Here is a 100,558-nt window from a genome sequence, read left to right as displayed (position 1 = left end):
CGACGGGAAAGCCTGTAAAGCTTGTCCTGTAAAGGTAAAACCCGATTGCAAAACTCTTTTGCCGTCATTTAGATTTCAAGACGATTAGGTTTGGATTCTGTTACAAAGAAACTTTATTTCTCTGGCTCAGAGAAAAACTCTGCGGTTCTCTGCGGTTTAACCTTTTTTTTACCGCAGAGTTCCGCAAAGAAGGCGCAAAGAACCGCAGAGTAACTATTTTTCCTGGAACATACAAAACCCTATGGGGACAGCCAAAGCGCCTAATTCACAATCAGCTTTTTTTTGTATTGCAGATCACCTGCAGATACATTCAACAAATAAACGCCGGGCTTAAGCAGATGATCACCAATCTGATAAATTTCGCCTGATTGCAGATTGATCTGAAAATCTGAAAAAACCAATTTCCCCCTGATATCGTACAGGCTGACTTTTGTGTTGTCAATAGTTTCGTCTGAAGTAAGATAAAACGCACCGGCTGAAGGGTTTGGGAACGCAGTTATGGATCCCGAAACAACTTCATTAATACCTACTGTAGTTATTACAACCAATTCAGTATGAACATCACTACCACAATTTACATTACTTGCAGTGAGACTTACCTGGTATTGGCCGTTTTCGATGTAAGTGTGTGAAGGATTAGTAGCTGTACTTGTATTGCCATCACCAAAATCCCATAAGTAAGATGATGCATTTAGAGAGGAATTGGTAAACTGAACATCGGGGCTGTTTACCTGAAAAGAAAAATTAGCCTCAGGCGCCGGATGAATCAGGATATAGCCATCTTTGGTAACAGTGGTTCCTCCATTAATTGTTAAGGAAACTGTTTTTAATCCTGAATTTGAATAAGTAACCGTATGAGGACCTTGTGTATTCGCAGTTGGAGGCACGCTCCCAGCTCCAAAATTCCACGACCACGATGTTGCTCCGGTGGAATTATCGGTAAAAACAATTTCCTGTTGTGGACAAGCCTGGGTTATATTGGCACTGAAGTCTGCAGTAACAGTGATCTCCGGTGTATAAGTCAGTTGCATGTTGATGATGTACTGCTGGTTAGGAGGTGTAATTGAAACAGGTTCCGTACCTTTATTGAAGGTTACTGCATACCAGGGTCCCTGGGCATGTTTGTCGGTGAACTCAATAATCACAGTGTAATTTCCATCAGGCATAACATTTCCACTGAGGTCAGTACAATTCCATTGCACGGTATGGGTTTGATGCTGGGGTAATGTAGCACCGGTAATGGCGTCAGTAACATTGTAATTGCTCGATGCAGCCCATTTGTACAAATACTGCTTTCGCTGGTTGGCCATCGCTTTGCGGGTTTTCACGAAAACACCGTCTTTTTCTACCCAAATGGCCAGTACATGCTTTGGTGCATAATTACCGCCTGCTGGCAAAGTGGTAGCAGTAAAAACTACAGTTCCGGGAGTGTTGTTGGTAGCTTTCACATCAGTGCCGCTATTAAATGAAGTTAGCATTAAAATAGTGATGAAAGCGGCTATTGGTATTAGCAAGAAAACAAGTTTTTTAGATTTCATTTTATTGAGTTTTAAAAATTTTGAAGGTGCAAATATATAGAATTAATTATTCTGGAAATATTTTACCTGAATAAACATGATTTTAGTTTGGACCATGCTTTTATGGTTGTATCAGGTTTTATTTCAGCTGCTGAAATCGGCTAAAACTTTCGGAATTCAGTAAATTTCCAAAAACAAACTCTATATTTGCCAGGTTCCACTGAGAAATAACCGGTAAATTTTTAAAGAAAATCCATATTGAAACAACCTGTCCTTAATAACGGTGAAGTGGACTGCATGAGGAAACCAAAAGAATCTGATGCTGTTACAAAACTTACCGCTTTGTGGGGGTTGAGTGAATCAGCTTTAGGGGGTGTGCTACATGCATTTAAACTTCCATTTCGGGGGATGTTCATTTCGGGTATTGCCATTATTCTCATTAGTCTGATCGCAAAGTTTTCTGACTGGAAAGGGCGGATAACAAGATCAATGTTGATTGTAGTTATGATCAAAGCGCTCATCAGTCCTCACACACCGTTGCAGGCCTACTTTTCAGTAGTTGCCCAGGGAATTTTGGGAGAACTGCTTTTCATCTCTAAAAAAATCAGACTGTTGTCCTCGCTGTTGTTTGGCATCATCGTATCACTGCTGAACGGGTTTCAAAAAATCATTGTTTTAACCCTGATTTATGGCCAACACTTATGGAGAACAATTGACGATTTTTACAATTTCATCAGCCAGGAATGGTTTCCCGCTGTATTACAGCAACATGTTGCATTCAGCCATTGGCTGATTGGCGGTTATATTCTGTTTCACTTAATTGTCGGTGTGGCTGCAGGAATACTTGCCTACATTGTTCCGCTTAAAGTAGAAGCAAAAATGCATGAGTCACCAGAAATCCCAATTTTAAGCAGGGAGTTAATACCAGTATACCCAACGAAACCAGCGTCTAAAAAAGGGCTAAAGCCGACAGGGCTGGCCATCGTTGCTCTGTCGGTTGTAATGATTTTACTCAGTTACCTCTACCCCGAAACAAGCGGATTTGATATTACCGGCATCCTGATCATGCTTGGACGCTCTTTCCTTATTCTCGTTTTATGGTTTTATTTATTGGCCCCTTTGATTAAAACCTACCTGGTTAAAGTTTTTAGGGATAATAGCGAAAGTAACTATGCTGTCGAAGTGGATTCGGTGATCGATGCTCTCCCTTCCATGAAGTTAACCATTGCAGAATCCTGGAGTTCATCAAGCCAATACAAAGGAATAAACAGGTTGTTCCAGTTTCTTATCGGCTCCCTTGCGACTACGCTGAAAGAAACAAAGCAATACGAATAGAGTGGAAACGAAAAATCAGATTTATCTCCGGCACTCCCTTTTAATGGGATGAATCAATGATACTTGAGTAAATTCCTCAAGGGTTCCCGTTTTGCAAACCTTAGCAACAAAGTAGGATTTATCGTAATTCAGAAAAATCGAAATTGCCGCAACAATTTGTAAAATGATCAATACAATTCAAAATGACATTCACTGCAAAGTGTTTCCCGCCAGGCATCTTTGATATCAATCGGGTGATTAAAGTCAAGTGCCTCAAACTGACTTGAATATTCAATGTTGCCGGGATTTCCTTGTGCGATAATGTTATGGCAAAGGTCACAATCACGTGAAATCACTTCACCTGAGGTGGTGGCATGGCGATCGTTATGACAGCGATAACAACCGTTAGTTTCCATGTGACCAAGGTGCGTAGGGTATTCACTCCATGTTACTTTCATGTAGGGAAAAATATTCTGGCTGTAACCCAGTTGAATGGCCTCTACTGCATCTCCAATTTCTTTTTCGTGGGTTTCGAGCATATAATCATAATCAGATGTATAATACTCCCAAACTCTGGACTCGATCGCAGTAAAAGCACTGTCCCTGGTCGGATATTCCTTATTAAGGATTTCCATGGCAAGGTATTTAATATCGGGCAACTCCCCCGAAATCTTTCCTGCAGTAATCAAATCATCAACGAAATTTTGCGGGACCTTATAGTTGTGTGAAGGGCGGTTATGACAATCAATACAGTCCATGGTTTTGACCATCTTAGTGTTAGAAGCAAAATCCTCCCCGGCATAATCCGGATCCTTAAAAATCTTTGTTTCACCGGTTTTTCGGTTAGTATATTTTACCCATGGAATTACTCCTTTATTCTCCGGATCATCAAAGTACTCAATTTGAACATCAGGATTAATGTGCCAGTGGATGCCCTCCTGCAACCCAAGTGCGCTATAGGTAGCACTGGTTTTCATCATCAGGTGGATGTCCCATTCAGTATTGTCGTAATCTGACAGATAAGATTTTTTCACCCTCATCATCGGGTCATAAAACTTTTCGGGCCAGTGGCATTGTTCACAGGTTTCTCGCGCAGGACGCAGATTGTGAATTGGTGTAGGAATAGGTTGTGGGTACTTTTTAAAGGCAACTGAATAGATCTGGTAAAGTCCGGAAAGTTTACTTTTTACATACCAATCTGCTCCTGAACCTACATGGCAATCAACGCATTTCACCCGCTCATGAGATGATTGGTGATAGGCAACATACTCAGGTTCCATCACCTGGTGGCACAGCGTACCGCAAAACTCAACCGATTCAGTGTAATGAAAGGCTTCATAACTCCCAATGCCGGTAAGGGAAAAAAACACGACTGAACCCCCGATAAATATTAGTAATGCATTTCGGGTAGCAATGCGGTTTAAATCCACAACAGGCCATTTGGTTTCACTTTCTTCTGCTTCCTGGATTATCTCCTTTTTATGGGTAAAGTACATTCCGATTGGAATCAGTACAAGTCCAATTACCAGAAAAATTGGAAGAATAATGAAAATGAAAAGCCCCAGGTAAGAACTTCCTGCATCGAAAACCATGGATAGGATAAACAGGAAGAGGATAATGAACAGCGTAGTAACTGCCATGGCAGCGCCAAGCATAGATGTCCAGTTTCGTGCTGAATTTGGAAGTTTCATTGTGTATTCGTTTTTATGATTGATAACGGAGAACCGGTTAAAAACATTTAGCCCTAAATGGGTTAACACTTAGGGCTAAATAGTATGTTATAGTCTTTTATTTAAAGAACTTAGATCATGAGAGCGCATCGAAATTTAGTTGAGTGCTTCCAGCGAATTAACTAAAAGTGCTTTAGTGTAAAGATAATTATGTGCACCATAACTGTGATCGCCATAAACAAACTTATAGTTAATAATTGCACCGGCCTCATTGGGAGAGACAGTGATAGGCTGGGGAACGAGTTCAGAAGCATTTAGAAGCCCTTTTTCCTGAAGTTTCGCAAGTAACTGTGCTTTTAAGTCTTCAATTTCTGCGCGTTTCTCGGCTCTGTTTTCAGCAAGTTCGGTAGCACTTGTATGACATGAGGTGCAACCCGAGTAATTAAATGCTGTTGCACCCGAAGATGTCGTGTAGGACACATTCATCTGGTGACCACCGGAATGCAGATTGGAAGCGGGTGCCAGGTGGCATGTAACGCAACCATCAGTTACAAGAGAGGTATGGGCTGAATTTTCGTAAGGAAGACTTCCGGGAATTTCGAAAGGTCCTTTGCCGGCAATCATGTTGGATTGGGGGCCATAGTGAGGTCCATAACGAGCATTGGTTATGGTAACATCATCGCCACCTGCTATAGGATAAGGTGAAATTGACCTTGCTTGGTGACAATTGGCGCAAAGGTTGGAATTGCCATAATCGTAGGCAAAGTCTCCAACAATTAAATTCACCGGAGCATTGGTTCTTACAGCATAATCATCAGTACTGTAGGACTCATGAATCGGGTGGCAGGTACGACAGTTGATCGGCGTTGGATCTGGCATTAAAACAGATACACCATCAACAAGATAACTTCTGAATCCCTGGCTTGTATGGCATTGTGAACAGCCTACCCCATTCCGGTCAACATTGTTGCCACTTGCATGTGTAGAATAACTGTACTGGGTGAACTTGGTGACAATCGTTTCTGAAAAATCGTGACAAGTCATACAAGTTTCAGTGGCATCTTGTCCGTCAAGTCCCGGAGGGCCCTGAGGGCCTTCTTTAGTACAACTGGTGATCATCAAACTCAATGTGATAAGCATGATAAACATCACCGGGGTCAAAAAAGTAAATTTGTTCGTCATAAAATTTTGATTTGGTTATTAATATTAAAAACTAATTCTTTGTTTCTGTTGGTTCGTGATAATCGTCGTGATCTTCGTGATAACCTGTGAGGATAGTTTTGAATCCAATCGTTGGATTGGGTCCTATTGTTATCACATAAAGATGAATAACAAGAAAAATAGAGATAAAAAATCCTGCAATTGCATGCACCAGGCTGGTAAGCATGATCCCGCTATAGCCCCACACATTCAATACAATAGTTTCAGGATAAATCAGTGCCCATCCTGTAATAAAGGTAACAGGTGTTATTGCATGCATAATAATGTTGTAGGATATCAGCTGAATGGGGTTGAATTTCTGATCCTGACTAACTTTAAAGGGACTTTTTTCACCCCTGAATACTCCGAACAAATAATACCGCATCTGGCGGTAGAAAGAGGTTAAGAACCCTTCAGTTTTAACCACGTAATATCTGCCAATTGCCGTAAATAGAACGCCGAAAAGAAACACAAAATATGATGCTGTTAGTAAGATTCCCGCCATATTATGAAAATTTACTGCGATATCAAACCTGATCAATGGATAGTCCGGACTGGAATATTGCATGCTGATCCCGGTCAATATCAATACGATCATCAGCACAGCATTTACATGATGCCAAACCCGTAACCAAAGAGGATATAGGTACAGTCTTTTCTTTGTCATGATCTTCTCCTTCTGTAATGAATGTATCTGAGTGAAGCATGAATAGCAATTCCGACAAGCACTAGTCCGAAGATTACAATGCTTGCAATATTAAAAAAGTAATTTCGGTTCCCACCGATCAGATAGGCTTCGCTGGTAATAGCGGCATTGAAAAAGCCAAATTTGTTGCGCCTTTCAATGATCTGGTGCTTGTATAAGGAGGCAAAAAGTATGGAATTGGTCGAATGACAATCTACACAATTCTTTACCGCTTCATTGGCCGGAAGTACGTGATGTGCAACAAGAATACTGTCGTTGGTTGCAGCATGGCAATCAATGCACCTGACTTTACGGAAATGCAGGCTTTGGTTGGGAAGCCATTCGTGTTTCGAAAGCATATTGGTTAGCTGCCCCTCAATTAAAACAGCATAATGACTGATGTCGCCATGACAACCCAGACACATCGAATTGTTGTAAGCAACAACGTCGGTGATCGTTCCACCCTTTCGGGCTGTATTGACATACGTATGCGGATTGTGGCAACTCCAGCAACTAAAATTTTCGATTAGATGATTTCCATGCACACTCATCTGAAACTCATCGTGAATGGTTTCAAAATGAAAATCAGCAAAAACATCATTGTTACCATGGCAATCAAAGCATTGGTAAAGAGGCTCAAACTTCACCTCAATGGGATGAGGATGGACTGCATAGTCAGGCGAATGACAATCAGTGCAGGAGAAACCACCATGTGTGGCATTCGTGTAGCGGACGGTATCAATCCTGATTTCTTCATACATTTTCATTGAGACAACATCACCTGTCGATGGATCAGTAAAGCTATATCTCATCGAACCATGGCATTCGAGGCAGACGCGGGAGTCATCACTTAATGGGTGCTTTGGCTCCTGCGTTAAGCCTGCAAGCGATAATGCTAAAAATACCAGAAAAATCCCTCCTTTAAGAGTACAAAAGCCGATTCTGGAGAATTTAGTCATAAGATGGTTTTATCAATTGGATATCAGGTCGGGAATTCAGGGTTGTGTAACCGTCAATTCCCGACCTGATGAAGATTATTTTTTAAAAGTACGGATGTAGTTTATTACTGCCCAACGTTCTTCGAGATCGGTAATCTTACTTTCGAAATTTGGCATTTCGTCACGCCCTATAATTGACATGTAATAAAGTTCGCCATCGTTGTGTTTCTGGAATTCGGCATCACCAAAATCGCCGGGGTGAGTTTTGAGGCTTTTTGCCATCGGGCCGTCGCCAAGACCTGTATTACCATGGCACGACCTGCAATGTTTATTGTAGGTGGCTTTACCGAGTTTGTCCAGCGAAGCGTCTCCCTTGTGAGGGTTTTGCATTTTTTTATACTCAGCCGGGATTTCCCAGGGGGCGCCCTTTTTTTGCTCCTGTGGGACAACAAATGCCAATAGTGCGAAACAGCCTACAGCAATCATGATCATTGAAATTACATTCTTCTTCATCTTAAAATTGTTTTTATGTTAAACTTAATTGATTAGGTACTTAGAAACTCCATAGTCTTATGATCGAAAATCCAAACATCAAATCCCCGTCAGTCCAGTCGTTCTGATTGTAAAGCGCATTGTGCTGAGGGATCATTCCATCAGCGGAACCCATGTAGATATGGAATGCGTGGGTACTGGTTCTGATCTCCCAACCAAATCCCAGGTTTGGTTTGGCCGGATTTAAAAATTCATTGTGTTCGGTTATCCCTTTTACTTTTAACGGAATATCATATTGCAGCAGAATGGATGATTGTGCCGTAATGTTAACTCTTCCGTTAAATCCTACTGATATCTTATCATGATCCTGTTCAGGTTCCACCATGTTATAATGTGTAAAACTTACATTTGCCTGCACCGAAACAGCATCATTGAATCGTCTGCCAACAATCAGTTGGGAGAAATAGGAGAACCGGTTGGTGAACTGGTAGTTGTCACCGAAACTTTCATCCGGCCGGCCATCAATGGCCATATTGGCAAATACACCAACTGCAACCGGAACAGTATTTTGACGGGTTTGCTCGAGGATGGTGTACTTGGCTGAAAAATCGCTATACATGTTCACCCGGCTCAGGCCGTAACCCACCTGGAGATTTTTCATAGGGACATAGTTCAAGGCCATGCGTATGTTTGCTCCAGGTGCGTAAAGGCCAAACAGATCGGAAAAACCGTTTCCGATATCTCCGAATTTATGTTGAATCTGAAATTCAAGCGTCTTTACTGATGGTATCACGGTGGTTTGGTTATCAATAATAATACCGCATGCAAATGGCGCCCTTACAGGACGGTCTTTTTGTACTTCCTGGACTTCTGCCTCCTGGGCAAAGAGTTGAAAACCAAATAACAACGCAATGCTTATAATGAGAAAATTTCTTTTCATATCTGATTTGTTTGTTGATTAATTATTCTTTGCTCCTTGTTTAATCCATTCCAAAACTAAAGATGCCTGGCCTGGTGTGTATTTCACAGAATGATTGCCTGATGGACCTGGCGTTACATAAATGGTACTAAGTTCCGGGTTTGAGAGGTTAACCAGGTCTGGGTTGATCGAATTGTAAGCATTAGCCGCGGTAAGATCAGGTGAAGTTCCTCCTGTTTTGTGGCAGTTAATACAATTGTTCTCCGAAAAAATGGGGACAATATCCGTTGAAAATTTCACCTCAACGGTTGGATCGGGTGGCGCCACCTCAATGAACTCGTACTCGCAGGATATCAATCCCACTGTGATGAAAATCAATACTGTCAAAATCCTTAAGTTGCTCATTGTGTAAATTTTTATTTCTGTTAAGTAGAAAAAATTTCGCTTTACAAAAAAACATATAAAAGTACTGCAAGGTGACAATTATTCACTGATTGTTAATTGAATTCAGATTGATTGATTTTGTTATTTGCATTGATCTAAATCAATGAAAAATTATTTCTTTGTCATTTTATACTTAATTTTGCGGCGTATTTAGAAAATCATAAAATATAGTTTTAAAAATGGGTGAGATCATCAATGGAAACTGCCTGGTATGTAGTCGGCGCGCTGATGTGTTCAGGGCTTTGAATGAGAACGAAATCGCTCAGATTGATTGCCACCGTGTAACCATTCGTTTCAAACCAGGGGAGATCCTTTTTAAGCAAGGGACTCCCTGTCATAATTTGGTTTGTGTTACATCTGGATTGGTCAAACTTTTTGTAGAACATAATAACAGTAGTAATCTGATCATAGGCCTTGCGAAGCCGGTTGAATACATTTTTGTTCCGGGCATTTATATCGATCAACGCCATCATTTCACTGCTGAAGCTTGTGAAGAAACCACTGCTTGTATCATTGATCTGCCTGTTATGAATGAATTGATGAGAACAAATCCTGATTTTTCTTTGGAAGTGATTAAAAAAATCAGTCAGCAGTCCATAAATTTGTATGACAGACTCTCGGGACAAACGCACAAGCATGTTTACGGCAGAGTAGCTGAAACGCTACTCTATCTCTCCAATTCCATTTATAAACAAAATCCTTTCAAACTGACACTTTCAAGGCAAGACCTTGCCGATATGACCGGGATGACCAAAGAGAGTTTTATCCGTGTGCTAAAGAAGTTCAAGGAAGATGAAATTGTCACATCCGAAGGTAATCACCTTGAAATTATCAATTTCCCGATGCTTGAAAAGATTAGTGTGAATGGTTAATTTACTTTTAGAAATTAGAATTTGATATACATTTTGGCTGTCTGGTAATAGCGGGTGGAATCATTTAATAGTACATGAGCGAAGCGATATTTACACTCAGCAGTATTATCCATCGGTATTTACCAATAGAGGTTTATTACTTCCAAAATTCAAAGAAACAAAAAGCCCCCAACTTTTTATGGAAGGGGGCTTACTCGCACAATATTGCGAAGTCTATTTTTTAATCAGTTTGATCTTATTCAATGAATCACCGGTTTGGAGAATGGCAAAATATACGCCGCTGTTTACATTGCTTAAATCGAGTAAGATGCTGTTTTGACCCTCAGATGCAACGTCATTCATTTCATAAACCACTTCACCCAGAAGATTGATCACCTTTAATGATATGATTGTTCCTTCAAATGAATTAAAAATCAAATTGGTGTGGTTATTAAATGGATTAGGGTAGGCTGTTGATTCAAGGATGTCAATAAACTCATTTTCCATGACCAATGTTTTTATCATACTTTCATTACCTGGCATAGCTCCTGCAGCTAATGTCGTAAAGGATTCAGGCCAGCCAAATTCTGTCCATATCCCATTGCAGAAAACACTCAGCTCCCAGGTATAATCCGTTTCCGGAAGTAGGCAAGTGAGAGTAACGGTATTGTTAAGGAAAGCTCCTTTAATCTTATACTCTGTTGTTCCGCTTGGATAAAAGCGAACTTTTGCAGGAACTGTAAGACTTTCCCAACTTAAGGTAGCACCTGTGGATGTAATTTCAGTGGCAACCTGGTTAGTGGGCTCACACACCTGCGTGCTTACGAGGGTTGTAAAAGTTTGTGGCCAGCCATACGCTGTCCACGCTCCGTTGCAGAAAGTACTGATTTCCCAGGTGTATTCAGTCTCTGCAGCAAGAAAACCAAGAGTTACAGTATTATTAAGGTGTGCGCCTCTGAATTTATAATTTGTTGTTCCTGTCGGGTAGTAACGTACCTTGGTGTAGCCGGTGAGGCCTTCCCAGCTCAGAACGGCGGTGTGTGCAGTAATTTCAGTCGCCTGTTGATTGATGGGCTCACACACTACAGTATCTTCAAGGGTTGTAAAAGTTTGTGGCCAGCCATACGCTGTCCACGCTCCGTTGCAGAAAGTACTGATTTCCCAGGTGTAATCGGTATCAGCCAAAAGGAACCCAAGGGTTACAGTATTATTAAGTTGTGCGCCTCTGATTTTGTAATCTGTGGTCCCTGAAGGATAGTAACGTACTTTGGTGTAGCCGGTGAGGCCTTCCCAATTCAGAACAGCGGTATGTGCAGTAATTTCAGTGGCCTGTTGATTGATGGGCTCGCACACTACATTGTCTTCAAGGGTTGTAAATGTTTGTGGCCAGCCATACTCCGTCCATACACCATCACAGAAGGTACTGATTTCCCAGGTGTAATCGGTATCTGCTAAAAGGAACCCAAGAGTTACAGTATTATTAAGGTGAGCACCTCTGATTTTGTAATCTGCAGTCCCTGAAGGATAGTAACGTACTTTGGTATAGCCGGTGAGGCCTTCCCAGCTAAGAACGGCGGTGTGCGCAGTAATTTCAGTGGCTTGTTGATTGACTGGTTCACAAGGAATTTGAGCTTTAACTGAAATACTCAATGAGAGAAACATGATCAAACATGTTGCAGCGAAGAGTCTTTGTAAGTTTTTCATAGTTAAAAATTTTTGGTGAATAATAAAAGTGAATTTAAAATTATTTCAGGTAGCAAAAGTAGCTGGAGTTAACTCCTCCACTGTTATGAAATTTGATAAATTTTGTATAAGATTTTATCTCTATTTTTGTCCCCCGTCAAATTATCATGAATAAAAGGACTCGTCAACGGTTGATTATAAAAAACATGTCTTGCCAATGTTGTTTGAAATTGGTAAGCAGAATTTTCAGGGATGCCGGAGTTGAAGTAAATCATATTGAGCTGGGAGAGGCTGATGTAAGCTTTGATCCTGAGCAGGTAAGCCTGGAGCAAATTACAACATTGTTGGCGGAAGATGGATTTGAATTGCTGCATGATAAGGAGGATCAACTGGTTGAGCAAATAAAAAATGCAGTGATCAACCTGGTGCAATACAGTACATATAATGCCATGGTGCGTAATTCAGATTATCTTGTCGAGCGGTTTGATCTTTCTTACCAATACATTTCCTCAATTTTCTCTAAGCATGAACACCTTACGCTGGAGAAATTTATCATCCAGCAAAAGATCGACAAAGTGAAGGAATTGATTCATCAGGGAGAGTTGAGCCTTAGTGAAATAGCCTATATGATGGGGTACAGCAGCGTTCAGTATCTTTCCACACAATTTAAATCGGTTACGGGAATAACAGTAAGTGACTTTAAAAGAGTTTCAGGTTAATCTGCTTTTTGGATGGCCGACAGTGGAATTTCTACTCAAACTACGAAAGACTGGCTGCGTTTTCTGCTCACTGATAACTTTTTCCAAATAAAAACCAGGAAACTTGATATTATTAAAATTGCTATAAACCAAAGGACCAGCATAATCCCATGCTGAGTCCGATAAATTGCTGTGGCCAGGTTGCCAATGATGAGCCATTGAAAAACATAAAAGACTGTCACATTTTCTCCTACCCAGGCCAGATAACTGAAAAAAGGCCACTGACTGCGATTAACTGTCCAGTATTTAAAAAGCATGACCCAAAAAAGTAAAAACAGCAGGACCCAAGCAACCAGAAATGGTTTTTGGTAATATCTACCGGTTAAGGAGTAGGGAACATCAAAAGCCATCGGTAATGAAATCCAAAGGATTATCAATAATGAAAAAATGAAATAAACAAGTCCCTTTGAAGATACTTGCTCCAATTGGTAGTTTTCGAGAACGATTCTGAAAATAAATCCAACTGTGGGATAAATAATCCAGGGAAGAAAAGGGAAATAGGACCATGCAAATTCTCCCCAGAAAAAAGACTGAAAGTAGGTTATCCAGGTTATTTCTCCTTGATGAACAGGCAAAAAATGATGAATAAAAGCTGCTATGGCTGAAAGTAAGATAAAGGGTAGCAGCTTTTTCCCAAAAAGGTATTTCATGGATGTAAGTAAAATGATGCTGAGCCCTGCAAGAAAAAGAATATCCACACCAAATAAGTAATGCCATGGATTCAGGTCGAGGGCGCCTGTAAAAATTTTAGTCAGTACATGGATGTTCATCCCGATGTTGAGCAAAAAACCAAGCCCGATCAGTTTGAAACCCCTTTGCAGGTCTTGTGTAGGTTTCTTATTTGATGTAGCAATAAAAAAACCCATAACAGCCATAAAAACCGGTGCTGCCGGTGGGCCGCCAAAAAACAGTGTAAGCTTCCCGGCAAAACTTTCAAGTACTTCAGTAGTTGCAAACAGTTTCATGATGTGAACCTGGATCATAAAAATCACTGCAACCCCTTTAAGTATATCCGGAAGTAAAATTCGTTGCTTTGCCATTCCTTTACTATCTTATCAAATTCAATTGAAAAAAACCGTCGCAAACATAACCGGTTTTTATTACAATTGATTTCTATCTTAAAATCTTGTACAAATCAATTTGAATTTCATAACTGCCAGTCAGGTTGTGTACGGTAGTTTTGCATCCGAATTAAAAGCTATTATTTCCCTGAAAAAAGCCAAAATATGAACCTGAGCAAATTATATTACATCCCGCCATTATTTTTTATAGCACTGTTGTTCATTGCTTTTACAAGACCAACAACAGTGAAAACAGCAGGGGGCATTGGTGATGAATTGATTTCACGCATCAACCGGAATACAGACTTGCCTCAGGGCTATAATGATTTGTTCGCAGGATCGGGAACCTGTGCATTGTGTCACAATTCAATGGTCAACCTGCAGGGAAAATCAGTGGCCATTGCCAACGACTGGCGCTCGACGATGATGGCCAACTCGGCAAAAGACCCGCTCTGGCAGGCAAAAGTAAGTCATGAAGGCCTGGTGAATCCAGCTCACAAAGAAACCCTGGAGAATGTGTGCACTACCTGCCATGCACCCGTTGGCAATGTCAATGCACATCATTCAGGACAGGCTTTATATTCTCTTGCTGAAATGAAAAATGACCCGCTGGCAATGGATGGTGTCCAATGCACGGTGTGCCATCAAATTACGCCGGGTTCGTTGGGGTACTTTTCTGGAACTTTCATTACTGGCACAAACAAGATCATCTGGGGGCCATTTGCCAGTCCATTTGCCAATCCCATGTTTTTCAATACCGGTTATACTCCGGTACATAGCAATCATGTGAACGATTCGCGACTGTGTGCTTCATGCCACACGCTATTGACAAACTCAGTTGATCTGAATGGTCTTCCGACAGGTGAAAAGTTTGTTGAGCAGGCCATTTATCATGAGTGGAACAATTCAGTGTTTTCTCAAACCAATATAACATGTCAAAGTTGTCACGTTCCGCGTATTGATGATCCTGTTAAAATGAGTTCTGCTCCTCCCTGGCTGCAACCCCGGTCCCCTTTTGCCATGCATCAGCATGCCGGAGCCAATGTTTTTATGGGACGTTTACTAAAAGAAAATGGAGAAAATATTGGCGTTACAGCCACTGCAGTCCAATTTGATTCAACCATCAATCGTTCAACCAGGATGTTGCAACAGCAAACTCTTGACCTTGTATTAGCAGAAACTGACCGGACAAATGACACCTTGTTCTTAGCACTTACATTGAAAAACAAAGCCGGTCACAAATTCCCATCGGGTTTTCCAAGCAGGAGAGCATGGGTTGAAGTGGTTGCTTTAACTGAATCAGGTGATACTTTGTTTCACAGTGGGAGAGCAGATGAAAACTTCAACTTAATTCATGAGAATAGTACCTACGAACCTCATCACAATCTAATTATCAGCGAGGATCAGGTGCAGATTTACGAAATGGTGATGGGTGATGTAAATTCAAATGTGACGACAGTACTTGAGCGGGCATATCAGCATCTGAAAGACAACCGGTTACCGCCGGTGGGTTTCAACTCTTCACATTATAGTTACGATACAACCAGGATTGCAGGACTTGCGACCATAGACCCGGATTTTAACAAACAAGACGGGATCGAAGGGTCCGGCAGCGACCAGTTGCATTACCATATTCCTCTCAATCAATACTTCGGGCATGTTGAAATTTCCGCCAGGGTTTATTACCAGACGATTAATGATAAATGGCTTGCTGAAATGTTCAGCCATTCTTCCGGTGAAATTAATACCTTCAGATCGATGTATGAAAATGCTGACAGAACCCCAGTACTGGTTGCCCAAAAAACGCTATCAGCACCAGCGGGCTTTAACATTGAGTTAAACCAGGGGTGGAACAGTCTTTCATGTTTTATCACCCCAACAAATGATGATATTGATACAGTGTTGAATCAAATCATCAATTCACTGGTGATTATTGCCGGTGATGAGGGGATGATTTACCCTGCCGGTGGTATTCACACACTCACTAATTTTAATCCTTATAATGGTTACCGGATTAAACTTACCAACGCTGAATTGCTTCGCATCCGCGGTAATACACTGATGAATAAACAGAAATCATTAATCACCGGATGGAACCTGCTGCCGGTACTATCGGGCTGCGATGTTGAAATCGTTAACCTGGAGCCAAAATTTTTAAACCAAATGGCCATCATTGTTGAATTAGCCGGATGGAGGGTTTATTGGCCTGATCAACAGGTTTTTTCATTAACCAGTCTGTCTCCCGGAAGAGCCTACCTGATCAAAATGTACAACACTTCCACAATCACTTTCCCTAATTGCTACTAATACTACTTTTGCCGAAATTTTAAATCTTAATCAATATGAAACACGTAACATTTGTAATTGCATTCGTTATCAGCCTGAATTTTGCTTTTGGGCAAATCACATTTGAAGAAATGTACGACCAATCGGGTACCTATACTTCTCTTGCCAATTCAGGCGACAAATTTTATATCATGCATGTGGCTGCCGAGCAATGCCGGATTTATAACATTGATCATACACCCTGGAAAACAATTCCACTTGTTGTTCCAAACGGTCAATGGCTATATGATATTCGCTTTGTTTCGGAAAATCTTTTTACTACTGATAATAGTCTGTGCCTTGCTTACATCTATTATCTGTACGATGAGCCAGGTCAATATTATACATTTACTGCGAAAGTGGTTAAGGAGGATGGAACTGTTTTACTGACTATCCCGGGCTGCCAGTATATTTATGTCCATACGCTGAGTGACGGAAGTACAAAAATGACTGCCTACAGCTATGACTACTCAATTACTCCCTATACCGTCCAAACGTATGTTTATCATTTGCCCGGACAACAAACTTCTTTTGATGTGGAGGAAAACGCAGTCAAATATAATGCTCTCAATGCATTTCCGAATCCCGCCTTTTCCTTTACGACCATCCCTTATGAGTTGCCTGAGAATGAGCAAACAGGCAATATTTTGCTTTTAAATGGAGAAGGGAAAACCATTCGCACGATTCCGGTTGATCATCACGCAAGGGAGGTTAAAATCGAAACCACCCAGTATCCGAGAGGAATTTATTTTTACCATTTACAGGCAGGTAACTGGCAATCACAGGCTCGGAAGTTGATTATCAATTAAATGAACAATCAGGATTTTATCCAAATAAATCATCCCATGAAAATTAAAAAAAATGTTGCTGTCAGCGCTTCAGGGCTTATTTTTAATCCTGACACCGGGGAGTCTTTTACAGTGAATCCTATGGGCGCATCCATTATCAACGATTTGAAAGAGGGTAAAGCCCAGCTGGAAATAGTGCAAGCTACCATCGGAAAGTATTTTGTTGAGAAAACCACTTTCGAGAAAGACTTTGAGGATTTCCTGGGGTTATTGAAGAACTATTCATTGGTGGAAAATGGCGAATAAAAGACAACTCACAATCGCAGTTTCCGGCTTGAACGCTATTGACAGTCCGGGACCAGGCGTTGCTGTTATCAGGGGTTTGAAAGAAGCCAAATCCTTTGATTGCCGCATTATTGGATTAAGTTATGAATCGCTGGAGCCGGGTATTTTCATGCACGACCTGGTGGATAAAACCTACCTCATTCCCTATCCTTCATCTGGAGCAGAGGTGATCATGGAGCGCCTTGAATACATTCATTCACAGGAAAAACTGGATATCATTATCCCCAATTTTGATGCTGAACTTTACCCATTCATCAAACTTGAAAAACAACTGAAAGAGATGGGAATCCATACTTTTCTGCCAACTCTTGAGCAATTTGAGGAGCGCCACAAAGTGAACCTCGACGAGTTTGGAAGAAAGTATGGAATTAAAGTTCCAAAGGGAAAGGTATATTATGATCTGGGTTCTGCGCAAAAACTTTCGAAGGATTTTGAATTTCCGGTATTGGTTAAGGGAAAATACTACGAAGCCTATGTGGCTTACAATGAAGACCAGGTGAAAACCTACTACAATAAAATCACTGCCAAATGGGGAGCGCCCATCATCATTCAGGAGTTTGTGCATGGCAGCGAGTTTAATGTAACCGGATTAGGCGACGGGCTTGGCAACACGATAGCCGCTGTGCCCATGCGAAAGCAGTATATTACCGATAAGGGCAAAGCATGGGGCGGGGTTTCGATTTCTGATTACCGGATGCTCGAGATGACTAACCAATTTATCAGCCAGACCAAATGGCGCGGGGGGTTTGAGCTGGAGTTGATGAAAGACAAACAGAACGACTTTTTTCTACTCGAAATCAACCCGCGTATGCCGGCATGGATTTACCTCGCAGTGGGCGCAGGACAAAACATCCCTGAGGCGCTTGTTCAACTTGCTCTTGGCGAGGAAGTACCCCCTTTTACCGATTACAAAGTCGGAAAAATGTTTGTCCGCTACGCCTGGGATATGATCGTGGATATAGAGGAGTTTCAGCAAATTTCAACCAATGGAGAACTTTAGTTTTAATCATCAGTCATTAAGCAGTAAATAAAATGGAAAAATTAAGATATGAACGACCGGTAATCAAGCGATTGGAAACTGACATGCCCAACAAATTTGGGGCTCGTGTTGACCGGACACCAAAAACAAATATTGACGGAGTTTCAGTGAAATCGTTGATTGAAGAGTATGGCTCCCCGCTGTTTGTGCTTTCGGAAAAAGCGATCCGGAGTACCTTTCAGAAAGCAAAAAAGGCTTTTACAATGCGGTATCCTAAAGTGCAGTTTGCCTGGTCGTTCAAGACCAATTACCTGGACGCTGTATGCAATATTTACCACCAGGAGGGCGCATGGGCTGAAGTCGTTTCAGGTTTTGAATACGACAAAGCGGTTAAAAACGGTGTTGATCCGCGGAAAATCATTTTTAACGGTCCCGATAAAACAGTCAGCGACCTTACAAAAGCCATCGTCAACGACTCCCTCATTCACATTGATCACCTCGATGAACTTTATACGATCATCGAGCTGACAACCAAGCTAAATAAAAGGCCCCGCGTGGCTATTCGGGTGAACATGGACACCGGTATTTATCCGATCTGGGATCGTTTCGGATTCAATTATGAAAATGGCCAGGCATGGGATGCGCTCAATAAAATCATGGCTTCCGGGAAAATGGACCTGGTGGGATTGCACTGCCACATCGGAACATTTATTATGAGCACAAAAGCTTATGGAGTCGCAGCACTCAAGCTGACCGACCTTGCCCTCGGGCTTAAACGTAAGTATGATCATCATGTGAAATATATTGACCTGGGTGGTGGGTTTTCATCCAGAAATACGTTGAAAGGTGCTTATCTCCCGGGTATGGACACCAGCCCATCATTTGATGATTATGCCGAAGAAATTTCTTCAGCACTCCTCAATGCTGAGTATCCGCCTGATGATCTGCCTTTACTGATTCTTGAAACCGGCCGGGCATTGATTGATGAAGCTGGCTTCCTGCTGGGAACTGTTATTTCCAACAAGCGATCCTCAACCGGCAAACGCACAACCATAGTGGATATAGGGATTAATTTGTTGTTTACCTCCTTCTGGTACGATCACAAAATCACACCGGCCCAGGAGTTTTCGCAATATACCGAGGAAACCACCATGTATGGCCCGCTGTGCATGAACATTGACGTAATCCGCGAAAATGCCGTGCTGCCGCTGCTCAACAAAGGCGACCATTTTGTGATCCATTACGTTGGCGCCTATAACATGACCCAGTGGATGCAGTTTATTAACCTTCGTCCCAATATTGTGCTGATTGACCTGGAAGGGAAAGTGCATATCATCAGGCACAAAGAAACAATGGATGTGTTTGACCAGATCGAAAACACACCGGAGCATCTGAAAAAGTTTGAGCTATAATCCGCGGGATTTCAAGATTGTTTTACTTTCGTGCCGATGAACAAAAAAATCGAAGAAGCAACGGTTTTGTTTTTCCTTGAAGGGATATTTCTGAGCTACTCGCAGGTTTTTTTTTCCAAGCAAAAAATCTTTGCGTTTATCCTTATCCTTGTTTCTTTTTTCGATTGGAATGCAGGATTCAGCGGGCTGATTGCAGTAACCACAGCCAACCTGGCTGCCATCCTGATCGGGTTTAACAAAAACCACGTATCCCAGGGATACTATGGCTTCAACAGCCTGATGGTCGGACTGGGAATGGGGTTGTTTTACCAGCCGGGCATCGAATTCTTCCTTGTGGTCATTTTTGCCTCGTTGTTTACCTTTTTCCTTACCATCTGGTTCCAGGGTATTTTCTGGAAATACGGTCTGCCATACATGAGTTTGCCGTTTCTATTCGGCATCTGGATGGTGAGTCTTGCTTCGAAGGAATTCACTGTTCTTACTTCAAGTGACCGTGGCCTGTTTATACTGACGGAGATTTACAGGTATGGCGGAATGCAAATGGTCAACCTCTATTACTGGGTCAACGATCTGCCGGTACACAGCGCAATTCTTGTTTATTTCAAGTCGCTGGCCGCCATTTTTTTTCAGTATAACCTGCTGGCCGGAATGCTTATAGCCATCGGTTTGCTGATTTATTCGAGGATTGCATTCCTTTTGTCGCTCACAGGTTTTTTTGCTGCCTGGTTTTTTTATATGGCACTGGGCGCTGATCTTACCGATTTAAGTTACAGTTACATCGGTTTCAATTTCATTTTTACGGCCATCGGCCTTGGCGGTTTTTACATCGTGCCCTCGCGATGGGCTTTTTTGTGGGTGATATTACTCACTCCAATTACCGCTATCATCATAAGCTCTTCAGGTGTTTTTTTCGATTTGATTGAATTGCCCATTTATTCGCTGGGTTTCAATGTGGTGGTGCTGGTGTTTTTGTATGCCTTAAAATTAAGGGAGCGTCAATTCTTCAAACCTGAACTGGTGATTGTTCAGCGTTTTTCACCTGAGCGGAATCTTTATTCTCAGCACAACTACAAATCGAGGTTCGATACCAAAGCGATCATTCACATCATTCTCCCCTTCCTCGACGAATGGACAGTGACCCAGGGGCATAACGGCGAACATACACACAAGGAGGAGTGGCGCCATGCGTGGGATTTTGAAATTACAGGTGAAGATGGAAAAGTGTATTCGGATTATGGTTCAACGGTTAATGATTATTACTGTTACGGAAAACCTGTGCTGGCGCCCGCCGATGGGCTGGTGCAGGAAATCCGTGATGGCGTTCCGGATAATACTGTTGGTGAAATGAACCTTGGGAACAATTGGGGGAATACCATTGTGATCAAACATACCGAAACTATCTATTCAAAGGTGAGCCACCTGAAACCGGGCAGCATCAAGACCTTTAAAGGGGCCTATGTAAAGCGGGGCGAAGTAATTGCTTACAGTGGAAATTCAGGCCGTTCGCCTGCGCCTCACCTTCATTTTCAAATCCAGTCCGACCCCTTTATCGGTGCAAAAACCATTGATTTTCCGATAGCCAATTATCTCTTGAAAACCAAAAACGGGTATGAGCTAAAAACCTACGAGCGACCGGCAAAAAATCAGGTAGTGACCAATGTAGTGAAAAATGACTCCCTCGCCAAAGCATTTGCTTTTATTCCCGGGCAGGCCATTACTTTTGAAATGAGCGAAAATGGGGGCAAAATAAAACTGGTCAATTGGGACGTGAAGGCTGATATGTACAACTACACATACCTTGAATGCAGGGAAACCGGATCAAAAGCCTATTTTTACAACGAAGGAAACCTGTTCTACTTTACCCATTTCGAGGGAAGGAAGGACTGTTTCCTCTATTATTTCTACCTGGGCGCCTATAAAATCGTGCTGGGTTTTTACAAAAATCTCGAAGTGAAAGATGTCTACCCGCTGAATGCATTCAAAAACGGGGTGATGCTGTTCCTTCAGGATTTTATTGCACCATTCCGCATCTTTATGCAGGCAGATTTTGAGTTGAAATATTTGAAGCTGGAAGATAACTTCGTTTCGTCGAGCATCAGCATTTCCTCATCCACGAGCCTGAAAGCGATGAAAAAGCAGTTGGAAAGGATTGATTTCTCTATGGTTATTGGCAATGGCCGGATTGAGCGTTTCACAGCGAAAGGGAAAAATGTATCCATCAGTGCAAATGAAATTAAATCGTAATGGCCATCAATAAATCAAGATATAAGTTATTTATTCTGCGATTGCTGTTTTACACCATCTGGACTGGCGTGATGTTGATGTGCTCTCCGGCAAAAACCTTTGGCCAGGAAAAAAGCGGGTTTCAGTATGCAGACAGCCTGACTTACAACCTTTACCTGAACTCAGAATGGAAAGCGCTGACCAAAGCAGGCAATGAAGCCCTGGATCAGGGGCTGGATTACTACTATTTGCGGATGAGAATCGGGATTGCATTTTTCAACCTCGAAAATTACCGGATTGCTGCGGTTCATTTTGAAAAAACGCTCGAATTCAATAAAGGGGATGCTGTTGCTCTTGATTACCTGCAAAAATGCCTGGAGTGGGGTGGGATGGAGGTTGAAGCGGCATGGCTTTCAAAAGAATATCCAACGGTAGTTGCCGGAAAAGTGGTTAACAGTGCTTCTTTGTTTTATGGCCATGCCTTTTCGGGAAACGAAGAAGCACTTGACAAGCTGGATATTGACGGCGAAGCAAATATTTATGGCGAAGTGATCGGAACCGGGAATATCTCATACATCCATGCGGGTTTGAACTTCTCGCCGGCGAACTACCTGCGCTGGTATGCCGGTTACACCAACATGCAGGTGAGCAAGCACCAGAGAGTTGTCATGGATGGAGTTGATACACTCGAAAATAAATACACTCTTAATCAACATCATGTTGTCGGAAGATTTCCCGTTCGTCTTGCCAAAGGATGGAACCTGGTTCCTGCAGTTGACCTGATCAATGTGAACGATCGCCCGGTAATTGTTTCTTACGACAACGATTTGAATGCCTATAATTTTGCCGATGAAGAAATTACCTACACGGATTATATTGTTGGGTTGAAGATTTTCAGGGAATTGCCGCGCTGGAGCCTTGGCGCTGCTATCAGCCGGTCGGACCTGAACCGGGAGAATCAATGGCAAAGCTCTTTCATTGCAGGGGTTTATCCGGCAGGAAACCTTAATTTGTATGCTTTTTCCACTTTTTCGGTATTCATGGAAAATGAGGAAACGAATTTCCATTTCAAGCAAACCATCGGCGGCAAAGTTCATTCCCGTCTCTGGTTGCAGGGCAGCACACATTTCGGCCATTTGAAGAATGCGCACGACGAAACCAGCCTGGTGGTTTTTAATTCGGTCGGAAATATTGTTTCAAGGTCAACCGCGTCAGCAATCATTTTCATTAGCGAAAAAGTAATTTTGCAATTGGATTACAGTTTCATTCAAAACGAAGACAGTTACCTCGGATTTATGGATTATGAGTCTTACAGGTTTCAAACATACAGTTATGATAATCATCATATTATGGGAGGAATAAAATGGAAATTTTAAAAACAGCAATCATCGTACTTTTTATGATGATCACCATTTCATGGTCATCATCTGCTCAAAATGAAAAGAAACTCCAGGATGCGTTTGCAACCAGCTACAAACTGGAGACGGAGGGGAGTTACAGCAAAGCCATTGATGTGTTGAAAAGCGGGTACGACGAAATGTCCTATCCGATTAACATCCGATTGGGCTGGCTTTCGTACCTCAACGGCTCATTTACTGAGTCCGCAGCTTATTACAACAAATCCATCCAGTTGATGCCAATGAGCATCGAAGCCAGGCTGGGTTTTGCATTGCCGGCATCGGCTATGGGCAACTGGGATCATGTGGTGACCCGATACAATGAAATCCTGAAAATTGACCCCAACCATTCCCTGACCAACTACAGAATGGGGCTGATCTATTACTACCGCGAGGATTACGCCACCGCTTTCAAATATTTTGAACGCATTGCCAATATGTACCCGTTCGACTACGACGCCATTCACATGTTTGCCTGGGTTCATCTGCGCCAGGGAAAGAAAAAGGAGGCGCATGCCCTATTTCACAAAGCATTGCTCATTCGACCAAACGATGCATCGGCCCTCGAAGGGCTGAACCTTTCGAACTAATATTTCCACTTGTTGGCAAGTGCCACCAGCGAAAGCATCACAGGCACTTCTACCAGCACGCCCACCACAGTAACCAGCGCTGCCGGCGATTGAAGCCCGAACAATGCGATGGCAACGGCCACAGCCAACTCAAAAAAGTTGCTTGCGCCAATCATGGCTGCCGGAGCACAGATACTATACTTCAGCTTCATCCATCTGCCGCCAAACCAGGCAAGGAAAAATATAAAATAGGTTTGAATGACCAAAGGAATGGCAATAAGCAAGATGATAAACGGATTGTTGAGAATGTTTTGCCCCTGGAAAGCAAACAACAAAACCAACGTGATCAGCAGCGCCAAAATACTTACGGGCTTCAGTTTAGGAAGAAATTCCTGCTTAAACCACTGCTCTCCTTTCGATTTTAGTAAAATGCGCTGGGTAATTACCCCCGCCACCAAAGGCACTACAACAAAGATCACCACGCTGGCCACCAGTGTACCATAAGGGATCACTACATTGGTTATCCCAAGCAACAATCCTACGATTGGGATAAAAGCAACCAGAATGATCAGGTCATTCACCGAAACCTGTACCAGCGTGTAATTGGGGTCGCCGTCAGATAGGTACGACCACACAAATACCATTGCAGTGCAGGGCGCGGCACCAAGCAGAATGGCGCCGGCAATGTATTCCCCAGCCAACGAAGGATCAATGTAGGCCTGATACAGTTTTGAGAAAAACAGCCAGGCAAAAAAGGCCATCGTAAACGGCTTGATCAGCCAGTTAATAATCACCGTCCAAATGACGCCAAGCGGCTTTTTGCCGACTTGCTTAATGCTGGTAAAATCAATCTGAAGCATCATCGGATAGATCATCAGCCAGATCAGGATAGCTACCGGAATATTCACTTTCGAGATTTCCAGATTACTGATCACTTTGATGCTATCGCCGGCAAGACTGCCAATCAATATTCCCCCACCAATGCAAAGGGCAACCCATAATGTAAGATATTTTTCAAAAAAGCCGATGGATTTTTTAGTAGCTGTCATTTCGATCAATTTTGGGTTGATTCCTTCAATTTGTGCGCACTAACCGTAATTGAAAATAACCCGGTGTTATCTTTCATCTCAGCCAGCGTTTCGCCTTCCGAAAGATAGTTCTTCAGGATTTCATCAGGGATTTCAATTTTCTTTTGCTTATGAATTTGGGTATTTTCAAATCCGGCATCCCTGATGATCTGCAGATAGTCGTCCATATTCAAGGCTCCGGCCACACACCCTGCATACATTTCGGCATCATTTTTCACGCTTTGGGGCAACTCACCTTTGGTTACAACATCTGATACACAAAAATGCCCGCCTGGCCTAAGTACCCGCATCATTTCAGCGAAAGCCGTTGATTTATCCGGAACCAGGTTGAGTACGCAGTTGGATAAAATGACATCAAACCGGCTATTGGTGAAAGGCATTTCCTCAATATCCCCCTGGACAAAAACCACATTTTCAAAGCCAAGTTTTGCAACGTTTTTCAAGGCTTTTGTGATCATTTCTTCTGAGAAATCAAGCCCTGTAACTCTGCCGCCTGCTCCAACTATTGCACGGGCAACAAAGCAATCATTTCCGGCGCCGCTGCCCAGGTCAAGCACATGATCCCCCGCTTTCAAACCGGCAAATTCAGTCGGAATGCCACATCCCAATCCCAGGTTGGCATCGGCGTGATAGCCTTCCTGTGTTTCATAGCTTTCGCTGAAAACGGTGTAATCCATCGCTGATCCGCAACATGATGAACCGCCACAGCAGCCCCCGCTTCCTGAGTCGTCCGACATTGCTGCAATCCGGCCGTATTTTTCTTTTACGATTTCTTTAATATTTTCCATTAGAGTTGATTTAAAATTTCTTCTTTAAAAAACTTTTCGAACGTTTCCCCGATTTCATCCCTCACTCTGCGATAAACCGGTAAAATCTCCTCATCCGTGCCGGTGGCGTCGGCCGGGTCATCAAAACCGATGTGCAGCCTGTGTTTAACCTGCCCGACGAACACAGGGCATTTTTCGTTGGCATCATCGCAAACGGTAATTACATAGTCAAAGGGCTGATCAATGTATTTGTCAACGTGATCCGATGTTTGGGTTGAAATGTCAATTCCTATCTCATTCATTACTTTCACAGCGTAAGGATTGACTTGGCCGGCAGGTACAGTTCCGGCGGAGTAAACTTCGAGACGCGGATCGAAAGATTTAAAAAAGCCTTCAGCCATCTGGCTGCGGCAGGAGTTACCGGTACATAATATGAGTATTTTCATTGGGTTGTGATTTTATTTGGTGTTGATACAATTCAGTTGTTTTGTTTGTGAAATCTCTCCGAAAAAAGCAGTAAATCCTTCAATCATCTGTTTAACAGCTTCCCTGTCAATGCAGTAATTCACTTTTACCCCATCAATTTCTCCCCTTATCAGTCCGACTTTCTTCAGTTCGGTAAGATGCTGGGTTACCGTGGTTCGGCTGAGAGGGATCTCCTGGGAAATATCCCCCGAAATACAGGTTTCGCAACTGGCTAGAAATTTCAAAATCGCCAGGCGGGCAGGATGGGAAAGCACACTGGCATATTTCGCCAGTTGCTGAAGTTCATCATCAAATCTGTTTGCTTTGGAATAGGTCATGCTGGTAAAAATTATGACGCAAACATACGACATATATTTCTAATCAAGGATTAATTTAATTTTAAGCTTGCGAGAATTCCTGGTTAACATTGCCTAACATGCTGATGATTAGCCATAAATTCCATTTCAATGGATGTGGCAAAAGATTTAACTTTCGGCGTTCTGAGTAAAAACTCCGCGGTTAAACCTTTTTTAACGCAGAGATACGCAAAGTAGGCGCAAAGAACCGCAGAGGAATGATCGTCAGGTAGCCAAGCGGATAGTCATATTTGTTTGATTGATTAATTTTCACTGCTGTCCGGAAAATTGTTCAAGACTTTGCCTGGTGAAACCTCTACGAGGTAGGAAGCCAATTGGGGTCATTTTTTTACTACAACACTTCATCGTCTACGACGAATTCCACGTAGTGGATAAAGTATTATAGAACAATGCTAATGATAAGTATGTTTTCCGCGTAGCGGATTAACAAACTATTGTGGGATAGTGGTGCTAAATTTTAATGTTTTACTTGTATTAGATGCATTAAAACGAGCGGTTGACAAGTTGAAACTTTGCGGCTCTCCGCGTATAAACTCTGCGAATCTCTGCGGTTAAAAATCATTTTTATCGCAGCGTAATGCAAAGTAGGCGCAAAGAACCGCAGAGGAATTTTCATTGGGTAAGCAAGCGGGTATTGACAGGAAAGATTTAAGAGAAAATTGGTGTAAGGTTTAAATAAAAACCTATTTTTGCGCAAAATGCTAACATTATGGTAATCAATCTTGGAAAAGGGAATTCACTGCTTAGCCAGTTTATCGCCGAGCTTAGGGATGTTGAGTTACAGAAGGATGCGATGCGGTTCAGGAAAAACCTTGAGCGCATTGGCGAAATTTTTGCCTATGAAATCAGCAAAAAGCTTGAATACGAAACCAAAGAGGTTGTGACTCCGCTTGGCACAGCCGAAATGAGTGTATTGAAACAATATCCCGTGCTTGCTGCCATCATCAGGGCGGGTCTGCCTTTTCATCATGGCATGCTTAGTTTTTTCGACAAATCGGAAAATGCTTTCATCTCTTCCTATCGCAAATATTACAAAGACGGTACCTTTGAAGTGCATGTGCAATATGTTTCAAAACCCTCGCTCGAAGATCGAGACCTCATCCTCGTTGACCCGATGCTGGCCACAGGCATGTCGATGGCACTTACCTACAGGGAACTTATTGAAGATGAAAAACCCCGACACACCCACCTTATCGCCATTATTGCCAGTGTTGAGGGGGTGAATTATATCAAACGAAACTTCTCAAGCAGCGAAATAACGCTTTGGGTTGGCGCTATTGATGACGAATTGACCGCCCAGGCTTACATTGTGCCGGGACTCGGCGACGCAGGCGACCTCGCTTTTGGAAATAAACTGTAGTTGGTTTCAGGTAATGAAAACTGGTGGTTTCTATATTGTTTACGCCTTTATCTGGCTCCTTACCCTGCTGCCGCTTCGGATATTGTACATATTTTCCGACTTTGCATTTTTAGTCGTCTATTATCTCATAGGTTACCGTAAAAAGGTGGTTCAGGATAACCTCCGTTATGCATTTCCTGATCAACCGGAGGACGAAATCAAAGCCATTTCCAAACGTTTTTTCCATCATTTTTGCGATTTTCTAATCGAATCGGTCAAATTAATCCATCTTAGCCAGAAGGAGATTGACAAGCGGTTTCGATACATCAATGCAGACCTTTTTGACAAGTATTATGAAGCAGGTAAAAGTGTGGTTTTAGTCCTTGGGCATTACGGTAACTGGGAGTGGGTGGCAAATTGCACATCAAAAATCCGGCACGAACCTTATGCTATTTACAAACCTTTGAGAAATGAGAAGTTTGACCAGTTATTGCTTTCCATTCGCACAAAGTGGCAAATGGCTGCTTTACCGATGAATGATGTGATCAGGCTGGTTATTCAAAAAGAGAAGGAAAAAGTCCGGATCATTACCTCATTTTTAGTTGACCAAACGCCACCGCGTAGTTACCATTTCTGGATCCGGTTTATGAACCGCGAGACTCCTTTTTATACCGGACCCGCCAAGATTGCCAGAAAATTTGGCCACCCTGTTATTTACATGAAAGTACAAAAAGTTAAACGCGGATACTATACCGTCGGGTTTTTCCCTTTGTTCGATGAGCCGGCCAAAGCAACCGAAAACGATATTATCACCAGAGTTGTTGAGGTGCTTGAAGAAACCATACGTGAGAAACCTGAATACTGGCTGTGGTCGCACAGACGATGGAAGCACAATAAAGAAAATCTTCCGCAAACCAACAATTGAAAATAAGTTGCGTTAATCACTTTAAACGCGCTAAATAATAGATGAGCAAAATCTGATCCAATGAGAAACCAGGTTCTTCTTGAAAATGTCAAAATCTCTGTCGAAGCCATCCGCAGCCACATCCTGCGTTCCATACTTACAATACTCATTATAGCATTCGGGATCATGGCGCTGGTAGGTATTTCAACTGCTATAGATGCGTTGGAAAAAAGCTTTGCCGAAAACCTGATGATGATGGGATCAAACACTTTTTCGATCAGAAACCGCTCGATGCGCGTGCAAATGGGGCATAATACCCAGAAGGCAAAATACTATGAGCCGATTAAATTCAAACAGGCTATGGACTTCAAAGAGAGTTTTGAGTATCCGGCTTTTGTTTCGGTTTACACCTATGCCACATGGGCAGCCACTGTGCGTTATGAATCTGAAACCACCAATCCCAATATTTCGGTATTAGGCTCCGATGATAACTACCTGATCACTGCCGGTTTGGAACTCGAGAAAGGGAGGTCGTTTGGCTGGCAGGAAATCCTTTTAGGATCAAATGTAGCCATTATCGGTGCAGAAATTGCCAAAAATCTTTTCAAAAATAAGGAAGAACCCCTAGATAAATTCATTACTGTTGGGTCTGGTAAATACCGGGTTATCGGGGTGATTAAAGAAAAAGGTTCAGGGATGGGTTTTACTCCAGACCGGCAGCTGATTATACCTATCACCAACGCCAGGCACTATTTTTCACGTCCCAATATGTCCTACAGCATCAATGTGATGCCCGAAAACCTTCGGGATATTGATGCGGCGATTGGTGAAGCCTCAGGTCTTTTCAGGGTGATCCGGCAAAATAAACTCTACGAGGAAGATGATTTCGATGTCACCAAAAGTGACCAGTTGCTACAGATGCTTTACGAGAACACCAAAAAGATCAAAATGGCAGCACTCATCATTGGATTTATTACTTTATTTGGCGCTGCTATTGGTTTGATGAACATCATGCTCGTGTCGGTTACTGAGCGCACACGTGAAATTGGCATCCGGAAATCACTGGGAGCCACAAGTATCGCCATCCGAAACCAATTTTTGGTAGAGTCTGTAATTATCGGCCAGCTTGGTGGTATAGTTGGTATTGTACTGGGAATTCTCGCCGGCAATGTGGTTTCCATTTTTACAAGTACCAGTTTCATCATTCCATGGATTTGGATAGGAATCGGAGTGGCATTATGTTTTGGTGTTGCGCTGTTATCTGGAATACTCCCGGCACTAAAAGCCGCCAAATTAGATCCGATAGAATCATTAAGGTACGAGTAGCGTTGTTTACTTCACGCTATCTTTCCGGTAAACCAGCCAACTTCCTACTCAAACATCAACGACAAGGCAACTACGCCAGGTCCCGTATTCACCCCAAGGACAGGTGACGCATCATTGATGAACCGTGGACTCATCCCTGTTCGCTGCAACATCTCTTTAGTGAACCACTCGGCTGTATCCGGGTTGTTGGCGTGCGAAATGGCATAGCCCCAGAGTTTGTTTTTACTCAATTTTGTATCCACCATTTTCATCGCCATTTTCATGCTCGACTTTTCAGTAAAAGGTTTCCCGAAAAGTTCAGATTTACCCTCGTTGTTGACAGTTATAATCGGTTTAACGTTTAAAAACTTACCGACAAACCCTTTCATGGCATTTACCCTGCCGCTTTTTACAAGATATTTCATGGTTTTGGTTGTGACGAGGATGTCTGTTTTTTCAGACCAAAGTTCAACATTTTTAACCAGCTCTTCATGTGTCATTTTTTCCTGGAGCCCTTCCACTGCGCGTAACACGATTAAGCCCAATCCACATGACAACCTTTTGGAGTTTAAGACTGTAATTGGTTTTTTGGTGAAGCTGCTGATGGTTTTTGCAGCCTTACGACTGTTGGAGCAGGTACCGCTCATGGCTTCGCTGATGTGAATCCCGATTACCGAATCATAATGAGTGCTCAGGTAATTATAGGTATTGCTGAAATCCTTGAACGATGGCTGGGCAGTGCTTGGATACTGAGGTGAGGTATTGATCAGATCATAGAACCTGTCAGGTTTGATGGTTAGCCTGTCGAGGTAATAAGTGTCGCCAAAATGAACCGAAAGTGGGACGACAACGATCTGGTGTTTTTCGATGAATTCCTGCGGCAGATCGCAGGTGGAGTCAGTGACGATGGCAATGGGATATTTCCGGTTTTCGGCGATATCCATTTGCATCACCATATCATCTACCTTTTGGAAAGTGATACTTCCAAACTGGCTGACCCTGGCAAATAATTTATCGGGGGTGTCGGTATGAATGTGAATACGCATTTTTTTCGGCGACCCTGCGATTACCAGTGAATCACCAAGATGATCAATTTTGCTGCGGAGTTTTTCGCGGTTAATATTTTCACCTACCAGCATGGCTTCGGTGCAAAAACGATAGGTAATGTTCTCATGATCATGAATTCCTTCCATCGCATTCACTTTAATCACATTACGCGCTCCAATGATCTTTTTTATTTCCCCGTGTTTGAAGAAGTCAATCATACCTTCAAGGAAAACCACAAAACCCTTGGCGCCGGCATCCACCACTTTGGCTTTTGCAAGCACTTCAAGTTTTTCAGGTGTTTCAAGCAGCGATTGCTTAGCCTGAGTATAGGATTCGGCGATCAGCTGGTTAAAGTTGTCGAATTTGTCTTTTATTTTCTGGATATATTCTGCCCATTCCCTGATCACGGTAATCATGGTCCCTTCAACCGGGTTCGAAATGGCTTCATAGGATTGTTGCACTCCTCTGTTAATGGCGGCTGAAAACCTGTTGATATCAATGGTTTGTTCATCACTGAATTCACTGCTGAAACCATATAAGAACTGGGCAAAAATGATTCCTGAATTTCCCCTGGCGCCAACGAGTGCCGCATCGGCAACGGCATTTGCTGTGACCGAAAAATTGTCGGAAGGAATGATCGAATCAATAATAGAGCGAACGGTTGAAACCAGGTTAGTTCCCGTATCGGCATCCTTTACAGGAAATACATTGATTTTGTTGAGCAACACCTGGTTATCGAATAATCGCTGAGAACCCGCCAAAAAGCTGTAATAAAAACGTTTTCCGTCCAGGGTACTGAAGTCTATTTCTTTCTTTATCATCGGGGTGTAATTGATATGTGTATCATTTTTTCAAATAAACTGCGAAAGTAAGTCTAAGTGTTTAACTATCACCTGATAAAAATTGTTAAAACCTGATAGGACAAGGGTTTGCAGGAAGAAGAAAAATCAGCCAAAATCTTCTTTTCTAAAATTATTGGTGTTTGGAGGAGGTGAGTTTTGATCAGAAATCTGTCATTGATCGAATGACCAGGCTTTCATTACAAGTTTCATGACTGAAGTTGCCAGGTAACTTTACTCAGCATATTAAAAGATTAAACTAATTTGTTTGGATTGTCAAATCAAAAGTTACCCGCACAGGATAAAGCAATTCTTGTTAAAGACGTAATTAATTTTTATCCAGGCTAACATGTTGAACAGATGCGAATAACAGGCAGTTTGTTTTTTTATTTGCTCAAGTGATAGTAAAATTTTATATACTTTTGCAAATTGCAATCAAATCAATATGATTTCTAAAATAGAAAAAACAAAAGTTCTGTACATAATGCAGGAGATTACGCCTTATCTCAAAGAGAGTCCGATCAGCAACATCGGCCGGTTTCTGCCACAAGGAATCCAGGAGAAAGGTAAGGAAATAAGAACTTTTATGCCAAAATTTGGCAACATCAACGAGCGCCGCAATCAGTTGCACGAGGTGATCAGACTTTCGGGTATGAACCTGATTATTGATGACTCCGACCATCCGCTCATCATCAAGGTAGCTTCAATACAGCAGGCACGGATGCAGGTTTATTTTATTGACAATGAAGACTACTTTCACCGAAAATCCGTTTTCAGGGATAAAAACGGAGTGTTTTTTGAAGATAATGACGAACGACTTATCTTTTTTGCACGGGGTGTGATCGAAACCGTCAGAAAACTGGGATGGCCTCCCGATATCATTCACTGCCACGGCTGGTTCACAAGTCTCGTTCCTTTATATATTAAAAGAGCTTTTAAGGACAATCCGCTGTTTTCCTATTCTACCGTTGTCTATTCACTTTACGATGATGATTTCGAAGAAAAACTGAGTCAGGATTTAATTAAAAAGCTAAAGTTTGACAAGATCAAGGAGGTGGACCTGAAGAATTACCGTAACCCTGATCACGTTAAATTAGCCAAATCAGCCATGAGATATGCTGACGCCATCGTTATTGGTAGTGAAAAGATAAATCCGGAATTGGAAGATTTTGCCCGAAGTATTGAAAAGCCTTTGCTTGAGTACCATGATCAAGAAACCTATATTGGGGCTTTTAGCGACTTTTACGATAAATTATTGAAAAATAAAAAAGATTAATGAATCTCATTCTCGGACCTTTCCGGCCTTGCCGGTTCAATAACTTAAAATGGCTGTCATTAGCTCTTACGACGATTTTACTTGTTACACTGATAACCGGATGTGAAGACGATCCCAATAAAATTGGCATTGAAATATTGCCAGGTCAGGAAAAGCTAATCGTTTATACCAGCGATACTACGACAGTGCTTGTACATTCTGTTTTTGCTGACTCGATCAAAACAGATGAAACAACCCGAAGCATGCTTGGCAGCTACCTAGATCCTGTTTTTGGCCTCAATACAGTGAGTATTGCTACCCAGGTCAGGCTTTCGACCTCCACACTCGACTTTGGAGAAAACCCTGTTTTAGACTCGGTTGTGCTTTCCTTTGAATACACAACAATTACGACCTCTATTGGGAATCAACTGGCTGCATATGGCGATACGACAACCCTTCAAAACATCAAAGTGTATGAATTAAACGAGGATCTGGTCTTCGATACTTCATATTATTCAAATTATAATGTGGCAGTTAAACCCACAGAACTGGCAAATATCAATATTAACTTCAGGCCAACTGACAGTACGATGATTGATACTGTCCTGGTGAAACCTCAACTCCGTATGCGTCTCAGCGATGAGTTTGGAGAAAGTCTGCTGAATGCTCCTGATTATGCCACCGATTCTGTTAATGGATTCCTTGCTTTCATGAAAGGATTATACATCAAACCCGAACCGGTATCTGCCGGAGGGGCGATTGTATTCTTTGATTTATTAGCCATACCTTCAAGGCTGACGTTGTATTTTAAAGATGACGATGGTGAGCAAACAAACTATATGTTCCCAATTAGCGCACAATGTGCGCGATTTATGAACTTTAATCACGATTACAGTCTGGGTGATCCTGACTTTCAGGCGCAATTAAGTGGTGATACTTTGCTGGGAGCTGAACGCTTTTATATCCAATCCCTCGGGGGGGTTGAGGCAAAGATTTCATTCCCTTACATAAAAGATTGGGTTAAGGACCAGAGCATTGCACTTAATGAAGCAAAATTGATTTTTTACAACAGTGATACAGCAAACAGTTTATTGCCGCCCACAGAGTTGTTTTTCTTTGAGCTGAATGAAGATGGAAGTCTTGATTTTATTCCGGACCAATTTGAAGGAACAAGATATTTCGGCGGGTACTATCAAAAAAATAGTGGCGAATACTTTTTCCGGATTACGCAGAAAATTCAGAAGATGCTCACCGGTACCGATGAAAACACTTCGTTCTCTATGGGTGTATCTGGTGCTTCATTAACACCTAACCGGGTACTCTTACATGGTTACAACCCTGAAACTATTGAACAGTTTAACCAGAGAATTAAACTGAAAATTATTTACACGAAAATAGGAAACTAAACCTCAACTGAATTATGTGTGGAATCGTTGGCTATATAGGTCCAAAGCAAGCCTACCCTTTCTTGATTAATGGTTTGAAGCGTCTCGAATACAGAGGTTACGACAGCGCAGGAATTGCGCTGATTAATGGTAAAATCAATGTTTATAAAACAAAAGGGAAGGTGAGCGAACTGGAAGTTTTTGTTAAGGACAAAAACATTGAAGGAACTGTTGGTATTGCTCATACCCGCTGGGCAACCCATGGCGAACCAAGCGATATCAATGCCCATCCGCACCTTTCACATTCTCAAAACCTTGCGCTGATTCACAATGGCATCATTGAAAATTATCACCTGCTTAAAAAGAAATTGAAAGATATTGGTGTTGAGTTTTCAAGCGACACTGATAGTGAAGTACTTGTTCAGTTTATCGAATACCTTCAGCTTCACGAAAATATTGAGCTGGTAAAGGCGGTTCAACTTGCTTTGAGCCAGGTAGTAGGCGCATACGCTATTGTTATTTTATCCAAAAATGATCCGAATCTGCTCATTGCCGCACGTAAAAGCAGCCCGCTTGTCATTGGAATTGGCGAAGGAGAGTACTTCCTGGCTTCGGATGCTTCTCCTATTGTTGAACATACACGACAGGTAGTTTATCTGAATGATGAAGAGATCGCAGTGATCAGGATGGGTGAAGAACTTCAGATTACTACTATATCGGATCAGAAAAAACTCCCCTTTATCGAAAAACTTGAAATGGATTTAAGTGCGCTAGAAAAGGGAGGGTTTGATCATTTTATGCTGAAAGAAATTTTTGAGCAACCCAAATCCATTCGTGATAGCATTCGTGGTCGTGTGAACGTTGGAAAAGATACGATTTCAATGGCTGGAATTATCGATTTTGAGAGTCGTTTCATGCAAGCCAACCGAATTATCTTTACGGCAGCCGGGACATCATGGCATGCTGCACTTGTTGGGGAGTACCTGTTTGAAGAATTAGCCAGGATTCCGGTAGAGGTGGAATATGCATCTGAGTTTAGGTATCGCAACCCGATCATAACCGAGAAAGATGTTGTAATAGCTATCTCTCAATCCGGAGAAACAGCTGACACATTAGCTGCAATGCAATTAGCCAAAAAGAAAGGCGCCCTGATTTACAGTATTTGTAACGTTGTGGGGTCAACCATTGCCCGTACTGCTGATGCCGGTTCTTACACACATGCTGGTCCGGAAATTGGGGTGGCTTCTACCAAAGCATTTACTTCACAGGTCACAGTATTGGTTTTGATGGCACTACTTTTAGCCAAAAAGAAAGGGACAATTTCAACTGTTCGTTTCCAGCAATTGCTGGTTGAATTGGATAACATCCCTGCAAAGGTTGAAGAAGCATTGAGCTTGAGTGAAAAAATCAGGGACATGTCGCGTGTGTTCACTTATGCAAGGAACTTTCTTTACCTGGGAAGAGGGATTAATTTCCCGGTGGCACTTGAAGGGGCGTTAAAACTGAAAGAAATCTCCTATATCCATGCTGAGGGTTATCCTGCAGCTGAAATGAAACATGGCCCAATTGCACTTATTGATAAGAAAATGCCGGTTGTGGTCGTCGTCCCAAACTCCGAAACATACGAGAAAGTGGTATCAAACATTCAGGAGATAAAAGCCCGTAAAGGAAAGGTGATTGCCATTGTTTCCAAAGGTGATGTTACAGTTTCATCACTGGCGGATTATGTAATCGAAATTCCACAAACTGATGAGATCCTCTCACCTTTACTATCAGTTATCCCTTTGCAACTGCTCTCCTATTTTATTGCAGTTATGCGCGATTGTGAAATTGATCAGCCAAGAAACCTTGCTAAATCGGTAACTGTTGAGTAAGAAAATCAAAAGTATTCTCAGGTAAAAAACAAATGGGCTGCTCTGTGAAAAGCAAGCCCATTTTTTGTTGCGCTATGAAAAAGAAAAATTAATAAAACAACATTCTGTTATCTTCAATTTTAACCTCTTTTTCCAATGCCCTGAGATATGCATTTGCATTTACTCTTGAATCAAATGAGTTTTTCAACTGGAATTTTGTTGTACTAAGGTCAGCTGTTTCTGAAGCCGGAATTAAACGATCAACGATAGCAACAAATACCGCAGTGTTACCGGCAATAGGTGCAGAAACCTTTTGAGGCTCAAGGGTAAAAATTTTACCTATTACAGCTGGCTCACTTCCAAAACCAGGAATATTTCTTGCTGAAAACGCAAGATTCCTTGCAGTATCAACTCTTTCATTCATTTGTCTTGCCAAATCACCAAGATCACTGATAGTCATATCGTTGATCTTTTTAGTCAGGTATTCACCTTTCAGCCGATTTAGCACTAAAGGTCTTATTTGTTCTTTAACCTGGTCAAATGGTGTAGAACCTTCAGGTCTCGTTTCGCGGAGAGCAGCAATAACAAACAGTTTTTCGTCTTCAAATATACTTGAAACATCGCCCACTTTTGTGTTTTCCCAGAAAGCCCACTGAACGAGTCGTCTGCTACTTAATTCGATCCCTGGTATGCGATTGGTCATTTTGTTAATTCGTTCAGTAGTCCGTTTATTTAAGCCTTGATTAACAACGGCTGTATCGAACTGGGCGAGGGTACGGTTTTCACTGGCAAATTTGCTGGCTTGCCTGTAGATTTCACGGAACGTCTCGCTGCTGGGTTCAATCGTACGTGTGACCAAACCAACTTTAACTTTATCAACGGGATTAGTTTTTTCAGCGACAAGAAGGATATGGATTCCTAATCCGGTTTCCATTTTTCCTGCTTCATTTACTTTTAAAACAACGCCCTCTTTAAAGAAATTAGCAAAACTCGGATCGCCATCGGTAATCCATCCCAAATCACCTTTATCTTCTTTTGCCGAAGGGTAGTCAGAATACTTGACAGCGAGTTCTTCAAATTTTACCGGTGTTTTCTTCAGTGCATTTAAGATGCTGTCAGCCAGTGCTTTTGCTTGGTCCTCAGTACGTTCATTCAGTTTGAAATTGGCGCTGGCTGTATTGAATGAAATTAACAACTGGCTCATTTTTATTGAGTCGGGACGCAATTGCCTGTCAACAATTTTTGCAACATAGTGTGTCTCTCCTTCTGAAAATGGCGGGAGTATTGTACCGATTGGCGATTCCATTAGTTCTCTTGCAATGGTTACCGGTAATTCGGCTTCTTTACGGTAGGTACTGTCATACCTTACATCTGAAACAGAGTTAACAAATGCAGCAATGTCTTCTGTGTTTTGAAACTGGGTATAAATCTGGTCAATTTCATTTTTTACAGCTTGACGATCCTCTGCAGAAGGTTGAACTTCAAAAATTACATAATCCAGTGTCCTGGTCTCTTCCTGCTTGTAATTATACTGAAACTCTTCATAGTAACTTCGCAAATCACTATCCGTGATTGTGATGAGTGAATCAGCTACTGCGGCATATTTAGGTGCAACAAATCTGACATCAGCACTTTTATTCTTGGTCTGGTGATCAAGTTTTGCAAAAGCTTCAGGGATATGATAGTTTTTTGATAATAGATTTCTGTATTTTGTTTTGATGATATCGTCTTTAACCATTCGCTCAAGGCTGAGGTATCTCCTTTTCATATCAGGGTTCTGCTGATCGAGATTTTGCAGGAAATTACGAACCACTTCAGGATTAAATGTTCCTGAATTAGGATCTCTGAATGATTGTTGCACTAATCGGTTCGGTTGTTCGCCAAGTATTTCGTTTGATAACTCTTCTTTGGTTACGGCCAATCCCACGATTTCAAATTCATTACCCATGATGACCTCTTCGATCAATTGATTCCAAACCTGCTGTCTGATTTGAAATTCATCCTGAGGCGTTATGCGCTCGGATTGTTGCTGGTCCCGCCTGTTCTGGAGTTGTTCGGCAACTCTGTCGTTAAAAGACTGAGCTGGTATCTCAGTTCCGTCAATTTCACCAATAACACTTGTTGGCCTGTTTTGAGAGGGTTTGATAAAATCTCCCAGAACAAAAGCCGCCAGCGCTACGCCAATAATGACTACAAGTAGTCCTGAATGTTTTCTGATTTGTCCTATTACTGCCATTTGATCAATTTTTTTTGAAGGGTGCAAAAATACAATAGATAATGAAACGGGGAAATTTTTTTTCCTTAATTCCGGAATTAGTTAGTTTTCACTATCACTCTTAACGATGAGTTTTATGGTTTCAATCCGGTTTTCCTTTGCTTCGAGTATATTGAATTCCAGATTGTTAATGTGGATAATATCGTTAAGTTCAGGGATACTTTGATGGTAGTAAATAATTAGTCCGGCTAAGGTTTCATATTCTTCTGATTCGGGAAGATTTAATGAATACTGTTCATTCAGGTAATCAATTTCGAGCCTTGCCGAGAAAATATATTCATTTTGACTGATCCGGTTTTCGGTGAGTTCTTCTACATCAAATTCATCGTCTATTTCGCCGAAGATTTCTTCGATAACATCCTCCATGGTGACCAGCCCTGACGTACCCCCAAATTCATCCACTACTACCGCAATGCTTTTATTTTCCTGAATAAAAGTTGAAAGCACCGTATTGGCCAGCATAGCCTCGGGCACAACAATAATACTCCGCATGATTGATTTTATGGAATGAGGATTTTTAAACATATCAGCCGAGTGCGTGTAACCAATAATATTATCAATCGAATCCCGGTAAATCGGGATTTTGGAATGCCCTGAGGTGATGAATGAATCGCGCAGCCTGCTAACGCTGTCATTTTCCTCAAGCGCTATTATTTCGGTACGGGGAACCATGCATTCCCTCAGTTTAACACTGCGGAAATCAATCGCATTCTGAAACATCTGGATTTCCTGCTTCACTTCCTGGGTACTGTCGTAATCCTTTGAGAATTCCTTAAGGTAGTGGTCCAGATCAATAACACTAAAGACCAGGTGTTCCCGTGAAAACTTGATTTTGATGAAACTCTTGAGAACCAATTCAGAAAATCCGATAAAGAGATGAATTACAGGGTAGAAGAGGTAATAGAAAATTGCAACTGGAATGGCAAAAACATAGAGTATCTGGTTGGAGTTAATCCTGAAAAGTACTTTTGGGATAAATTCAGCAATAAAAAGAACAATGAGGGTTGCTATGATAGTTTGAAAAAGCAGGATTGAAAATTCGGATTTTAAAAATAGGGGTAAAAAGTTGATCAGTGGCGCTTCGAGTATTCTTGCCATGAAAATGCCATACACTACCAAAGCGATATTGTTGCCCAGCAGCATGGCTCCGATAAACTTTGAAGGAATACGGATAAAAGTTGAAAGTATGCTAGCAGGCAGGATTCCATTGCTCTTGTCCACCTCAATTTTTAAACGGTTGGCAGTAATGAATGCAATCTCCATACCTGAAAAAAAAGCTGAAAGCAGCAGAGCTCCAATAATAAAGGCATAATCATTCATTATTCAGGTTCATTTTCTTTAATGGTAAAAATTCCTCTTGGATTCCTCAGAGTGTATGATTTCAGGCTTTCGTCAGCATCAAAGCCGTCACCATAAAGCACACCGTCAGGGCTTGTTCTTTTGACAAATACATTGGAGTAGATTTTCTGTTGTCGCTGATCCCAGATCAAATGCTCAGTATTCAGCATTTCTTTCTTTTCAAAATCGTTTATCACCACGTCGTTTTTAACCTCCATAATCTTTGTTTTTTCATAACTAATGCCATAATTAGCGCTCAGGGTTGTTTTTACGTTCATCAGTGAGTCAAAAAAATAAAGGTTTAACCCTTCAGGGAATTCAATGTATGGGTCGTCTGTAGAAAATCGGTTTAACTTTTTGGCTTCGAGCCTGATGAGTACCTTTCCTGAATCGCTGTAAAGCACTTCAACCATCTTTGCTGTTTCAGCAGGAGGATTCTCCTCGATTGTAAATGAAGAGATCGTTTTCATGTCGTTTTTACATGAAAAGATCATTGCTGCAACAAATGCTGCAGCAATGATCTTTTGAAATGTTATTCTGATATTGGAGAGTTGATGGTTCACATTTAACAAACGCTTCGAGGTCCTTTTGGCACATTATTTCAATGCCCTGACCTTTGTTTTTTCATTTATCCAGCATTCAACCGTGTATTCATCGCCTTCTTTGAGATCGTAAAAGAATACCGTTTCAGAGTTTGGGAATTGCTGGGAGTAGGTGGAAATACGGCTTTGAGCTATGTCAGCAATTTCAGGGTCAACCTGTCTGGCACGGATGTATTTATCAACCGCTGCCCAGTAGGCCACTTTTCTTGTCAAATCGTTATCGCCACAATCAGGAGCACTTGATGCATACATATCGCCAATTGTAAGATAAGCATGACCGTTGTTGGGTTTCAGGTCTAAAACCTGAAGAGCATACTTGCGGGCTACAGGATAGTTTTTCAACTGGCGATAAACATTTGACATCATCAGGAAAATGTCGGCTTTCGTGTCGTCATTGTCAATTTTGAGGGCATCTTCAAGGTAAGGAATACAATCAGTGAGCATGTCCTTTTTGATGAGCATCTTGCCGATCATCAAGCTGGAATTGGGAGATGGCTCAATTTCGTTCAATTTCACTGAGGCATCGAAAAATAGTTGCGAATCGGTACAGTTTTTACTGTCGAGCATTGAGGTGATTTTTTTCAGCAATTCAGCATCATTTGGGTTTTCATTATATTTTGCACCATAAATCTCAATGAGGTCCTCGCAGGTAGCATAGGGTTCGAATGACACTTCTATGTTTCCTTTTACATTTTCCCAAGATGCAAGAGCCTCAGGATCGTTTTTGCTGGCTTTAATGTTGTGATCAACGATCTGACTCAAATGATCATAAGCTTCAACAATTGTCCCTTTTTCGAGCTTACCTGCATCTATCATACTGGTAATTGAACGAAAATAATAGGCTAGTACAAATGATTCGGATTCATTTCCCTGCAATTCAACAGATCTTTTAAAGATTTCGTAGGCTGCCTGATAATCATCCGGACGGTATTTGATCAGGTCAGAGCCTTTGCGTCCAAGTACATAACCTTCGCGGCCGAAATAGTTAATTCGCTGATCGTAAATCATGAGCAAAGTGTCAACATATTTATTCTTCAACTCTTCCGATTTTTCTTTCTTCATAAAATACTCAATCATATTGGAGCCGTCAAGATAGGTATTTTGCGATGCCATAGGGCAATTGAAAAATACCCAGCGCCATGGACCAATAGCATCATAAACTGCTTTGCTGGCATAGTTGCTCGCTCTCCATTGTTTGTAAAACTCGCGATACAGCGACAGGTTAATAATACAAGTAGCACTATCATCGCCATATTTACCAGGCTCCTGTTGCAGTAAATTACTGGCGTTGAAAGTTTCTGTTTTACTTTTTACATTATTTTCAGCGACAATTTGATTGCCGATGAAAAAGAATAAAAAGAATCCGATTGCCGATAATTTGATTTTTGTTTTCATTTTGATATGATAGTTTAGTTGTTATTCTTGTTCTGATTTTACAATGAGATGATTAATAATATCTTTTTTTAACGAACCATCTTTCCCAGATAGACACACCAACATTGATTTTAATATAGTTCTCCTGGATCAGGTTGGAAGTTGTTGTTCCCCGCCTGCCCAGTTCAAACCCAAGATTCAGTGTTGAGAAAGAACGAGGAATTGGCAATCCCATTCCAAAACTGATACCAAACTCATTAATCTGTGTGTTTTGCAGATTCAGATAGGTTTGGTTAAAATTAAAACCTGCCCTGTATTTTATCTTTTTCCAGTATGTATCAATTGATCTGTCGCTTGGCAGGTATTCACCGCCCATCGAAAACTGAAAGGTGTTGGTAAGAGAATCTTTGACTCCAAAGGCTTCAAATTTGCTCCAATACTGCCAGTTAAAGTCTGCGGCAACCAACCATTTGTCTTTGTTTTTTAACATCAACCCAACCCCATATTTATCTGGTATGGTCACCGATCCTTTGGTGTCAAGCTGCATTTCGATGGTATCCCGGTAGGACTCCACACCTATGGCTGTTGGAAAGTAAGCCCTTGAAATATAATTACGGATCGATTTAATTTTCTGGGAGGGGGCATAGATACCACCAAACCCTAACGTCATTCCATTGCTTAGGGGTTTATGAAACTGCGCTCCAAAATCAAAATAAAAATCACCCAGGTCAACCTGGTTATCAATACGGGTATTGATGTAACCAACGGAGTCGGGGAAAAAGACAACTTGTGACCGTTGAGATTTTCCAAATAAGTAACTCGCCTTTACCCCAACAGATAAGTTTTTTATCGGCTCAATCGAAGTGCTAAGAAAAAATTCGTTTGATCCGCCGGAACCTTCAAAATAGTAGTCAGTTTTACCAACTTCAGGAACTATTTCAGATGCAATAACCTTGTATCCAACATTGCTGTAAGGAGTCAGCCCGATGGAAGATTTGATGTACCTTGTTACAGGAAATCCAAAAAGAAGATAGCCAAGGGAGGCAAAATTAGACGGGCTGGATCCGTTTTCGGTGGATAATGTACCAAATTTACTGATCAGGCCACCGGAAAAAATAAATGAAAGTGTATCAATACCGGCATTGGCGGCCGGATTAAAAGGGTTAACATATTGTGGGCTGTAGATGGCATTGGCCACACCTCCCATCGAAAAGTTGTAGGTGGCTTTTCGGGTGGCCAAATCTCCCATTCCAAACCTGGAGTAAGGAGAGTTGACAGAGGCCTGAGAAAATCCAACGGAGTTTATCAGACTGAGCATCACGCATAACAAACTGCCAACTAAAGCTAACCTATTGTTTTTTGACATTAAAATCTAATATTACATTTAATCCGGTAAGTACCAAATTTGAGGCTGCAAAGATGCGATTTTTTAACGTTTTCTTAAAATAATTCATATCTCCGCCAGTCAGCATCACCTGTAATCCTTGGTAAAGTGCTCTGTATTTGTCAATTGTGCCGTCAATTTCGGTTGTTGACCCGATGAGCACACCTGATAGGATTGATTGTTCAGTGGTAGTTCCGGTAATTTCTGCATTCTCTGCATTTTCGTTGAAACTAACAAACGGCAGCTTGCCGGTGAAATTATGCAACGCCTTAAAACGCAGTGAAATTCCGGGTGAAATGGCGCCTCCGTAATAGGTTGCCGAGTGATCAATAAAATCATAGGTGATGCAGGTTCCGGCGCCGATTACAAGGCAGTTTTTCCCGGGAAAAAGGCTGTTTGCAGCTACAACCATGGCAAGGCGGTCACTGCCAAGTGTGTCAGGTGTTTTGTATCGGTTGCTGATAGGTATTGGTGTGTGTTGGTCGAGTTGAATGAGATGAAATGTTTTGTGCAAATAATTGATTACACCTTCAGGAATGTCAATGACGCTGGCAATGATGGCATGTTGCGGGTTGTATTTGGTTTTCAATGATTCAAGTTCCCCTACAGAGATGATTGGACCGGTGAGTAATTCTAAAAGTTTGTTTTCCCGAAAAACAGCCGTCTTGGTAAAAGTATTACCAAAGTCAATTATTAGCCGTGATGCTGAAAGTAAATCAAGCTGGGTACCGGAATTCGTCATGTTTAAAGGATCATCTGATTCATTCTGCTGGCAAATTTAATTTATACTTTGTTTAAATTTCAACAAAGATGAAAAAAAATTCTTGGGATATTCAAAAAGAGGTTATTTTTGCTGCTCGAAAATCATGAGGTACCATAGCTCAGTTGGTAGAGCAACGGACTGAAAATCCGTGTGTCCCTGGTTCAATTCCAGGTGGTACCACCAAAAAAGCCTGTAAGTTTATTGCTTGCGGGCTTTTTCGTTGAATTCCGGATGGATTTCTGGATAAAACTTTTCGCGAACAATCTATCATCGAGCCCTGACAGTCCTGCACGTGCGGGACTGTCAGGGCTATTCAATAAGCTTATTGATTTTCATTCGGGTACCCTTTCTATTAAGGATTGGAAAATGGATAAGGTTTCGCTTTTCCGGTGGGAAGCAAAAAGAATCAGCCAATTCATTTTGAGTTCAAACCCTGACAATCAGAAATGCAGGCAGGAGCCTGCAGAAAAAGATGCAGCTTAGGCTGGAGCCTAAGCTGAACATGGGTTCGGACGAGGCAGAGCCTTGTCCGGGCTATCTTGACAGGCCCAAGCCTGCCATGGAAAAGCAATCCCGGCAATTTTCCGGTTTTTTAAAAATGGCTGCATCAATAGAACTCCTCCTTATTTATTTCGTCTTCATAATATCTTAAACACTATTTTTGACCCGCAAACTAATACAATGAAAAAACTGAAGATCAGGGCGAGAGAGCTGAAAAAGATCGGGTTAACGGATGAGAAAGCTGTGAAACTGGCCGGTCAGTTGATCGAAAAGTATTACCGGCGTGAAGATAAACAGAAAGTGCTCGGACTGTTGGAGGAGTTGATGCTCGATCCGGCAAAGTTTGCTGATCACGAGCATTTTGGAGAATTGGTTACACTTTTGCGGCGATCAGAAGCGAAATCTGAAAAATCCACATCAAAATCGCTTAAACGTAAAACCATTGCCACCGAATTTAAGATTTATGGCGAAGACCAGATTGATCCGGAAACCCTCCAGCAAATGTACGTAGCCATGAAACTGCCTGTAACTGTGAAAGGGGCTTTGATGGCTGACGCGCATCTTGGCTATGGCCTGCCCATTGGCGGCGTGGTGGCTGCCTACAATGCTGTGATGCCTTATGGCGTGGGAATGGATATCGGTTGCAGAATGTGTTTGTCAGTTTACCCTGAGTCGCCACAGCTGCTTGAAACCCATCGCGAAAACCTGAAAAAAATCCTGATAGAACATACCCGCTTTGGCCTTGCTGAGTTCAACGATATAGGAAGTCATGAGTTGATGGAAAGGAAGGAGTTTAGGGAGATAAAGTTTCTGAAAGATTTACAAAAGACTTTTTACAGTCAGCTGGGTACTTCAGGTCACGGCAATCACTTTGTGGATGTGGGCTATGTGGTGGTGAATGAGCCAACCAGTGAACTTGGGTTACCAACGGGAGAGTACTTTGCCATCATGTCCCACTCAGGTTCGCGCAATTTCGGTTCGGCTATTGCCAAACATTACACCACTTTAGCGCGTCAAAAACTGGGTATTACCGGAGAAGGAGCTTTGCTGGCCTGGCTCGATCTGGAATCAGAGGAAGGGCAGGAGTACTGGCAGGCGATGACGCTGGCCGGCGATTACTCCGCCGCCAATCACCGGATTATCCATCAAAAGCTGTCAAAAGCGTTGGGCAGCCATCCGATAAAAGTCGTTGAAAACCATCATAATTTTGCCTTGAAAGAAAAACTATCCGACGGCAAGTCGCTGATCATCCATCGGAAAGGGGCTACCCCGGCCAACATAGGCGATGTCGGTGTCATTCCCGGGAATATGGTGTCCCCGGCTTTTATCGTTTCAGGGAAAGGAAACGAAGACTCGCTCAACTCTGCATCGCATGGCGCCGGAAGGTTATACTCACGCAGGAGAGCAAAATCACTTTTTACGACTGAAAAACTGAAGATGGTGCTGAAGCAGCACGATGTGGAACTTATCGGTGGTGCACTGGATGAATCACCGGCATCCTACAAAGATATCCATCAGGTGATGGAGGCGCAAAAAGACCTGGTGAATGTTTTGGCGCTATTTTACCCTAAAATTGTACGGATGGAATAACTGATCCAAACCATTGCCTCACTTTTTCTATTCTTTATGAGAGATATTGAATTTTGGTACTAATAAAACAAACCATTTTATCATGAAAAACCTGATCTTTTTGCCTGCACTAATCCTGTTTCTTATGTATTCCTGTCAGAACAAAGGAGAAGTAAGTGAGGCACCTTTAGCATTCCGCTTCCTTGCACTTGGAGATTCTTACACCATCGGAGAAGGAGTTGGTATGGAAGAGACTTTTCCTGCGCAGCTCGCTTTAACTTTGGAAGCCGGTAGTCAATTTCAGATCGAAACCAATATTTTAGCCAAAACAGGCTGGACTACCTCGCAGCTGATCAATGCGATTGCCGATTCTATTCCCGAAGGGACTTTTGATTTAGTCACTTTATTAATAGGCGTAAACAATCAATACCGCGGTTTGGATAAAACACAATACCGTCTTGAGTTCAGGGAACTGCTGCAACAAGCAGTTGTCTTTGCCGGCCATAACGCTAAGAGAGTAATTGTCCTGTCAATCCCTGATTATGGAGTAACACCGTTTGCTGCCAATCTGAACCCGCAGAAAATCAGTGAAGAGATCAATATTTTCAATGCGATAAATTTTGATGAATCCGGAAGAACTGAGGCACATTATATCGAAATAACCTCAATTTCAAGAAAGGCTTCCAGTGACAAAACGCTTCTGGCCGGCGACAGCCTGCACCCATCGGGTAAAATGTACCGGGAATGGGTGAGTAAAATGCACCCGATTTTGGAGTCAATAGTCAATTTAAAAAAATCAACTGAATGAACGATTTTACCTTTGAAGCAAATGCTGAATTTGCTTTACAACTGGACCGGTTGGATGAACTTAAGATGTTTCGTAACCAGTTTTTTATTCAGGATAGCGAATTGATTTACCTGGATGGAAACTCTCTGGGCAGATTGCCACTTGTTACCCGGCAGTTACTTACCGGGGCTGTCGATAATCAATGGGGTAAAAGGTTGATTCGTAGTTGGAATGAGGGGTGGTATGATCTTCCGAAGGTGATAAGCGGGAAAATTGCAAAGATCATTGGGGCTGATGCTGACGAAGTAATGGCCTGCGACTCCACCTCCATGAATTTGTACAAACTGGCATGGGCTGCTATCAAAGGCCAAAAAGGCCGAACTAAAATCGTAAGTGATGAATTGAATTTCCCGACCGATTTGTATGTGCTTCAGAGTATTATACACCAGTTCGGGGCTGAATATGAGTTGGTCCTTGCGCCATCGGACAATGGGGTTGGGGTTAGCTTGGAAGCGCTTTCATCGGTCATCGACGAAAACACTGCGCTGGTGGTTTTGTCGCACGTAGCTTTCAAAAGCGCGTTTATGTATGACATGCAGAAAGTGAATGAACTGGCTCATTCCCATGGCGCGCTCATCATTTGGGATTTGAGTCATGCTGCCGGAGCTGTTCCTTTGCATTTGTCGGCATCAGGCGCCGATATGGCTGTGGGATGCACCTATAAATATTTAAACGGTGGCCCTGGCTCACCGGCGTTTCTTTATGTAAGCCGGAAGTTGCATAACCAACTCATATCGCCTGTCTGGGGTTGGTTTGGTGATGAACGGCCATTTGCGTTTGATCACCATTACAAGCCCGCAGCAGGCATTGCAAAATTCATGGTTGGAACTCCTCCTATCCTCTCACTGGCTGCTATTGAGCCGGGGCTGGATATCATTCTTGCTGCCGGATTGGAAAAATTAAGGGAAAAGAGCATCAAGCAAACTGATTATCTGATTTTTCTGGCAAAAAACTTTCTTATCCCATTAGGATTTCAATTTGGATCGCCGTTAAATCATTTCGAACGAGGTTCTCACGTTTCGTTGCAGCACCCTGAGGCTTACCGCATTTGCCAGGCTATGATCAACCCAACTGACGGGAGTCATGCAATTATTCCCGATTTCAGATCACCCGATAACATCCGGTTTGGAATCACTCCGATTTACACAACTTATGAAGAGATTTATCAGGCAATCCGCCGGCTTGAGGAAATCACATCAAAAAAATGGTTTGAAAACTATTCAAAAAAGATATTGGCTGTAACCTGATTATCTACAAGTTATTCATCAAGCCCTGGCCTGATAAAATGTCTTGCTTCAGGAAACATCTCTTCGGTCATCAACCTGATATTTTCCAGTTGACCCCGAAATTCATCAATGGTAGTCGCACCGGTCTTGAAGTAAAGTTTAAGGGTGCGCCAGGCGTCAAGCGAACGATCCACCGAAATCAGGGCGACTTTGGCTGTGCCGTTCATATCATACTCCACGTCGTCAAAATTTTCCAGTTCATAGTAGCCATTGATTGCTCTTTTGAGTTTGATATGGATAAACAGATGATACCACATCAACACGTTAAAAGCCTCTGAAATTTTATCGGCATGTCCGCTGGCAAGCCAGCGGATTAGATTTTTCTCAAACTCAGTGTGATGTTTATACAACCAAGCACCGGCATCTTGCGAGTATTCGTCCGATAGTACTGAAAGAGGGTGTCGTTCTGTTTTTTGATAGACTGAAAAGAAGTCTTTGCGACTATCTGGATCGGACTCATCAAGTTCATCAAATTTGAACAAATCATCGGGTAAGGTATAAGGATTTTCGTCAGAGATATTGTCATCCTGGTTTTCGTTGAAATCTTCAAGCAAATCGTTGGCAAGATTTTCATCTTCGAGTGCTTCCTCCTCAAACTCTTTTTGCAGCTCTAATTCCATGGCAAAACTTCTGCAGCGTGTAGTAAAATCACATCGTTCACACCAGCGATCACAATAGTTAAATATACCGGTTATAAATTTTTCATCACTATCCTGGTCGTCTTTGCCAGGCTTATTCACCACGAAATTCGAATCAGGAAAAAGCCAGCCATCTTCTATTTCATCCGTAGTATCATCTTCCGATTCTTCAGGATCGGTATTGAAGTCATCACATGATTTGCAATATCCTGGAAAAGGGCAGTCTGACGGATCATAATCACAAAACTCAAGGTGGGTTTCTCCTGAATTCATATAAACCTGCTCACTCTCCCAAATTCCGAGCAATGCGGCGTATTTCATATGATCAGGCAGATTATTGGGAAAATCCGGATAAAAATTCCAGACATTAAGGAGCCTGACCAGCTCCACTGTTAATTTGCTGATCTGGGTTTTAGTTAGTTTTCCGGGAGAAGGCAACAAATTGAGTGGAATTCCAATAATCTCTGATAATTTTTCCCGCTCACCGTGCAGGTATTGTTCTACATCATCAAAATGACGGGCAAGGGCCTCCTCATCTGAGATTTCTGTTTCATCATCGTCCGGTTGAGGTGCATTTGCCGCTGCTTTCCTGATGTCTTCGATCAACTGCTCAACATATCTGTTCATTGGTTATGCAATTATTAATGCAGGTTAAATGGTGCTTCAAAACTAAAAAAAATCGTAATCTTGCAAAGAATAAACTTATCTTTTTACTAAAAATCTGAAATGAAATGCTCAAAAAACCTAAAAAACAAAACCCACTTTCCCACCATCTCAACCATCTTTTCGCAGATACAATCCGCCAAAACTGGCATTTGGAAGCTTTTACCGATTATAATGGAAATACGTTGACATATCGCGAATCAGGCGAAAAAATTCTCTATCTGCACCAGCTTTTTGCTGCTGCAAAGATTGCAAAAGGGGATAAAATTGCCCTGCTTGGCAGTAACTCATCCATGTGGGGAATAACTTTCCTCGGAATTCTTACCTATGGAGCAATAGCCGTTCCCATCCTGCCAGATTTTTCGACTGATAACATTCATCATATCATCAATCATTCGGATGCTAAATTGCTGTTTGTTTCCGAATCAAGCTATGAAAAAATTGATATCGAACACTTTGAGCACCTTACAGGAATTTTGAAATTATCGGATTACTCGGTTATGTCAGATCCCTCGAAGCGCCTGAAAGATATGGTTGAAAAAGTTAGTCATCAATTTGACGCGAAGCATATTACGCAGGATGGAATTCATTTCGGTGATTTTAATGCTGATGATATCTGTGTTATTTCTTACACCAGCGGAACATCAGGTTTTACAAAGGGGGTAATGCTTCCACGACGGAGCATTTATTCCAACATCAAATTTGCACAGGAAAATATGCCATTGAAAGCAGGCGAAAAAATTGTTTCCTTTCTTCCATTGGCACATGCTTACGGGCTTTTGTTTGAATTCCTGTTTCCAGTGACACTTGGTTGCCACATCACTTTTTTAACCCGAATTCCTTCTCCCCAGATTGTCACCAAAGCATTTCAGGAGGTTAAACCACATTTGATTTTATCTGTGCCGCTTGTCATCGAGAAAATTTATAAAAAACGCATCCTGCCGGCCATTGATAAACCCATGATGAAAATTTTGCTGCATGCACCGGTTCTTTCAGGCTTAATTCAAAAGAAGGTGGAGAAAAAACTTACTGAGTCTTTTGGCGGAAGATTTTATGAACTGGTTATCGGCGGCGCTCCTTTGAGCGAAGATGTGGAGGAGTTTTTCAGAAAAATCGGGTTTCGCTTTACCATTGGTTACGGGATGACTGAATGCGGCCCGCTAATCACCTATTCCGGTTGGAAAGAATCAAAACACCGGTCGGCAGGAAGAGTTGTTGACAGGATGCAAATAAGGATAAAAAAGGAAAATTCCGGGGATGAAACAGGTGAAATTCTTGTAAAAGGCGACAACATCATGAGTGGTTATTACAAAAATGAGGTGGCAACCAAAGAGGCATTTACTAGGGATGGTTGGCTGAAAACCGGTGATCTGGGCTATCTTGACAAAGATGGTTATCTATTTATCAAAGGACGGAGTAAAAATATGATTCTTGGTCCTTCGGGGCAAAATATCTATCCCGAGGAGTTGGAAGCTAAAATCTCCAACCTGCCTCTTGTTCAGGAATGCGTGGTTAAAGTTCAGAACAACAGGCTCATTGCGATGATTTATCCCGATCGTGAAGCCATGGAAAGTGGCAATATGAGTTTTGGGGATATTGAACTGAAGTTGAAAAACACGATCAGGCAATTTAATAAAGAGTTGCCTAAATACGAGCAAATTGCCGATGTGGAGATTGTAGATGTAGAATTTATCAAGACACCTAAAAGAAATATTAAGCGCTATTTGTACACTTAGAGAAAGATACCTGGAGAATGAGTGCAGCTTTGTAGCCTCGCGCAGCAGCGGACCGGGCGGTCAGCATGTGAATAAGGTCAGTACACGGATTGACCTGCGTTTTAATATTGCTGCTTCCCTGCTCCTGACTGATGAAGAAAAAGCAAGGATAACATCGCGTCTGAAAAAGAAGATTTCGGAGGAGGGTATCATAGTGGTTTCATGCCAGGAATGGCGTTCGCAATTAAAAAATAAAAAAACCGCCATCGAGAAATTTTATGAAATACTTGAGCGTGCCCTAAAAGTGCCCCGCAAGCGACGAGTTACCCGCCTTCCGGAATCGTTCAGAAAAAAAAGACTTCAGGATAAAAAGTTGCAGTCGGAAAAGAAAAACCTGCGAAAAACCCCACCACGAGATTAAACTACATCAGACTATTTTGGGGCAAATCGCTCAATCAGTTCAACCAGCCTTGTGGAATACCCCATTTCGTTATCGTACCAGGCCACTACCTTCACCAGCTTGTTTTTATCACCTAAAACCGCCGTTAACAGCGAATCAAATACAGCCGAATGGGTATTCCCAATCACATCCATACTAACAATCGGGTCTTCGGTGTACTGTAGGATGCCTTTCAATTTCCCTTCTGCCGCTTCTTTAAATTTCTGATTGATTTCTTGAATGCTGGTAGGTTTGTGTAAAGTGCAGGTGAGATCAGTAAGTGAGCCGTTTGGAACCGGAACCCGGATTCCGGCGCCACCGAGATTGTTTTTCAAATGGGGGAATATTTTGGTTGACGCTTTTGCAGCACCGGTAGTCGTTGGTACGATTGAATAGGCTGCTGCCCTGGCTCTGCGAAGGTCTTTGTGCGGCGCATCGAGCAGATGCTGATCTTTTGTATAGGAATGAACCGTAGTGATAAAACCCTTTTCAATCCCCCAATTCTCGTCAAGTATTTTAATCAGGGGGGCAACGTTGTTGGTTGTACACGATGAATTACTGATGATCGGAACGCTCCAGTCGATTTGATGATCGTTAACGCCAAGTACAACATATTGAATGCTATCGCTTTCATTTTTTGCCGGCGCCGAGATGACTACTTTTTTTGCCCCGGCGTGCAAATGTTTCTCTGCGCCTTCTTTGGAGGTAAAATTTCCGGTGGACTCGACTACAACATCCACATCAAGCGACTTCCAGGGTATCATTTCAGGGTTGGTAATATTATACACAACCACTTTTTTACCATTAATAATCAGAAGGTCCTTGTCAAACTCAACCGTTCCCTGAAACGCCCGGTGTACCGAGTCGTATTTGAGCAAGTGACAAAGCGTTTGAGGGTCGGTAAGGTCATTTACAGCGACCAGTTCAAGCTGTTGATTGGTGATCATCTGGCGGCAGAATACCCTTCCGATGCGGCCAAATCCGTTAATTGCTACCCTGATTTTCTTCATTTTTAAATCTAAATGTGTAATTTTACGCCGTTTTTGAGCATCGCAAAATTATGATTTATTCACCCAAAGACCCCTCATCAGGAAAAAATCTCATTTTAAATAATCACTAACTTAATCAACATTACAAATGGAACACGTAAAGAAGTATATTGACGAGCACAAGGATCGCTTTCTCGAAGAATTGTTTGAATTAATCAGAATCCCATCAATCAGCTCAATTCAGGAGCACAAGAATGACATGATCAGGGCTGCCGAGCAATGGAGAATATCCATACTGGCTGCCGGCGCCGATCGGGCCGAAGTAATGCCCAGTGATGGCAACCCGGTGGTTTACGGCGAAAAAATGATAGATCCTTCCAAACCCACAGTGCTGGTCTATGGCCACTATGATGTGATGCCCGTTGATCCGATAGAGCTGTGGAAAACCGATCCATTTAAACCGGAAGTCAGGGATGGAAAAATCTTTGCCCGTGGCGCCGATGACGACAAAGGACAGGCTTTTATGCATGCCAAGGCATTTGAGTTGATGGTAAAAACCAATACTTTACCCTGTAACGTGAAATTCATGATAGAAGGGGAAGAAGAAATCGGTTCGCCCAACCTCGGGAAATTTTGTGAACTGCATAAAGAGATGCTTAAAGCCGACATCATCCTGGTTTCCGATACCGGAATGATTGCGCAGGATATCCCTTCAATTACCACAGGGTTGCGTGGTTTGGCTTACATGGAAGTGGAAGTGACCGGCCCCAACCGCGATCTGCATTCCGGCCTGTATGGAGGTGCTGTAGCCAACCCGATCAATGTGCTGGCAAGAATGATTGCACAATTGCAGGATGAAAATTTCAGGATCACCGTCCCCGGCTTTTATGATGATGTGCTCGAAGTTTCGATGGAAGAAAGAGAAATGATGGCCAAAGCGCCATTTAACCTCAACGAATACAAAAAAGCGATCGACATTGCTGAGATAGAAGGCGAAACCGGTTTTGCCACCAGCGAGCGCACTGGCATCAGGCCATCTGTTGATGTGAATGGCATCTGGGGTGGTTACACCGGCGAAGGAGCCAAAACCGTCATCCCATCGAAAGCATATGCAAAAATTTCGATGCGACTGGTTCCTCATCAGGATCACAAAAAGATCGCCGGGCTGTTCACAAGGTATTTCGAAAGTATTGCTCCAAAGTCAGTAAAGGTTAAAGTAACCGAGCTGCATGGCGGATATCCCTACGTTTCACCAACCGACATGAAAGCCTATCTGGCTGCAGATAAAGCTTATACCACCACCTTTGGTAAAAGACCGGTTCCGGTACGCAGCGGTGGAAGTATCCCAATCATTTCGACATTTGAAAAAATTCTTGGAATAAAATCCATCCTCATGGGCTTTGGCCTTGAGTCTGATGCCATCCACTCACCCAACGAGAACTATCCGTTGTTCAACTTCTACAAAGGGATCGAAACCATTCCTTACTTTTATAAATATTATACCGAAATGATGGAAGAATAGCGGGATTCATTATTCTTTGACAAGACGAGGCTGTCTCAAAAGTCTATTTTTAATTCAGAAGGTTGAAAATCTAACAGGAAGACTTTTAATACAGCCTCGTTTTTTTGAATCATTGAATTCATTCATTTTGACACGGTTTAAAAGAATTACCCTGTCACCAGTAATCCGTTTTCAGGTTAATTTTCTTGCTTATTTTTGCAGGCAAATCCAAAAAGACCATGAGTATGAACCAGGCTAACGAGTCATTTCAGCGTGATCTCGACGAACTTATCCGGCTATTAAAAAAAATCAAAGCCAACACCAACGATCCCCGGTTTGAGCATCTCGACCCAATATTAAAACAGAATATTGATTTCATAATCAACAACTATGAAATGTTCAAAAACAATATTCCCCTCGAAATGATGGGTCAACTGGGGTTGCCTTTTCAACAAATGGTACGGCAGTTTTTGGATATCATGAAAAGCGACCTGGGCGAGGAGTATAGCATTGACACAACAACGAATCTCCAACCTGCAATTCGTGAGTACCAGGCACCTAAGGAAGATCCAAAAGCCGATCCGGACGAAAGAGTCAGGCTGATAGACGAAATGCTGAAAAGGCCGGACCTGACAGATGATGCGATCGATAAGCTGCTTGATGAGAGAAATCAACTCTTGGGCAGCAGGTAGGTAGAAAAGCATGAAAATTTTCGGGGAAATAAAAAAACCCTGAAACCTTTCGATCACAGGGCTTTTAAGGTACCCGAGGCCGGAATCGAACCGGCACGAGCAAAGCTCATTGGTTTTTGAGACCAACGCGTCTACCAATTCCGCCACTCGGGCGGGTTACCTTTTGAAGTCAGAAAGCCGGAGAATGAACTGTTTAATAGTTTCAAAACATTAAATGTTTGGGCTTTGCGGCGGCAAAAGTATCATTTTCTTAAATGTAAAAGTATATTCCTTTGTAAAATTTCACCCGTAAAAATTAATTGTTGTACTTTCGCAGCCCAAAACAAATCAAAAAAAGTCCACCTCATGGCATCAAATGTCAATATTTTCTCCGGCGGCAGTTCGCAATACCTGGCTGAAAAAATTGCAAAAAGCTTTGGAAAAGAATTAGGTAAGGTGACCGTTAGTCATTTTATGGATGGTGAGTACCAACCTTGTTTTGAGGAGACAATAAGGGGTAATGACGTTTTTTTGATTCAATCCACCAATCCTCCGGCAGATAACATTTTTGAACTTTTATTATTGATCGATGCTGCCAAGCGGGCTTCAGCCAAGCGGGTTGTGGCGTTGATACCTTATTTTGGCTTTGCCCGTCAGGATCGTAAAGATAAACCGCGGGTGAGTATTGGGGCTAAACTGATGACAAATCTGTTGGTGGCAGCAGGTATTGACCGCATTATTACGATGGATCTTCACTCTGACCAGATTCAGGGTTTTGTGGATATCCCGGTAGATCACATGTATGCCTCCTCAATTTTCGTCCCACATCTCAAAAACATGAACCTGCCTAACCTTACCATGGCCTCGCCTGATACCGGCGGGACCAAAAGAGCAGCAGCCTATGCCAAATTCCTCGACACCGACCTCGTGATCTGCTTCAAACACAGGAAAGTAGCAAACGAGGTGGACTCAATCAGGATTATTGGTGATGTAAAAGACAGGGACATAGTGCTGGTAGATGATATTATTGATACTGCAGGTACAATTACAAAAGCTGCCGATCTGATGATGGATATGGGCGCTTCAAGCGTCAGGGCTGCCTGCACGCATCCGGTCTTCTCCGGTGATGCTTTTGAGCGGATCGAGAAGTCGGCGCTCACAGAAGTATTGGTCACCGACACCCTGCCAAGAGAACCAAAAGGGAAAATCTCTGTTTTATCCACTGCCGGTATTTTCGCCGACGTGATCAAGCGTGTGCATAAAAACAAATCGATCAGCACACATTTTGATTTTTTGACAATGCTTTAAACACATATTTTTTATTTATCATTTAATTTTTAATTCATGAAAACAGTATCAATGAGCGGTTCTCTGAGAGAGAACGTAGGGAAAAAAGATGCTAAGAAACATCGCAGGGAGGGCAATGTTCCCTGTGTGTTGTATGGTGGTGAAGAACAATTCCATTTTGCAATGCCCGAAAGGAGCTTCAAGGACATTATCTTCACCCCTAATAGCTTTATTATCGAATTGAACATCGGCAGCAAGAAGTACAACGCTATTTTGAAAGATGTTCAGTACCATCCGGTGTCGGACCATATCCTTCATGTGGATTTTATGCAGATATTCGACGATAAACCTGTTGCTATTGCCGTGCCGATCAGAATTACAGGAACTTCAAAAGGGGTTCTCAAAGGGGGCAAACTAATCCGTAAATACAGGAAGCTGTTAATTAAAGCCCTTCCTAAGTATCTGCCGGATGAAATTGTGGTTGACATCACAAAACTCAATATAAATGAGTCAAGAAAAGTGATGGAAATGAAGTTGGATAATATTGAGTTTTTAGACCCGCCAACTTCAATTATCGTATCTGTTAAGAGTGCTAGGGCAGTTGTTGGTGACGAGGAGGAGGAAGCCCATGAAGAGGGTGGCGCTGCTGAAGCTGCAAGCGAATAAAAACGGATAATCACATTTTGAACTTCAGTAAAAGGCATGAGGCACATTAAAACGCTTTGTGCCTTTTTCAAATTAACTAAAGCATGAAATATCTGATTGCCGGACTTGGCAATATCGGTGATGATTATGCCAACACCCGTCATAACATAGGTTTCCTGGTACTTGATGCGTTGGCACAGGAGATGAAAAGCACTTTTTCCATTCAGCGTCATGCCTACCATTCTGAGGCGCGAATAAAAGGTCGCCAGCTCGTAATGATCAAACCAACCACTTACATGAACCTAAGCGGCAAAGCAGTGAAATACTGGCTTGAGAAAGAAAATGTCCCGGTTGAAAATTTGCTGGTGGTTTTAGATGATATCGACCTTGAGACCGGTGTGCTTAGGCTGCGTCCTAAAGGAAGCGGAGGGACACACAACGGATTAAATCACATTATCGAAACACTCGGACATAGCGATTTTGCGAGGCTTAGAGTTGGCATTGGCAAAGACTTTGCCAAAGGCTTTCAGGTTGATTATGTATTGGGAAAATGGACAAAGGCTGAGGAAAAGATCATGATTGAGAAAATCCCACTTGCCATCGAAATGATGAAGAGTTTTGTGCTTGCCGGGACACAATTAACCATGAACCAATACAATAACCGTTAATTGTTCAGCCGCTTTTAAAGGAAGGTTGTTAAAAAACCTGTCTTTTTATGTGGCAGTAAGGGTTCCCTCCGGTTTTTAAATAATAGTCCTGGTGATAATCCTCAGCACGGTAGAATATGGATGCCTGCTCAAGTTTGGTTGCCACTTTGTAATTTTTACCCTCCAGAATTTTAATTAGTTTTTCGGCAATTTCCTTTTGCTGCTCGTCAAGGTAATAGATCACCGACCTGTACTGATCCCCAATGTCTGGTCCCTGTCCGCCGATCTGGGTAAAATCATGGGTTTCGAAGAAGAGTCTGGCAAGGGTTTCGTAATCTGTCAGCGCCGGATCAAAGATCACTTCAACGGCTTCGGCATGGCCTGTTTTACCTGTACAAACCTGCTCATAGGTTGGGTTTTTTACTTTACCACCTGTGTATCCCACGGTTGTTTCGATCACACCATTGGCCTTATTAAAATAATATTCAACGCCCCAAAAACACCCTGAAGCAAAGATCGCTCTTGCTGTTTTTGTTTCCTGGATATCAGGAATAAATTCCATCGAAATGGAATTGACACAATGGCGGGTATTCTTAGGTGTAAAACGTTCGCCTTTAAAAACATGGCCAAGATGGGCGTTACAATTTGTACATACGATTTCGGTGCGTATTCCGTCAGCGTCAGGAACGCGTTTCACAGCCCCTTTTATTTCATCATCAAAACTTGGCCAGCCACAACCTGAATCGAATTTTGCCTCAGATTTGTACAATGCATTTCCGCACTGTTTGCAGGTGTAAGTGCCTTTTTCGCTGAACTTGTCGTATTTACCGGTGAATGGTCTTTCAGTCCCTTTGTTTAAGATCACGCGTTGTTCTTCGGGAGTCAGTTGCTTGTATTTCATTGTTTCTTGTCCGTTTAAATAAAGAGTTGTGAAAATAAATGGAATGATCAGGATAAACTTCATAGTTATTATAGTTTGAATAGTCTTGCAGTTTGAATATTAACAACCATCAGGACGTTTGGTTTATCCTGACTTGGTTAATTTTACCTGAATTATTCTCTTATTACATTATCTTACCTGTTGCTCACCTGTCCGGATACTTAAGTCTTAAGCAGTACTTTTGCCGCCATTTTTCAAATCAGATTACAATGACTTTTGTTACAAAAGAAAAACTATTCACAAAAGAGTGGTTTAAGGTTTACAGCCTGATCTTGATTGGAACGTTTATCATGGCTTCGGGTTTCGTTCTGTTTATTAATCCTTACAAGATTGTTCCCGGCGGTGTTTACGGGATTGCAATTGTAATTCACTACCTCACTGAAGGTGTTTTTGAATTCTGGCCGCTTGGAATACCCATCGGATTGCTGGGATTGACCATGGATATCCCGCTGACAATACTTGGAATTAAAATTCTGGGGCCAAGGTTTGGCATCAAAACAGTAGTTGGATTTGTCCTGACGGCTTCATTTATGGACATGTTGACCTATTTTATTGGCCAGGATGACCCGCTGAAGCTGGGTGATCAAATATTGTTGGCGAGTATTTTTGGCGGAGTAATGATTGGTTTTGGGCTGGGGTTAATTTTCCGGTCGAGAGCTACATCCGGCGGGTCGGATATTGTGGCCATGATTATTAATAAATATACTGGTTTGCCCCTGGGGCAGTTAATGATTATTGTTGATTCGGCCATTGTGCTTGTTGGACTTGCTGCTTTTGGCGACTGGAAAATCCCGCTTTATTCCTGGATCGTCATCTTTATCACCGGAAAAGTGATCGATATTACGCTCCGTGGAATCTCCTATGAAAAAACTATGTTTATTATCTCTGACCATCACCAGGAAATACGTAATAAAATTATCAACGACCTGAACCGAGGCGGGACAATTTTCGTTGGAAAAGGCATGTACCAGGAAACCGAGAAAAACATGATTTACACCAATGTAAGCCGTCGTGAATACCAGATACTGAAAGATTACATCCGGGAAGTTGATCCACATGCTTTTGTAACTGTGATAGATGCCAATGAGATATTGGGTCAGGGGTTTAAGCCGCTGAATGAGGGGCATTAATACCCGATTAACAATTTATCAGGAAGGATGCCCATCAAAGGATGGGGTAAAAAGCATCCTTAATTTGTTTAACCGTGTAGGAATTACCGGTGAAAATTACACTGAGGATGTCGAACCGGGTTTCGAGATCGATGTTTTTTTTAAGGATATAGCCATTGGCGGCGGTGATCAGTGAGCGTTGCTTGGCTCGTGTCACGAACTCTTCAGGCTCGCCGAAATAGTTAGAGCGACGGGTTTTGACTTCAGCAATCACCAGGAATTTGCCGTCTTTGGCAATAATATCAATTTCGTTTTTCCCGAAATGCCAGTTTCGTTCAAGGATTTCGTAACCCATGCTTCGCAGGTATTTCTCGGCCAGTTCTTCGCCCTTGTTTCCGGTGTCGTTGTGTTCAGCCATATTATTGTTATTTGAAGTCAAGCCTGACGGATTGTTCCCTGACATCGAGCGCTACTTCACGCCCTATAATCAACGGGTAGTTTTCTTTAATATGGCCTGCCGGAAAGGCAAAACAGACCGGAAAATCAAATTCTTTCACTGCATCAGCCACGATTTCTTCTGCATTGTTCCCATAGCCTTTGGCACTGTCGGTCATTTCAGTCAATCCACCCACTACAAGTCCTGCAAGATTGCTCAGTTTACCTGCTCTTTTCAGGGTTAACATCATCCGGTCGAAGCGGTAAAGTTTTTCATCCACTTCTTCCAGGAAAAGAATCCGTCCATCTGTATCAATTTCAGAAACACTTCCAATCTGGCTTGTAATGATGGCTAAATTACCTCCAACCAACACTCCCTGAGATTTTCCAGGACGGTTCAATGGATGAGCAGGAACAGCATAGTTGGGGTTTTTACCACTTACGACCTGAAAAAGTTTATCGATGGCAGTGCAAATATTTCCACACTCCGGATAATTCAAAGGCATAATTCCATGTATACTTTCAACACCGTGAACTGTGTACAGATGGTTTTGTATAGCGGTAATATCGCTGAAACCAACAATCCATTTTGGATGCTCCATGAACCGCGTGAAATCCAGCTTATCAATGATCCGCATCGTACCATAGCCACCGCGTGTACACAGGATCATCCTGACTTCAGTTTGATCAAGCATTTGCTGGAAATCGGCTGCCCGGTTTTCATCAGTACCAGCAAACTGATGGTATTTATCCAGGACATGTTTACCAGTAATCACACGGTAGCCCATTCTTTTAATTAATGCAGCAGCATTGTTAAGCACAGGGGCTTCGATGGCGCTGGCAGGAGAAACAAGCCCGATGAGATCGCCTTTGGTGAGATTTGAAGGTGTAATCACAATGTTAGCTTTTTGCTGTAAAAATAGAAATTCCTGAAAAAACACATACTTAAATCGGCTGATCAGCAAAACATCATTATTTTCGCCGGAAAAATTTAAAACATGGTACTTGCACAGATTGACTGGATAATCATCTTTCTTTTCTTTGTAATACTAATTGGCATCGCTGTTTTTAGTTCACGATCTGCAGGGAAGGGTTACAATGAGTTTTTCCTTTCGGGTCGTAATATGCCCTGGTGGCTATTGGGTGTGAGCATGGTTGCCACAACCTTTTCGGCAGATACACCGAACCTGGTCACTGACATTGTAAGGCAAAACGGGGTAGCAGGTAACTGGGTTTGGTGGGCATTTTTGTTAACTGGGATGCTTACGGTTTTCGTCTATGCCAAATTATGGAATCGTTCGAAGGTGCTTACCGATCTTGAGTTTTATGAAATTCGCTACAGTGGACGGATGGCTGCCTTTTTGAGAGGCTTCAGGGCTGTTTACCTGGGTTTTTTCTTTAACGTGATGGTTATTGCCAGCGTATCACTAGCTTTTATCAAACTCGCCGGGGTAATGATGGGCATTCAGCCGGCGCCGGCACTAATCATTGCAGCGGTGATTGTGGTGTTTTACAGCGGACTGGGTGGACTGAAGTCCATCTTATGGACAGACCTTTTTCAATTTGGCTTTGCAATGTTCGGTGCACTGATAGCTGCCGTATTTGTTGTTAAAGGATTACCTGAAGGTGTTGAAGGCCTTTCGGGATTGTTTGCCCACGAGCGTGTAACCGATAAATTGGACTTATTTCCCAAAATTGAGCAAACCGACTTATTCCTCTACATTTTTATCATCCCAATAGCAGTGCAATGGTGGGCAGTTTGGTATCCGGGTGCGGAGCCGGGAGGTGGCGGTTATGTGGCGCAAAGGATGCTTTCGGCAAAGGAGGAGCGCCATGCCATAGGGGCAACCTTGCTGTTCAACTTTTTTCATTACGCCATACGTCCCTGGCCGTGGATTGTGGTGGCGCTGGCATCAATGATCGTTTTTCCAGATATTCAGTCCATGGTGACTGCTTTTCCCGGTGTGGCTGAGCAGTACATCCGTGAGGATTTTGCCTATCCGGCCATGTTGCGGACATACCTGCCCCCTGGTTTGCTTGGACTGGTGGTTGCTTCGCTGATTGCAGCATTCATGTCAACAGTTGCATCGCACCTGAACTGGGGCTCATCTTACCTGGTCAACGACTTTTATCACCGCTTTTACAACCCGGATGCAACTGAGAAACAAAAGGTGCTGTTTGGCAGGATTAGTACCGTATTGCTGATGGTCTTCGGGGTTTTGCTTGCGTTAGTACTCCAGAATGCACTACAGGCATTTCAGTATCTGCTGATGATTGGAGCAGGAACAGGGCTGATTTATATTCTCCGGTGGTTCTGGTGGAGGATCAATGCTTACTCCGAAATTTCGGCCATGATTGCTGCCACCGTTTTTTCGCTGGCATTCATCATTATCGAGAATTTCTACATGACAACACTTGCGGAACCTGCTGGTATGATAAAGGTTTTCGGGCTGATAACCACTGCAACCTACTGGAATATTATCAAACTGGTTGGTGTTGTAATTCTGACATCCGCCACCTGGATTATTGTCACTTTTCTCACTAAACCGGTTAATGATGATACACTCCGGTCATTTTACAAAAAAATTAAACCTGGGGGTCCCGGTTGGAAAAAAGTGATTCGTGATGCTGAGTTAGCAGGTGTTCCCATCGTTGTTGACAAGAACAAATCCTGGGATGTACCGGTAGGAATACTGTGCATGTTCCTGGGTTGTGTAACGGTTTACAGTGCTTTATTTGCCACAGGTTATTGGATTTATGGAGAAATAACCCCTGCAGTCCTCCTGACAGCACTTGCCGTTATTGCTGCTTATTTGTTGACCAAAACATGGAACAGGCTGAGTTTTGAGTAGGTGTTTGCATCAATAATTGTCAAATAGAATTTGGCAATAAATCTCACTTGCGAATTGATCCAATTGATTAAAATGCAGGACTTTTAAATAAAAAAATAAAAAATGAGTAAACCAACCTTGTTAATCCTCGCGGCTGGCATGGGTAGTCGCTACGGTGGGCTGAAACAAATTGACAAAATCGGTCCATCGGGTGAAGCAATCATTGATTATTCGATTTATGACGCCATCAGATCAGGATTCGGAAAAGTGGTTTTAGTCATCCGAAAAGAGCTCGAAGCTGATTTCAGGGAGTTTTTCGGAAACAAACTGGATGGCAAAATTGACCTCCGGTATGTTTACCAGGAATTGGAAAATTTGCCGGACGGAATAGCTGCACCCCCCGATCGTAAAAAGCCCTGGGGAACTGCTCATGCCGTACTTGTGGCTGATGAAGCAATCAACGAGCCTTTCATGGCCATCAATGCCGACGATTTTTACAGCCTGGAAGCATACAAAGCTGTTGCATCACATTTTGCTGTGAATGCTGACCACACACGACATGCAATGGTTGGGTACCAGCTTCGGTTGACGCTCTCCGAGTTTGGTACTGTCTCACGCGGCGTTTGCAACTATTCCCGTGATCTGTTGTTGAAGAGCATTTCCGAGATAACTAATATTGAAAGGAGATCACAAGAAATTGGATACGATGCTCCTGAAAAAGGATGGACAGTCCTCGATGGGCAAACCTTCGTTTCGATGAATGCCTGGGGTTTTTATCCGGGAATTTTTAAAATTTTCAGGGAGGGGTTTACCCGTTTCATTAATAAGGCTAAAGATGACCCAAAAGCTGAGTACTACATTGCAAGACCGTTGGTGGAAATGATGGAGCAAAAACTTGGCTCAATTCAAATCCTGAAGTCAGATGCCCAATGGTTTGGCGTTACTTACCGCGAAGACAAAGAGTCGGCAAAGGAGATGATCACGCGTCTTGTAGCTTCCGGGGTTTATCCTGAAAATTTGTGGAAATAGACGATCATGCCGCAGTCGAACTTTAACTTTGATATCCATTCGATTATCCGCCAGTTTGCCATTACAGGCCATCCAATCTCTTTGATCCCGACTGGCGAGGGGCACATCAACGACACTTTCCTGGTTGAAACAGAAGCGGATGATGAAGAGGATTATATCCTTCAGCGGGTAAATCATAAGATTTTTACAGATGTACCAGGTCTGATGAAAAATATTCTCAGGGTCACCGAACACATAAACCTGAAATATAATTGCGATCCTGGTAAATATGCTCTTCAGGCGCCCCGTTTGATCCCAACCATTGCACACCAAAATTACCATCGGGATGAATCCGGTAATTACTGGCGCTGCTATAATTATCTGCCCCATTATGCACCAAAAGAGTTAACTGCAAACCAGGCCCTTGAAGGGGGAAGAGCAATTGGGAAGTTCCAGGCCATACTTGCCGATTTGCCTGGTGGTGCATTACACATAACCATTCCTGATTTTCACAATGTAAAAATGCGGCTTGAAAATCTGAAAAAGGTGTTGGCGCAAAACCCGGCTGATCGTGCAAGCATGGTTGAAAAGGAACTGAATATGATTTTAATGCGGGAAGAAGAGATGTACCGGATTTTCCTGCTCGAAAAAGCGGGGAAAATCCCTGTAAGGATCACCCATAATGATACCAAATTTAATAATCTACTTTTTAACGAAAATGGCCAGGCCATCAGTATCATAGATCTTGATACGGTGATGAACGGGAGTGTGTTATATGACTTTGGGGATGCCGTGCGAACACTTTGCAATACCGCTGCAGAAGACGAGGCTGATTTGACAAAAGTGGATTTTGATATTCTGCTATTCCACCATTTTGCTCATGGTTATCTTCGCGAAACCCATACTATGCTCAATGTTACAGAATTAAAACATCTGGCCTTCTCCTGCAAACTTCTTACCTATATAATGGCTGTCAGGTTTATGACAGATTACCTTGCCGGTGATGTTTATTTTAAAATCAGGCACTCACAGCACAACCTTGATCGGGCCAGAAATCAACTGAAGTTGCTTGATTGTATGGAAAGAGATTTTGCTAAAATGGAGACGACGATCAGGAAATATTCAACAGATTAATTGAAAATGATCTTGTTCAGGTAAAAGACCTTGCGGCGACTACCGCTCCCACTGTCGGTGCTTCGCAGGATTTGATAACCGTAGGCGAGGAAATAGTCGCCATACCAATGACTTACAGACCCCTGGCTGCTTTCGAGCTGTACGTCGCCGGAAGATAAGGTGGCAATTTTTGTATTTTCTACAGCGCCAATGTCTTCATAGCCTTCGATCACTTTGGATACGATTTTCCCATCATGATTGTAAAATAGCACCATATCGGTGCCATCAGTATAAAATGCGGTTCTCCTGGAAAGTTGCATGGTCTGAACATCCCAGATTTTTATTCCATTGCTCCAATTCAAACCTCCATCCTTATTGAAACTAACCACAAATCCATTAAAATACCTGAAACCATCAAAAACCGTGTAATAGTAAGGCATAGGACGGCCATAAAAATCATAACTCATGGTCGAAATCTGACGATACTCGGGATAATAAGCGTCGGCCAGCATGATAAACTCATCGCCGTTCACCATGAGGTCGTGGATAAGGAAGTCGTAATTCAGGCTTTGTTCTTTTCCCTGCTTGCTTTGTTTCTTAAGTAAACTTTCGGCTGCAACCAACTGCTGGTTGTTCAGAATTTGGGTGATGTTTTTAAAATCCAGCAGCCTGTGAGTTCTCAGGTATTTTTGCTGACCACCGGACATGTATGCGATGTAAAAACCTTCAGACTGCTCATTCTGTTCTGACCCTTCGGACCTCAGTGTTTTCCCGTTCAAGTTATTATAGCTTCCCAAAACAAAAAGTTCATCATTTGCCACCAAATGAATTTGGGCATTGATCAGTTTTTCAGAAGATTTGCCTGGCGCCAACGTCGTTGACTTCAAAAACTGACCTGAAAAATCATAGCTATTTAAATAAGTGGCATTTTCGCGCCGTGAAATATAGACATTCAATACCGCCAAAACCTGGTCGGGGTTTGATTGAACCTGAAGGTCCTTAATAAAGGTTGGCTGTTCGGTAAATTTAACCACTGATTCTTCACCAGATGCAAGACTTTTAATAATAATCAGCGCCTCTTCCTTGAAATAGTTGAAGCCCGCAACCAGTTTTCCATCGTCAACAATAAACCGTACAAGTTCAGCCCGATCAGGCACAAACATATGATAACTGATGTTTTCTGAATCAATAATATTTAGCGAAATCACCTGGAAATTGTATTCATACGAACGCGCTTTGGCAGTTTTCTGAAAAGCAAGGTACATCTGATTGTCGTCAGCATAATAGTTCTGAAAAATACCATCCATCATTACCGGGATTTCGATTGACCAAACCGGTTGGAGGAGGTTGTTATAAAAAACGAAAAACCATGCTTTGTTTTGAGTGTCGGTCTGGTTAATGGTTTCGTAAAAGACCAGCACGCCCTCGATGCCACATGGGATTAATTGAAAAACTTCTGCACGTGCCTCCAGTTCAATACGCAGGGGACCTTTAGAATCCTGGCCGTTAATAGGGATAAAGGGCAGGAAAACCATGAAAATTAAAATGAACCGGAGTTTCATGAAAGCTGCATTTTTAGGATTCAATTATTAATAACAACCTGAAGCCGGAAATATTTTTTCAAACTGAAATGAACGCACTCTGAGCGAGGCTGTCTCAAAAGTCTTTCATTTGGATTTTCAACGGTTCGGGTTAAATCCAGACTTTTGAGACAGCCTCGTCATAACAAAAAGTGCTCCAGCAAGAGGAGCACTTTAAGCTTACAATTATGAAAACAAATTATTATCTCAATATGATCTTTTCGTTTTTCAAGACTTTGTCAGCAACAATTCGAATGTAATAAACACCTGCCGGATGACCGGTCAGGTCGTAACTCTTCACTGTCAGGTCATCGTTGTGATCAATTTCACCTTTCAAAATCACCTGCCCTGTTGCATTTAAAATAGTCACTTCTCCAATCATTTGTTTTTCAGACGAGAAACTTACGTTTACAAGTCCTGTAGTGGGATTGGGGAATATTTCCATTGAAAAATCTTCACCACCAGGAATATCATTGTCAATACTTGTAGTCGTCAATTCAATTTTGTTGATTAACGAAATTCCATTTGATACAAAAACCCCGTTGTTTAAAGATTGGGCTGCATAATTTACATCGAGGGAGAATTCCTGGTTTGTGGATGGTCTGAACAATTTAAACGAAACAAGTTCACCTTCAACAAATCCGGTGATCTGACTTTCAGAATGATCAGTTATAAAAGCAGTTAAAACATTCATCTCTGAATGATTGTCAAACTGAGTTACACCTGCACAGATATTATCCTGTGTAAAAATGCCGATCAAATCACCCGGTTCGAAAACGGAAATCGCTGAATTGGTAAACCCGAAAATATGACTGGATGGTGTTTTGTGAACTTTGTTCCATGGATGGATGATCTCTGATTGACCCACCTTGAACCCTGGTTCTAAGGGCAGAGACTCACACATCGGGTACCTGACTGTAAATGGGATGTCCGAATTGTTATAGATCTCGTATGCTTTGCCAGGTAAAAGTTCTTGTAAAGTATTTACACCATATTCCGGCCAATAAATTCCAGTTCCGGCGATATCCTTGATCATACAAACAGATGGGTTCGCGCTGAATTGCTCAGCTACATCAACTGCGCATGGCGAGTTTACAGGCAGGTATGACCAGCCGAAAGGAGCACTTAAAGTGGCTATCGGATAGCGGATATTTCCCTCAATGTTTAGCAGGTTGATGGTTTCCATTTTGATTTTATAACCTTTTGTAACTGACCAGTCGCCCAGCGTGTTTATATTCTGACCTGGCCAGTAAATCCCGTAATTATCCGAAATGAGTATCAGGTTTTCTAAGATGTCACTGAATATATCTTCCATTGCCGGGTTTACGGGGGTAACATAAGATGAAATACCGCACCATCCTTCCGGAAGGATTACCTGGTGCGTTGAAGTTTGCAATACTTCAACCAGGGCTTCATTACTTGAAACCGTTCCGCAGTTATTGGTGAACACGCTTTGGTAATAACCTGCATCTGCAGGAGTGATCTGTAAGATTTCAAAGGTAGATCCTGTTGCATTTTCGATCAGTGTGCCATTGAAGAACCATGAATAATTTCCTGCACTGTAGCTTAATACTTCAAACGATAGTTCGAGTGCATTTCCGACATAAACTTCCTGATTTATCACCAGGTCGTTTTGAACTTCAAGAATGTCAATAATCAGCGTCATTTGGTCGGAAGCAGATATCGCGCATGGTGACACAGGCACTGCTGTTAGGGTTAGGTTTATAAAACCCGCCATTTGATCGGCCTGGCTTGGAGTGTAGGTTGGGTTGAGAATGGCATTACTGCTGAAAGTCCCGGATCCGGAGGTTTCCCAAAGTACTGATGAATAGTGTATCGCTTGCCCTGCAAGTTGATAGGGCTCATCTCCGCAAAATAGCGCATCTTGTCCTGCATTTGCAGAAGAAAGCCGTTGAATATTCAATACTTTTTGATCTGTAGCCGAAACAGCACAAGGCGAAAGTGGCTGAGTGGTTAACGTTAAAGTGAGCGATCCTGCAAGTTTATCAGCGGCACTTGGTGTGTAAACTGGATTTAGGATTCCACTGTTACTAAATGTGCCGGTTCCCGAAGTAGTCCAAAGCAATGTTGAATATCTCTGCGCCGCACCGTTTAATGTATGGGTTTGATTTTCACAAATGGTGGCATCTAATCCGGCATTTGCTGTCGAAAGCCGCTGTATGGTTAAGGTCATCTGATCTGATGCAGAAACAACACATGGAGAAACAGGCTGGGCTGTCAGTGTTAATGTTATTGCACCTGCAAGTTTATCACCAGTGCTGGGAGTATAAACCGGGTTGAGGATTCCACTGTTACTGAAAGAGCCGGTTCCCGAGGTAGTCCACAGCAATGTTGAATATCTCTGTGCTGCAGCGTTCAGTGTGAAGGTTTGATTTTCACAAATGGTGGCATCCAACCCGGCGTTGGCTGTTGAAAGCCGCTGAATGGTTAAAGTCACCTGGTCTGATGTAGAAACAGTACATGGAGAAACAGGCTGGGCTGTCATAGTTAATGTTATTGCGCCTGCAAGTTTATCACCAGTGCTGGGAGTGTAAATCGGGCTGAGGATACCGCTGTTACTGAAAGAGCCGGTTCCCGAAGTAGTCCAAAGCAATGTTGAATATCTCTGTGCCGAACCGTTTAATGTATGGGTTTGATTTTCGCAAATGGTGGCATCTATCCCTGCATTGGCTGTAGCAAGCTGCTGAATGTTTAATGTCATCTGATCTGAGGCTGAAACTGAGCAGGGTGACAAAGGCTGGGACGTCAAAGTTAACGTCAGCAATCCTGCAAGTTTATCAGCAGCACTTGGCGTGTAAATCGGGTTGAGGATTGAGCTGTTGCTGAACGTTCCTGTGCCAGAACTTGTCCAAAGCACTGCTGAATACCTTTCAGCCTGGCCATCTAATAAATAGGTGGCATCTTCACAGATTGTGGCGTCAAGCCCTGCATTAGCAGTGGAAAGCCGTTGAATAGTCAACACCTTATGATCTGAAGCTGCAACAGCACATGGTGAAATTGGTTGAGTGATTAAGGTTAAAGTAAGCGATCCTGCAAGTTTATCTTCGACACTTGGCGTGTACACCGGGTTGAGGATTCCGCTGTTACTAAATGAGCCGGTTCCCGAAGTAGTCCAAACCAATGTTGAATATCTCTGCGCAGCACCATTCAAAGCATGGGTTTGATTTTCGCAAATGGTGGCATCTAACCCGGCATTGGCTGTTGAAAGCCGCTGAATGGTCAGGGTCATCTGATCTGATGCAGAAACTGCACATGGAGAAACGGGCTGAGAGGTCAGTGTTAATTGTACTGAGCCAGACAATTTATCGCCGGTGCTGGGAGTGTAAACCGGATTGAGGATTCCGCTGTTACTGAAGGTTCCTGTGCCAGAACTTGTCCACTGAACAGCCGAATACCTTTCGGCCTGGCCGCTTAGTGAATAGGTTTGATTTTCGCAAATGACGTCATCTAACCCGGCATTGGCTGTTGAAAGCCGCTGAATGCTTAAGGTCATCTGGTCTGAAGCCGAAACCGAACAGGGCGACAACGGCTGTGAAGTCAAGGTTAATGTAAGTGATCCTGAAAGTTTATCTGCAGCACTAGGTGTGTAAACCGGGTTGAGGATTCCGCTGTTGCTGAAGGTTCCTGTCCCAGAACTTGTCCACAGCACTGCCGAATACCTTTCGGCCTGACCGCTGAGTGAATAGGTCTGATTTTCGCAAATGGCGGCATCTAGCCCGGCATTGGCTGTTGAAAGCCGCTGTATGTTTAAGGTCATCTGATCTGAGGCCGAAACCGAGCAGGGTGACAAAGGTTGTGACGTCAAGGTTAACGTCAGTGATCCTGCAAGTTTATCAGCAGCACTTGGTGTGTAAACCGGGTTGAGGATTCCGATATTACTGAAGGTTCCTGTACCAGAGCTTGTCCATTGCACTGCCGAATACCTTACAGCCTGTCCATCCAATGTATAAGTTGCATTTTCACAAATAGTGGCATCTGTTCCCGCGTTAGCAGTCGAAAGCTGTTGGATGCTTAGTACCATCTGGTCTGAAGCCGAGACCGAGCAGGGTGATAAAGGCTGTGATGTCAGTGTTAACGTCAGCGATCCCGCAAGTTTATCTGCGGCACTTGGTGTGTAAACCGGATTAAGGATGGCGCTGTTGCTGAACGCTCCCGTACCGGAGCTTGTCCAAAGCACCGCTGAATACCTTTCAGCCTGGCCATCTAATAAATATGTGGCATCTTCACAAATCGTGGCGTCAAGCCCTGCATTGGCAGTGGAAAGTCGTTGAATAGTCAGCGCCTTCTGATCTGTAGCTGCAACAGCACAAGGCGTTAGCGGTTGAGTGGTTAACGTTAAAGTGAGCGATCCTGCAAGTTTATCAGCGGCACTTGGCGTGTACACAGGGTTGAGGATTCCGCTGTTACTAAATGTCCCGGTTCCCGAAGTAGTCCAAAGCACTGATGAATACCGCTGCGCTGACCCATTTAATGTGTGGGTTTGATTTTCACAAATGGTGGCATCTGATCCGGCATTGGCTGTCGAAAGCCGCTGAATGGTAAGGGTCATCTGATCTGTAGCAGTAACTACACAGGGAGAAACGGGCTGAGAGGTCAGGGTTAATTGTACTGAGCCAGAAAGCTTATCACCGGTGCTGGCAGTGTAAACCGGGTTGAGGATTCCATTGTTACTGAAAGAGCCTGTTCCCGAAGTAGTCCAAAGCAATGTTGAATATCTCTGTGCCGAACCGTTTAATGAATAAGTTGCATCTTCACAAATGGTAGCATCGGCGCCGGCATTGGCTGTCGATAGTTGCTTAATGTTTAAGGTCATCTGGTCTGAAGCCGATACCGAGCAGGGTGACAAAGGCTGGGAAGTCAATGTTAGCGTCAGCGATCCTGCAAGTTTATCTGCAGCACTGAGTGTGTAAACAGGATTAAGTACCCCAGTGTTACTGAACGTTCCGGTGCCTGAGGTCGTCCAGAGCAGTGAGGTGTACCTTAATGCTGATCCATTCAAAGTATGGGTTTGGTTTTCACAAATAGTGGCATCAGTTCCTGCATTGGCTGATGAAAGTCGTTGAATGGTTAAAACCATTTGGTCTGAGGCTGAAACAGCACAGGGAGAAATTGGATTGCTGGTTAAAGTGAGAATCACACCTCCATTCATTGCATCCTGGTTTGACGGAGTGTAAACCGGTTGCAATATAGCAGTGTTGCTAAAGCTACCAGTGCCGTTGGATTGCCATAGCACTGAACTGTAGGAAACAGCCGAGCCGCTTAACTGATAAGTCTGATTTTCACAAATCGTGGCATTATTTCCTGCATTGGCAGTTGGTGGTTGCCTGAAACTTACGTATATAAAATCTTCAGCAGATACCTGACAAGGTGCAATGGGGGCTGCAACCAGGGTCAGTTGAATGTTTGAACCTGACGAAATATCTGTTGGTCCTGGAGTATAAGATGTACTTAGTGCATTCTGATTTCCAAAACTGCCGTCTCCCGCTGTACTCCATAAAACACTCTGGTACGAATTTGCCTGGCCCTGTACCTGGAATGGTGGCTCTGCACAAACAAGCTGATTTGAAACTGTGGATATCCCGACAGTCGGGTTGTCTATGATCTGAACGGTCTTATTTTCAGTAGTTCCTACCGAACAATATTGCTTTGGGCCTAAAGTGAGAATCAGCGTAAAACTCCCATTTGCAATATCATTTGGTCCCGGGAAATATTTTGGATTGAGGATATTGGACGCACTGAACGTACCATCTCCAATCCTTGTCCATGCAACTGAAGTGTATTCCTGAGCAACAGCATTCAGTTGCAAATAGCTGTCTTTACAGGCAAAATCCGTGTTCGGCCCAAAGGTGATAACCTTTGGAAGCTGTTGGATGAAAAGATTAACATTTTTCGTCGCCGGGATATCACATGGCGGAATAGGCAGAGAATTTAATGTAACAACCGTACCGCTATTTGCTACGTCCTGTGGCCCTGGAGTGTAAACGGTCTGAATCACATTTGGATTGGCAAATGTACCGTCACCCTGTGTTGTCCAAAGCACTCCGGAATTGTTGGATGCACTTCCGTTCAGATTAAAAGTTTGTCCTTCACACCTGCGGATAATACTTGATGAAGCAACAGTCGGGCCGGGTAAATAAGAAATATTAAGTTGGTCACAAACCAGATAAACACAGGGGCTGATTGCATTAACACAGATCGTAAGTGTTACACCATTGGTAATGTCATTGGCTGAAGGAATATATTGTGTAGTCAATGAAGTTGGGTTACTAAAGGTACCCGAACCACTTGTTGTCCATTGTATAAGTCCATAATTGGTGGAGGTTGCATTTAAGATCACAGTTTCATTTCCGCATGCACTCATATCTTCTCCCGCAATGACTGAGGGTAAAGGGTAAATGGAAAGTGTTAAATCATCGGATTCATCAACCGAGCAGGGGCTGTATGGCTCTGCTTCAAAGGTTAGCACCACAGACCCGCTGTTTTTATCAAGCTCTCCGGGTGTATAAACAGTACTGGCCTGTGAAGGATTTGCAAAAGTACCGTCACCACTGGTACTCCATTGGACATTGAGTGCATTTGTCGATACACCGGTAACCTCAAAGGTTTCATTAGCACAAATCTCACCATCGTTACCTGCCGAAGCTGTGGGATAATCATTTACCATTACAGAGATTTGATGCACGGAAGTATTTACGGGATCAGTTACGGTAAGCAGAAAACTGGTTGTCACATCAAGTGAAACAGGTGGTGGATTCTGAACAGTGTGATCAAATCCCGGAGGATTGGAAGACCATAAAAAAGTGTAAGGCCCCCCGGTGCCGATGAATTCGTTGGCGCTTAGGGTAACCTGGTTATTGATGCAGATCGGATTTTCAGAGGTGCTGATATAAAAATCCATGGCTTTAACAGCCTTCATATTCATCACCATCGATAGTGAAGTAGGGTACCACCTTCCATTGGTTACATAACCTGTTGCAACATAATAGGACATGATTGAAACCACATACTCTTTTTGTGTCTCCTGCAGGAAAAATCTGAACTCAATCAATTCACCTCCTGAGAATCCATCCTTTATTGTAGTGGTATTGTCATCACCAAAAAGGGTACAAATTACATTTTCCGTTCCGGTCCACATCCTTGCGCCACCACAAATTCTTTCTCCATTGCGAAGATAAAACCCTCCGATATAGTCGCCATACTGCAGTGGAATTTCATTAATTCGCGGATTGGCTGCCAGGTTAATGATATAACCGTGTATGGTTCCGGTGTTTACAGGTACATCCCAAATCGGGGGAAAACCCTGTCCGTCTCTTTGCTCTGCATTCAATTCGTTTCGGATGATTTCCCACATCCCTTCAGGGTCCTCCTGCAAGTCAATATCTGAAGTTTCAACCCCGGTTATACTGATTTCAGCATCCTGGGCGCTGGTGAAAACTGGTAAAAAAATAACTAAAAAAAGAGCAATAAGAATCGATTGAATTCTCCAACTGATAAATTCATCTCGGTAACTTTTCTTTTTCATGGCTAAAATCTTTAGTATAATATTGTTTAAGTGTTCTTTGAATAATTAATTGGATCAAATAATTTGAAAAGTAAAGCATTGCTGTCATCAATAAGATTAAATCATCGAATTGTTGCGAATAAATCCCCCAAAAAACAAATAATTAAAAATGGCATTAATTCACTCTTTAACCATCATACTATTGTCAAATCCTTACAATTGCATCGAAGTTGACAAAAATACATTTTTTTGTTAATAACTAATTTTTTAAACAAACTATTTTCATTCACTATTTTACCTCTATAGGAGAGGCTATAATCAGCAATTTCGGTGATAAGTCTGAATTTTTATCTACTTTCGCAAGCACTATGAAAGTGCAGGTTCTATTCGGAAAATTCTTGATCTGGAGAGTAAAAAACGTTCCGGATCAGCAGTTTGTATTGGTATTAAGCATAGTTATCGGTATTTTAAGTGGTATTGCGGCGGTATTACTAAAAAATCTGGCCCACTTCACTTATAGAATTGCTTCAAGTGGATTTAGTTTTAAACAGGAGTATTTACTATACTTAGGATTACCGATGGTCGGGATATTTCTGACTGTAATTTTCGTGCGATATTTTATTAAGGATGATCTTGGTCATGGAGTAAGCAAAATCCTCTATACGATATCCAGGAAAAGCGGGATGCTTAAACCACACAACACCTTTAGTTCGGTAATTGGTAGTTCATTAACGGTAGGTTTTGGAGGTTCAGTCGGGCTGGAGGCGCCAATTGTACTAACAGGTTCTGCCATCGGGTCAAACCTTGCACGTTTGTTCCGGCTCAATTACAAAACAGTTATTCTGCTGATTGGATGCGGCAGCGCCGGGGCCATCGCAGGTATCTTTAAAGCCCCGATAGCAGGGGTTGTTTTCACCATCGAAATTCTGATGATCGAACTCACTGTAACGACTCTAATCCCTCTGCTGATAGCTGCAGTAACCGGCGCTTTGGTGACCTGGTTTCTAATGGGGAGCAGTGTGGTGTTTTTCTACACTATCGAGGCTCCTTTTATCATCAATGATGTCCCTTTTTATGTTTTCCTTGGTATTACGTCAGGTCTTGCATCTTTTTACTTTTCGCGAACTTTGATGAAGATTGAAGGTAAATTTGAGCTGATTAAAAATCCCTTTTCACGCATTGTGATTGGAGGTAGCATTCTTGGAGCGCTGATTTTCATTTTCCCATCACTTTATGGGGAGGGTTATGGTGGATTGATGGATATTTTAAACGGGAATGGCGAAAATATTATCAATCAAAGTCTATTTGGCGATTTTGCCCAAAATAAATGGATATTCCTCCTTTTACTCCTGATGATTATTTTTTTTAAAGCAATTGCAACCGCTTCCACAACTGGTGCAGGCGGGGTGGGTGGGATTTTTGCCCCGTCACTTTTTATGGGTGGGGTCATCGGATTTTTTACAGGGAGACTGATCAACACGATTTCAGATTTTTCAGTTTCCGAGAGTAACTTTTCGCTTGTTGGGATGGCCGGCGTAATGGCCGGTGTGATGCACGCCCCGCTGACTGCCATTTTTCTTATTGCCGAAATCACAGGTGGTTACGAATTGTTCCCTCCTTTAATCATCACCGCTACCATTGCTTATTTAACAACAAAATATTTTGAACCACACTCCATTTACAGTAAGAAACTTGCTTTAAGTGGTGAACTGATCACACACAACAAGGATAAAGCGGTACTCTCGATGATGAAGGCAGACAAACTTATCGAAACCAATTTTTTAAAAATCAGACCTGATGCTACACTTGGCGATCTCGTTAAACTGATTACCAAGTCGTCACGAAATATTTTCCCGGTTGTAGATGATGATGAAAATTTTATGGGGATCGTTTTTATGGATCACATTCGTGAAATTATTTTCAGGCCTGAATTGTATGATAATACATTGGTCAGCAACCTGCTCTTCCGCCCTGAGGTGACTATAAACATTGATGAATCTATGGAGCAAATTGCAAGAAAATTCCAAAATACGGATAAATATAATGTTGCAGTGCTGAATAATGGTAAATATGTTGGTTTCATCTCGAGAGCCCGCGTATTTTCCGTATATCGTAAGGTACTAAAGGATTTTTCTTATGATTAATCGCCATTCATCTGTTTCAATGCTTCAGCGACAGTTTCAACTGGCTGCTGGCAAACATTGCCGGAACACACGTAAATAAAGGTTTTGCCTTCCTGGAAGCGATTTTTAAAAACAGGTAAACTACTCTCATTTTTACTGCTGACGACAATTTTCGCGGGATATTTACTTTGTTGCATTTGTACTGAAAACGATAAGGCGTTTTCACCACATACTACTACCTCAAAAAATGATTCGGAAAGATACAACCACAACGTTCCCCAATTAGAAAATGAGGTGGGGTAATTTTTGATGTTTTCACTCATCATGCCGGCATTTTTTCTGACAATCTCAATGTAATCCTGGTTTTCCATAATTTTACCCAGTTTAAAAAGGGCAATGGCCATACTTGAATTTGAGGATGGAATTACATTGTCAATCACCTCCTTTTTACGTGCTACCAGGTCATGACTTTTTTCATCAGTAAACCAGAACAAACCTTCTGATTTATCATAAAATCTAATCACAGCGTATTTGGCAAGGTTGTCGGCCAGGGTGATATATTTTTCAATACCACTAACCTGAAAAAGACTGATCATCGCCTCGATAGTAAAACTGTAATCCTCCAAAAAGCCCTGAACACCGGTTTTTCCGTTTTTGAAAGTGTGTAATATGCTTCCATCCGGCTGGATTAATCGTTCAGCAATAAAATCCCCGGCTTTTAACGCAGCATGGATATAATTCTGGTTTTCGGTGGCGATATACAAATCTGCCAGTGCTTTGATCATCAGCCCGTTCCAGGAAGTCAGGCATTTATCATCCAAACCCGGGCGAACACGCTGGTTACGGGCAGTTAAGAGTTTTTCCTTTGAGGTTTTCAACAAATCATGAAATGTCGCACTCCCGATGTTTTTGCTTTGTGAAAAATCCAATTCTTCGAGGGGTTTAACAAGGATATTTTTATCTTCTTCCCAAAAACCTTCACCGTTTATTCCAAAGAAATCACCCATTAATTCCGCATTCTTGCCTAAAATTTCGCTGAACTGTTTTGCTGTCCAGACATAAAATTTACCCTCCACACCTTCCGAATCTGCATCCAGCGCCGAAAAGAATAAACCCTCGGGAGAGGTGAGTTCACGCATCACAAAGTGGGCAGTTTCTTCTGCAATTTTGAGGTACATTCTGTTTTTTGTAAAAAGATATGCTTTTGAATAGAGGGAGATCAATTGTGCATTGTCGTAAAGCATTTTTTCGAAGTGGGGCACTTTCCAGGATGCATCTACAGAGTAGCGCGCAAATCCACCGCCGAGATGGTCGTAAATACCGCCAGAAGCCATTTTACTGAGCGTCAGGTTAAGAAAATCCAACAGGTCGTCGTTCCCGGTCAGCACGTAATAGCGCAGGAGAAAACTAAAGTTGTTGGGCAAAGGGAACTTCGGTGCGCCACGATACCCGCCATTGGTCAGGTCGAAACTGTAGTTCCATTTTTTATAAGCCTCCTCAAGGAGTGTCCGGTTGAATGAAACTTTTTCTTTTAAAGGTTTAATCAGCACATCCTGGCTGATACCTTTTGTGAGTTGAACTGCCTGCTTTTCAAGGTCTGGCTTACTTTTACGGAAAAGTTCAACAATTCTGTTCAGCAACTCCATCCATTGCTCGGGACGGAAATAAGTTCCACCATAGAATGGTCTTCCGTCAGGCAGCGCAAAAGCATTCAGCGGCCAGCCTCCGTTACCGTGAATCAATTGTACAGCATTCATATAAACACCATCCACATCGGGGCGCTCTTCCCGGTCAACTTTTACACACACGAAATGGGCATTCATCACAGAAGCAATCTCAGTATTTTCAAACGACTCCCGTTCCATCACATGGCACCAGTGGCAGGCAGAATAGCCGATACTGATGAGCAGCATCTTGTTTTCGTTCATTGCTTTTTGCAGGGTTTCGGCATTCCATGCATGCCAATCTACCGGATTATACGCATGCTGGAGCAGGTAAGGGCTGGATTCGTAAATCAGTTTGTTTGGGGCTGTTTTCTTGTTGGAGTCGCTCATACTTTTTATTGAAAATAACCAGTTGACCATGAAAAATGTTTATGTTCAAATTTTAGAATACTTCCTGAAGTTTTGAACAAATGCAAGTTTTTCCCCATTCGCTCTACACAGCCGGATTTCCGATTTTGACTGGTCTGACAGAATAAAACCCCACGTGGATCAGCACGCAGGGTTCAGCAGTTATGAATAGTCAGTAAGTCTAACGAGCAATCAATGCTTTACAATCAGTCTTTTGACCGAAGTATCATTTCCGACCTTTATTTGGATAAAATATAAACCATCTTTAAGTTCATCAACAACAAAAGGCGTTGAAAATAATCCTGCATCTGCTTTTGTTTCTGTTACTTTTAGCATTTCATTTCCATCACTATCAAGAAGATAGATGATAACCCGTGCCGGTTGATCAAGTTCAAATGAAATCTGGGTTGATTGTGAGGCAGGATTAGGGAAGACGCTGACTTCCATTTTTTCGCCCGGCAATTCAGTCTTTTCATCCAGTGGGAATGGTTCAGCAGGATCGAAAAGGAGAAAACCTTCGGGTGTTAGCATTCTCTGGAAGTGATAACCTTCACCCGGTGGCATTCCCGGTCCTTTTTTGCCCCGGTACTGATGCTTTTTTCCCTGAGGTGCGTTTGGACAACCTGCGCCGCTTCCTTTTCCTACCGGACAGTTTTCCTGGTGGATTTTTTCAATCTCGGGACGAATTTCTTCCAGTAACAGGGTGATAGTAGCGTCGTACCTGTCGGCTATTATTTCTGCATCATTCATCAGGGTTGCCATCTGGTTGCGCAGTGCACGCATTTCCTGGCGCTGCTCAAGTGACGGAACTTCATCAGTGGCCTTAATTTCGGTGATTTTAGCCAAATGCTGGGTGCGTAAATTACTCAACCCGGCGCGAAGTCTTCCAATTTCAGCTTTATCCGCTTCATTTATCGTTTTGTCGAGTTCCAACCGCTGTTTTGTTATTAAGGGAAGGATTTTTTCATGGACATCTTTTCTCATTTCAGGATTCGCATTGCGACAACCTTGACCAGCTCCGTAAGGCTGCGACTGGATTGCTACTGCAGCAAACAATGATGATAAGGCAAAAACAAACAATTTCTTTTTCATGGTATTATAAATTTTAGTTCGATGATATTGACAATTTAAATTCAATGTTTATTCCGAACGATCCATCTGGCGATCGCGCGGTCCCCGATGACCGGGCTCTCTCACAGGTGGAGGCCCTTTTCTTCCTCTGTGCAATCGCTCGTCTCTTTCAAATCGTTTGATTGATTCTTCCAGTCGTTCCTTTTGTTCCTGGTCCAGGTAGGGTGTAATCTCGTTTACCATTTGTTGATGTAATTCCTTCATGGATTTTTGCATTGTTGTTACATTTTCGTGGATCAATTCCCCATATTTATCCAAAATCGGATCGATGACTTTTAATTGTTCTTCATCGGGCTGAAGCACCCTGTAGTACATGCCCTTAAAGCCTTCGTGCGTTCCGGATTTGACAAACTTATCAATCTTCGTTTTGGTAATCTGGCCATTAGTCAGAAAACCGGTCACGAAACCTATAATCAATGTGGCAATGATAATCAGAACAGGTTTAGTTTTCATCTCATTTTGTTTTAGTAATTGAACAATAAAAACTCTGATAAATACTGTGGTTCAAGATTTTCGACACCAAGGATGGAATCAAAGGTAATCCCTCCGTTGTTGAACAGCGAAAAGAGCAGTAAAACCGAAGCTGCAGCGAGCAACGGCAGGGCAATTCGATAGAAGGCAACCACAAAACCCTGCGCATTCTGTGACTCTTTCTCTCCGGCTATTCTGGCCATTACACCGGCCACAAATGTCTGTTTAAAAGCTGGATGATATTTTTTCATCACCACCCTGACTTTTTCGAAGTGTTTTTTCTCCTCCTGCAATTCAAGCGATGACTGCATCGCATTGCTCAATCCAATATCCTCGTCCGGTGTCAGTTCCCGGTCGAAAGTGGCTTTTAGTAGTTCCCTCAATTGCTTATCCATAATTTAATTGATTAAGTCCTTCAGTAATTCTTTCAGTTTATCCTGTGCTCGCGATAGTCGCGAAAGCACAGTCCCCATTGGTAATTTCAGCATTCGGGAAGTTTCTTTTGTAGAATAACCCTGCATCATTCTCAGCACGACCACACTTCTGAATTTTGGCTCAAGCTGCTGCAGTGCTTTGTTTACAACCTCTTCAGTTTCCAAATCTGTCTCCGTACTGTCATTCTTACCCAGGTACGGTTCGGGAAATGCATCCGACGGTCGCAGGAACAGCATCGACATCCTTTTTCTTCTTTTCAACTCATTCAGCGAAAGGTTAATGGCAATCCTGGTCAGGTATGTAGCCAAGGCCGCATCACCGCGAAAATCGTCGAGCGCTCTGTAAAACCTGATGAACACCTGCTGACCAACATCCTCTGCATCATCGCCGCCGCCAAGCATCCCGATTACCGTTTTGGCAACCGTGTGCTGGTAACGACGGACCAGCTCCGCAAAAGCGTTGTCTTCACCTCCTTTTGCCCTGCCGACCAATTCTAAATCTTCTACTCCTGAATAGTCCAACACTGATTTACCGGTTTTGCCAGATTTGACAATCATTTATTACGTTTTATTCCAAACCCAAAGCTAATGGATTTTTGCAATTTGTTACTTTTGTAGCTTGGAAAACACCTTTTAAGTTATTGAGTATGACAAAAACTGGAAAAAAATTCGCTGCAGCTAGAAAGTTGACTTTGAGCAAAGAAGAAGTGTTGAAGGATTACCAGATTGCCTGTGAGAGCCGTGAAGCGAGCCTTTCAGGAAGGCGTGAAGTGCTGACGGGCAAGGCAAAATTCGGAATTTTTGGAGATGGCAAGGAGATTCCGCAACTGGCAATGGCAAAGGTGTTCCGGAACGGCGACTGGCGGTCGGGTTATTATCGCGATCAAACTTTTATGCTTGCCACCGGAATTCTCACCCTCCAGGAGTTTTTTGCTCAGCTCTATGGTGATACCGATCAGCAGTTTAATCCGGGAACGGTTGGCCGCCTGATGAACAATCATTTTGCAACCCGTTTCATTGGTGATGACGGAGAGTGGCTGGATCAGACCAAAATGAAAAACTCCTCTGCCGACGTCTCACCCACTGCAGGACAGATGCCCCGGTTGCTTGGTCTGGCTTACGGATCAAAATTTTACCGTAACAATCCTGATTTGAAACCATTCAGCAAATTTTCGGTCAATGGTAATGAAGTAGCATTCGGTACAATAGGCGATTCGAGCACTTCCGAAGGGGTCTTTTGGGAAACGATGAATGCTGCCGGAGTTTTGCAGGTTCCGATGGCCATTTCCATTTGGGATGATGGTTACGGAATCTCGGTGCCAAGAGAGTTTCAAACAATAAAAGGGAGCATTTCGGAAGCGTTAAAAGGATTTGAGTCAAATGGGAAGCAATCCGGTTTTACCATCCTGACGGCCAGAGGCTGGGACTATCCCGAATTGTGCAGGATGTATGAAAAAGGCATCGCCATTTGCCGGGAAAAACATATTCCCGTGCTGTTTCATATCACTGAAGTTACCCAGCCGCAGGGACATTCTACCTCAGGCTCGCACGAGAGATACAAATCCAAAGAGCGGCTTGAGTGGGAAAAGGAGTTTGACGGCATAAAGAAAATGCGGGAATGGATCATCAGTGAAAAAATGGCAACGGAAAATGAACTGGTGAAAGTTGAAAAGGAAGCCATAACCAACGTCAAAAATGCCCGCAAAGAAGCATGGGAAAACTATATGGCGCCGATGAAGTCGATGCGGGAAGATTTCCTTAAAATGGCAGACATCAGTACATGTAATTGTTCAAAGACAAAGCGGATCAGTGCCCTAAAGGAAGATTTGGCAAAGATTGCAGAGCCCATCCGCAAGGACACCATGGCGCATGCAAAACGAACATTGCGGCTGATCTGCAACTCCTGCAGCAATCCTGAAAATTCGCTCAAGACCAATATCACAAATTGGTTTGATGCGTCATTGCGCGAAAACAGGGAGCGTTTCAGTTCCCATCTCATCGCCGCTGATCAGCACTCAGCCCTGAAAGTTGATGCTGTTCCCCCCATTTATGTTGACAATGCCCGATCTATTCCCGGAAGAGAAATTCTGAGGGACAATTTCGATTTCATTTTTCAAAACGATCCCCGTGTCATTGCTTTTGGTGAAGATGTAGGAAAAATTGGCGGGGTAAACCAGACCTATGAAGGGTTGCAGGAAAAGTATGGCGAGATGCGGATCTTCGACACAGGTATTCGTGAAGCCACTATTGTCGGGCAGGGGCTGGGACTGGCCATGCGTGGTTTGCGCCCAATTGCTGAAGTACAATACTTCGACTACCTCCTGTATGCCATTCAGGTGATGAGCGACGACCTGGCCACATTGACTTATCGCACCAAAGGGGGTCAGAAAGCCCCGCTGATCGTCAGCACCCGCGGCCACCGGCTCGAAGGGATCTGGCATTCCGGCTCACCACTGAGTATGGTTATCAACTCCATCCGCGGTGTCCATGTTTTAGTGCCCCGCAACCTTACCCAGGCCGCAGGATTTTACAATACCATCCTTGCTTCAGACGATCCGGCACTGATCATCGAACCATTGAACGGATACCGGTTGCGTGAGAAAGTTCCCTCAAACCTTGGTAAATTCAGGATCCCGGTGGGCGTACCTGAAATTTTAAAAACCGGTACTGACCTTACGCTGGTAACCTACGGCGCCTGTGTGCGCATTGCCGAAGATGCCGTTGCACAACTGCAGGAATTCGGAATTGATGTAGAACTCATTGATGCTCAGTCACTCCTCCCTTTTGATATTTATCATACCATCGTCGAATCATTGAAAAAAACCAACAAAATCGTTTTCTTCGATGAAGATGTACCCGGTGGCGCCACAGCCTTTATGATGCAGAAAGTACTCGAAGAGCAAAAGGGATTTTTCTATCTCGATGCCGAACCAAAAACCGTCACCGCCCAGGAGCATCGCCCGGCCTACAGCACCGATGGCGACTACTTCTCCAACCCCAACGCCGAAGACGTGTTCGACACCATCTACAACCTGATGCACGACGCAAACCCATTAAAGTACCCAAAGATCTTCTAAGAACTGATGGGAAACCGGTGTATTGCCAGCCCGACTTTGACAAAGGAACAGGCGAGGTGAAATAAAAAAGTTTTTTAAATTTATCTCAGGCTGCAGCATGCCGGTGGTTGAACGGGTTGATTTTCCCTGAAGATAGTTTTAATCCAAAAACTACCTTGTGACAGCCGGAAAACACATAATGTTGAATATCATTGTTCGCCCCAACCCTCCCGAATTTTTTGGGATAAACTCCGGGAGCAATGATTTTCAACGATTTACTCCCTTTAGGGTGGGGTAAATAAATCGTTGAAAATCATATCCAGGTTGTTTTCTGGTAGTCACTAGTTATCGGAATCTTAATCTGATAGCACATTAAATTACTTTCAGCGTTTTCCTGAAAATGTAATTCACTTTATCGTGGTGACGGGTGATTTGAATTTTGTTGCCTTGATTTTCTATCCATTTTCCTGAAAGTTCTTCAAAAACAAGCTGAAATGCGGTCTGCAAAATAATCCAGGAAAAACCGACTTCAAATCCAATAATAATTTATTGTTAAATTTTCTTTCTGGTCAAACAATCTCAAAATCAAGATTGTTTATTGCCGTTCTTATTCATCGTTTCTCAAAAAAAATGAATTATGAAAGTCAAATTATTACTTGTTCTGGTTATCATCACTATGTATTTCAAGGGCTATACGCAGGACTCAAAAATCGACAGTTTATCCCGGTTAATCTCAACTTCTGCTGACGACAACGAGAAAGCAAAACTGCTGTTTATGAGAAGTAAAAGCTACCCAGCTTCAGAGGTGGAAAGAAACATGGCTGATGCTTCCGAGGCGCTTATTTTGTTTAAAAAATCAAACAACTTCCAGGGCCAGGTGGACGCCATGGTGCAAATCAGCAATGTTTACGCCAGGCAAAACAAGTTCCCGCAGGCGCTCGAAACCAGTCAGAAGGCGCTGGAACTGGCCAGGCAGCATGATTATCCGGTAGGGCAGGCTTATGCACTCAACAATATCGGACGTAACCTGGCGCAAATGGGAAAATTGGAGGAGGCCGGTGAAGCTTACAAGGAAGCCGTTCGTTTGATGTCCAAAAGTGGGAATGAAAAAGAACTTGCCGACATCTACAACAGGATGGGAATCATGTATTTCCGGTCCAGTAATTTCAACCGGGCCATCGAATGTCTTGACAGCGCTGCTATGATCGCATCAAAATATAATATAGAGTTGCTGCTGGCTTACATTTACATGAATAAAGCCAACAACCTTTCCGAACTCACCAGGTACGACGAAGCACTCGATTACCACCTGAAAAGCATTGCCATTAAAGAAAAGCTGAAGGATCAAAAAGGATTGCTCCAATCCTACAACAACATGGGCAACATTTATAATCTGCTGGACCAGCCCGACAAAGCCTCCGACTATTACAGGGAAAGTATTAAAGTAGCTTCAAAATTGGAAAACAAGGTTTCGCTGGGACTATCCTACTCAAACCTTGCGGTAGCTTTGGAAAAGATGAACAGAAACGATTCGCTGGACTATTTTTTCGGACAATCCATTGCCAATTTTGAACAAACCAGCGATAAAGCCGGGTTGGCACTGGCTTGCCATAATTATGGCAATACATTGCTTAACCAGAATGAGTACAAAAAATCTGATGAATATCTAACAAAAGCATTAACACTGCGGCGTGAAATCAAGGCGCCCTTTGATATAGCCTCCACTTTGCATCTGCTTGGAAGACTGGAAATAGACCGGGGGAATTTGGAGAAAGCTGAACAATACCTTCAGGAAGCACTGATCCTGATTGAGGATGAGAATGGAAAGCGTGAGGCTGATATCCTGAAAACAATCTCAATAGTATTCAGAGAGCGCGGGAAGCTGCAGCAGGCTTACTCAACCCTGGAAGATTATGTCTCTTTGAAGGACAGTATCATCACCGAAAGTAAACTGCTCAAAGTTCAACAATTACAAGCAGATTATGACATGCTGAAAAAGGAAGCTGAACTGGTACTGGAAAAAAAAGACAATGAGATTCATCGGCTGGCTGCAATTCGGCAAAAAAGCCGGGCTTTTCTTTTATTCATCATTTCAATTCTCATGGTCAGTTTAGCTGTAATACTGGTCATAGTCTTCCTGAAAAAGAAAAAGTATGCCGATAAGTTAATGCAAAAGAATAGTAAGATCGAAGCATTGAACAAGGAAATCCATCACCGCGTGAAGAACAACCTGCAGATCGTATCAGGTTTGTTGACCCTTCATTCCATCCAAACCGAGGATAGCAAGACTAAACAGGCCATTGATGAAGGCCGCACACGACTTGACTCCATCTCCCTGCTCCATCAGAGACTCTATCAATCCGACAGCGTAACCCAGGTTGAAATCAGGGAATATATCGAAAATCTTGCCGCACTGATTGCCGGCAGTTTTGGCCTTCCCACAAACAAAATCACGACAAAGGTAAACCTCGACAATACATACATGGATGTTGATTACGCCGTACCTATCGGCCTCATTGTAAATGAACTGGTTACCAATGCATTTAAACATGCAACCGTTGATGAACCATCCGGACTGACTATCCTGGTTGATCTGCACAAAAAAGACAGAAAACGGGTCGAATTGGTAGTATCGGACAACGGCCTTCCTAAAGAAAACAAAACTGGCATTGCAGAAAACACTTCATTCGGGATGACCCTCATCAACACCCTTGTCCGGCAGCTGGACGGCAACATGAGCAGGTCGTACCACAACGGAACGGTTTTTACCATTGATTTTACCATGAATTGATTCATGACCGGTCAAAAGTGCAATGCAATAATTTTTAGACTGTTATATAGTACCAGCAAGAAAACCCCTGAAGTTGAAAATCAATGAGTGCCCCAACCCTAAAGAGAGCATTGATTTTCAACGATTTACTCCCGGAATTTATCCCGAGACTTCGGGAGGGTGGGGTAATTAATCGTTGAAAATCACATTTGGAGAGTTTTCTTGCTGGTACTTCATAAGAAAATTATATTTTTATGAAAATTTTTAGCCATGATTTGTCCTGTGCTCATAATTGAAGATGAATTGGTGATCGCAGAATCCATTTCGGCAATCCTCACCGAGGAAGCTTACCAGGTAGCGGGAATAGCTGCAAATTATGCAGAAGCAAAGGCCTTTTTCCAGAAGAGCCCCCTCCCCGCCCTTGTGCTTTGTGATATGAACCTGAAAGGTGGAGAATACGGAGTTGACGTCGTTTTGAAGTTAAAACAAAACTATGATTTTGAGATCATCTTCATCACACAACGTTCGGATGCCAAATCGGTGCATGAAGCCATGGGCATCAAACCGGTGAACTATCTCGTGAAGCCGTTTACCGAAAAGCAACTGCTTGTTAATATGCAAATGGCTACCCTTGCGGTATATAAAAAGCAAGAATACGAGAACATCAACCTGAACCTCACCCAGCGCGAAATAGAGATCGCACGTTTGGTTGCGCAGGGCTTCAGCTCAAAGCAGATTGCCCACCAGCTATTTATCAGCGCTGAGACCGTCCGCACACACCGCAAAAACATGCTCCAGCGCAACAACCTCCGCTCGTTCTCCCACCTCGTCTATCTGCTCAATCAATCCTGAAATCATGGATTCAACGGGTGGGTTGTTCATTTCTACCATAGCCCAACCCTTACAGGGTTGCCCGGATTAATCCAAGCCCAGTTCAATCAATGCAGGTCTGCGAAAAGAACTCCGTAGAGCCTGTCCCGATTTTCGGGAAGTTCGACTATTGTAGAAGATCGATGCCAGAATTAAACCATTGAACTCCGTAGGAGTTCGACTATTGTAGCAAACCGGACCCTCACAATAACCCTCAGAACTCCGTAGAGCCTGTCCCGATCTTCGGGAAGGTCGACTATTGAAGAAACGATCAAAGCCAGATAATAACCTACAGAACTCAAACCTGTAAGGTTTTCAAAACCTGACAGGTTTAATAACACGGATTTCAGTCCAAAAATACCCCATTTGGGGTATTGACTTGCCCTATCCCGTCAAACTACTTTTGTCGCGGCAAGTTATTGCTGGTTTCCTGGTAGCAGAGATCTTTCATAAAAGCCCCAACTATAAGGAGTTTGGAGCGAAAGTTCATTTAATCAATAATCAGTGTTATTTGCCTACCAGTTCATTTAATCAATTAACACAGTAATCATGAAACTACCTTTTACATTGTTTCTTTTGACTTTTTTATTCACGGGGTACCAGGCAAAGTCGCAGGCACTGCTTGTGCACACCGGATCGAGTATAAAAGTTGAAAATGGCACCACGTTGGACATCACCAGCGGAAATCTGGTTCTTAAGTCCGGTGCAACGGGCGATGTGTCGCTGATTGATTTGGGTGCGGTAACCTTCAGTGGTGGCGGCCATGCCGAAGTTGAACGTTACCTGACACATGGTAAGTGGCATTTGATCTCTTCGCCGGTGGCATCGGCAACGGCCTCCATGTTTGTTGGCGATTACCTGCAGTACTTCACCGAAAGTACAAATCAATTCAGCGATGTTGTCTCCATCGCTGCTCCGTTGAACATCATGCAGGGTTATGCCTTGTGGACGATTGATGAGATTCCGTCCACAGAGGTTTTTACCGGAATTACCAATACCGGCAACCACAGCCGAAGTTTTACACAGGGCGGTCAGGGTTTCAACCTGATGGGGAATCCATATCCATCCGCCATAGACTGGGATGAAGTTGCCATTCCTGCTGAACTCAGTGGTGCATTTTGGCTGTTTGACCCGACAACAGGTGAATTTGGAGAATACAAATATTATATCAGCGGTGGGGGTGAGGCCAATACCACCTCACAGTACATCCCATCCGGCCAGGGCTTTTTTGTAAGATCTACCGGCGGTTCGGGAACGTTAGTCCTCAGCAACGCCAGCAGGGCACACAGCAGCCAGGCGTTCTATAAGCAAAAAGGCGCCGATCCCACGCTGCTGCTGAAAGCTACCGGAAACAACATTACCACGCAAACTGCCATTCGGTTCAATCCTTCAGCCACTGCCGCCGTTGACAGGCTGTTTGATGTAAATAAACTTACTACCAACAGCCCCGATGTACCGGTTATCTATTCGATGGTTGGCAATGAAAAAATGGCGATCAATACGCTTCCTTCTGTTCAGGGAAACGAAACCGTGGCTGTGCTCTTCAAAGCCGGATTATCCGGAAACTATACTTTGACAGCCTCAAGCCTCTCTACCATTGATCCATCGGTACCGGTTTTCCTGGAAGATGTTTCGATGAATTATTTCCAGGATTTGCGGCTTAATCCGGATTATGGCTTTGCCTATGTTCCGTATGCGGAGAAAGAATTTAAAATCCATTTCAGGGAGGTTACCAATATCAATTCGCCCGATCAATTGAGTGCTCCCTGTTTTCTGACTGGCAACATGCTTTATGTGAACTTCTCCGATGACTTCGGAATCAGTACACAGGAAGCAATCATTTCGGTTTACAGTATTACAGGGCAGCTCCTATTAAAGGTCAACACCAGGGACGCATTCAACAGCATTCCTTTCAAAGGAAGCCAGTCCATCTATCTCGTAAACCTGAGTACAAACCGCTATACGACTACCATTAAAGTTTTTAACCAATAAATCTTCTTTAAAAATGAAAAAAACAATGATTAGCATGCTGACAGGCATTGCATTAATTCTTTCATTATCAATAGCTGCACAGGATCCGCCACCTCCTCCCAACGGCAATGGCGGCAACCCAAATAGCGGCAATACTCCCGTTGGCGGAGGGGCGCCGGTTGGGAGCGGCCTTTTTGTTTTACTTGCTATGGGTGCAGCTTATGGCGGCAAAAAAGTATTTAAAATGAAAAACCCCGACAATAAATACTAACCTATTAATAATTAACTATTTAAACATATCAAAATGAAAACATACAAATTAGTCTTAATAGTTTTACTCATCGCTTTAGGTTTTAACCTGAATGCCCAGGTGGCAGTAACCACCGATGGCAGCAGCGCCGATCCTTCGGCAATGCTCGATATTAAAAGTACCGACAAAGGTTTACTTATCCCCCGCATGACCGAAGCGGAGCGGGATGACATTGTCACTCCCGCCGAAGGGCTGATGATTTATCAGACCGACGGAACCGAAGGCTTCTATTATTTCAACGGAACTTCCTGGAAAGCCGTAGCTGAAAAAACCAGCTATACCACCTGGGTGATGATTGATGAAGTTACCCTTGCTACAGATGCTGCGAACATTACCTTCTCCGGGCTGAATGGGAATGCTGATGGGGAATACAGGATTATTGGGCAGTTTAAACCTTCGGTTAATGCCACCATAAACCTTCGCCCAAATAACGATCAAACAAACAATTACTTTCAGACATATCTGTTAAATCAATTTGGAAATGTAGCCGCAAATACTGGGAACTCGAATGGTTTTAGCATAGGTTATGGTGGATCCTTATATTGGACATATTGTGATGGTGTTCTGCAAACAAATAGTTCAAGACCCCGACTATTGACCATTGAAAGTATTTTTTATATAAACCTAAACCAACCAGACCCTATTCAATCTGTTCTCTATCGTTCTGTTTGGAAAAATACTACTGACAATATAACCTCTTTGGTTATTGCTCCAACCGCCGGAGTCCTTTCAGCCGGCACTCATGTTGAGTTATGGGCTAAAAGGACGATCAATCAGTAATTCAATAAAAAAGCAGATAAAGCATTCATACAATGAAAAAAGCAACACTACTAATTACAGCAATACTGCTGGTTGCGGCTCTCAGCATCAAAGCCCAGGTAGCCGTTTCAACCGATGGCAGCAGCGCCGATCCTTCAGCCATGTTGGAGGTGAAAAGTACGGAGAAGGGGTTTTTACTCCCACGCATGACCCAGGCAGAGCGGGATTTGATCCCATCGCCGGCAGCGGGGCTGGTGATTTTCAACCTTACTACAAATGAATCGAATATTTACAATGGAACTTCCTGGACAAGCAATTCTGTAAGCACAGAATCGCCGGTATTATCCGTTGGTGATTATTACCAGGGCGGTATCATAGCCTACATCCTGCAACCGGGTGATCCCGGCTACGATGCCAATGTAATGCATGGATTAATTGTGGCGCCATTTGATCGTTATGCGACATGGGGTTGTGTCGGCACCACAATCACAGGGGCTGATGGAACTGCATTGGGTACCGGAATGCAAAACACTGCAGATATTGAAGCGGGTTGCAGCGCAGTGGCTACCGCTGCTGACATCTGTGCAAACCTTGTTATTGGAGGATATGATGATTGGTATTTACCCAGCAGGGATGAATTAAATGAACTATATCAAAACAGACTGTTAATTGGAGGTTTTTTACTATCAGGACAATATGCCTATTATTGTAGTTCTACTGAATATTCTGGCAGTGCTGCATTTGTAACGGGGTTTGAAAACGGATCGGTAGCTCCTGGCGGGAAGAATAATTATTATCACGTCCGGCCGGTAAGGTCGTTTTAGGATTTGGACATTTTGAAACAAAAAATTTCGATAAAAATTTATTAAAATAACAGATAATCAACTGATTCACATGAAAAAGAATTACATTTTAAAATTGGTGCTCTTTGTTTTACTAACAGTTTCTCTTAGCCGGGGATATGCTCAGGAGTACAGGGAAAACTTTAAGTTGAATGATACCCTGATGTATACTTCGAGCTCTGAAAAGTTGGATAATGGTGACATTAAAATTACCATACAGCAATTGGATAATGCCTCAAACATTGCTGAATTCACCCTAACCGAGCTAAAATTAAGTTCATTCATTGAAATTTTTACCTACAAAATGCAATCTCTTTACCCTGATTTTGAGAATATTTCTCAAACCTATAAGGATATGATAGAGCAGTTCGCTAAAGAGCAATTCTTCAGGATTAGTCTTGAAAGTTTATTGGAGGCTGAAGATGATGCTCCGGTCATCGGGAAATTGAAAATTTCAGACTCAGTGACACTGAGACAGAGGATTAAAATTGGCAAAAAATGTTCTCAAGATTGCGATACTTGCAAAAATGGAGAAAACTGTGATTGTGACAAGGGTGAGATAACCATTGAGGATGTTGAAATGGAGGTATTGGATGGTTTTATTGAAACCATTAAGGTAAAAGGGAAAGCAAATGAAAAAGATATTCCTGATGCATTCCGCTTTGAAAATAAATATGGTATCGGATTTTCTACCCGTGGGAATTTTAAAAAGTTTGATGATATTGTATTATTCGATGCCATCCAAAATGATTCCAGCTATTTTATAAATCTTGGAGAATTGCTGGATTACGATTATTTCATCAGGCAAAGCAACAAAGATTACAGTCCTAAAAATGAAGTTTACAGAACTTTTGGCGGGAAAGAGATTGAGCTAAAAAAAGAAGAAAACAGCAAGCTTTTTGAATTCATTGTTTTCAGCGATTTTATGGGTTTTGAGAACGACAATCCGAATGGATTAGTTCAGGTTGAATTTGCTAAGAAAATCGTCCTCCGTACTAGTAGAAGGCAGATGTTCGGGGGAGGAATTGGTGCATTTCAATATATTAAACCAACATTTCTGATTTCAAAAATTGAGGAAAACAATCGATACTTATTTCCAGAAAAAGTTTCCAAAATCACCTCAGACTCTTTGGCAGGCTCTGTTCTGGTAAATTCGTTAAAAACATCGCCCTTGGACATGCTAAACTATCAGAGGCTATCATTAGGTTTGGATTTAAATTTTCTTTTTATTGATAGTCCGGAATCTAAGATACATTTTCAAGTAGATTTCGGTTTTAAATTCGGACGCACGCTTGTCAGGGATTCCATTTCATCTTTAAATGACGAAGGTATGGTAACAAATACTGGTCTGATAAATGATTTTGGAGTTAACTATTTTACTGCTTATCCCATAATCCGTATCCAGTTCTTCCCTGATGAAAGGTTTGGGCTTACACTTTCCACACAATATCAGTATTTCATGCCTGCATTTAATGACCCAGAATTAGTGACCTATTCAAAAGATGGATTAGCGGATTCAAACTATAAAAGGATTATTGGTTCACAGGAAATACTTGGTTTTTGGAAACCATCTTCTCTAAAAGGAACTGTGTTTGTGCGGTGGCGGTTTAATCATCAGATCGGAAATATTACACACAATTTTCATCAGCTTCAAACCGGGATTTCGTTTTTTATCACCAATAACAAATGATGTTTCTTTTTACAATCAGTGTTTGATACGGATTCAGAATTTTTACAAAAACCAAACTCTATTTTTTGCTGTCGTTGTTAACACCTCCGGTGGCCAGACCGTGGTGAAGAAAGTAGCGATACAATAGTTTTTGTTACTTCATAGGGAAAGTGGCTGCCCTGGCAACGGGGCGGCCATTTTTTTCGTCATTGCTTTCTTTTATCGGTTGGACGGGGTTTGCAGCAAATTGCGCCTGAAATCTAAAAAAGCTTTTCCGGGCTATTTTAGTGCCTGTTTAAAAACTCGTTCCAGGCAGGTCATCCACTTAAACGGTTTGAGGAATGATCATGATTTAGCCCGGTCTTTTTAAGTTAGACTTTTTTAAGCACAACTTTTTCAGCTTGTTTTTCAATCATCATGATGGTGAAATATCTTAACGAAGGGTAGTGTGCCGGTGATATGATGTCTTCAGCAATTTCGTAATGATATTGAAGCACCAGCGTTCCGGCATTGTCTGTGATCGAATATTGAAAACTGCCGAGGTTGTCGGGCAACAGCAGGCGAACTTGTTCCGGCAGGGTTTCCACAACATAACCGGCGGGCAGTTTAATCGAAATAGTATATTTATCGTTCGTGGTACTGTTGTAAAAAACCGGAAATTCACGCTCTTCAAGTTTAAACGGATTTTCGGTTTTTTGCCAGATCATCATGGGGTTCAGGAATACCAATTCTCCCATCTGCTCAGCATGTCCATCCAGGGTCATTTCTACAAATTCGGTTACTTTGTTTGTAGGCTGGTCAATACCCTCAAGGCTGTGTGATACAATTTTCAAATCCGGGTACTGATCATGGAGTTTATTTTGATATCCCCCCTCCCTTTCATTATCTTTGTATTTTGATCTGAATACGACAGCGTCATAATTCTGGTAAGTAATTCTTGCCTGACTTTTTATAGAAAGATCATCATTCATTTCAGCGAGTAAAAACATGACGGTGCTTCCTGCGTTGGGATTGGTAATTTCGATCCTTGTTGCAGTTCGGTCATCATTGATCAAAATTCCGTCAAGATTTAACGCTCTTGCGGGCAGAAAACCGGGAAGGAGATTATCATTTGTTGCATCTAAGAAAATGCGCTGATCGTTCAGATTAACAGCAGCAATTACATAATCGAGCTGGGCATAGGTGGGATGTTGAATGTTGAGAAAGCCATTTTCCCGCGAACTAAGCACTACGGGAGAAACATCCAATTTTGCTTTTTTGAGCAAATTGATAAGCAAAAGGTTGATGTCACCAATGTTTCCGCTTTTCTCCGAAAGTAACTTTCGCAGGCCAAATTCGGTTTGTTCGCCATAATTGCCATTCCAGGAGTAGTTATTACGCACATACAGATAAATTCCATGCATACATTCTTCGGGCGGGAGTGCTGCAAACTGTTCTACAACACCATTCAGATCATTAAGCCTCATATTGATCTGGGTTCCGAAGTTCTCACCGGTCATCAACTTGTCAGCTATTTCATTCCAGGAACTCGAATAATTAAATACTTCGCCTCCGTCAATCTGGATATAGGACAATTCGTAAAAAACTGCTGCCCGGTAGTTATTCATTGAAGGAACGAATGGTTCATCTTTGAGCGCCGGAATATTTACAGCTTCGTACGTATCAGTTTTGATCCTGTATCTAGTAGTTGTTGGTGCTGTTGAAGAGGACTTCCCGGTTATCGAAAAACTAGTACTTCCTGCTGAGCTGATTGTCCCATACATTTCATCACTTTTCACGTTCATGGTCAGCGGTTTTCCTTTCATGGTTTTATTAAACCTGAAATATTCAGGGATTTGAACCTCATACTGACAGAAATCAACCGGGACATCATACTGAAAGTAAAAAGGCCTCAGGGCAATGGTGGACGGCTCAACCAACTCGTATTCAATATCAATCACCGAACCCGGCAAAACTGCAGGCATGGCAAACTTTCTCCTTTTTAGCGACTTCGATAATTCTTCGGTGAACACAGCTTTGCTGTCCAATTTTTCTTCTACGATTTTCCCATCTGAATAGTTGTAGGTGTAGGCTTTAAATTTGCTAAAATTACCCTTGGTGTGATACGGGATGGAGAAGTCGGCCCACGACATTCCTTCCTTTTTATAAATCTTAATCCGCTGATGAACGTAAGTGTAGAGATTGAACCATCCCTCATTGTCGCTGTAAACATAATATCCCCTGCAACTTTGATAAAGAATGGCGGCGGCGGCTTCAGCGTCGCGCGAATGAGTTGTAGCCTCAAGTTCTTCCTTACTTACTTTTCTAAACTTAACATCTTGTGCAGAAATGAATTGGCCTGTGAGAAAAACAAGCGCTGCAATAATGACAACCTTTTTCATGACCTATTTTTTTATTAATACGAATTTTGACTGATCATGGCGTTGAATAATCTTCCGAAACTCATAGTATTCCTGGTAAAGATCGGGAGGAAATAAGCCTCTTCTTACCAGCAACTCCCTCTTAACTCCAATGGTTTCCTTATCATAAGCTTCAACTGACAGACTGTAATATCCAAATTGATTGTCAATGAAGATTGTTTCGGGAATCACTTCTAAAACGAACCCTTCCGGGATTTTAATCACATAGTTGTCTTTGTCAAGATACCCTCTCTGGATTTCAAGTGGATACTTCCGATCATTATAGCGGGGCGGAACACTCTGATTCCGGTTAAAGAAATTGGTTGTTACCAACATCCTGCTGCCTGTCAATGATCCGTAGGCAAGAACCTCCAGTTTTATCTCTTCCTTAAAATGAATCTTTTTTTTATCGGCCCCAATCTTAACTTCATTCAGTTTAAGTCCTTGAAAATAGTTCCAGTATTGCTGATAGTGTTTATCCCTTTCTTCCGATTTTACTTCGGTCAGCCAATCCTTCAGTTCGTACTGCGTGCCTTCGGACTTCATGAAGATTTCTGCTGAAAAAGATCCGTCGGACTTCAAATCAATTGTTGCCGAGGTTTCCTGCAAGTTGAGTGAGTCAGGATAATCGGGGGTTTTAAGAATATAAGCGCCTTCATCTGATAAACAAATCACATACCGGTTGTCGGTGTTTGTTCCAAGATAACCGAAAGGAACAGAGTGGCTTGTGGTTTCCAACCAGATGGTGGTGTCGATCAGAGGTACGCAAACAATAACATGATTGCCCTGAATAGTTACCTGCGTCGTATCAATGTTTTGCGGTTTGGTTCCTGCATAAACAATGGTATAATAAGCCGGCAGGCCCGCCATTCTAAGCAGCATGGCAGTGAAGTAGGATAACGCTTTGCAATCGCCATAACCCGTTCTGGCAACACTTTCAACTGACATTGGTTTCCATCCTCCAATCCCTATCGAGACACTCACATAGCGGGTTTTTGCCTGAACATATTCATAAATTATTCTGGCTATCTCAACGGAATCAGTGACCCCTTCAATCAGATTCAGCACTTCATTTTTTACAGATGCCGGAATAAAATCAGTTTCAACAAGCAGATTGTTGCGGTACCAACTGGCAAAATCTTCCCAACCCTCGGCATGTCCGACAATTCCTTCAAGTTTGAAATGATTGAGCGATACCCTTGCCACAGGCAAAAAGACTTCAAAAGACGGACTGCGATACTCTGACTGAATGGCTTTTAAATGTTTGGCCGATAAAGAATAACGCCCTGGTGTTTCCTCTTTTTGAATATCAAATGGGGTGAAATTATACTCGGATGTCCGAAGCTTCCATTCTGGAGGGTAACTCAATTCATAGTTACTGTTGATAATACTCTGAAACTCGTTTTCAATTGGCGTCCAGGCAGGAATAAATGCGGTATTTGAGCCTTTCCGGACAACCTTAAATTCGAAAGTATAGGGGTAAGAAGCCGGTGTATAATCGAAAAACATGATGCGATCGTCCACAAAAATGGACATTGAACTTACCGCGCTTACATCTTTGGCATCTTTCGGTTTAAACTGCCTGATTTCTTTCCCGTTTGCATCATAAACGACTGCCGAAATTGAAATGATTTTCTCACCCGAGCTAAAGGATGACCGCGGGTTAACATGATCATTTCCGGCGGCATTCAAGACTGTAATCGCCCATGCATAGGTCTCCGTCATCTCGTATTTGCTGCTGATGACTATCGAAACATTTTTGTAGCGGACAACTGAATTGGCGTCTTTCAGGAATTCAGCAGGAATATTGGAAATGTCAAAATCTGTTGCATGCAACATTTTGCCAATGCTCAAAAAAACCAGGATAGCAGAGAGTTTGCGGTATTTTGACATTTTAAAAATTAATGTGTAGGCAATTCGGATGGCAAATTTAATACACGATTTATATTATCCAAGATAATATTTGCCAAAAAATAGCTTAACAAATGTGGGATTTTGTGCCTTTACCCAATTTTACACCGATTAATAAAAAAAGTGGTTAAAACTTTATTCAATCACTATTAATCACACCACAAACACCTCCGTTTCCCTGATCAGTGGTTTGCCGAGGTAGCTGAGTAGCACCTGGGCAACGGCAAGGGTATCCTTCTGGCAATAGGTAACGATCCGTTCGAGGTCTTTTTCTTTCCAGTAAATGTCGTACACCTGGCTGCCGTCAATGTCGTCTTTAGGGCTGGGGATGCCGAAAATGGCAGTGAGGAGGTTGAGCGAGGTATAACTTTTATAATCGCCAAAACGCCATAAGTCCATGGTGTCGAGGTGCTGCACCTCCCATGGTTTTTTCCCGGCCAGGTTAAGGATTTCGGGCAACGGGAGCTTGTTGACCAGCATCCGGCGGGCGATGTAGGGGAAATCGAACTCTTTGCCATTATGGCCGCACAGAAGGTGTTGCAGTGTATTGTAGTGACGGTTGAGCAATCCTGAAAATCCGGCCAGCAACTCCCGCTCATCATCCCCGTAAAAAGATTTTATCCTGAACTGTGATCCGGTGATAAAGCCTGTTGAAATGCAGATGATCTTGCCGAATTCAGCGTAAATCCCGGCACGACGGTAAAGGTCTTCCGGCGTTTCCTGGGTTTCTCCCTGTCTGAGCCGGCCTGCCTTTTCGTCCCACAGTTTTTTGAAATGACCGGGTAATGCGTTGTAATCAACATATTGCGGAACAGTCTCAATATCAAGGAAAAGGACGTTGTCGAGGTTGAGGTTTTTCAGCATATTGGGTAATGTTTTTAATTTTGAGGTAAAAATACAGTTTTATCTATTATGCATTGCCGGTTTCGCTTTTTCATCTTCCTGTTTTTTTCCCTGTCGTTTCTTTTTTCATGCAAAAAAGAAGCGGAGGAGATTTTCCCTGAGGTTCAATTTATCGGGCCGGCCAGCAATGCTTCCTATGACGTTTTCGACACCATTCCCATCACAATCCGGGTGAATTGGAATCAATCCGAAATTGCCCTGAAAATTAATCTGCAGGACGAATCATCAACTCCTGTCGTTCCTTCATTGGTGCTTGAAAACTTTAAAACCGGCGTTGAAACCACTCTCTATTATGTGATCAGCAATGAAACGCTAAGCACCGGGAATTATCGACTGATGGCCGAAGCGCGGGAAGGGGAGATTTATACCAGGGCTTACCGGACAGTTTATGTTCACGAAATCGAACGGCAGCTGACACATATTTTTGTTGTGCAGCATGAAGCACAGACCGTTCAAAGGATTCACCGGTTCAATCCGGCAATGGGTGACCAGTTGACAACGGTTTTTGACGGTGATTATGCCGGATCGGATGTTTCTTCTTCGTCAAAGCAATTTTTTATTGCCGGCATACATTGGGGAGACCTGACCGCTTTTGATACCGAAACCATGACCATCAATTGGGCATCGCCAATAATACCCAACCCGGTTCAACCTTATTTTACCTGTTTGAAAGCAATGGGAAACCAGGTTTTTGCCGGATTGTGGGACGGGTACACAGGCAGGTGGTCAATGACCGGCCAGAAAGGGGTAAGTACGCAAATTACCCCGGATACTTATTCTTATCTCCTTTTTTCTACTGATAAATACCTGGTAACAGCCGCACTTCAGAAAAGCAGTTACCTCGTGCACTGGATTGAGGTTTTTTATCTTGATGCAGGCGGGCTGGTGAATGCCACTCATTCTGACATTATTCCGGTCATTTTTACTGATCCGGAGCCGGGAAATATTTTGATTCTTGGCAACAACCAAAGAGGGAATGCCTATGTCCGGCGGTTTGATCCGGCAAACGGAATGCTAAACTTCCCCTATCAGCCTTTCGATATGCCTGCGAAACCGATCATTGCTGCCGAAGCAATTTCACCGGGAAGGATTCTCTTGGCGTTTGATAGCGGAGTTTATATGTACGATTACCAGAAATCATTCACTTCTTTTATCTCCGTGCCGGATGTCAGAATCATTCGCTACGAAGATATCAGTCGGACCATCTGGATGATTGCAGCCGGAAAAGTGTTGGTTTACGATCTGAATGGAGCACTGGTAAGCGAATTTAATATTGGAGGGGAACTGGTTAATTTGCACCTGATGTATAATAAGTAGGTTTGGTGTTCGATTACACTGACAGGTCTTAGAGATGCTGTCAGGTTATGCTTTACAAGAAATACTTTAAACCTGTCAGTTTGCGTAACTCCTGACAGGGTTTTATGCTGAATTATTTCTGCTCGGCTTCCTTGCTTTTGATTTTGTCTTCCATTGCGAGGCCTTCTTTAATCTCGATATTGATGCCGTCGGAAAGGCCTGTTTTGACAAATCGTTGTTCGAAAACCTGGGGTTCAGTTTCCACTTCAACATAGGCCGAGTCTTTTTCAAATTTGAGGAGACTTTCGGAGATCACCATCACCGAATCGGCGCGGGCCAGGACGATGTCGGCATTGGCAGAATAGCCGGCCCTTACAAAGATATCTTTCCGAAGAGAAACGGCAGCCTTGATCTTGAACTGAATGGCGCCGTTTTCTTCAAATCCTTTTGGAGAGATGTGTTCGAGAATGGCAATGAATTTTTCCTCCTCTATAGCGCCAACCGTAAGGATCAGCTCCATCCCTTCCTTTATTTTTCCCACTTCGGTTTCGTCCACTTTTCCTTCGAAGATCATGTCGCCCATGTCGGCTACATTTGCAATGGTAGTGCCTTCGTTAAACGTGTTGGACTCAATTACTGAGTTTCCTACCTCCACAGGCACATCGAGGATCATTCCGTCAATGGTCGAGCGAATAAGGGTGTTGGTGGTGGCGCCCATATTTTTTGTCTGCCCCTCTTTGATCAGTGCAAGGTTGTCTTCGGCGGCTTCTACCTCCTGGCTTGCCTGGTTAAGAGCTGTTTCCACCGGTTCAAATTCAGCTGCAGGAATTACTTTTTTATCAAAAAGATCTTTCATGCGGTCGTACTCGATCTGCGCTGCCCGAAGAGATATTTTAGACTGTTTTACCCGTGACTCCGCGTTACTCAGGTTGATCATATTGGGAATGATCCTGACTTTTGCAATCAAATCGCCTTTGTTTACATATTTTCCCGGCTCTACGTATAATTCTTCAATGATGCCTGAAACCTGTGGTTTTATGGCGATTTCTTTTCGGGGAATCACTGACCCGGTTGCTACGGTTTTTTTGATGATCGTTTCCTTGAATGGTGTAATCGTTTCATAAACTATTGGTTTGGCCTGTGACTTCTGATACAGGAAGAAAAATGTGTAGCCGAAAACGCCGAGGACAACCACACCTAAAAGGATTTTGAAAAAGGTTTTCATGTTCTTTATTTAATTTGTGTTAATATTCATATTCAATTATTCATCCCTCAATGCATCAATGGGTTTGATGCTCACCGCCCGTCTGGCTGGGATCATACCGGCCATAGCGCCACTAATAATCAATACGATCAGCGCTTTTACGGCCACGCCAAAATCTACCGAAGGATTGCTGAACATACCCGTTGATGCCCCGGATTGAGACAGCCAGAAGTTTACCCCTTCAATAATAGCCACCCCGAAAACCAGCCCGATATAGCCTGCAATGGCTGTAAGAAAAACCGATTCGGTGATAATCTGTGCGATGATGGCTAATGGCGTTGCTCCAATTGCCCGCTGAATGCCGATTTCCTGGGTTCGTTCCTTTACTATGATCATCATGATATTGCTCACCCCGACAATTCCGGCGAGGAGGGTTCCAATGCCAACAATCCAGATCAAGCCCTGGATGCCGCTAAACAGGTTAACCATTTTCTTAAATTC

General features: G+C 42.6%; 79 protein-coding genes and 2 tRNA genes. 42 read left to right on the top strand and 39 right to left on the bottom strand.

The genetic code is table 11. The features are described from left to right. Positions 1-260: 260 nt before the first annotated feature. Positions 261-1,538 (bottom strand): DUF2271 domain-containing protein, encoded by a 1,278-nt coding sequence (locus IH598_10205; protein ID MBE0638881.1) that lies wholly within the window; start codon positions 1,536-1,538, stop codon positions 261-263. Between the two features lie 237 nt (positions 1,539-1,775). On the opposite strand from IH598_10205, the gene IH598_10200 reads away from it, so the two are divergent. Continuing rightward, a complete protein-coding gene (locus IH598_10200; protein ID MBE0638880.1) occupies positions 1,776-2,852 on the top strand; it encodes a hypothetical protein in 1,077 nt (358 codons plus the stop codon). Between the two features lie 167 nt (positions 2,853-3,019). Here the strand turns inward: IH598_10200 and IH598_10195 are convergent, their stop codons facing one another. From IH598_10195 to IH598_10165, 7 genes are all read right to left on the bottom strand, one after another. Next, positions 3,020-4,522 (bottom strand): NapC/NirT family cytochrome c, encoded by a 1,503-nt coding sequence (locus IH598_10195; protein ID MBE0638879.1) that lies wholly within the window; start codon positions 4,520-4,522, stop codon positions 3,020-3,022. A gap of 135 nt (positions 4,523-4,657) precedes the next feature. Beyond that, a complete protein-coding gene (locus tag IH598_10190) occupies positions 4,658-5,683 on the bottom strand; it encodes a hypothetical protein (GenBank protein MBE0638878.1) in 1,026 nt (341 codons plus the stop codon). 31 nt (positions 5,684-5,714) lie between these two features. Next, a complete protein-coding gene (locus tag IH598_10185) occupies positions 5,715-6,368 on the bottom strand; it encodes a cytochrome b/b6 domain-containing protein (GenBank protein MBE0638877.1) in 654 nt (217 codons plus the stop codon). Continuing rightward, positions 6,365-7,345, bottom strand: coding sequence for a cytochrome c3 family protein (locus tag IH598_10180; GenBank protein MBE0638876.1), 981 nt, complete (start codon positions 7,343-7,345; stop codon positions 6,365-6,367). The genes IH598_10185 and IH598_10180 overlap by 4 nt, the downstream gene beginning before the upstream one ends. Before the next feature lie 75 nt (positions 7,346-7,420). Continuing rightward, positions 7,421-7,837, bottom strand: a complete 417-nt coding sequence (locus IH598_10175; protein ID MBE0638875.1) for a cytochrome c — start codon at positions 7,835-7,837, stop codon at positions 7,421-7,423. Positions 7,838-7,877: 40 nt separating this feature from the next. After that, complete coding sequence (locus tag IH598_10170; protein MBE0638874.1) at positions 7,878-8,756, bottom strand: hypothetical protein; 879 nt, start codon at positions 8,754-8,756, stop codon at positions 7,878-7,880. An 18-nt stretch (positions 8,757-8,774) separates the two neighbouring features. Beyond that, positions 8,775-9,140 (bottom strand): hypothetical protein, encoded by a 366-nt coding sequence (locus IH598_10165; protein MBE0638873.1) that lies wholly within the window; start codon positions 9,138-9,140, stop codon positions 8,775-8,777. Positions 9,141-9,358: 218 nt separating this feature from the next. On the opposite strand from IH598_10165, the gene IH598_10160 reads away from it, so the two are divergent. After that, positions 9,359-10,051 carry a Crp/Fnr family transcriptional regulator gene (locus IH598_10160; protein MBE0638872.1) on the top strand — a complete coding sequence of 231 codons (693 nt, stop codon included), beginning with the start codon at positions 9,359-9,361 and terminating at the stop codon, positions 10,049-10,051. Positions 10,052-10,264: 213 nt separating this feature from the next. Here the strand turns inward: IH598_10160 and IH598_10155 are convergent, their stop codons facing one another. Continuing rightward, positions 10,265-11,734 carry a T9SS type A sorting domain-containing protein gene (locus IH598_10155; GenBank protein ID MBE0638871.1) on the bottom strand — a complete coding sequence of 490 codons (1,470 nt, stop codon included), beginning with the start codon at positions 11,732-11,734 and terminating at the stop codon, positions 10,265-10,267. A gap of 146 nt (positions 11,735-11,880) precedes the next feature. On the opposite strand from IH598_10155, the gene IH598_10150 reads away from it, so the two are divergent. Further along, positions 11,881-12,432: an AraC family transcriptional regulator gene (locus IH598_10150; GenBank protein ID MBE0638870.1), complete on the top strand. Its 552-nt coding sequence runs from the start codon at positions 11,881-11,883 to the stop codon at positions 12,430-12,432. Between the two features lie 35 nt (positions 12,433-12,467). Here IH598_10150 and IH598_10145 read toward each other — a convergent pair whose 3' ends face one another. After that, positions 12,468-13,511, bottom strand: coding sequence for a DUF1624 domain-containing protein (locus IH598_10145; protein MBE0638869.1), 1,044 nt, complete (start codon positions 13,509-13,511; stop codon positions 12,468-12,470). Between the two features lie 186 nt (positions 13,512-13,697). Here IH598_10145 and IH598_10140 point away from each other — a divergent pair, with 186 nt between their 5' ends. From IH598_10140 to IH598_10105, 8 genes are read left to right on the top strand one after another with little or no spacing between them, the layout of a single operon-like run. Next, positions 13,698-15,839, top strand: coding sequence for a hypothetical protein (locus IH598_10140; GenBank protein ID MBE0638868.1), 2,142 nt, complete (start codon positions 13,698-13,700; stop codon positions 15,837-15,839). Positions 15,840-15,874: 35 nt separating this feature from the next. Next, the gene (locus tag IH598_10135) at positions 15,875-16,666 is read left to right on the top strand and encodes a T9SS type A sorting domain-containing protein (protein MBE0638867.1); all 792 of its coding nucleotides are present in this window, start codon (positions 15,875-15,877) and stop codon (positions 16,664-16,666) included. Positions 16,667-16,702: 36 nt separating this feature from the next. Continuing rightward, positions 16,703-16,951 (top strand): PqqD family protein, encoded by a 249-nt coding sequence (locus IH598_10130; GenBank protein ID MBE0638866.1) that lies wholly within the window; start codon positions 16,703-16,705, stop codon positions 16,949-16,951. Next, positions 16,941-17,990 carry an ATP-grasp domain-containing protein gene (locus IH598_10125; protein ID MBE0638865.1) on the top strand — a complete coding sequence of 350 codons (1,050 nt, stop codon included), beginning with the start codon at positions 16,941-16,943 and terminating at the stop codon, positions 17,988-17,990. The genes IH598_10130 and IH598_10125 overlap by 11 nt, the downstream gene beginning before the upstream one ends. A 32-nt stretch (positions 17,991-18,022) precedes the next feature. Further along, positions 18,023-19,381 carry a diaminopimelate decarboxylase gene (locus IH598_10120; protein ID MBE0638864.1) on the top strand — a complete coding sequence of 453 codons (1,359 nt, stop codon included), beginning with the start codon at positions 18,023-18,025 and terminating at the stop codon, positions 19,379-19,381. Positions 19,382-19,417: 36 nt separating this feature from the next. Continuing rightward, positions 19,418-21,625, top strand: coding sequence for an urea transporter (locus tag IH598_10115; protein MBE0638863.1), 2,208 nt, complete (start codon positions 19,418-19,420; stop codon positions 21,623-21,625). Continuing rightward, entirely contained in the window at positions 21,625-22,980 is a 1,356-nt protein-coding gene (locus IH598_10110) for a hypothetical protein (GenBank protein MBE0638862.1), read from the top strand. Before IH598_10115 ends, IH598_10110 begins: the two co-directional genes overlap by 1 nt. Next, complete coding sequence (locus tag IH598_10105) at positions 22,968-23,591, top strand: tetratricopeptide repeat protein (protein MBE0638861.1); 624 nt, start codon at positions 22,968-22,970, stop codon at positions 23,589-23,591. The genes IH598_10110 and IH598_10105 overlap by 13 nt, the downstream gene beginning before the upstream one ends. On the opposite strand, the gene arsB is transcribed toward IH598_10105, so the two are convergent. From arsB to IH598_10085, 4 genes are read right to left on the bottom strand one after another with little or no spacing between them, the layout of a single operon-like run. After that, positions 23,588-24,619, bottom strand: a complete 1,032-nt coding sequence (gene arsB, locus IH598_10100) for an ACR3 family arsenite efflux transporter (protein ID MBE0638860.1) — start codon at positions 24,617-24,619, stop codon at positions 23,588-23,590. The two genes, IH598_10105 and arsB, sit on opposite strands and share 4 nt — an antisense overlap. Before the next feature lie 5 nt (positions 24,620-24,624). Then, on the bottom strand, positions 24,625-25,446 hold the full coding sequence (arsM, locus tag IH598_10095; protein ID MBE0638859.1) for an arsenite methyltransferase: 822 nt from the start codon (positions 25,444-25,446) through the stop codon (positions 24,625-24,627). Next, positions 25,446-25,871 (bottom strand): arsenate reductase ArsC, encoded by a 426-nt coding sequence (locus IH598_10090; protein ID MBE0638858.1) that lies wholly within the window; start codon positions 25,869-25,871, stop codon positions 25,446-25,448. The genes arsM and IH598_10090 overlap by 1 nt, the downstream gene beginning before the upstream one ends. Before the next feature lie 12 nt (positions 25,872-25,883). Then, complete coding sequence (locus tag IH598_10085; GenBank protein ID MBE0638857.1) at positions 25,884-26,228, bottom strand: winged helix-turn-helix transcriptional regulator; 345 nt, start codon at positions 26,226-26,228, stop codon at positions 25,884-25,886. A gap of 748 nt (positions 26,229-26,976) precedes the next feature. Here IH598_10085 and upp point away from each other — a divergent pair. Genes upp through IH598_10070 form a run of 3 tightly spaced genes read left to right on the top strand, consistent with a single transcriptional unit; the run spans position 26,977 to position 29,836 of the window. Continuing rightward, the gene (gene upp, locus IH598_10080; protein MBE0638856.1) at positions 26,977-27,627 is read left to right on the top strand and encodes a uracil phosphoribosyltransferase; all 651 of its coding nucleotides are present in this window, start codon (positions 26,977-26,979) and stop codon (positions 27,625-27,627) included. A 13-nt stretch (positions 27,628-27,640) separates the two neighbouring features. After that, positions 27,641-28,531, top strand: coding sequence for a lysophospholipid acyltransferase family protein (locus IH598_10075; protein MBE0638855.1), 891 nt, complete (start codon positions 27,641-27,643; stop codon positions 28,529-28,531). A gap of 60 nt (positions 28,532-28,591) precedes the next feature. Next, positions 28,592-29,836, top strand: coding sequence for an ABC transporter permease (locus IH598_10070; protein MBE0638854.1), 1,245 nt, complete (start codon positions 28,592-28,594; stop codon positions 29,834-29,836). A 44-nt stretch (positions 29,837-29,880) separates the two neighbouring features. Here the strand turns inward: IH598_10070 and IH598_10065 are convergent, their stop codons facing one another. Further along, on the bottom strand, positions 29,881-31,683 hold the full coding sequence (locus IH598_10065) for a DegV family EDD domain-containing protein (protein ID MBE0638853.1): 1,803 nt from the start codon (positions 31,681-31,683) through the stop codon (positions 29,881-29,883). A 463-nt stretch (positions 31,684-32,146) separates the two neighbouring features. Here IH598_10065 and IH598_10060 point away from each other — a divergent pair, with 463 nt between their 5' ends. The 3 genes from IH598_10060 to glmS are packed head-to-tail and all read left to right on the top strand — an operon-like array spanning position 32,147 to position 36,215. Beyond that, positions 32,147-32,977: a glycogen/starch synthase gene (locus tag IH598_10060; GenBank protein ID MBE0638852.1), complete on the top strand. Its 831-nt coding sequence runs from the start codon at positions 32,147-32,149 to the stop codon at positions 32,975-32,977. Continuing rightward, positions 32,977-34,362 carry a DUF4270 domain-containing protein gene (locus IH598_10055; GenBank protein ID MBE0638851.1) on the top strand — a complete coding sequence of 462 codons (1,386 nt, stop codon included), beginning with the start codon at positions 32,977-32,979 and terminating at the stop codon, positions 34,360-34,362. The genes IH598_10060 and IH598_10055 overlap by 1 nt, the downstream gene beginning before the upstream one ends. Before the next feature lie 14 nt (positions 34,363-34,376). After that, entirely contained in the window at positions 34,377-36,215 is a 1,839-nt protein-coding gene (glmS, locus tag IH598_10050; protein ID MBE0638850.1) for a glutamine--fructose-6-phosphate transaminase (isomerizing), read from the top strand. A gap of 88 nt (positions 36,216-36,303) precedes the next feature. On the opposite strand, the gene IH598_10045 is transcribed toward glmS, so the two are convergent. The 6 genes from IH598_10045 to IH598_10020 form a co-directional block, all read right to left on the bottom strand. Beyond that, entirely contained in the window at positions 36,304-38,430 is a 2,127-nt protein-coding gene (locus tag IH598_10045; GenBank protein MBE0638849.1) for a SurA N-terminal domain-containing protein, read from the bottom strand. Positions 38,431-38,511: 81 nt separating this feature from the next. After that, positions 38,512-39,789, bottom strand: coding sequence for an HlyC/CorC family transporter (locus IH598_10040; GenBank protein MBE0638848.1), 1,278 nt, complete (start codon positions 39,787-39,789; stop codon positions 38,512-38,514). Beyond that, positions 39,789-40,370: an LPS export ABC transporter periplasmic protein LptC gene (gene lptC / locus IH598_10035; GenBank protein ID MBE0638847.1), complete on the bottom strand. Its 582-nt coding sequence runs from the start codon at positions 40,368-40,370 to the stop codon at positions 39,789-39,791. The genes IH598_10040 and lptC overlap by 1 nt, the downstream gene beginning before the upstream one ends. Positions 40,371-40,403: 33 nt before the next feature. After that, positions 40,404-41,804, bottom strand: a complete 1,401-nt coding sequence (locus tag IH598_10030) for a hypothetical protein (protein ID MBE0638846.1) — start codon at positions 41,802-41,804, stop codon at positions 40,404-40,406. A gap of 52 nt (positions 41,805-41,856) precedes the next feature. Next, positions 41,857-43,149, bottom strand: coding sequence for a hypothetical protein (locus tag IH598_10025; GenBank protein ID MBE0638845.1), 1,293 nt, complete (start codon positions 43,147-43,149; stop codon positions 41,857-41,859). Then, the gene (locus tag IH598_10020; GenBank protein MBE0638844.1) at positions 43,133-43,909 is read right to left on the bottom strand and encodes a type III pantothenate kinase; all 777 of its coding nucleotides are present in this window, start codon (positions 43,907-43,909) and stop codon (positions 43,133-43,135) included. The genes IH598_10025 and IH598_10020 overlap by 17 nt, the downstream gene beginning before the upstream one ends. Before the next feature lie 128 nt (positions 43,910-44,037). On the opposite strand from IH598_10020, the gene IH598_10015 reads away from it, so the two are divergent. The 4 genes from IH598_10015 to kynU all read left to right on the top strand — a co-directional run bounded on the left by IH598_10015 (position 44,038) and on the right by kynU (position 48,094). Then, positions 44,038-44,113, top strand: a tRNA-Phe gene (locus IH598_10015). Between the two features lie 498 nt (positions 44,114-44,611). Continuing rightward, on the top strand, positions 44,612-46,021 hold the full coding sequence (locus tag IH598_10010; GenBank protein ID MBE0638843.1) for an RtcB family protein: 1,410 nt from the start codon (positions 44,612-44,614) through the stop codon (positions 46,019-46,021). Positions 46,022-46,103: 82 nt separating this feature from the next. Further along, the gene (locus IH598_10005) at positions 46,104-46,808 is read left to right on the top strand and encodes an SGNH/GDSL hydrolase family protein (protein MBE0638842.1); all 705 of its coding nucleotides are present in this window, start codon (positions 46,104-46,106) and stop codon (positions 46,806-46,808) included. Further along, positions 46,805-48,094: a kynureninase gene (gene kynU, locus IH598_10000; protein MBE0638841.1), complete on the top strand. Its 1,290-nt coding sequence runs from the start codon at positions 46,805-46,807 to the stop codon at positions 48,092-48,094. Before IH598_10005 ends, kynU begins: the two co-directional genes overlap by 4 nt. Before the next feature lie 11 nt (positions 48,095-48,105). On the opposite strand, the gene IH598_09995 is transcribed toward kynU, so the two are convergent. Beyond that, on the bottom strand, positions 48,106-49,398 hold the full coding sequence (locus IH598_09995; protein MBE0638840.1) for a hypothetical protein: 1,293 nt from the start codon (positions 49,396-49,398) through the stop codon (positions 48,106-48,108). A gap of 104 nt (positions 49,399-49,502) precedes the next feature. Here IH598_09995 and IH598_09990 point away from each other — a divergent pair, with 104 nt between their 5' ends. Both IH598_09990 and arfB read left to right on the top strand, forming a co-directional pair. Continuing rightward, positions 49,503-51,170: an AMP-binding protein gene (locus IH598_09990; GenBank protein ID MBE0638839.1), complete on the top strand. Its 1,668-nt coding sequence runs from the start codon at positions 49,503-49,505 to the stop codon at positions 51,168-51,170. Continuing rightward, positions 51,157-51,570 carry an aminoacyl-tRNA hydrolase gene (arfB, locus tag IH598_09985; GenBank protein ID MBE0638838.1) on the top strand — a complete coding sequence of 138 codons (414 nt, stop codon included), beginning with the start codon at positions 51,157-51,159 and terminating at the stop codon, positions 51,568-51,570. The genes IH598_09990 and arfB overlap by 14 nt, the downstream gene beginning before the upstream one ends. Positions 51,571-51,581: 11 nt before the next feature. Here the strand turns inward: arfB and gap are convergent, their stop codons facing one another. Continuing rightward, positions 51,582-52,598 (bottom strand): type I glyceraldehyde-3-phosphate dehydrogenase, encoded by a 1,017-nt coding sequence (gene gap, locus IH598_09980; GenBank protein ID MBE0638837.1) that lies wholly within the window; start codon positions 52,596-52,598, stop codon positions 51,582-51,584. A 127-nt stretch (positions 52,599-52,725) separates the two neighbouring features. On the opposite strand from gap, the gene IH598_09975 reads away from it, so the two are divergent. Both IH598_09975 and IH598_09970 read left to right on the top strand, forming a co-directional pair. Further along, positions 52,726-54,099: a dipeptidase gene (locus IH598_09975; GenBank protein ID MBE0638836.1), complete on the top strand. Its 1,374-nt coding sequence runs from the start codon at positions 52,726-52,728 to the stop codon at positions 54,097-54,099. Between the two features lie 224 nt (positions 54,100-54,323). Then, positions 54,324-54,770 (top strand): hypothetical protein, encoded by a 447-nt coding sequence (locus IH598_09970; GenBank protein ID MBE0638835.1) that lies wholly within the window; start codon positions 54,324-54,326, stop codon positions 54,768-54,770. 70 nt (positions 54,771-54,840) lie between these two features. Here the strand turns inward: IH598_09970 and IH598_09965 are convergent. Beyond that, positions 54,841-54,923, bottom strand: a tRNA-Leu gene (locus IH598_09965). A 192-nt stretch (positions 54,924-55,115) separates the two neighbouring features. Between IH598_09965 and IH598_09960 the strand changes: the two genes are divergently transcribed. From IH598_09960 to IH598_09950, 3 genes are all read left to right on the top strand, one after another. Continuing rightward, positions 55,116-56,057, top strand: a complete 942-nt coding sequence (locus IH598_09960; GenBank protein MBE0638834.1) for a ribose-phosphate pyrophosphokinase — start codon at positions 55,116-55,118, stop codon at positions 56,055-56,057. Positions 56,058-56,093: 36 nt separating this feature from the next. After that, on the top strand, positions 56,094-56,702 hold the full coding sequence (locus IH598_09955; GenBank protein ID MBE0638833.1) for a 50S ribosomal protein L25/general stress protein Ctc: 609 nt from the start codon (positions 56,094-56,096) through the stop codon (positions 56,700-56,702). 83 nt (positions 56,703-56,785) lie between these two features. Continuing rightward, positions 56,786-57,349 (top strand): aminoacyl-tRNA hydrolase, encoded by a 564-nt coding sequence (locus IH598_09950; GenBank protein ID MBE0638832.1) that lies wholly within the window; start codon positions 56,786-56,788, stop codon positions 57,347-57,349. A gap of 28 nt (positions 57,350-57,377) precedes the next feature. On the opposite strand, the gene IH598_09945 is transcribed toward IH598_09950, so the two are convergent. Continuing rightward, positions 57,378-58,229 carry a bifunctional methionine sulfoxide reductase B/A protein gene (locus IH598_09945; protein MBE0638831.1) on the bottom strand — a complete coding sequence of 284 codons (852 nt, stop codon included), beginning with the start codon at positions 58,227-58,229 and terminating at the stop codon, positions 57,378-57,380. Positions 58,230-58,477: 248 nt separating this feature from the next. On the opposite strand from IH598_09945, the gene IH598_09940 reads away from it, so the two are divergent. After that, a complete protein-coding gene (locus tag IH598_09940) occupies positions 58,478-59,398 on the top strand; it encodes a YitT family protein (GenBank protein ID MBE0638830.1) in 921 nt (306 codons plus the stop codon). Positions 59,399-59,432: 34 nt separating this feature from the next. On the opposite strand, the gene IH598_09935 is transcribed toward IH598_09940, so the two are convergent. Together IH598_09935 and IH598_09930 are read right to left on the bottom strand one after the other, a co-directional pair. Continuing rightward, the gene (locus IH598_09935) at positions 59,433-59,795 is read right to left on the bottom strand and encodes a YraN family protein (GenBank protein ID MBE0638829.1); all 363 of its coding nucleotides are present in this window, start codon (positions 59,793-59,795) and stop codon (positions 59,433-59,435) included. A 7-nt stretch (positions 59,796-59,802) separates the two neighbouring features. Next, a complete protein-coding gene (locus tag IH598_09930) occupies positions 59,803-60,708 on the bottom strand; it encodes an LD-carboxypeptidase (protein MBE0638828.1) in 906 nt (301 codons plus the stop codon). A gap of 102 nt (positions 60,709-60,810) precedes the next feature. On the opposite strand from IH598_09930, the gene IH598_09925 reads away from it, so the two are divergent. The 3 genes from IH598_09925 (at position 60,811) to IH598_09915 (ending at position 64,785) form a co-directional block, all read left to right on the top strand. After that, complete coding sequence (locus IH598_09925) at positions 60,811-62,664, top strand: Na+:solute symporter (protein MBE0638827.1); 1,854 nt, start codon at positions 60,811-60,813, stop codon at positions 62,662-62,664. Between the two features lie 102 nt (positions 62,665-62,766). After that, positions 62,767-63,672, top strand: a complete 906-nt coding sequence (locus IH598_09920; GenBank protein ID MBE0638826.1) for a nucleotidyltransferase — start codon at positions 62,767-62,769, stop codon at positions 63,670-63,672. Between the two features lie 6 nt (positions 63,673-63,678). Then, entirely contained in the window at positions 63,679-64,785 is a 1,107-nt protein-coding gene (locus IH598_09915) for an aminoglycoside phosphotransferase family protein (protein ID MBE0638825.1), read from the top strand. Here the strand turns inward: IH598_09915 and IH598_09910 are convergent. After that, the gene (locus IH598_09910; protein ID MBE0638824.1) at positions 64,782-66,326 is read right to left on the bottom strand and encodes a hypothetical protein; all 1,545 of its coding nucleotides are present in this window, start codon (positions 66,324-66,326) and stop codon (positions 64,782-64,784) included. The genes IH598_09915 and IH598_09910 overlap by 4 nt on opposite strands. Before the next feature lie 220 nt (positions 66,327-66,546). After that, positions 66,547-73,887: a T9SS type A sorting domain-containing protein gene (locus IH598_09905; GenBank protein ID MBE0638823.1), complete on the bottom strand. Its 7,341-nt coding sequence runs from the start codon at positions 73,885-73,887 to the stop codon at positions 66,547-66,549. A 347-nt stretch (positions 73,888-74,234) separates the two neighbouring features. On the opposite strand from IH598_09905, the gene IH598_09900 reads away from it, so the two are divergent. After that, positions 74,235-76,010 (top strand): chloride channel protein, encoded by a 1,776-nt coding sequence (locus IH598_09900; protein ID MBE0638822.1) that lies wholly within the window; start codon positions 74,235-74,237, stop codon positions 76,008-76,010. Here IH598_09900 and IH598_09895 read toward each other — a convergent pair. From IH598_09895 to IH598_09875, 5 genes are all read right to left on the bottom strand, one after another. Next, positions 76,007-78,043: a thioredoxin domain-containing protein gene (locus tag IH598_09895; protein MBE0638821.1), complete on the bottom strand. Its 2,037-nt coding sequence runs from the start codon at positions 78,041-78,043 to the stop codon at positions 76,007-76,009. The genes IH598_09900 and IH598_09895 overlap by 4 nt on opposite strands. 210 nt (positions 78,044-78,253) lie before the next feature. After that, positions 78,254-79,153 carry a T9SS type A sorting domain-containing protein gene (locus IH598_09890; protein ID MBE0638820.1) on the bottom strand — a complete coding sequence of 300 codons (900 nt, stop codon included), beginning with the start codon at positions 79,151-79,153 and terminating at the stop codon, positions 78,254-78,256. A 48-nt stretch (positions 79,154-79,201) separates the two neighbouring features. After that, entirely contained in the window at positions 79,202-79,645 is a 444-nt protein-coding gene (locus IH598_09885) for a hypothetical protein (protein MBE0638819.1), read from the bottom strand. Positions 79,646-79,656: 11 nt separating this feature from the next. Then, on the bottom strand, positions 79,657-80,058 hold the full coding sequence (locus IH598_09880; GenBank protein MBE0638818.1) for a hypothetical protein: 402 nt from the start codon (positions 80,056-80,058) through the stop codon (positions 79,657-79,659). A 3-nt stretch (positions 80,059-80,061) separates the two neighbouring features. Next, entirely contained in the window at positions 80,062-80,655 is a 594-nt protein-coding gene (locus IH598_09875; protein MBE0638817.1) for a sigma-70 family RNA polymerase sigma factor, read from the bottom strand. Between the two features lie 89 nt (positions 80,656-80,744). Here IH598_09875 and IH598_09870 point away from each other — a divergent pair, with 89 nt between their 5' ends. The 8 genes from IH598_09870 (at position 80,745) to IH598_09835 (ending at position 92,365) form a co-directional block, all read left to right on the top strand. Continuing rightward, entirely contained in the window at positions 80,745-83,174 is a 2,430-nt protein-coding gene (locus tag IH598_09870; GenBank protein ID MBE0638816.1) for a transketolase, read from the top strand. Positions 83,175-83,790: 616 nt separating this feature from the next. Next, entirely contained in the window at positions 83,791-85,944 is a 2,154-nt protein-coding gene (locus IH598_09865) for a tetratricopeptide repeat protein (protein ID MBE0638815.1), read from the top strand. Between the two features lie 249 nt (positions 85,945-86,193). Beyond that, positions 86,194-86,775, top strand: coding sequence for a DNA-binding response regulator (locus tag IH598_09860; GenBank protein MBE0638814.1), 582 nt, complete (start codon positions 86,194-86,196; stop codon positions 86,773-86,775). Between the two features lie 567 nt (positions 86,776-87,342). After that, entirely contained in the window at positions 87,343-88,785 is a 1,443-nt protein-coding gene (locus IH598_09855) for a T9SS type A sorting domain-containing protein (protein ID MBE0638813.1), read from the top strand. 13 nt (positions 88,786-88,798) lie between these two features. Then, positions 88,799-89,035, top strand: coding sequence for a hypothetical protein (locus tag IH598_09850; GenBank protein MBE0638812.1), 237 nt, complete (start codon positions 88,799-88,801; stop codon positions 89,033-89,035). Between the two features lie 33 nt (positions 89,036-89,068). Further along, complete coding sequence (locus tag IH598_09845; protein ID MBE0638811.1) at positions 89,069-89,854, top strand: hypothetical protein; 786 nt, start codon at positions 89,069-89,071, stop codon at positions 89,852-89,854. Positions 89,855-89,886: 32 nt separating this feature from the next. After that, positions 89,887-90,657: a DUF1566 domain-containing protein gene (locus IH598_09840; GenBank protein MBE0638810.1), complete on the top strand. Its 771-nt coding sequence runs from the start codon at positions 89,887-89,889 to the stop codon at positions 90,655-90,657. Between the two features lie 70 nt (positions 90,658-90,727). Next, entirely contained in the window at positions 90,728-92,365 is a 1,638-nt protein-coding gene (locus IH598_09835; GenBank protein ID MBE0638809.1) for a hypothetical protein, read from the top strand. Positions 92,366-92,715: 350 nt separating this feature from the next. On the opposite strand, the gene IH598_09830 is transcribed toward IH598_09835, so the two are convergent. The 3 genes from IH598_09830 to IH598_09820 all read right to left on the bottom strand — a co-directional run bounded on the left by IH598_09830 (position 92,716) and on the right by IH598_09820 (position 97,518). Then, on the bottom strand, positions 92,716-94,725 hold the full coding sequence (locus IH598_09830; GenBank protein MBE0638808.1) for a DUF3857 domain-containing protein: 2,010 nt from the start codon (positions 94,723-94,725) through the stop codon (positions 92,716-92,718). A 3-nt stretch (positions 94,726-94,728) separates the two neighbouring features. Next, complete coding sequence (locus tag IH598_09825) at positions 94,729-96,636, bottom strand: DUF3857 domain-containing protein (protein ID MBE0638807.1); 1,908 nt, start codon at positions 96,634-96,636, stop codon at positions 94,729-94,731. Positions 96,637-96,807: 171 nt separating this feature from the next. Beyond that, positions 96,808-97,518 (bottom strand): 3'-5' exonuclease, encoded by a 711-nt coding sequence (locus IH598_09820; GenBank protein MBE0638806.1) that lies wholly within the window; start codon positions 97,516-97,518, stop codon positions 96,808-96,810. A gap of 48 nt (positions 97,519-97,566) precedes the next feature. Between IH598_09820 and IH598_09815 the strand changes: the two genes are divergently transcribed. Beyond that, positions 97,567-98,874, top strand: a complete 1,308-nt coding sequence (locus tag IH598_09815; GenBank protein MBE0638805.1) for a hypothetical protein — start codon at positions 97,567-97,569, stop codon at positions 98,872-98,874. 112 nt (positions 98,875-98,986) lie between these two features. On the opposite strand, the gene IH598_09810 is transcribed toward IH598_09815, so the two are convergent. Together IH598_09810 and IH598_09805 are read right to left on the bottom strand one after the other, a co-directional pair. After that, the gene (locus tag IH598_09810; GenBank protein ID MBE0638804.1) at positions 98,987-100,078 is read right to left on the bottom strand and encodes an efflux RND transporter periplasmic adaptor subunit; all 1,092 of its coding nucleotides are present in this window, start codon (positions 100,076-100,078) and stop codon (positions 98,987-98,989) included. Positions 100,079-100,114: 36 nt separating this feature from the next. Further along, positions 100,115-100,546 (bottom strand): FtsX-like permease family protein, encoded by a 432-nt coding sequence (locus IH598_09805; GenBank protein MBE0638803.1) that lies wholly within the window; start codon positions 100,544-100,546, stop codon positions 100,115-100,117. Between the last annotated feature and the right edge of the window lie 12 nt (positions 100,547-100,558).

Source organism: Bacteroidales bacterium, assembly GCA_014860585.1.
Lineage (GTDB): Bacteria > Bacteroidota > Bacteroidia > Bacteroidales > 4484-276 > RZYY01.
This window is presented reverse-complemented; position numbering and strand designations above follow the sequence as displayed.

What these genes read in the sequence shown, in the direction of transcription:
- IH598_10205 (MBE0638881.1), bottom strand. Translation starts at nt 1,538, where the DNA reads ATGAAATCTAAAAAACTTGTTTTCTTGCTAATACCAATAGCCGCTTTC.
- IH598_10195 (MBE0638879.1), bottom strand. Translation starts at nt 4,522, where the DNA reads ATGAAACTTCCAAATTCAGCACGAAACTGGACATCTATGCTTGGCGCT.
- IH598_10190 (MBE0638878.1), bottom strand. Translation starts at nt 5,683, where the DNA reads ATGACGAACAAATTTACTTTTTTGACCCCGGTGATGTTTATCATGCTT.
- IH598_10185 (MBE0638877.1), bottom strand. Translation starts at nt 6,368, where the DNA reads ATGACAAAGAAAAGACTGTACCTATATCCTCTTTGGTTACGGGTTTGG.
- IH598_10180 (MBE0638876.1), bottom strand. Translation starts at nt 7,345, where the DNA reads ATGACTAAATTCTCCAGAATCGGCTTTTGTACTCTTAAAGGAGGGATT.
- IH598_10175 (MBE0638875.1), bottom strand. Translation starts at nt 7,837, where the DNA reads ATGAAGAAGAATGTAATTTCAATGATCATGATTGCTGTAGGCTGTTTC.
- IH598_10170 (MBE0638874.1), bottom strand. Translation starts at nt 8,756, where the DNA reads ATGAAAAGAAATTTTCTCATTATAAGCATTGCGTTGTTATTTGGTTTT.
- IH598_10165 (MBE0638873.1), bottom strand. Translation starts at nt 9,140, where the DNA reads ATGAGCAACTTAAGGATTTTGACAGTATTGATTTTCATCACAGTGGGA.
- IH598_10160 (MBE0638872.1), top strand. Translation starts at nt 9,359, where the DNA reads ATGGGTGAGATCATCAATGGAAACTGCCTGGTATGTAGTCGGCGCGCT.
- IH598_10155 (MBE0638871.1), bottom strand. Translation starts at nt 11,734, where the DNA reads ATGAAAAACTTACAAAGACTCTTCGCTGCAACATGTTTGATCATGTTT.
- IH598_10150 (MBE0638870.1), top strand. Translation starts at nt 11,881, where the DNA reads ATGAATAAAAGGACTCGTCAACGGTTGATTATAAAAAACATGTCTTGC.
- IH598_10145 (MBE0638869.1), bottom strand. Translation starts at nt 13,511, where the DNA reads ATGGCAAAGCAACGAATTTTACTTCCGGATATACTTAAAGGGGTTGCA.
- IH598_10140 (MBE0638868.1), top strand. Translation starts at nt 13,698, where the DNA reads ATGAACCTGAGCAAATTATATTACATCCCGCCATTATTTTTTATAGCA.
- IH598_10135 (MBE0638867.1), top strand. Translation starts at nt 15,875, where the DNA reads ATGAAACACGTAACATTTGTAATTGCATTCGTTATCAGCCTGAATTTT.
- IH598_10130 (MBE0638866.1), top strand. Translation starts at nt 16,703, where the DNA reads ATGAAAATTAAAAAAAATGTTGCTGTCAGCGCTTCAGGGCTTATTTTT.
- IH598_10125 (MBE0638865.1), top strand. Translation starts at nt 16,941, where the DNA reads ATGGCGAATAAAAGACAACTCACAATCGCAGTTTCCGGCTTGAACGCT.
- IH598_10120 (MBE0638864.1), top strand. Translation starts at nt 18,023, where the DNA reads ATGGAAAAATTAAGATATGAACGACCGGTAATCAAGCGATTGGAAACT.
- IH598_10115 (MBE0638863.1), top strand. Translation starts at nt 19,418, where the DNA reads ATGAACAAAAAAATCGAAGAAGCAACGGTTTTGTTTTTCCTTGAAGGG.
- IH598_10110 (MBE0638862.1), top strand. Translation starts at nt 21,625, where the DNA reads ATGGCCATCAATAAATCAAGATATAAGTTATTTATTCTGCGATTGCTG.
- IH598_10105 (MBE0638861.1), top strand. Translation starts at nt 22,968, where the DNA reads ATGGAAATTTTAAAAACAGCAATCATCGTACTTTTTATGATGATCACC.
- arsB (MBE0638860.1), bottom strand. Translation starts at nt 24,619, where the DNA reads ATGACAGCTACTAAAAAATCCATCGGCTTTTTTGAAAAATATCTTACA.
- arsM (MBE0638859.1), bottom strand. Translation starts at nt 25,446, where the DNA reads ATGGAAAATATTAAAGAAATCGTAAAAGAAAAATACGGCCGGATTGCA.
- IH598_10090 (MBE0638858.1), bottom strand. Translation starts at nt 25,871, where the DNA reads ATGAAAATACTCATATTATGTACCGGTAACTCCTGCCGCAGCCAGATG.
- IH598_10085 (MBE0638857.1), bottom strand. Translation starts at nt 26,228, where the DNA reads ATGACCTATTCCAAAGCAAACAGATTTGATGATGAACTTCAGCAACTG.
- upp (MBE0638856.1), top strand. Translation starts at nt 26,977, where the DNA reads ATGGTAATCAATCTTGGAAAAGGGAATTCACTGCTTAGCCAGTTTATC.
- IH598_10075 (MBE0638855.1), top strand. Translation starts at nt 27,641, where the DNA reads ATGAAAACTGGTGGTTTCTATATTGTTTACGCCTTTATCTGGCTCCTT.
- IH598_10070 (MBE0638854.1), top strand. Translation starts at nt 28,592, where the DNA reads ATGAGAAACCAGGTTCTTCTTGAAAATGTCAAAATCTCTGTCGAAGCC.
- IH598_10065 (MBE0638853.1), bottom strand. Translation starts at nt 31,683, where the DNA reads ATGATAAAGAAAGAAATAGACTTCAGTACCCTGGACGGAAAACGTTTT.
- IH598_10060 (MBE0638852.1), top strand. Translation starts at nt 32,147, where the DNA reads ATGATTTCTAAAATAGAAAAAACAAAAGTTCTGTACATAATGCAGGAG.
- IH598_10055 (MBE0638851.1), top strand. Translation starts at nt 32,977, where the DNA reads ATGAATCTCATTCTCGGACCTTTCCGGCCTTGCCGGTTCAATAACTTA.
- glmS (MBE0638850.1), top strand. Translation starts at nt 34,377, where the DNA reads ATGTGTGGAATCGTTGGCTATATAGGTCCAAAGCAAGCCTACCCTTTC.
- IH598_10045 (MBE0638849.1), bottom strand. Translation starts at nt 38,430, where the DNA reads ATGGCAGTAATAGGACAAATCAGAAAACATTCAGGACTACTTGTAGTC.
- IH598_10040 (MBE0638848.1), bottom strand. Translation starts at nt 39,789, where the DNA reads ATGAATGATTATGCCTTTATTATTGGAGCTCTGCTGCTTTCAGCTTTT.
- IH598_10030 (MBE0638846.1), bottom strand. Translation starts at nt 41,804, where the DNA reads ATGAAAACAAAAATCAAATTATCGGCAATCGGATTCTTTTTATTCTTT.
- IH598_10025 (MBE0638845.1), bottom strand. Translation starts at nt 43,149, where the DNA reads ATGTCAAAAAACAATAGGTTAGCTTTAGTTGGCAGTTTGTTATGCGTG.
- IH598_10020 (MBE0638844.1), bottom strand. Translation starts at nt 43,909, where the DNA reads ATGACGAATTCCGGTACCCAGCTTGATTTACTTTCAGCATCACGGCTA.
- IH598_10010 (MBE0638843.1), top strand. Translation starts at nt 44,612, where the DNA reads ATGAAAAAACTGAAGATCAGGGCGAGAGAGCTGAAAAAGATCGGGTTA.
- IH598_10005 (MBE0638842.1), top strand. Translation starts at nt 46,104, where the DNA reads ATGAAAAACCTGATCTTTTTGCCTGCACTAATCCTGTTTCTTATGTAT.
- kynU (MBE0638841.1), top strand. Translation starts at nt 46,805, where the DNA reads ATGAACGATTTTACCTTTGAAGCAAATGCTGAATTTGCTTTACAACTG.
- IH598_09995 (MBE0638840.1), bottom strand. Translation starts at nt 49,398, where the DNA reads ATGAACAGATATGTTGAGCAGTTGATCGAAGACATCAGGAAAGCAGCG.
- IH598_09990 (MBE0638839.1), top strand. Translation starts at nt 49,503, where the DNA reads ATGCTCAAAAAACCTAAAAAACAAAACCCACTTTCCCACCATCTCAAC.
- gap (MBE0638837.1), bottom strand. Translation starts at nt 52,598, where the DNA reads ATGAAGAAAATCAGGGTAGCAATTAACGGATTTGGCCGCATCGGAAGG.
- IH598_09975 (MBE0638836.1), top strand. Translation starts at nt 52,726, where the DNA reads ATGGAACACGTAAAGAAGTATATTGACGAGCACAAGGATCGCTTTCTC.
- IH598_09970 (MBE0638835.1), top strand. Translation starts at nt 54,324, where the DNA reads ATGAACCAGGCTAACGAGTCATTTCAGCGTGATCTCGACGAACTTATC.
- IH598_09960 (MBE0638834.1), top strand. Translation starts at nt 55,116, where the DNA reads ATGGCATCAAATGTCAATATTTTCTCCGGCGGCAGTTCGCAATACCTG.
- IH598_09955 (MBE0638833.1), top strand. Translation starts at nt 56,094, where the DNA reads ATGAAAACAGTATCAATGAGCGGTTCTCTGAGAGAGAACGTAGGGAAA.
- IH598_09950 (MBE0638832.1), top strand. Translation starts at nt 56,786, where the DNA reads ATGAAATATCTGATTGCCGGACTTGGCAATATCGGTGATGATTATGCC.
- IH598_09945 (MBE0638831.1), bottom strand. Translation starts at nt 58,229, where the DNA reads ATGAAATACAAGCAACTGACTCCCGAAGAACAACGCGTGATCTTAAAC.
- IH598_09940 (MBE0638830.1), top strand. Translation starts at nt 58,478, where the DNA reads ATGACTTTTGTTACAAAAGAAAAACTATTCACAAAAGAGTGGTTTAAG.
- IH598_09935 (MBE0638829.1), bottom strand. Translation starts at nt 59,795, where the DNA reads ATGGCTGAACACAACGACACCGGAAACAAGGGCGAAGAACTGGCCGAG.
- IH598_09925 (MBE0638827.1), top strand. Translation starts at nt 60,811, where the DNA reads ATGGTACTTGCACAGATTGACTGGATAATCATCTTTCTTTTCTTTGTA.
- IH598_09920 (MBE0638826.1), top strand. Translation starts at nt 62,767, where the DNA reads ATGAGTAAACCAACCTTGTTAATCCTCGCGGCTGGCATGGGTAGTCGC.
- IH598_09915 (MBE0638825.1), top strand. Translation starts at nt 63,679, where the DNA reads ATGCCGCAGTCGAACTTTAACTTTGATATCCATTCGATTATCCGCCAG.
- IH598_09910 (MBE0638824.1), bottom strand. Translation starts at nt 66,326, where the DNA reads ATGAAACTCCGGTTCATTTTAATTTTCATGGTTTTCCTGCCCTTTATC.
- IH598_09905 (MBE0638823.1), bottom strand. Translation starts at nt 73,887, where the DNA reads ATGAAAAAGAAAAGTTACCGAGATGAATTTATCAGTTGGAGAATTCAA.
- IH598_09900 (MBE0638822.1), top strand. Translation starts at nt 74,235, where the DNA reads ATGAAAGTGCAGGTTCTATTCGGAAAATTCTTGATCTGGAGAGTAAAA.
- IH598_09895 (MBE0638821.1), bottom strand. Translation starts at nt 78,043, where the DNA reads ATGAGCGACTCCAACAAGAAAACAGCCCCAAACAAACTGATTTACGAA.
- IH598_09890 (MBE0638820.1), bottom strand. Translation starts at nt 79,153, where the DNA reads ATGAAAAAGAAATTGTTTGTTTTTGCCTTATCATCATTGTTTGCTGCA.
- IH598_09885 (MBE0638819.1), bottom strand. Translation starts at nt 79,645, where the DNA reads ATGAAAACTAAACCTGTTCTGATTATCATTGCCACATTGATTATAGGT.
- IH598_09880 (MBE0638818.1), bottom strand. Translation starts at nt 80,058, where the DNA reads ATGGATAAGCAATTGAGGGAACTACTAAAAGCCACTTTCGACCGGGAA.
- IH598_09875 (MBE0638817.1), bottom strand. Translation starts at nt 80,655, where the DNA reads ATGATTGTCAAATCTGGCAAAACCGGTAAATCAGTGTTGGACTATTCA.
- IH598_09870 (MBE0638816.1), top strand. Translation starts at nt 80,745, where the DNA reads ATGACAAAAACTGGAAAAAAATTCGCTGCAGCTAGAAAGTTGACTTTG.
- IH598_09865 (MBE0638815.1), top strand. Translation starts at nt 83,791, where the DNA reads ATGAAAGTCAAATTATTACTTGTTCTGGTTATCATCACTATGTATTTC.
- IH598_09860 (MBE0638814.1), top strand. Translation starts at nt 86,194, where the DNA reads ATGATTTGTCCTGTGCTCATAATTGAAGATGAATTGGTGATCGCAGAA.
- IH598_09855 (MBE0638813.1), top strand. Translation starts at nt 87,343, where the DNA reads ATGAAACTACCTTTTACATTGTTTCTTTTGACTTTTTTATTCACGGGG.
- IH598_09850 (MBE0638812.1), top strand. Translation starts at nt 88,799, where the DNA reads ATGAAAAAAACAATGATTAGCATGCTGACAGGCATTGCATTAATTCTT.
- IH598_09845 (MBE0638811.1), top strand. Translation starts at nt 89,069, where the DNA reads ATGAAAACATACAAATTAGTCTTAATAGTTTTACTCATCGCTTTAGGT.
- IH598_09840 (MBE0638810.1), top strand. Translation starts at nt 89,887, where the DNA reads ATGAAAAAAGCAACACTACTAATTACAGCAATACTGCTGGTTGCGGCT.
- IH598_09835 (MBE0638809.1), top strand. Translation starts at nt 90,728, where the DNA reads ATGAAAAAGAATTACATTTTAAAATTGGTGCTCTTTGTTTTACTAACA.
- IH598_09830 (MBE0638808.1), bottom strand. Translation starts at nt 94,725, where the DNA reads ATGAAAAAGGTTGTCATTATTGCAGCGCTTGTTTTTCTCACAGGCCAA.
- IH598_09825 (MBE0638807.1), bottom strand. Translation starts at nt 96,636, where the DNA reads ATGTCAAAATACCGCAAACTCTCTGCTATCCTGGTTTTTTTGAGCATT.
- IH598_09820 (MBE0638806.1), bottom strand. Translation starts at nt 97,518, where the DNA reads ATGCTGAAAAACCTCAACCTCGACAACGTCCTTTTCCTTGATATTGAG.
- IH598_09815 (MBE0638805.1), top strand. Translation starts at nt 97,567, where the DNA reads ATGCATTGCCGGTTTCGCTTTTTCATCTTCCTGTTTTTTTCCCTGTCG.
- IH598_09810 (MBE0638804.1), bottom strand. Translation starts at nt 100,078, where the DNA reads ATGAAAACCTTTTTCAAAATCCTTTTAGGTGTGGTTGTCCTCGGCGTT.
- IH598_09805 (MBE0638803.1), bottom strand. Translation starts at nt 100,546, where the DNA reads ATGGTTAACCTGTTTAGCGGCATCCAGGGCTTGATCTGGATTGTTGGC.